The sequence below is a fragment of the Metabacillus sp. RB-C-LZQ-3-1 genome, from assembly GCF_058315175.1.
This window is the reverse complement of sequence record NZ_JBZFLI010000009.1, coordinates 57672-173014: the sequence shown is the minus strand read 5'-3', so window position 1 is coordinate 173014 and position 115343 is coordinate 57672. Positions and strand designations below refer to the sequence as shown.

Sequence of the window (115343 nt, the reverse complement as noted above, 5' to 3'; positions counted from 1 at the left end):
CAGCTTTTTGTCTTTCAGTGCTACAACCTTTAACCCAAATATCATTTTACCTAAGGTTTGGTTAAGAAGCTTTGTCATGATAACAAAGTAAAGAAAATACGTAATAGCTGTTGCAATGGAAACTGGTGAGAAAATAAAAGAGTTGCTGTTATCTAAACCAATAAAACTGAATAAAGGATAAATGATAATACGATTGACACTTCCTATTACAAGTAAATCTATTAAATATGCCCAAAAACGAATCCAAAATCCAGCAAGCAAATTCGGATAATGAACGATCGTTTCCTTTTCGACAGGCTGCTGGTCAATATCTTCATTTTGATACGAGCCTTCAAATGTAGAGTCCACGTTCATTCCCCCTTATTCAGAATATAAATACATTAATCTTGGCGAATTTGAATTTGACAAAAGCTGAAGCAGAGTAGATAACTCAGCCTCTTCCTTAAATATTTTACTTGCACTCATTGAAAGGAAATTTCCAAACCCTAATGCTGATCCATATTCAATAACCTTTGCATCCTCTAGCTTTAAATCCTTTTTCATAGCCTCTACAGTATCATCAAAATAGCCTAATTCATCAACTAACTTAATTTCCTTCGCTTGTCTTCCGTCATAAATTCGCCCATCTGCCACTTGTCGAACTTCTTGCTCTGATAATGGGCGCCCTTCCGTTATCACATTCACAAAGCCGTCATATGCATTATTCACCATTGCTTGTAATATATTTCTTTCTTCCTCTGTCATTTCTCGTGTAGGTGAGAAAATATCTTTATATGGCCCGCTTTTAATCGTTTCAAATTTCACACCATATTCTTCAGCTAGCTCACCATAGTTAATAGATTGCATAATGACTCCCAGAGAACCTGTTAATGTATCTGGTGCCGCAAAAATTTTATCACCAACGGTTGAAATATAATAGCCGCCTGATGCAGCTTGTGTTCCCATTGAAACGTAAATTGGCTTTTTACTAGACTCCTTTAACTCTAAAAGCTTTTTATGTATTTCAGCACTTTCGACTACTCCGCCGCCCGGTGAATTCACACGTAAAATGATTCCTTTAACCGTATCATCTTCTCCTGCAGCCTCAATCATATCAAGAAATGTCTGATGTTGATAACCTGCAGTGCTGAAGAAGGATGTTACATCTTCACCTGTGTCTTGAATAACTCCATTTACATTTAGCACTAGAATTTTGCTGAATTCAGAGCCTTCCTCAATTACGTCTTCTGAAAATTCTGTTCCGCTCGCAAAAGCCTCAGAAAACATTTCACTTTGATTTAGGAACATCATGGTCGAACTAATAATGATGGAAAATACAAATAAAACACCTGCAATGACAATTGCTCCCCATCGTTTACCATTCATCGAAATCTACCTCCCTAATTTTCACTATGAATTTCATTATGTTTTATCTAGCAGATTCAAACATTTAATTATGTAAAAGTGGTAAACTAAACAACATAGAGTATTGTACCATCTTCCAGGAAAAATGTGGAGATATACATAAAAAGGAGGAATTACTATGTCAGACCGTCGTAATGTTTATTTTTATTACAAGAAAGATGAAAGCATAATTGATAAAATTCATTCACTAATCAATTTTGCAAAAGAAAGAGATTTTCATGTAGTAGAAGATCATAAATTGGCAAATATCATTGTAAGTATTGGTGGAGATGGTGCATTTCTTCAAGCAGTTAGAAAAACAAATTTCAGAACTGATTGTTTGTATGTAGGAATTGGCGTTGATCATACGATAAGCCTCTATTGTGATTTCCATCTTGATGATCGGGAAAAAATGCTACAAGCAATGAATGAATCTCAAATTGAAGTTAGACGTTATCCTGTTTTAGAAGTAAAAATTGACAATAACACTACATTTAAATGTCTAAATGAGTGTTCAGTTCGCTCAAGTATTATTAAAACATTTGTCATTGATGTTTTTATTGATGATCTTCACTTCGAAACATTTAGAGGTGACGGAATGTTAATCGCTACTCCTACTGGCAGTACAGCATACAATAAATCAGTAAACGGAGCAGTCGTAGACCCTATGATCCCATGCTTGCAGGTTAGTGAACTGGCATCTTTAAACAATAATTTATACCGTACCTTAGGTTCCTCATTTATTTTAAGCGATAAACGAAAATTAACTCTTAAAGTGGTTCAGGATGGAAACGATTACCCAATTATAGGTATAGATAATGAAGCACTTAGTATTCGCCATGTTCAACAGCTTGAGTATGGATTAAGTGAACTCCCTATCAAAACAGTTAAGTTAAAAGATAACTCGTTCTGGGAAAAAGTAAAAAGAACGTTTTTATAAAAGTAAAAGGTAAGGATACAGGCAACACTGTACTCCTGTGTGGTTTATCCCACTCTTACCAAGTAAGACCCCCACCTCAAGCTTCTGAGTTTACAATGAGCATAGGTGGGGGATAGCTGCCCGTAAAGGTCCGATTAGTTCAACTAACCATCAGCAGGAGATGAAGACTCCCCCACTGATGGTTAGTTTCACTTTATTTTTTATACATTATTTCATTATCTACAATAGTCATGACTACATTTGTTTCTAATAATTGTTCAGGATTTAGGGTGAAAATATCTTGATCAAATACCGTAAAATCAGCTATGAAGCCTTGCTTTATGATCCCTCGCTTATTTTGTTTATGAATAGCATAGGCACTGCCTTTAGTATATAATTCTACGGCTTCAAAAACGGAAAGCTTTTGTTCAGGCAAATAGGATTTCTTTGAACCTTCGTAAACACTTGTCCTTGTCATTGCTGCATAGATTCCTAGAATTGGATCAACAGGCTCTATAGGAGCATCAGATCCCCCTGCACAAGCAATCCCTGCTTCAGTTAGAGTTTTCCATGCATAACACGTATTTAAATGTTCCTCCCCAACTCGATCGATTACCCAAGGGAAATCACTCGCAACAAAACGAGGTTGAATATCAAGAACGATTGGTAAAGACTTTGCTTTTTCAATTAACTCCTTCCTTAAAATTTGAGCATGAATAATGCGATCATGCTGACCCTTTTTAGGTGGGTGTTTTTCAATTAAGCTAAGAACCCATTCAAAAGCTAAATCACCAATGGCATGGACGGCAACTTCCATTTCATACCCTCTCGCTTTTTTAATTAACTCCTCTAATTCTTTTTTTGAATGTATGGCAACTCCAAAGGTGGTTGGATCATCTTTATAGGGAAAGCTTAATAAAGCTGTTCTGCCTCCTAAGGCACCATCTGCAAAAATTTTCATTGCTCCAAATTCAATAAACTCATTGTTCTCTCTTTTGCTCCTATGTAATTCATCAATCACTTGATGATGAACTAGCAAATGACTTCGAAATTTCAACCCCTTTCCTAGAATATTGTAAAATGCATTCAGTGTATTTTCTAAGCTTCCATAATAAGATAGATCTTCAGTATGTCCACCGACCAGCCCTTTTTTATAGCAATCCTTTATTGAGGTCTCTAGTGCATATTGTATTTCTTCCTGAGCTGGAAACGGGGCAATATTTAGGATAAGATCCTGTGCTTTATCTAGTAAATAACCTGTAGGATGACAATCCTCATCTCTAACAATCACGCCTCCTGCAGGATCAATTGTTTCCTTGGAAATATTCGCAAGTTGTAAGGCTTTAGAGTTAACGACCATCGCATGTCTGCATACACGTTTTAGCAACACAGGATGATTTGGCGCTACTTTATCCAATTCTGTTCTATGAAGAATTTTTTTATCCTCTAATTGATTTTCATTCCACCCCTCTCCTATGATCCAGCGTCCTTCAGGTACCTCACTAGCTCTGAGCTTTATACTTTCAATCATATCTGTAGAATTCTTCATATTTGAAAAATCTAATCTTAATAACTTTTCCCCATGACCTATTAAATGTAAATGACTATCGACTAGTCCTGGTATCATTGTATAATTTTGAAGATTTTGTTCTTCTGTTATTTCCTTATCAAATTGCTCCCTAAGAGCTTCAGTACTTCCAGTGGCTATGATTTGACCATTCTTAGTGAACACGGCATTTACCGTATCACCTTCGCTTTCTAACGTATAAATTTTACCCCCGTACCATAACGTACCCATTATCCATCCCTCCATGTTCAACCTTTTTTAATAAGAGTAGCATATGTAGGTCCAAACAAAAAAAACCGAGAGTCGTGTCTCGGTTCTAGTGTATTATTATCCCTGCTTTAATTGTAATTCTCGCTGTCTTAGTACAACTCGGCGAATTTTCCCTGAAGTTGTTTTCGGCAAATCTTCGACAAATTCTATTTCACGTGGATATTTATAAGGAGCTGTTAGAGCCTTTACATGCTCCTGCATTGTTTTGATAATGTCAGGATTGTCCGCTAATGATGGATTTCGCAACACAACATATGCTTTCACTATATTTCCACGCACTTTATCGGGACTAGCAACAACTGCACATTCCTTTACATAAGGGTGTTTTACGAGTGCATCTTCAACTTCAAATGGTCCAATCGTATAGCCTGAACTAATGATAATATCATCACTTCTCCCTTCAAACCAGAAGTATCCATCATCATCCATTTTTGCACGATCCCCCGTTATATAATAATCGCCTCTAAATTGCATAGCTGTACGTTCAAAATCTTTATAATATTCCTTGAATAAAGCAGGGGTATCTCGATGAACAGCGATGTCTCCAACCTCTCCAACTTTACAAATATTACTTTCATCATCAATGATTTTAACGTCATTCCCTGGTGTCGGTTTCCCCATAGAACCTGGTTTAATCTCCATACCTTTCATAACGCCAACCAATAATGTATTTTCCGTTTGGCCATATCCATCTCTAACTTGTACATTAAAATATTTCTCAAAAGTTTCGATTACCTCGCGATTCAGAGGCTCACCAGCCGAAACCGCACTATGTAACGTTGAAAGTGAATAATTTTCTAGGTTTTCAACTTTTGCCATTAATCGATATTCAGTCGGAGTACAACATAAAACATTAACTTGATACTTATCAAGAAGCTGTAAATATTTTTCGGGATTAAACTTACCGTGATAAATTAATCCAGTTGCTCCACTTCCCAAAACGGATAGAAATGGACTCCAAACCCACTTCTGCCAGCCTGGTCCTGCTGTTGCCCAAACAACATCTTCCTCGTTTATACTCAACCAATTTTTAGCAGCCGTACGCAAATGTGCAAATGCCCAGCCATGTGTATGAACAACTCCTTTAGGATTACCAGTTGTTCCAGAAGTATAGGAGATAAATGCCATACTGGTTGATTCTGTTTTTACCAGTTCCATGTTGGAATCTTGTATGCTTAACAGTTCTTCTAAAGAAATCCAATCGTGTTCAGACCCATGGATAACAAATTTTTTAATTGAATCATATTCTTTTATGTCTTTAAATTCATTCGTGTATAATCCATAACTTACAACAGCCTTTACATCGCCGTGTGTTATTCGGTATTGCAAATCTTTTGTACGTAACATTTCAGAGCTGGGAATGACGACCAATCCAGCCTTTAAGGCTCCTAAATAAACTGCATATGCATCAATTACTCGCGGGATCACTACAAGAACTGTGTCTCCTTGCTTCAGCCCCTCATTTTTGAAAGCGTTTCCAATCTGATTTACTCTTTTCATGAGTGAACGATAGGTAATCTCACTTTTCTCACCTATTTCATTTTCCCATTTAAGCGCCACCCTTGTAGCATCCTCTGAAAATCTCTCTATTTCTTCGACTAAATTATAAATTGGTGGTGCAAGAAGCTCTTCTCTTACCATGTTTCCCCCTCCTTCTTGGATCTTACATACATATTATACCTAATGATTCAAACTTTTGAAATCTTACAAATGTTGTACTCTATCAATTATTTAACTTAATACTATCTTATGGTCATAAAAAACAAAACAGACCTAGTAAGGCCTGTAAACAAGATATCTATTTATTTAACTTTGTTCATTTGCTTGTTTTGCATTTTTTGGTTCATTTCTTCTTTTTCTTTGTTGTTTCCTGCTTTTTTCTAATCTTTGTTGTTGTTCTCTTTCACCGTCTTCAGCGATATTTTCACGGTCATCTCTAGTCATATTATTTCGGTTCCTCCTTGCTCATAACTATTTAAATGAAAAAGAGCGGGGTTGCCCCCACCCTTAGTAGCCATTCTTTATTTAATTATTGTTGTTGGAAAGAACCACTCATTTGTTGTTGAGCAAAAGAAACTAAACGTTTTGTGATTTCACCACCGACAGAACCGTTAGCACGTGAAGTTGTTTCAGCTCCTAAGTTAACACCGAATTCAGAAGCGATTTCAAACTTCATTTGGTCGATAGCTTGTTGAGCTCCAGCTACTAATAATTGATTAGAGTTGTTTGATCTATTTTGTGCCATGTGTATCACCTCCTTGTGAGTATAGAATGTGTAAATACACATGGCTTCATTCATTTATTTTTTTGGTAATTCTTCACAAAATATCGTTTGTTTTCCATGCAACTTCATGCCAGTTTGATTGATTAAAATAAAGCTTCAAAATTATCCTTTTGATCAAGCGTGATTGTTAAGGTTTCTATATTATTCACTGCTTCTTTTACAAGCTCATCAAAATCCACAAAGCTTTCAAACCTTGATACTTTATCGACTTTAGGTTTAGTTTTTGGATTTGCAGGAGTGAAAATTGTACAGCAGTCTTCGTAAGGTCTAATGGAAATATCATGTGTATTAATTTTTTTGGCAATATCAATGATCTCTGTTTTGTCCATTGTAATAAGCGGCCTTAAGATCGGTGTGCTTGTCACATCATTAATCGCCACCATACTCTCAAGTGTTTGACTAGCTACCTGACCAAGACTTTCTCCCGTAATTAGTGCCAATGCTTGTTGTTTTTGTCGAAGTTGATCAGCAATTTTCACCATCATTCTTCTAGTTGAAGTCATTGTATAATTTTCTGGAACTTGTTCCTGAATTTTTTCTTGAATCTTTGTAAAAGGAACAATATGAAGCTTAATTTTGCCGCCATATGCGGTTAATTCTTTTGTTAAATCAATCACTTTTTGTTTAGCTCGCTCACTTGTATACGGTGGACTGAAGAAATGGACAACTTCCAGTTCTACCCCCCGTTTTAAAGACAAAAAGCCAGCAACAGGACTATCGATGCCGCCTGATAATAATAATACAGCCTTACCGCCTGATCCAACCGGTAACCCTCCAGCGCCTTTGTAATCATAGCATGTAATATACGTTGCCTCAGTACGAACTTCAACCCGAACATTTATTGTTGGATTTTTCACATCGACCTTAAGATCATCAGTATGAATTAAGATATGGCTCCCAATTTGGTAATTAAGTTCATTCGTATCGTGAGGGAACTGCTTATTTGCTCTCTTTGCCGTTACTTTAAACGTATCATTTGGTTGATATAAGCTTTTCACAGCTTTTAAGGCTATTTCTTTTATATCAGTCAAATCACTTTTACACTTCATAGCCAAACTAAACGATTGAATGCCAAAAACAAGTTTAAGTTTCTCAACAATTTCCTCATGATTCTCGTTATTCAAATGAATGTATAATCGATCTCTTGTAGCTTGATAGGTTAATGCAGGAAATTGATTGAGCACTTCCTTTATATTTGTTTTCAACCGATCAACAAATTTTTTCCTATTTCTTCCTTTAGTAGATATTTCCCCAAACCGTATTAATATGTGATCAAATTCCATTTTTCTACCTCATTACTTTGGTTAATTTTTCTATCCCTTTTTTAAGTGTTGACACAAAAGGATCAATCATGTTTTCATTGTGATCAAGTGATAAACTAACCCTGATTGCGGATTTAGCAATATCTTCGCTCTTATTCATTGAAAGTAATGCCTGGCTCATTTTTTTACTTCTTGATGAGCAAGCAGATGTTGTTGATACAAAAATATTGTTTTCACCAAAAAAGTGGATAAGCACTTCTGATTTTAAAGCTGGTACTGAGAAATTTATGATATGCGGTGCATAAAAATCCTCAGGGGTATTTATTTTGACGCCTTCTATTTTCATTAATTCAGATCTTAATTTCTTATGAGTTTGAAAAAGACTCTCGATTTGCTGGTTTCCCTTTTCAAAAGACATTCTTAATGCCTTAGCCAACGTCACATTCCCTGCCAAGCTCTCTGTACCAGATCTTAATTGTAACTCTTGAGCTCCTCCAGAAAATAAAGGGACGAGCTGAACACCTTTTCTTACGAACAAAGCTCCTGTTCCGTTTAAACCATGAAACTTATGTCCTGAAATTGTACATAAATCGATCTCTGATTTGTAAAATTCCAAAGGGACCTTTGTAACACCTTGAACATGATCAACGTGGAAAATCGCATTTGAGTTTTGTTTAATAACCTGTCCAATCTCTTCAATTGGCTGTATTGTTCCTATTTCATTATGGACATGCATAATTGAAACAAGAACAGTATTCTTTTGAAGTGCTTCTCTAACATCCTCGACAGCTACTCTTCCATTTCCGTCTACCTCTAAGTATGTTACTTGATAACCATGAATTGATTCTAATTGTTTACATGCTTCTAAAACAGAAGGATGTTCAATAACAGTTGTAATGATATGGTTTCCTTTATGGCGATTTGCAAATGCTGCACCCTTAATAGCAAGGTTATTTCCTTCTGTCCCACCTGATGTGAAAATGATCTCTTCATCTGAGACACCTAATAAATTTGCAACTTGCTTTCTTGACTGAGTTAATAAAACCTCAGCTTCACTCCCTAACTTATGAATTGAAGAGGGATTAGCAAAGTATTCCTCTGTTACTTTAATATAAGTTGATAGTACATCTTTATATGGTTTTGTCGTTGCACTGTTGTCTAGATACAACATTTTGGTTCCTCCAAATAGCTATGTAATTAAAGCTTTTATCAATGTGTAATCATATCACAACGCAGCGCGAAAGAAAAATGAATGATATAAGCCTATACAAAAACTCGCCATTAGGCGAATTTTTATATAGGCGAAGATAGAGCCATAGTTACCCTTATCATTTATACACACGTATAAAAAAACAGGAAATACAAAGAGAAGGTTACCCCTACATCTTTCATTCCTGTTAAAATTTCAGCAAACTATTTTCGAACTAAAACTTGATCATCTTGCTGTTCATTTAATAAATTTTGAATCTTATCCATTGAGCCAGGTTCAACTTGTTCAATAGCAGCTGCCGCAGCATCTAAAGCTTCCTTATATAAATGCTCTCTAAACAATTTCTCTGCTTCAATAAATTTGTTTGCTAACTGAGGCTGACGACTACGGTATCTATTACCATATTGAATGACTTGCTCAAATAAATTAACCTGTTCAATTAATTCATCCGCAAATTCTTTAAGAGATTCTACTGTTTCAACTGCATTTTTAAGCAACTCAGTCACCATCATCATATTGAGAGGAATTTCCTCTAATTTCATAGTTGCTTTTTGAACATCTCCTTTTCCTTGTTCAATAAGCTGTACAAACTCCTCAGGAAGTCCTGGAATATTGCTAAGTTGAACAGATCTTGTTGTTTCTAAAAGCATTCGTTTTAATGAAACTAATTTCTCTCGTGCTTCAAGCTCATCTCTTCTAAGTGTTTGAAGCATTTCACGATACTGGTTGTGCTCATCAAGCAGTTCAAAGATTTGCTTTTCAATTTCTTCAAGTTCTTCTTTGACGATGGAATGAGCAACTTGATCTTCTAAAAGATTTTGCTGAATTTGGGCAAATTTCTTTTCTAGCTGTGTAATACGCTTTTCTATTAGCTTTTGCTTATCAAGCTCAGTTTCTGATAATTGATAGCTTTGCTTAACAAGATTTGTTTCTTCAATCGTAGCTATCTTTTGTTCAGATAGCTTATCCAGATTACCACTAATTTGATCTGTCTTTTGTTTTACAAATTGATTTGCCTCGACCTCTTTTTCTAAGAGATCATATAATTGGTCGACAGATTCTTGTATAAGTTGAAGCCCTTCCTGAACATCATCAAGGTCTGCTTCCTCAATCTTCACTTGAAACTTTTCTAAGTTATCATTTATTTTGTCAAGTTCAACATCCAGCTGAATATGTTCTAAGTAATATCCGGCCTGCATCATTTCTTTATAGCCTTCTTTTAGTTCATTAACTAAATTAGGAATGGTGACAGTACATTCAGTTAATAATTTAGGGATTTCATCCATTTTATACTGAAGAACGTCAAGCTGTTGCTTTAAATTGATCAATACTTTTCTAGCTAGGAGGTAATTTCCTTGTTCTGTCTCAGTATCAAATTCTTTAAGAGAATCTGTAATTAAGGTTAAATCCTCATCTAATTTCCTGTGTGCTTTACCGAACTGTCGGCTATGTGCTAATAAGGTTTTTTTCACTTTTTTATATAACTCTTTAACCTCTTCACTTTCAATAGCGTTCTTTTCCTCACTTGTTACTAACTCATTGATCTCCTCAATGATCTTGTCAATATTTTCGTTGACTGTCATTAACATCTTATCAATATGTTGAAGGACATTTTGTGACTTATTAAATCGGTATTTATCAGCAAATTCTTCTGCATCAAACAAAAGCTCTTCAATCTCCGGAAGTTGACTAGTGATAATTTCATCCCATTCACTTCTCCATTGTTCGAACAATTCTTCTGCTTGTCCAGTCATTTTTAATTCTTTCACCTTTGATAATTCATCAATAATGGAACGATTCATAACTTCAATTTTTCGTGCCTCTAATCGATCAACCTCTTTATAGATCTTTCTTCTAAACATGTATCCAGCACCAGATAAAATACATATCAGAAGGACTAGTCCAATTAAAACCTCCATAGTTAGCCCCCTCGTTACTACACAAAATCCTTGATTAAGGAGAAAATATTTTCTCCATTGACGTTTAAGAAAACATCAATTTTATATTTTAATGTATGATAATTTCAGTTTGAAAATTTCACACGATAACTATGCCCTTATACTTCTTATTATCGTCATATCATTGAGACTTTCCTAATGTTATTTTCAATGTATTTATGATACCATGTAAACGACATTTTTTGACCAGAAATTTTAATTTTTTTACATTATTTGTTCAAGTCAATAAAATGACAATCAAGAACCTATCAAAAGGGGTCGAATTAGGATTTTAAAGATCAGGAGGGTACTATGTATACTAAAAAGGACGGACATGTTCATACACCTTTTTGTCCACATGGAACAAAGGACACACTTGACATGTATATTGAACAAGCAATCAAAGAAGGATTTACAGATTTAACTTTTACGGAACACGCTCCGCTTCCAAAAGGATTCATTGATCCAACACCAATGAAAGATAGCGCAATGGAACATAACCAAATGGAAGATTATATTGAAAGTATTCAAAGGAGAAAAGAAAAGTATAAAAACGATATTCGTATCCATATTGGATTAGAAGTCGACTATATTAAAGACTACGAACAAGAAATAACAGATTTCTTAGACAAATATGGCAAATTTCTAGATGATAGTATTTTATCCGTCCATTTTTTGAAGATTAATGATCAATACTATTGCATGGATTATGATGAAAAGACATTTGGTTTAATGCTTCATGAAGCAGGTACCCTATATAATCTTCATAAAATTTATTATAATGAAGTCTTACAATCTATTCATAGTCGATTAGGAGAGTATAAGCCTAATCGAATTGGTCATATTACATTGGTGAATAAATTTCAAAAGGTATACCCAATAACTTTTTCGAATCTAAACATCATTGAGAAAATTCTAGCTTCCGTTAAAGAACAAAACATGGAACTGGATTTTAATGTTGCCGGATTAAGGAAAGAGTATTGTGGAGAAACTTATCCAAATCCAGATATCGTACAATTAGCTCAAAAACAAAAAATCCCTCTCATCTATGGTTCTGATGCCCATAGTGCCAGGGATGTTGGAAAGAACTATACACATTATGATCTTTTAACGAATCGCTAATAAACGACTATCTTTTGAAGTAGGTTCTGTTAACAAGGAATTAAGCCAAATTTTTAATTCTTTGTAATATTGATGGACGAAATACGCTTCATGTGGTTGAATATGAAGGACCTCACTCATGTATTGGGGCTGTAAATACGGAGTATGCAAAAGACTTCTTAGCTGAATAATCATATGTGGGACAAAACCTTTTCGAAACTGTCCTTCCTCGATCCCTTGTTCGAATAATGATTTAATGTAATATTTTTCTTTTGTTAAATAAGTTGTCATTACTTCACGGATCAGCACGGAATCCACCGTTACTTCCCGATAGACCAATCTTGAAAGTTGGCGATTTTCATGCTGATAGTAGAGCAAATCAAGAATCATTTTACTTAATACTGCGTGAGCATGGCTAAACTGAATTTGGGTGTAATTTTCTTCAATCACTTTTAAGTATCCTTCATAGTAATGGGACACTAAGTATTCTAGCAAACCACCCTTACCTTTGAAATAATAAGAAATATGGGCAACATTAACATTTGCTCTTGCAGCAATCTCCCTAACAGAAGTTCCAGTAAATCCCTTCGAGTTAAAAAGATAGATAGCTGCATTTATTATTTTTTGTTTAGTATCTCTTTTATTTTCTTGAATCACATTTCACACCCCCTATACCTTATGTTACAAATTCAATTTTTAGGGGAATTACTCCTTCATGTTTTTCTCGACAAAGTTTTATTTACATTAAAAAAATAATCAAAAGGTGGTAAAAAAAGATGTTTCATGTCGAAAAATACCAAGGCAATAAGCCTGAACAATATTCTTTAGTTATTAGACAATTAAAGGCACTGGTAGAAGGTGAAAAAGATTTAATTGCAAACCTATCTAATGCCTCAGCTTTATTAAATCAATTTTTAGATGATATCAACTGGGTAGGCTTCTATCTGATGAAAGAAGATCAGCTTGTATTAGGACCTTTTCAAGGTCTTCCTGCGTGTGTACGAATCCCTTTAGGAAGAGGAGTTTGCGGTACTGCTGCTGCAAATAAAGAAACATTAAGAGTTGCAGACGTGCACCAATTCCCAGGGCATATAGCATGTGATGCCGCTTCTAACTCGGAAATTGTTGTCCCACTTGTATCCCAAGGTAAAGTTATTGGTGTCCTCGATATCGATAGTCCTTCAAAAGATCGATTCAATGAACAGGATCAAGCTTTTTTAGAAGAGTTTGTTGACGTTCTAGCAGAGCTATTATAAAGTGAAACTTCCATCAATGGGGTTCCCCACTGATGGTTAGTTGAACCAATTAAACCTTTTTACGGACAGTTATTCTCCACTTCCCTTTTTCTAAACTTAATAGCATGATGCAGGGGTCTTACTACCTGTTAAGAGTTGGATAAAAAATAAAAAAGGTGAGCTGCTTTTAGCTCACCTGAACAATGACTTGATTTTTCCCTAAATTCTTTGCACTATATAAAGCCTTATCTGCTCGGCTAAACAACTGATCATAATTTTTTCCATTTTCAGCCTTCCAAGTTGATACACCACAGGAGATTGTTACAGTCGGCGAAGTGTTTTCTTTTACTTTTTTCACAATTCTTTCTGCAATAGCTATTCCAATATCAATTTCAACATGAGGTAAATAGATCGCCAATTCTTCTCCACCCCATCTTGCTCCAATATCATGATCCCTAATATTATTTTTCATTATTTTCGCAACCTGAATGAGGACTTCATCACCTACTTGGTGTCCATACGTATCATTTACAGCCTTAAAATTATCGATATCAATTAAAATAAATGTACCTTGCCGATCGATCTTCATCGAGTTTTCAATACAAGAATTCATATAATTGCGTGAATATAATTGTGTTAATTGATCAGTCTTAACTAATGTCTCAAGCTCTTCTCTTAATAAAGAATTTGATAAAGCTAGTGTGGAATGGTGTATGAGTGATTGAAGTAATTTAAACATATCAAAAGAGAAATGATATGGATTTTTATGTAAAACAAGAGCACAACCTTTAAGAGTATCACTCTGAACCATCGGAACAGCCATTACGGAAGAATATGGCACATTAGGCAAATATGATGTGATGTCTCCTAAAAACAATCCCTCTAAATCTTTTTCAAGCTTCTCCTGAATATAGTTAATATAAACTTTTACTTCTTCTGATTCAAAATAACTTGTGCTCCCTGGGAAAATTTGAATATCTTTATTATGATTTTTATAATAGAAACCTACCTCATCTGCTTCGAAAGATTCTAAGATTCGCTTAGACATATAATTCATTGTATCTATTAATCTAAGATTTTTGTTTAATCTGTGTGAGGTTTCATTAATTAATTGCAAATCTTTAATTAGCCTTTTTGATTGGTCGTAAAGCTGAGCATTTTCCATCGCAGTTCCAGCAGCATTCGTTAGCATCGTAATAAAATTCCGATCTTGATCATTTATTGTTATCGAATCATGTGCAACTACCTGCAAGACACCGTACACACCTTGTTTTCCTTTTAAAGGCGAATACAGGGCTGTGCTTTTCTTTTGTTCATGGCTAGTAAACAAAGCTTTTCCCGTAACAAAAGCTTCCATAGCCATTTCATCATCATCTTGATCATCAAAGCCTAGATTTTTTATCGGTAAATGGTTTTTGTTTTCATTATCATGTGATAGAAACAAATAGAACGTAAAGTCCGTATACATGTTTTGCAATGTTTCTATTAATGCTACTAAGACATCATCCTTATTCATTAAAGAGTGGAACTGCTCTGTAAGCAAATATAACTTTTCATTTTTTTGTTCCTTTAACTTTAATTGAAGAATCTCTAAGCAATAGCTATAAAAATTTGAACATACTTTTGAAACTTCATGTAAATCAGCACAAAGGTCAGCCTCATGAAAGTCCTTTAACTCGATAACGCCTTGTAAAAATCCGTTACTAAAAACAGGGATTAATACATCCTTATGATTCCAAAAAGCTTGTCCTGCCTTGAATTTGTGTAGGTACAATTTAAATGGGAATGATTTCATATGCGGAAACAATGAATGACTTTGATTGTAAGGATAAAAAGCAACATGACTAATAGCAAGCTCTCTTTGTATAACATTAGAAAGCTCCTTATTTATATCAGGAACTGAATAAAAATCTTTGCAACTATTTATAAAATCAAAAAAAGCACTTTTCATTGCTTTTAGTTGAACCTGATTATTCATAAAATCACCCATACCATTAAATTACAAAATTTGATAATTCATTATATCATAAAACTAACTATTATATAGCGGTGGAAAAGTTTTTATTTACAAGGCAATATATCATCAATCTTATTTTTTTATGTAAAGCTTCTTGACTTTATACATACAAAAACATATAATGTTCGTTGTGTATAAAATATGCAGCCTATTGATGGAGCAATTATGATTTCATTTTATTCCCCTTTTCATAAGGAGGTGTATCGAGTAACTCTATGCTGCTGGAGCGAGGATACATGAAAATAAAATGTGCTTAATTGTCAGTCAGTCTGGTTTTTATTTTATGCAAAATAAAAACATAAAGGAGGAGTTAGCATGGCTCGTTATACAGGCTCAAGCTGGAAACTCTCTCGTCGTTTAGGTATTTCATTAAGTGGTACAGGTAAAGAATTAGAAAAGCGTCCATATGCTCCAGGACAACACGGTCCAGGACAACGCAAAAAAATCTCTGAATACGGTTTACAATTACAAGAGAAGCAAAAGCTTCGTCACATGTATGGTGTAAATGAGCGCCAATTCCGTAACTTATTTGATAAAGCTGGCAAAATGGCTGGTAAACATGGTGAGAACTTCATGATTCTTCTTGATTCTCGTCTTGATAACGTAGTATACCGTTTAGGTTTAGCTCGTACTCGCCGTCAAGCTCGTCAATTAGTTAACCACGGTCATATCATTGTAGATGGCGGTCGCGTAGATATCCCATCTTACCAAGTAAAACCTGGTCAAACTATTACTTTACGTGAAAAATCTCGTAACCTTGACATCGTTAAGGAAGCGATCGAAGCAAACAACTTCGTACCTGACTACCTAACATTCGACGCAGATAAATTAGAAGGTACTTTCACTCGCTTACCAGAGCGTTCTGAATTACCTGCAGAAATTAACGAAGCTCTTATCGTTGAGTTCTACTCTCGTTAATCTTAGCATTAAGCATTATAATGCAAATAAAACCCTTGAAATGTTGTTAAATCAACGTTTCAGGGTTTTTTTCGTTTATATTTATTTTGCAAAATGGAGCAAGATAATGCACTAATCTGGGGCCACTGGGCCCAAATTGGGGCCAAAAAAATAATAGCATGGGTGAAGGAATGGAATGAAAAACACTGCTAGCATGGAATAAAAAAGATAATGATGTAAATGTGATTTATTATGTTAAGGTTAACCGTGGTAATTTAAGAGGAAAAAGTAGGCATTGGTTAATATGCGTCGAGTGCTGAAGGTAGGAAAAACATAAATTAAAAAATGAGATGTAGTGGTGTAGTATTATTATAATAATTACTGTTCAGGGTAGTGATTAAAGATAATAAGCATTGAGATTTAACTCCCAATGCTTATTTAAAATAGGGTTACTAAATAAGATCTAATAAATGTTTTTTATAAAAAGATCTTGGTGCCACCAATCTTAATGTGTTTAGTTTAATGTGAAAATTGCAGGACCCTAGCCTTTTGCCACATTCACAAGGACAAATTTTCTTGTTAGCTATTCTTTTTTTCATACAAAGCAATGATAGTGCTTTAGCAACCTGATTCGGATTTGTAAGCCCTAATATATCACAGTAATCATTGAATATCCCCTTTTTACCGTGTTCAAGTTCACCAAAAATAAAGTCGCCTCCATTTTTCAACTTATAAGAAACGGCATATAAATATGGTACTAGGCATTCTTCCGCATAAGTATTCAATGTTGCCGATTCTTGGAGTTTTAAAATGACTCTAAGTGGTGAACCTACACACAATGTATCATCCGGATTAATGTGATAATTGTTATCCCTTGGTATTTTTCCTTTTAACTCTTTAACTTTTGGAAGTTCAATCGGAAACCCTTCAGGAATCAAAATCTCTAGTTCATACCTATCCTCTATGATTGGACCACCTTCGTAATTTGCTCTGAATCTAAATGTACCTCTTAGATTTAACTCCCTACTCTTCATAGGACCAAAAGACATTTCCGGGTAATCATTTAGGAATTCCAATGCTCCGTGTAAGTTCATATCCAACCGCCTACATCTTTTGTTTCCATGGTTTAGCAGGCTCGCTAATGTAATGATCTTTCGGTTTACTAAATGGAGTAGATGAATTACTTAAACCAAGTTTTTTCTTGAGTTCCTCGCTATTTATTGATATCGAAAAACTTTTGCTAATGGCTTCAGTTAACAAAACAGGATCTTTCAGTGTTGTTATACTATTGTAATCTCTCCGAGCCTGTTGCAACCAAATCTTAAAGTTCTCTTCTAAGTTTAAATGAATGTACTCAGGCATAGCCCATCTGTCTGCAAAATCCTCTTCAGGATTGACCGGATTAGGGACACGAGGAGATTGATTATTAATCATACCAGCCATTTTCTCTAATATATTACTTAAAGCGACGTATATATCACTTTCTCCATTATAGGCTCTTGCTGCTAATGTTGTAATAATTATGGAAATCGGCTTTGATTCATCATCACCAAACATAATATCTCGGTGTCTCTTTAATATTTGTATACATCTCTGAAGAGGGCTTTTTTGTTTATAAAGTGGTACCTTATCCACTTGAGCTTTTTCTAATAAAACGTAATTTTCAGTAGTTTTATTTTGTTCATTAAACCAAATACTATAACCTTCAGGATTACTAATATTCCACTCATCAATAATTTTTTTATAATTGGGATCCCTGTCATCTGTAATTGAGATGGCTTTTTCAGATGCCCCCTTTGCAACACTCTCCCCTGTTCCTCTCATATTCATAGCTTCGAATAGCATAGATTTCTTAAAATCATCGAGGGGGATAGCAGGGACAATATCTAGGTGAAAGCTAATATCATCATGATACTCAAGTCTCCAGCAACGATGCTTTGGAACTAAAGGCTCTAAAATTCCTCTTGCTTTTCTGTAGGCTTCTAGCTCTTCTCCAACAAGTGTTTTTAATTCTTCCTGTGTATGGGAACTTTTACTGATTCCTTGGCGTAGCTTACAGGCAAGATCTAAGTCATATTCATCTTCCTCATTAATAGGGCGAATAGCAGTACCTAACAAAAAAGAACCTTGAGGAAAGATATGAACATTATAACCACTGAGTTTCGAGTTATCCCTGTTAAACCATTCTCCTAAATCTTCATATCTTTTTTCTGCCTTCTCATAAGCAGAATCTGGTAAATCCAAACGTTCAACTAATTCCTTTAATACAATATCTTCCCGATTATTCAACCCGAAACACTTCCTTTTAAATTATTCAATACTCCAAACATGAGAAAAGCCATTATTTTCGTCATAAATCCTTAAAGGTAAATCCGCTTTTGGCATCCACGCTCTTCCAATTTCAACAGCTATAGAAACTGGGGCAGCAGGAAACAAATGAAGTTCATTTTTATGACCATGGTTACTTTTAATTTGATCCATTAATTTTCTGAAAACTTCTCTAAATGATCTCAATTGCTCCTTACTTTTTAAAAAATCATTATACGGATTTTCTATCGTTAATGTCCAAATCGACACATCGTTTCCTAATACATCCCGAATACGACTATTATCTATTGTCCCACTTAATGAAAGGTTAAGTGCAACAGTATTTGTTTTTGTATCCGGCGGGATAACAACATAGTCAAATTCTTCAGGGGTCTCTTGCCATTTCCAATCTGAAGGTTCACGATGCAACTGATATACATCCGCAGCCTGTATATCGGATAACAATCTTCCAAGTTCTATTAAAAGCGGCTGGGGAGCTAGGGCAAATATGGACATATGATTTATACCGGCTTCAATTCTAGGTAATACTTTTCCTTTAAATTGTCGCCTTAAATTTTCAGCCTCCATTGTCCAATACAATTGTTCTTTATCATTAAACATACTGCCTTCAAAACCTAGTTCCATTCCCGTTTTTTCTGCAGGGTATTTTTCAGGTAACATAGCATATACCGCTTTCTCCATACTAACATTTGAACCATTTTGTCCAATATTCGCTCCATATAGTAGAACAGTCGATTGCTTTTCTTCTGTTAAAGAAGTCAGCATCTCCATTTTTTCCTCATGCCTCTTTTTCATCCCCAAAAGTAATTCTTCGGGGTGTTCTTTAACTTGATCACGGTCTATCAATCTATGATGGGTATCACACATTAACATAAGGTTCTTAATATCTTTACTCAATAATTCTGAACGCTGCTTGTCTCCCCTCGGACCATCAGGACTATCTGCCACAATATGAGCTATGTAGGCAGAATTAAATTCGGACTTAGTGGTTGAGTCATACCATAAAGGCTTATTACACCCCTCATACTGACAACGCCCTGCAGCCTTACCCCATAGCCTTATTTTAACCTTCTCAGGTATTGGTGTTTTTGACATACCTATCGCCCCCTATTGAAAATCAATTCCCTGTTATTCCTATAATGAATTCTTTATATTAATATTTTTTGTATATTCGGATAATATACCATAATCATATCCTCCCAACTCTCAAATTATAAATACTCTATCTACTAATATTATAATACAGAATATTTAAATATAGTTACATATTTCAAAACATATGTTCTTTTTTTGTTTTATAATAGAGTCGGATATGACATTTTAAGGTGAGGTGGACTATGGAAAACAGGTGATTGCTTTCTTATTTGAGAATCTTTATACCAAAATTCTCCATGAGGAACTGATCGTACTTACAGAAAGTTTGTCCCCAACAAATAACCAGATCAAAAAAAGATATCTTACTATGAAAGAAGCTGCCAACATAAACGGGATTAGTTCTTCTGTTTTGCGTCAATTAACGTATGCAAGAGCTATGCCACATTTAAAAGTTAAAGGCCGGATAATACTTGAGGAAAACGAAATTAAACCGACAATTTCGGATTACAAAATGAATGATTGGTCAGATCCAGATAAAAATTGGGATGTTTCAAAGATACAATCAGAAATTATTAATTTCGAAAAAAATAAAGGAGGGCCTAGAATGATAGAGGATATTCTCAGGCAGATAATTAGGGAAGAACTTGATCAATTCTCTAAAGATCTAATAAAAGAAACCAAAAAGGAAAAAAAACGATACTACGGTAGAACAGTCCTAACGGTAAAAGAAGCAGCTGACTACTTCAGAACAAGTCCTACAACTATATACAGTTTATTAAAAGAGGAAGGTATGCCACATTTCAAAATTCAAAGTAGATCATATATTGTTTTAGAAGAAGCAGAAGCGTTTTTATGGAGAGAAACTGCAAAATCATATGCAGAACAAGGGAATATATATTGGCAGCGCATACTTCAAAATCTTGATTGGGAAGAAAAAGAGCGAAATGCAGCCTATGCAAGAGCTTTAAAAAGACTTGAAGAGGATTTCTAATGCTTTAAAATCTCCATTTATATGTCACAGCTGAAATAGAAAATTAGTCCTTTCTCATCTAATACAACGTTTATATAAAGACTTTATTGTTTTTGTATATGAGCGGGAATATAAAAACCGCCTTAATAGGTATAAAGGCGGTTTTTATATTAGCGAAAACTTCCGAAAAAATAATTTATTCAATTTTAATTGACCTTCTACTAGCCTTGTTATACACGCGGTTAATTTCTTTTTTGGATTTCTCTACTTCGGATTTAATCATAGAATAGTCACTAGACTTGGGATTTTCAACTTTCTCCAATGTTGTTCCAATAGCTCCTACCATGTATCCAGCAGCGCCTAGTAAAAGTCGAATTTCCCCCATCAATTCCATAGTTAATCCTTCATGAGCTTTGTTTTTCATATTATTTTCTTCTGAAGACTCAACGATTGTTGCAAGCTCTATCTTTAATTTACCAGAGTATATTTCCATGTGTTTATTCTCCTTTTTACTAGTGATATATTATCTAATCCCATTATGTTAAAGCCTAATCTCTATATAATTTAATGAACGTTTCCCAGAGAGAATCTTTTTTATTTGATAATTAGAAAGGTGAGATGTTGATTCCATTAGGTAATATTTTTTTATATTCTCAATACATACCTCATACAAATCCGTTTCATTTCTGCTATTTAGAAAAATTCTGATTTCTTTTATATTTTTACTCTCAAGTTCCTTACGCTTTTCCTTCTCTAGAACAGCAGATAATGTAATAAAACTGCTAAAATCAATTGAATAAGAACTATCTTTAATCATTATTCCAATCTCTTCATTTAAGTCTTTGTAGTAAATTTTATATGAGCATACTTGAATACCAGCATCTATTAACTGCTTTGTTTCTGTTCTCACTAAATCCAGATTTGAGGTTCGTTTTATGTGATTTACTAAGGAAAAGAAATCCTCAAAAGGGTATTCAATATTTATTTCTAAGGAGTTTTTTCCATTTTCATTTTTAAATATAAACATCGAACCATTCCTCATTTTTTTGTGGTTAAATATTTTCATTTAATGACCTTTTGCTTTTTCTGAGCCACTTATAGATTTTCTTTAGCAATTCGTTTACCCGCATCAATCAACGCCTTGTGTATAATATCCTTCTGTTCACATCTCTCACTACTTAAAAAATCGAAAATTATACTATCCGTTACGACTTCGTGTTTTGCAAGGACGGTTACAATATCCGATAAAAGCTCTTCAGAGATTTTTGATTGTGGAACCTCGTTTAATTTTGTGATTATATACATATCTATTTGTAGAAATCCTAAATGTTTTACGTACTGCATCTCTGCTCCTTCAACCACTAATTATTTGAGTCTTTGCATGTAAAGTTAATTATTGTATATTTATATATTATATTGTGCATATTTTTTATATATAATTTATTATATTTTATATTTCCATGGTTGTAAAATAAAAAAAGACAAAACTCAAATTTTAAAATGGATTGGAGGAAATAGACATAAAAACTGAAGAGAAACTAATTTTGGAGGGAAGGCAATGTGTAAGTATGTAAAAATGGATGAGTTAAAATATATTTTAGATACGGTAAAAGGAACAACACGAATGGTTATAAAAGGAGAGCAATCTGAAGACGGTCACTTGATAAACGATGAATTTGCTGTATATATTGATACAGATTGGATTAATAAGTCGATAAATGCCGATGAGATTGTAAGACAGTTCAAAAAGCGCCTTGAGGAAGTAATAGGTCATTCGGTTAAAGTGTTTCATATCAGTAATCAAGTAAGATAATCAATATATGCAAAAAGAAATGGGGCTTAAACGGTTAAGTTTCGCAACCTATTTTCTTAAACAATGGGGGAATACCTAATGATACGAAATACTCGCGATAGAATAGCTAAAGAAATAGCAAACGAAAAAAAGATAGAACTAATACAAGCTCAGGAAATTGTCGATTTACTTTTACAATTGATTTACAAAGAAGGTTATGTCGTTATCAAACAGGATACGCAATAATCAAGGTTACCCTTGACGAAAAAATGTTAGAATAACAGTAAACAAAAAAAGCAGATGGATGCCAATTCCTCTACTTTTCTGCTATTATTAAGAAGCCCATCTTAATTACATGCTGCCCAACACCTCAATTTCAATATGGTTTTCCTTTAAAATATTTATCACTTTAGCTAGATCTTCGAGTGGCGCCACCTAGAATAAACAAGCTGACTAGGCTACAACTTTATATGGAAAGGCGAGCAAGATAGCCTTGTGGGCCGAGACAGCCCCATAAATGCTGGCTTTTGGCTAGGAATCCATGCCCGTAGAGGCTCCATGTAAAGTGTCAATCTGCTTCCACCTTCCCTTTACAATAGGAGTTTTATTGGTTGCTCTCAACTATGGCAAAAGTGTCACTAGATCATGGCAATATTCACTACTTGAAATATTGATTATTACTTTATTTCCATTTACATAAATCGTTTGGGTTTTATTAAAGAAAAGATCCCCGACGTATACTTCAGATTTCGCAATGCGTCTAACTACTGCTGGAATCCACAATAGTCTTTTTCTTGTAAGTACCCCCTGATCATTTAGCATTTTACTTACTCGACTAACTGTTACAGATTGACTTAAATGTTCAAAAATCATTACAATACCAAATGTTAAATACAAAAAGAAACCTATAAATAGACTATACCTCCATTTATAGGTCATCTTTTTCATTACGAACCGTTTGGGTGGATTATTTACTCTAAGATTCACAATGGACGCGAATCGAAATGCTACCAACACTCCGACTCGTTTTTTAGTTATCCAATAGTATATAGCTAAAAAACGAATCGGAGTTTCGAAAATAAGATCTGTCAATTATTCCACAAGGGAAACCAAATTCAATTTATCGGTTTAAAATAGGTTCTTCAACTAGCTTGATTTGTTATCTTCATTCTTTTTAAAAGTAGAACATATGACAGGAATTACAAAAGCCTTAAATAATTCCCCCATGCCCTCATTCTGTTGATTTTTTATTGCATTAATTAGAGAATCATTGGCAATCCCGATTGGCACAGCATACTCCCCAAAATATTCAGCTAACCTTTGGTCTAAGTACTTGCCTCTAGTGAAACCGCATCGACAACTTTTTTCTAAATAGTCAAGATTAAATATATCATTGCAATTTTTACACAGTAATAGTTTCATATACGCTCTCTTCCTTGTCTAAAAAGCCGCAAACTACTTGCCTTAATTTTATTCTTCTTTTTAACAGACCTAAAAAAATACTAATCCTTCACATTATATTGAATCCATGATGTTTTATCCCATTGAAAAACTCCCTTGATATCTTCAATAATTTGATTCTTAGTAAGCCCCTGCTTTTCTAATTCACTATATAATTTGTAAAACTCCAATTGTTCAAAATAAGCATCACAGTAGGTTTGGCCAGCCAAATAGCATTGGCATTTTGTTTTTTCAATGAACCCCTGTCCACTCCGACTTGCATAGCAGAAAACAGAATTTTCAATTGCTTTTTTGATTGTATTAAGATGGTTATTCTCCATCGGCTGCCCTCTTGTTAAGTGCTATTTACCTTCGCCTTCCTCTTCTTCCTTAATCCACTCCTGCATAATTTCCATAGTTTGCTCATCTTTGATATATCCATTTATTTTTTCTAATAGCTTCCTGTTTTCGAACATCGCTTTCCGCATATCCGAATTATTCTTTTCACTTTTATTACTCATTAACTCGTCAATTATTAATTTTAATAATAATGTTTTTATTAACTCTACATTATCTGTTTCTTGAATCCAGTTCCACGTGTGTTCTGTCAATATCATATGAAATTTTTCATTCGATAACGCTGCCAACACTTTTTTCATATCCGAAAGTGATCCAAATAAAAATTGATTTAACATCGTCGAATATTCATTTTTTTCTATAAAGACTTTAATACTATAAGCGATAGCTCTCAATTGTAGTTCTTGGTCTTCTGTTAATAGGATATTATCATTGTTGAAATAAAGAAAAGCATCCCCATCAGCTAAATACATTTTACTTTCTGTAGATGCATCAGATATTTCAAGGGATGGCTTAACTTGTTCATGAAAGATTTGAAGTTCTCCTTCTATTAAAGAAATTTCATCGATTAAAGTTTGTTCAATACTTCCCCCAAAATCTGGAAAATGGTTCTCTAAATTTGCTGCTACTTCGTCCAAGGGAATATGAGTTTTGATTTCTCTACCTGAGAACCTTAAATCCAACATCATCATTCCAAATTGCCGTTCAACAATTTCCGGATGCCCTTCAACTTTATTAAAAGCTTTCATAAACGAAAAGTGTTCTTGAGGCAAACATATCCATGTCCGCGCAATAGCTTTTATCATATCAGATGATTGAAATTTTGGACCGTCCTCATGTTTACACGCTAAATAAATTAAGCCTTTTAAATCTTCTACTATGTTCAAATAATAGATCATAAATTTCAATGCGCCTATCTGCACCGGTGAGGAATAGGACCTTAGAATTCTTAAAAACCACTGAACGAAACTCTCCCTTGAAAAGAGATTAAAAATAATTTCAAACTTTTTTTCTTGATCAGCAATTAGCCACTTATCCAGAACCTCAATCTTATCAATGTCATTATTAATAAGACTAAATCGCGGAAGCAATCTCTCTGCGTCCACCCTAACAGGTAGATCAATTGGAGTAGAAAGATGCATGTCCGCCCACTCCTTAGCTTTAACACATTGTTTATAGTCAATATTACCACTGACTAAAGCGTATTTAGGTAGACGACTTTCTATGAGCATTGCAATAGCTAAGATATACAAATGATACTCATGCCCCTGCGTCTTTGAATCAAAAATGCGTACAATATGCTGCTCTTGATTCTCAAATAAAATATCTTTTCTTCCATCAGATTCAATCGATTTCTTATAAACACTTATTTCTTTATAAAGTTTAAAAGTTTCTCCATATTTTTTGCTATTCAAATCTCCACAAAACTGCCAGAACTTTTTTGGCTCAACTCTTTCTTTTGCTTGTACAAACACAGGGATAGTGAGTCCAAAGTAATTTTTCTCTTTTATATCTGCAAACGGAAATGCGTTTAATAATTCAAGACTTTCTTCGTACACCTTCCCCCATTGTAGTTGAGATACTCCTTCGGGCAGTAGTGACAAACCAACATACGTTCCCAAGTTAACACACCTCCAGCATTGTAATTATTGATACAGCGAAAAGCAGATTATGGTATATTCTTTTATCATAGCTTTCAATAATGGTACTTTATTCGTTACCTAGAAAGTTTTAGTGAAAATAATCGAGAATCAGCCAAACCTAACTCATAGCAAATTTGATTCTGTTCACTTAATATCTTGAAGAAGACTTCTTTTAATTTATCCCTCTCGCTTTCTGATGATAAGAGCGATAATAATTCACTTTCAAGACTTTCTAGTAGTTCCTTCTGCTTTGAATCTGATTTTTTTATTAAAGCTTCATGAATACGCTTCTCGACAAAATCATTAAATGCTTCATCAAATGAAAGATCAGCCAATTTCCCCACCTCTTTTTATATATAATTATGTATATTTTTTATATATTATTTATTATAAAATATGTTTATTTGCTTGTAAATTGGGAAAACGCTAAACTAGACTAAAAAGGGTAATGATTATGATTAATAAGAGAACAGGAGAATTGATTAGAAAGATCCGAAAAGAACATAAAGTCTCTATGATAGATTTGGCTTCAGCACTACAAACCACGCAGCCCCGATTATCTAGAATCGAGGCTGGAGAACAAGATATAAGTATCCGTTTTATAGAACAATTTTGTAATTATTTTAACATCCCTCTTCATGAATTTTTCAAGCAATTAAACGATATGAGTGATGAACAAAACCTAATTGATCAGCAGTTAATACAAAGCATCCACTTACTAACTGAAAAGCAAAAGAAGAACCTATTTGCATTTTTATCTGCTCTTAGAGAAGAATACTAAATTATAACGATAAAGATAGAGGACAGGAATTCATTACAACTATTAGAATGAACCACTTCTGTCATATTTTTCACTGCCTATCTCCATTAGATTTACCACTTATCGCCAATACATTGGCCAACGGGTAGCATCAGGAACGTCTATTTACAACGTTAAGGATTTTGAAAGAAAAATGCCTAAAAAGCCTAATCCCTTGTATTTTTTTGCAAGGGATTAGGCTTTTGATTTTCAACAAACACGCCCGTTGAATATACTTTTATGTTCAACAGTATTCTTGTACTGTGTAGCAAGGAATTTAGTTTTTCAGCTTCTTGTTCAACATAAGCTTCGTTACTTGAATAAGAAATGACGTAAATTAAAGACGATATTTTTATCTAAATATGGTAATATTATACTGTAATTCTATTAAATTAAGCGGGTGAAGCTGTTGACTAGCATACAAGAATTATACAGTGATTTCAGTGTGGATCATTGGTTCGATTTAGAGCCTTGGGATGTACATTATATGAATTTTGAACCTAATATCATTTACGCAGCACATAAAATTGGTGATGTCTATTATGCCTTTAGTAATGGAAGGTCCTATCTTTCAGATTTCGATTGTGAAAATTTTGGTCAATTAATATCTCAAAATGATGACACACACCTCAGATACATAAGATCTAAATTTCTTCAAAGTGCTTTATCTTTTTACAACTACGCCATCGATTTATCTTGGCAAGTTATCTGGTTTTATCTAGGAGATAACTCATTTCTATTCATGGAGAAGCCTAGATACTATCAAAAATACGCTGGGTTCTGTACTTTTCCAACCCTACTTGAAGTGGTTGGATTAAGAGGCAGGGATGAATTCAGGCAACATTTACTTGCCTTTAATAACAACCCTCTAACGTTAGAGGTGAGACAACTATATAACTATGTAAAACATAGAGGTAGCTTATATACCAAAAATTTAGGTGAGCAATATAATAGCATGATGATGGGATATGTTAGTGGTAATATAGAATATACGCCTCAAATGATTACTAGAAAAGTCTTTGATTTGGATGAATGGAAAGAAAAATTAATTGAATTTGACCAGTTGTTTTTTCACTATTTTGAGGATTTAATCCATTTGATACTTCCACAAAATTATCAAACTACTAAATATGATTTTGGTTTATCCCTTAATTATAATCGCAGAAGGTTAGAATTTATACAAAATGACATGGAAGATTATGAGAGACGATTTAATGAGAATTTTTCAGGATAAAGCGATTTGCTTTATCCCTTTTTATTTTTAGAAAGGATTAATACATATTATAGTGAATCTGGCCCGTTTGCGGAAGACTGATTGCTGAAAACCAATTAAATTTGCATATCATTTTTCATCCAAAAACTTTGGTTTTTAAGCTTTAATCATTCAGAAGGTATCGAATGGTAAACAGTAGAAAAATAATGCAAACAATTAAGAGGAATTTAAAAAGTATTAATAAGGTTTAATAGTTGGAATCAAAAATAGTTAGTTTTCTTTGTACCAAATAAAGCCAATCTTGCAGCATTTGTACTTCTTCTTTATCTAACACCTAACATTTTTAAAAATTGAATCTTAGCGGTTCTTTATCTATCGACTAAATCTCTAAATGTATTATCGTACAAACGTAAAATAACATTAAATGCTTCTAGATCTAATTCCATTGTAAATATAATTTCGTCGTCATCACAACCAGCAGTAATATTTTCATTTTTTTCTTTTTCTTTCATACTATTTATTCACCTCTTTCATATATTTACGTAAGTAATGAAATGGACGTTGATAGTTTTAAATAAATGGATTAAAGATGAGGTACAAGTGACTCGATACAAATACAAAAATTTTAAAGATATTTTTAGCAGTTTGGAAGATAGTTCGTATATTATTTGTTCCAAATGCTTTAGTAATTTTTGCACTGTAGATTGTTGGAATAATCATATTTGTACTTTCAAAAGTAAATGATGTCACCCTCTAAAGGGGGACAAACTTACTTACACATCTACATACAAATTTTTATTAAATTCTAGACCTGCAACTTTGCTTAATAGTCTACTATTTAAATAATTCCGGTACCAAAAACTTAGTTGCAACAGCCCCAGCTTTTTTTAACGATACCACACCTACTGATAATTTTACTTGTTTAAGCCTATCAACCATTAACGAATCTTTAAATATCTTGTCACGGATGTTTGTTATTCGCTGACTTCTATCGCCATATTTAGTCCTTTTTGAAAAACTTTCATCAGGAAGTACAAATAGTACTCCATGTTTACTTTCTGGATCCTGCTCAGCCAGTATACAGTATCTCCAAACCTTATCCACAAGTTGTTCCAATGGCTCAGTACCAGTATCTAATTCGATGTTTAAATACCTTATTTTTTGTTCTTGACTATCATACTCCCTTTGTAAAATCCAGTCTGGGCGTATAATAGTTACCCAATCACCATTACTTTTTTTATACTGTTGATTGTTATTTATAAATTGGGCCGTTCTAGCATGTGCAGCTCCCTTGTTAAACATAGCTACTGGCTTACTTGCCTTCTGAATCCACATTTCATAAGGAACATGGGACGGTGCCAACGAGCTAAATAATTTAGTTTGATTGTAATGCTTATATTGCGGCAATGATAATCTTTGTTTAGTGGTACACATAATATCCAGAACTACCTCTTGTGTATATAAGAAATGAAGTTTATTCTTCTTTTCTAATAGTTGATATATTTGATTCTTATTATAATCCTCAAACAAAAGTCCATTTTCAATTAACAAATTGATTCCACCAGAACCAATTGAAAAATACTTAAAACGTTCACCATCGAAACCATCTGCAAAACTAGATGAACGAACTAATTTAAATTCCTCCAGTCTTCTTAATCGATTTTTAAATGAATATTCTTTAATTTCTTCTCCCAAAAATTGAGTAAAATACTTGTATAGTTGTGCCATTGTAAGTAGCCTATGGCGTTCTAAATATTCTAATAACAAGATTTCTGAAATTTTAACTTCCAGCCGGGATCTCCCTTTCCCTTTAATTACATTAACATTGTCCAATCTTATTCAAACTCCCTTTCATATCAGTTTTAAAAATTTTTGAGAAAAACATTTAGCACCTAACCACTTCTATAGTTGTAGCGGTTAAAGTCTATTACCACGGAATAAACAAGCCTAAGTAACTGCGTTTTCCATAGTAATAGAGTTTCCACTACTTGAAAGCCTATTATTTGGGTCAATTAAAATATATTACTTAGGATAAAATCTGACCTAATAAAACTAGATAGGAATTATATCACCTTGATATATATAGATAATCCAGTAGAGCAAATCCCAAATAGGTTTTATAATCTAACTGCTTTTCATTAAGCATTATATCGGGGTTTCTCTGTATTTCTAGTTAATTACCATAATAAAACTGAAAGGTAACATCATGATTATGAACGCACAAGGTTCATAATTGTTTTCAATTAAATGCTCGAAATATTAGAGCTATTATATCGTTTTTATATGGCGATAATTTAAGTCCATAAAAACGAGGTACTTTGAACTATATAGATTGTTCCCGTACCCGGAATTGCCATCAAGTAAAGTGGGCTCTTCGCTATTTACTGTTGGAGAAAGCAACTTTTTTAAGTTTGGTAGTATCACTTAGTTCTTGTTTGCCATAGGTATTTCTTAACTTACACTAATTAGTGAAAACCCAACGTGGACAAGGGAATGTGTTCAATCGCTCGCTCAGTATTAACCACCTGTAACATAGGGGTCCAAGGAGCCACATTAATAGTTTTTGGAATGTTAGGTTAAATACTAAATAGCGAGGAAGCGTAAAGTGCTTATCATGACTATTAGTAACGTTCAATGGTTACTAGATACAGATACTATTAATAGATATTGCTGTAAAATCGCTGGTATAATCGCATTTTTTATAGTTACCATTAATCGTTACCGAATCAATTTCATCAAAAATCCTTGCTAGAATTCAAAAAATACCCCTTATATGTGTCATTTAAATCTTAATAATCTATCATTTTTTGTCATGGTACTCTATTTAGGTAACTTTTTATGGTAACCATTATAAGTGATTGAAACTATTATTGGTTACCAATACCAGTTACTCTCAAGAATTGGCTTTCTGATTTATTTTACTGTAGCTCTCATTGTTACAATGAATCAAACTGAATTACCGATAATTGAATTCCCTTTATATAAAAAAAGCAAGATCAATCAAACCAGATTGATCTTGCTTTTTATCTACACACCAAATATTTTATTAAATAACTTTTCATTTTCTTCTGCTGCTAAAATTATGCGAACACTTTCCTCCGGCATTGCTATTGGAAAAGTTATTTTTTCGATTCTGCTCTGAATTCTTCCAGCCGGATACTTAACCGACAATTCCTCTACATTCAAATTTGAGGTTAAAATGGTGACTTTTTTATTATTCATGCGCTCTTCCAACACTTGAGTAAAAATGCTTTCTGACCAATCTGATGCTTTTTCTACACCAAAATCATCGATAATTAAAACTTCCACATTTCCGTAATAATTTAAAATATCTAATTCACGAATGCCATTCTTATTGTCAAAAGTATTTTTTAGCTCATTAAGCATATTTGCTGAAGAAATATATAACACATTTATATCAAATCGTCTGATAATGTCATTCGCAATACTCACTGCCAAACGGCTTTTTCCACTACCAGTTGTTTTACTGTAAAGATACAATCCCTTTCCGTGATCCTTGAATTCATGAAAATTCTCCGTAAATTCAGTTGCGACTCGTTTAGCAAACTCGGCTTTCATCCGGTTTTCCTCTACTCGATAGATATCTGTTCGAAACTCCTTTACAGTACAATCTTGAAGGTCAATTGGAATCTTTGCGAATTTAAACTTAGTTAATAATTCCTTATCTTGTCGGCATTCACAAATAGCCATTTTAACTTCACCTAGATCTTTAAATACAATATAACCTGAACCGTCACACTGTTTATAAGGACATTTGTCTGAAACCTCATCTAAGACTTCAAATGATTCCGTTCGCTTTTGCTCGATTGAACCATACTTCTCCTGAAGATTGCTTAGTATTTGCGAAAATTGATCGTTTAGTTTTTCCATTAGATTTTTCCTCCTGAATATTATCTTGCTTGTGATTTAATTTCTTTTTAAAATTATGATGCTTATCGAAAATGTAGTTTGCCACATATGCAAATGACCGAATACGGTCCCTTTCGTGTTGTGGTACAAACTCATTGAAACAATTGTCAATTAACTGGGTTACTGTTTGTAAATTAAGATCCAGTTGTGCAACTTGTGTAATTGATAATCTATCCGAATCCGTTAAAACGTACTTGGCACTTTTCATTAAAAAATATCGAGCAATTTGATCAGCAAATGGATCTTGAAAATATCTACCAGTTGCTGACTTAGCATCTTCATCATCAAGTTCTTGATAAATAATCTCTGTAGTATTCTCTGGTATTGCTCGCGCACCTTGATTATCCGAAGAATCAGTCATACTTATCGAAGCTTCATTTTGCACATTCGATGATTCACTTAATAACTGTCTTGATGAATCGGTAGATTTAACTTTATCATTATAGAAAATATCAAAGTGTTCTAGTCTGTAACCTAATTCATTAAGTTCCTCAACTATTTTCACTAGATTGACCCTGTACTGCAGGGTTTTATCATATTTATATCTTGGGTTTGGATTTCTCCTTTCAAAGATATATTTCTTATTAACAAGCTCTTTTAAGTTTCTCCTAACTGTACTTGGACTGCCTAACATGATTTCCTGAGACAGTTCTTCAGAAGATTTATAAATCCAGCCATATCTTAAATCAGAAACTTTATTTGTAGAAATACGTGCTAACTCTTCAGCAATCAAGCCGTCTGAATCCTTTACTCGTTTTGACCAATATAGTAATTGATTTAAAGTTATTGCCATGGCACAGTTTCCTGTTAATTCTACTAGTTCCTCTTTAATTACTGCTCTTTTTAAAATGGAATTTGCCATACTTTCCCCCTTCTAATTAGAAATAAAAAGACCCCCTCCTTATTCAGATAATGAATGTTTAAAACACACATTATTAGAACCAAGTTGGGGATCTCCCTTTTTAAATTGAATTTAATTAATTTGAATTAAAACAAATTTAATTTTATTTGTTTATACTTAATTTTATTATTTTCGCTCCTTTCAATTTAAACTATAAAAATTATAGCCGCATTTTTTAAGATTTTAAGATATTTTTAGAACTTAATAAAAAAAATTTTAATTTCTCGCTGCCAATACCAACAGTTTGAAATTCCTAAGATTAATCCCCAAATTAAGTATTCCCCCTTCAACTACTACCAACTATTGGAAAAGCGAAGTTTTTTTAAATCGAATAACTATCTCTCTAACTAGATTCCAATGATTTGTTCCATTTTCACTTCTTCCACGATATTATGTTGATTTACCACATAAACATATACCGATCCATTTAATTCTTGGTAATCATTTAATTCCACTTGTTGTGAAAGCAACTCTAAAGACGGTGTTAATAAAATAAATCGTATATTACCCTCTGCTTCTTCACTCGTGAAATCGACTAAGCCAAATGCATTCTTAACACGGATGTTTAATCGTCCATTTTGATATTCATACTCTTTTACAACTTCTACGAAATCTTTTGGAATAACACGTGCTGCACTTACAATTGGTTGTACATGTAGTTGTGTAATTGGCTTAATGGATTGTAACTGAATACTTCTTTCTCTTTCAATATTTTCAAGTCGATCTTTACTACGTTCCTCCAAGTCTTCAATTTGAGTATAGGTTTGGTTAATTAATGCGCTATTTTTATTATTTACGTTATCACTTAAATAATTAGTTACTCTTTCCTGTAGAGTTTGCATTTGTTCATCAAATGAACGACGTAAATAAGTACTCTTTCGGTTTAAATAATCATCGCGTTTCATTTGAACAGATTGAAGTATCTTTTTCGCTTGAAGAATAGATTCTTTTTTAAATGATTTATCTTCTGTACCTACTGTATTGATTAATTCAAATTGCTTTTGGAATAGGAAATACGAATCTACTTGAATGAACTCCCCAGTTTCCCTTTTAGCTAATAACATTAATTCTTGTTCTAACTCTCTGCCTGTACCATCAACTACACTAATACGGCTAATTTCTAATGTTAAAGGTTCACTAACATATGTTTTTACTGTACAAATTGGTAAAGCCACTTGTTGCAACTCTTGACTCGCTAATTCCATCGCTAATTTTTTTAACGGATGGTCATTCTGTAATATAGATAACTGTTCTGTTTGTTTATCTGGTCTTAATGTAAACCGTAATGATTCATCAGTTCTTAAAGAATATTTTCGCTTCTTAATTAATTCACGAATATTTTTAGGGAAACGATCAATTCGAACTGTATTGCCATCATTTGAAATATTTACTTTAATACGTGTTTCCTCAAACTGTTTTACTACAAACTCACCATAGACTCGCGACGGCATACTGCTAATTGAAATTTCTTGATATGCACGTCTTGCACCCGGTAAATCAAAACTGGAATCATCTAAGCGTTCTTGTTTTGCTAATTCTAATAATCGTTCATGTTCTTCAGATAATGTTTTTTCCATTTGTGCAATCAGCTCGTCTAAATTTTCACGGCCGCTAATCGCTTCCTCCATTAAGTGAGATAAATCTATATTGTTTTCTTCTAGCACTTCTCCAATAAAATCATAGACCTGATCTTGCCCCAAATCTGTGCGCATTTGTTCCATCTTATCAAGAAGACGTATCAATACATCTCCTTCACGTGTATTCTTCGCAACAAGATTAAAGACGAATACTTCATTCTTTTGTCCAATACGATGAATACGTCCCATACGCTGTTCTAAACGATTCGGATTCCACGGAATATCATAGTTAATCATTTGATTACAGAATTGAAGGTTAATAGATTCTCCCCCTGCATCTGTAGCAATCATAATTTGTACATCATTTCGGAATCGCTCTACTTGTTCACGACGTTGATCCATTGAAAAATTCCCTACGATTTTTGTGACTTCAGGGACATACTGTAGGAGCTTTCTCTCAAGATAATATAAAGTATCTTTCGATTCCGTAAAAATAAGGATTTTTTCTCCTTTTGATAGCAATCCATCCTGACCGAATAACGTATTTTCAAGCTCTAAATATTTTCGTTCAATGTCTTGATTTACAAGCATCTCTGCTTTATGTACTAAGCCATCTAAAATCTCAATTTCTAACTTTAGTTCTTCTATATCAATTACATCAGTCTCACCTTCAACTAAAGACTCAACTTCTTCCTGCTCGTCCGTTGAAAGCTCGTCATATTCAAATGGTTCAATTGATTTAATGGCTGTTAGCTCAGACTCTAATAATTCTTCTAACTTCTCTTTACGTCGTTTAAGTGATAAATAAATAGCATCTAGAGACGAACTTAGGCGACGTTGTAAAATCATCATTGCAAACGCTACATTTGGTTTATTATTTTGTTTTGCTCGATTAAAATGCTCCCGCGCATAGGCAGTTACTTCTTCATAAAGCTCTCGTTCACCGTAACTTAAATCAAATGAAATGGTCGCTGTCGTTCTTTTTGGGAATAACGGAGTACCATCAAAATTTTTCATTGTCTCCTTTAAACGACGAATAACAAAAGGATTACTCTTTTCATATATAGAATCACCTGTATTTAATCGTGAAAAAATATCATGGTCTACCAAGCTCATTAAATGTCGGAAATTTTCTTTATCTCCTTTATGGGGTGTAGCCGTTAGTAATAAGCAATGCTCTGTATGACGAAGTAAACTCTCCCCAAGCTGATAGATTTTCGTACGATTCACTTTACGTTTTTTGACACCATGCGTGTATGCTGCCATTTTATGCGCTTCATCGACAATTACTAAATCAAACTGTGCTTTTAAAATATATGCTTTAATTTCTTCACGTGAAGCCCAATAAATTGATGCAATTACTTTGTCATGTGATTCAAATGGATTCACTTCACTTGAGCTATTTAATAAACTTCGATTTATTATCGTAAATTCTTCTCCAAATTTATCTTTTAGCTCTTCTTGCCATTGCTTCAATACTAAAGGGGGAACTAAAATTAAAATACGCTCTGCAGCTTGTCTCGCAATTAGCTCACGAATTAACATACCAGACATAATTGTCTTCCCTGCACCGGGATCATCCGATAATAAATATCGTACTTGAGGTGACTGTAACATGCGGCTATAAACTGCTTCTATTTGGTGTGGTAGTGGGATAATCTTTTTGTTTCCTCGCGCACGAGACTTCGAAAACTTATCCTCTGTCTTTAATATGTAATATTGTAAATAGTGTTGAAGTCTTTCAGAATTAAAGGAACTTTCCTCTTCTTTAATGTTCTCTAATTGACCTAGCTGCACCCTATCTAAATACTGCTCATAGTATTTATTTGTTTTACGCCCAATCGATTCAACTAAAAATAAATCATCATCAATCTCTTCAAAATGCTTTATTTCAACAATTTCCGGCCAAAAAGATCCTTTAATAATTTCTCCTATCTTTAACAAAATAACATCCCTCTCAATACTTACGTTCTCTTAGTTTAAATTATATAGTAAACTCCCAGATACTGTTAGAAGAAATATAAGACAAAAAAACTAGAGAACGGAATAATCAGTTCTCTAGCTTCTCTTTAGTAAAGCGCATTATACATATGAATCGTAAATTCTGTCTCGCGATAAGGTGTGACTTTGTCATCTTCCACGGTTACCATTCTCAGCTCACAAGTTTGCCCTGTTGGATAATAGTTTTCTACAAGATTAAATGTTAGTTGCTCCGTACGTTCATGGTTTTCTCCCACCATATCAAATGTCCATTCAATTTCATTTGAAATTCGCTCATCATTCAGGTAAAATGCAACCCGAATTGTACGTGCCTTATATTCCAGTGAAATACTTTGTTCTTGATATATTGGTACTTGGATACGGTAACCTGTGATTACACGTTTTGGCATGGCTACACTGATTTCAACAGGAAGAGATTGTGAAGTACGACGATAATCAATTAGTGGTACTATTACTTCTTGAGGTGTTGCACCGCCGTGTACAAACTGTAATCCTCCACCACCAATAAATCGGTTTACGCCTTTAGCAATCACTTTTTCAACACCTTCTAATGTTGAAAAATCATCTGGCACATTAATAGCTCCATCATCTATTAGTAGATTATGACCAACAGCAAAGCGACGATTCGAATCAATAATTTCACCTTTAACACTCACTACTTTAATATCATTTTCAATTCTTGGATACTGATAAAGGAATCCGTGATCTGCTGTTATAAAAATTCGTTTTGCTTGCAATTTAGATAATCGATCAACAGCAATTGATAATTCTTTTATTGCTCGTTCCGCAGCTATATAAGTAGCACGTTCGGATTTTGCAGAATCACCTGCTGCATCGATTACATCATGATATAAGTAAACGAGACGCTTTCCTTTTAAATTTTCATCTGCTGTCGCTCTTGACCAATCTAATAAATCTGTTAAACGATAGGCAATTGCTTCTGAATGAGCTGCTTGTAGAATTTTAATACGGTTTGCTAATCCATTTGTAGGTTGGTCATCTGCTAATACTGTTCCATTTTCAGTAATCGATAATACTTTATGGGGTAATAAAGATGCCATACCTAATTGTGTATACGTTGGCATATTCGCAACTAACGGACTGATAGAGGCAGCTCCATTTGAACGTAAATTTAACCGGGATACTAATTCTGCTCCTACTTCATATCGTACTGCATCCGAAATAATCACAAATACGCGTGTTGATTCTTTTTCAAGAATAGGTTGCACCACTTCTTTATAAAATTTAGCCTGTTTTGGTAACTTTCCTACTTCTGCAGTTTCTAAAAGATAATTGGTCTCTTGTGCAATTTTCAACAAGTATTTATTTTCATACCAGTTTGTTAATTGCTCAGCTAAAGTTTCTAGCATTTCATTATTCTCTAATTGCATATAACCGGTCATGAAACGTCTATAAGCTTGATCAATTAAATAAAGTTCGCTTGTATATTGAACATATAAAGGCTCACGCGTATCATATTGCTTCAAGAACATTTTATACTTCGTCAAATCAACTGCATCTAGCAATACACTTAATAAACGTTGAGTTCGTTCATTTCGTTTCGCCCAATGCATTTTCAAACGTTTATTCAAAATTTCTTTCCAAGCATCAAAATCGGATGTTTGATGAAGAAGTTCCACTGTTAACCTATTTATCAATAAATGATCAATTATTGGGAAAGTTGAAATGTCAGCAAATTGCTCGATTGGACGTTCGTGTAACACATCAATAATCGAAAACCTTTGTTCAATTTCTCTCATATACGTTTCTAAGACTTCTACTTCACTTTCTTTTGTATGTAGCCAGTCATCAATAAATAAAGCACATACATTTCCGCGTGTTGTTTCATATTTCTTTTGTAATGCCTGTTCTTCAAACTGTGCATGACGTTTGAAATGCGCATACAGTACATGTTCCATTAAATACTGCAATGTCAAATCACTTGAATGCAAACCAAAGTATTCCGAAATAAGCTCCCACATACGATTCGTGCTAAACCGTTTTGATATGGCTTTATATACTTCATTTGTTTCTTCTTGTAATCCACGCAACAATAAATGGCGAGTAATTTCTTCCATATTTGCAATGGGTGCGCCTGTTAGTACCGCTAACATAGCATACTCTATATCACGTTCACTAGCATTAGGGGGTACGACTTTCTTTAATTTATTTTTACGCTCTGCACTTTTAAAAAAGTCTCCATATTCCTTAATCATTGGTCTTAAAATAGCATCACTTACTTGCAACTGCTCTGCAAGTAAAGCATTCGTATCAGCTTTAAACTCTGTACCGTAAAGCTCCATATCCAGTAAAAAGTTGTCTTCTATCGCTGGCTTTGCAAAATCAGCATATAATAAAAAAGAATCCTTTTTCTTTTCCAACTCGATTTCTAATTTAAGCGAAAAGAAATTATTACGTGTTAATTGGCGGATATGAATCGGTTGCTCTGCTAATGTTTCTTCTAAATCGGAAACAGTATATTCTCCTTGCTCGTCATACCAAAAAATAACCGTGCGTGGCTTATTTTTTTTATATAGCTCGTCCTCTATTCGTTCTTTTAACAGTTCAATGACATTCATTGTGTCACCTCATTATAAATATTTACTAATAATTTTCATTATACCTTAATATGAAACAAGCCTCCTTACCAAAGTAAGAAGGCCATAATTTATTTAATCTTCGCTAATACACCTTTACCACCACGATAGAACTTCTCATAGTTCACTTTCACACCATCATCTAGATCAATTTCAATCTCTTCGTTAGCTATCTCAGCTAGACGTTTATCAAACTCTCGCAATTCATCCATTTTCTTTTCAAAAGAAGTTTTTTCTGCTGTTAGCTTTTTCTTCTCACTTGCTGATAAATTTGGATTCACTAATCGGTTTTCTAAATCTATTATTTCATTTTGATATTTTGCTTGGATCTCCTGCAAATGTTCAAAACGTATTGTTGCCATTGTATCTGGCTGGTAGCGATGCATATAAATAAGTGTACGTAATCCTTTTTGCTTACCAGAATCCACTAGCCAATAAATCGGGCGTTTTTGATACATTTTACAATGATCTGCAAAAAACTCATCTAAGAAATAACGACGTAAACGAGCCTCTGCATCCTCACCTTTTTTCATTTCAAGTGTTTCTGCTAACCATTGCATATTTTCATCTACAGTGTATGGAGTGCAACATATAGATAAAAACTCTCGCAATCGTGTAATAATATCGTTTTCAAAATATGGTTTATCAGTAAATTGTATAATTCCATTACTTTGAACCGTCTGTTGTCTTTCTAAAGAATATCTACCCAAAACGCAACCAATAAAATATGAAATAAAATCTTTGGCTGTATCTTTAATATACAACTGGATAAGCTTCTCCTCATCTAATGTTTCAATATTTTTTAGATTTTTGTATTTATAATGAGGATTCATGAGTAAAGTAACATCTTTATTTTCTACGTAATCCGAAACTTCACCTTCCAATTTATATAACTTGCTAAAAATTTTATTTAACTTTTCCTCGTTCGATTTCATTTTTTCAATTTGAGATACAGACATTTCCATCCAAACTTTATAAGCCTGAGCTAACGTATCTTTTTTTGTGCTAATTAAAGGATTTATTTTAAAATCCCATGAAGTTTCTATACTATCCCAGTCAAATCGAGCGATAGCAATATTCTCTTTCACTAATTCCTTAATAGTTTGGATATCAATTAAATCCATTACTTCTAGATAAGGAATTTTACCTATTATCCCATTACTAATATTTAACGTTGGATTCAATATTTTTAAAATTTCATGAGCAGTACTTGAAGTTAATAAACCTAATAAAAAATACGTTTCTTGTTCACTAAATAAAGAAGATCCCCCAGCATCAAAAATAAATCCAGCTTCGGTAAATCGAGCGCCTAAAGAATTTGTAGTAATTAACGACCAAGTAATCCCTTCTTTAAAGTAGTAATTCGGATTACGAATAACAGAACCTTTAAAACTTTTTAATTCTCTCCCATTATTTTCCCAATTTATAACGTATTCATTGTTTCCGTACCATTTCCTAAATCCTCCACCTTTGTTGAAGGGATACCATTTAAAACTTTTTTCTGTTGGGAATTGTAGTGCAATCTTTGTTTGATCGACTTCATACCAGAATCTTAAAAACTGCTTATTATCTCCTGTTGATAATCCTTGTTTTGGTTCAGCGACTTCCACTAATAGTTTATTATTAATAAAGAGATTTTTCATATTTTCAGAAGCCCAGTAAGAAATAGGGGAACCAATTATCTTATTAAATTCCTCTTGCCTTACAATAAACTTATTACTAGTCATATTATTAATTGAATTTAAAGCTGAAATTTTTTTGTTCTCCGATCCCTTTTCCTCAACTAGACGAATATAAATACCTGAATTACCAGTAAAATAATTTCTGTTTACAAAACACGTAGATTGAACCACTTCACCGCTAATTTCCTCAAAAGTCCCACTTCCTAAATGAAGCATCGAATCTATAAAGTGCGAATCAATAATGCCTTTCCTTAAATCTTCATAACTAGATAGGAACATCCAAGATTGTTGATTTATCATCGAATACATTCCAAATGGTTTGATATAGTGTATAGTCTCCATAAAAGTTGCAAATAGATCACTTTTAGAATTAGGATAATATGCTTTTAAAAATTCACTTAGATCCGTATTCATATTTGTATTTCCCATATAAGGAGGATTCATCACAACAACATCATATTCATTCCGCATAATTTCCGTTTGCTGAACTAATGCTGGCAATACAACCTTTGCAACCTCATGTTGTTCTGTCAATAATAAATCCTCTACTGGGTTGTTTTGAATATGTTCTAATCTTCCATTAATAAATTCAATGTCCCTTTCTGAAATATTGATTAATGAACCATATGTTTTCGCATTGTGATATTGGTTAAAGAAAGCTTTTACTTGGTCATATCTCTCTCCCTTTTCTTCCTGAGCAATATACGCAATCACGCTGTCTGAAATATGATTCGTTTCTTGGATTGACGCTAAATTCAACTGAATTCCTTCTCGTTCAACACTTCGTAAAAAACGACGAGAATAAGACGTTGCTTTCATCACGACTGCAAATGCTGCTAATTGATATGCTCGGTCATCAATATCTAATCCATATAAATTGTTTTCTATGATTAATCGTGGAATATCACGTTCTGGATACCCACACTTTTCATAAATCTGATGGAATACTTCAAACGCATAAACTAAAATATGTCCACTCCCCATTGCGGGGTCAAGTAACTTAATATCCTCTACTCTTAACTCTTTATTCACATATGGAGCAATTTTTTCATGGAAATCCTGTTCTTCATGCTTAATGAAGTATTCCCAATTACTGATTAAATCTTCATCCTCTTGATGTGCTTCGGTCCAGTATCGTCCTAGTGAGTTCTGTACCATATATTGCACTATCCACTTCGGTGTAAAGAGTTGTGTTGCAAAAGGAATTTCTTCTTTTTTATATTTGCTTTTTTGCGCAAATACTCGGTCCTTTTCTTCTGCAATGTAATATTGATACAACCAACCAATCACTTCTATTTCTTCAAAACTATTCGTTAATTCACCATTTTGAACAAGTACCTTAATGACTGATTCTGCATCTAGTAAAAAATCTGGCAGTAAAAGCTCTGTATAATCCTGAATTTGTTCAAATAAGAATGGCAAAATACTGTTTAAAGCATTACATTGTGCAATAAATAGCTTGCGAAATGCGCCTTCTGTATCCCCTGCATGTAATAATTCACGAATTTCTTCTTGTTTTACAGGTAAATCCATCGTTTCATATTCAAATAAAATATCAGGATCTACTCGTCCTACACTACTTGACAATACATTTACCTTTTCAGGTAAGTAATCATGTACTTCCATATAACGAATGGCAATAATACGGTTAAACCATATGTAGGCAACCTCTTCAACTAACTGCTTATATCCTTTTTGTTTAAGCTGATTTTTTAATGAGTTGAATGCTGGTTTCATATAAAGGGGGTAAGGCTTATCATTAATCATTAATTGCCCAAATTGTTCTTGAATTTCTAAATTATTCTTTTCATCAATACCGTACATAAGTGCCTTTGTTTTTACTTGATCGATTAATTGACGACGTGATTGAATGGCAAAGTTTTTCAATTCCGTTTTGTTCACTTATTCCACCTCATTATAACAAAGGAAGGGAGATCCCCTTCCACTGCCTATAATTCAATTTTTAATGTATTTTCTTTTAGTTCTTTTAATAACTGTGTTCTTAATTCAGCTAATACATTATCTAAATCAGATTGTGTTTCAATGTTTGTATATGAAATCATGTTTTTTAATTCGACTGAAGAAATAACTTTTGTTCCTTTTTCACGTACAACCGTAACAGATGTGTCTGGAGTTGGTGGTTTTAATTGTAGCAATTCTTTTTCTTTACGTTTTGCTTCTTCTTGAATCGTTTCTGTTACTGTACGTAGTTTTGTTAGATTCATTTGAATCGTGATTAGGCTATTACTATTTAAAATTTCTTGTTGCAACATTTTAAAGTTCTGCATTCTATCATTTATTAATTCTGTAATGATTTCATTATTTGAATAATAATCTTTTAAATCATCTATCTTTTTCTCTAATTGTGTAATTTGACTTGAAAGACCTTGTTTTTGTTCTGTTACTTCTTCTTGAATTGCTTGATCGAGCTTTTCAATTAAACTTGGTAATTGCGGAATTTCACTATATGGTGATGCTTTGGTTAAAATGTCGGTAATATTTTTCTTTAGCAGGTTTACCTTTTGTGATTGAGTATAACGTAAATCATTTTGAACTTGATTTAAAAACAATACTGCTTCATCAAAACGTTCAATTGGTGCTTTTAAATAGAAACCAACTAATTGTTCAATCGCTTCTTGCCAATCGTATAAATCATCCTCGGCATCAATAAATGCCTTTACAAGTTGTTCTGGTTCCCGAATTTGTGTTAATCGGAGAATATCAATTTTTAAAGAACTAATTTTTGCTCCTTCAGGATAAGCGAACTCAGAAGATATAGTTTTCTTTCGACGGTCATCAATTTCTCCTAATGGTTGGATAAAATAATTCTTAACTGCAGTTTGAATTGCATTCGCAAACTCTTGATAAGAATCACCTATATCCATTCGTCCAAACAAATCTTTATATAAACCAATGAATTCACGACGCACTTTTGGGTCCACTTCAATTTCAGGAATAACACGTATTTTATCTCGCTCTGTTGTTCGAGCAAGTTTATCATAAAATTGAGGTGAAGTCGTTGGTGTAAAGTGTTCATCTGCAATCATTAACTTTACTTTACCGGACTGCATTAAAGCTAGGACAATACCAATTGTATCGTAGTCACTCCAGCCATAAGGGACCTGAATATATTTATCAATAAAATCCTTTAACGATGGTTTCTGATGCATACGTATAAGTTCATCTAAATGGCGTAATACTTCGTTATAAGCTTTTACATTACCTGTTTCACCTAGTAAATCATTTGATATACCTTTCTCAGTTAGGTGTCTCCATTGTTCTTTGAATGTTTTCATTTGAATTGGTTCATCAATGTATTCTAAATACTTGTATGTGTTTTGGATTAACATATCAAAAGCGTCTGATACTTGCTTTTCAAAATTCCCTCGGAATATACGCTCCTGCATTTGAATGTAGATTGTTGCCTCTTCACAAGCTTTTCCTAATAGTTCTTCTGCCTTTACCTCGTAGTCACCAATACTGTCCATTTTCGCATCATAAATACGATGTTGCGCCTGTGTTGTACTTGGATTGCGTTTTAAATTTACATAGCGACGAATTTGTTCAGAAATACGTATAGCTTCTTCTGCTTCAGCAATTAGTTCCTCATTTAAATAAATAACCATTTGCCCTTCTATTGCTTGCAATGCAGCTTCTGTAGGAGTTAACCCACCCGTAATGACTTGCATTGTTAATGGATACTTCATATTTGTTTTTGCATAATTATCAAAACGTTTATTGTAATCAAATAGCTTTCCTTTTTGATAGTTATATTTAGCGTTTGGATACATTTTCTCAAAAAATGTATCGCCTAATCTTTCTTTAATTTTGATAGCATTAACATCAACGTTACGAATTTCTTTATTTATTTCCTGCTCTTCATCTGATAAAAATGAGTACGTTCCATCCGCGTGCTTTTCAATAAACATCGTTTGCTCCAGACGGTTTAATGATTCTTTAATCACAAGTTCATTTTTTTCAGACTGAATACTTTCTAATAAAAGTGTTGAAATATTGTTTGGTGTTGCTTTAATGTGGTCTAGTCCTTTAATCAAATACAATACTTTTAACACATCAACATCATATTCAACAAGACCTTCCAAATTTTTTGCACGGTTTTCAGCTCTCGAAATAGTCTGTACGATAGCTGATTCTAAATGTTGACGAATAGTTGGATAAAACTCCGCCATTGTTATTAAATTTCCTAACTCTTCTTGGCCATTATAAACCGCTGCTTCTTGGAAAGCTTTTAATAGTGAACGTTCCCCTCTTGAAGCGTAAGAACTTCCTTCACCATGTATACCAATTTTCTCTAAAACGGCTTGCAATAAATCGACTTGATAAGGTACAAATGGATATGTTTCAACAAACTCATTTGTTGAACGATAGCCTGAGCGATATTGTGTTCGATCTTTATCAAAAGAAAGGCGATTACGAATTAATTGCTCATTCGGTTCAAAAATGGACTCTAATGTTTTCGAAGCCGTTTCTGTCTTTTCTAATAAACGACGTTTTAAAACTTCGTCTGTATCTGAACTCGATAAATTAATCCTTGTTTCAAATCTTCCTTGAATTTTCGAAAAGTCTTTTGTATTGGCTGCATTCATATTAGAGACGTCTTTAATCTTTTCCTGAGAAGTAACAGCAATCCATGCTTGTCCCATCGCAGCAGCACCAATTTCTTCTACTGCGTTTTGTAAATCCAGCATTAAGTTATTATCTGTACCTATATATTGGCCAACTTCATCAATTAAAAAGATTAATCGATAATCAGGTCCTTTTGACTTACAATATTGTGCAACAAGCTCTCCTAACTGAACAGCTGAAATCGAAAATTCCTTTTGTGCTGATTTTACTAGGAAATCCGCTGTTTCTTGTTCATAGCCAATTTCACAAAGTGCAGCAATAATTTTTGCATATCTCAAGCGGAATTTAGTACGGAAGTCTTGCCATTTTTCGTTATACAATTCTTCAATTTTCGAACAGAAAGCATCGTATTTTTGGTCACTTGCTAATTGTCGTTCAAAATCTGCTACCCACAGAGTATTTGAATAGCCTAAATGTTCATTAAAAATACGTAAGATAATTTCGATAATACTTTCTTTCGTTCCACGTGCTGCACTGGCTCCTGCTTCAGAACCAACATTAAATAACAATGCATCTGAGGGTTTTGATTCTATCCGAGACATTGCATCTAAAAGTGCGGTATCAGAAACTTTATCTTTGAAGTATTCAAATGGTGTTTTATTTCCCACTTTCTTACCATCCAATAAATACGATAAAATTTTGAGGAAATGTGATTTACCGGAACCAAAGAAACCAGAAATCCACACACCAACATTTTTGGTTGGAGTTGAATACGCCTTCTCATAATTTTTATAAAACCCTTTTAAGCTATCTAAAATTTCTGCTGTTACAACGTATTCTTCTAATTCTGTTTGTATTGTATTTTCATCAATTTGACCTGCTTGTACAACACCATTAATTGGTCGGTCAATTTTCTTCTCAAAAATCTCTTGAATAATCATTATTCATACTCCTTATGAAATCCTTGTAATTTGGTATTCATCTTCATGTCGGAATTTATTAAATAGACGTAAATCTACTCCTGAAAAATAACCCGGATAAAATAATATAAGCGGTGTTCTATATGCATGATTCGATAGTTTTTTAAGTAAATGACTGGAGCGAATAAATGGATGTACTGTTCCTACACCTGTTATAAAAATCAATTCCTCGTTATCCGCTTTTTCAATGAATGCGTTCACCAACAAATCTTGATCTTCTAAAACAGTTTGAATAGCTTGAGAAAGCTCCACATAGCCTTCTTCTTCAGCAATAGTGATTAGTTCTTCTAGATCTTCTTCGAATAAACTGATAAGAAATTCAAAAAGATTGATTTCTTTAATATTTAATGAAGTTCTTTTTAATAATCCCTCAACATATGTACGTACTGCTAATTCATCTTCAGCCGGATAATCAAAAACAAAATGTGGAATTTCACTGCCAATCCCTTTTGGTGTCGTAAACCCTTCTTCATTTATACGTTCTTCCAATTGTTCTAATCGTTTATATATGGTCACTCTTAACCACCTGCCTTTAATGTTATTAATGCTTTTAACAAAGTGTCCTGTTCTTCAGCATATTGTTTAAGAGCTTGACTCACATGTAAAGGAGAGACTTTATACTCATCTTCTACTAATTCAATCATACCACTTTCTCTGTAAAATAATAGAAGTGTACTGTTGATTTTCTTTTTTGTAGCTATATGCCAATTTGCGATTTTCTCTGATTGTTGTTCCTTTTCTTCCATGTAAAAACTCATATCTGAAACCTGTAAAGTTCCATTCTTATGTTGATATCTATAAATAATCAATTCATAGAAATTTTCGTAGGCATATCTATAACATTTAAGGAAGCTATATAATAACAGTACTTTTTGGTCAGAATTAGTGCCATTGAAATAGTATTCAGATAATGTTGGATATAATGTCTTTGCTCTGCGATAAACCATTTGAAACCTTTTACTAATCGCCGATTCACTTCTTAACATGAAAACATTATCCTCAATTACTTTACTTCTTATTTCTTCACGGCTAAAACCTTTGTGAAGTTGGTCTAAAATATATTCAATTTCCTGTTGGAACCATCCCTCGCTCGTAAAACCAGCTGAATATTCCATTAAAAATCCCTCGTTTCAAAATCACTAGGTAAATTATATCTACAATTTCTATTTTATATAAATTAACTTATTATTCAAATTATCTAAAGGAGCTTCTGTATATATGTTCATTAAAGAAAAAAAGGTCTTCAGCTTCCTTTTAATATGTAAATGGATAAGGTGAACCACAATCGGTAACTAATAAAGGAAATAAAAAGATGACTATTGTACGAAACCAACAATAGTCATCTTTTTCATTTCTCAATTACTTTATTGTTACCATTTTACAATAATACGCACAATACCATAACTATTAAAACAACACACATGGCAAAATATTTTGATGATTGCCTTATAGAAATTTACCCATGAAAATTATTAACCATTTATTTTACACCTAAACTTAACTTTGGGGAAATTGAATTTTATAACTGAAGTCTTATTTCTATAAATTCAAAACATAATCTAAACTTAAAATATACACGAAAGGAGGATTCCTTCAAAGTTGTATAAACCGTTAATAACAAGTAGAAATATTAAATATATGAGGTGATTAAAGAATGGCATATGTACAAAAACAGGGAAACAATTGGCAATATACTATTCGTTATATAAATGATGGAAAAACAAAAATGATTAAAAAAGGAGGTTTTCATTCGAAAGAAGATGCCTTAGTTGAAGCAACTAAACGTGAAGCAGAAATTAAAAAACAATATGGTGAAAATTTAATAATAAATGGATCTAGAAAACCAAATATCGGGTTACCAAAAAGAGTATTGAATGAAGTGGAATATAATAAATTATACGAAGAATTATTTAGAAATCTTGAAAATGAGTTAGGATATTATGTTTTACTACTAAACCTTACTACAGGAATACGCTATTCAGAGGCGGTTGCACTTGCCTTTGAAGACTTCAATTTTACTAACAATACTATTAATGTAAATAAATCATGGGAACGTAATGGCAATATATCCCCTATAAGAAGTTTGTCTGGTAATCGTATTATTACATTGGATAAAATTACAATGAGTAGATTTAAACAACTATTCACAACACTAAAAACAAATACTGAAGATTTAGTATTCTGCAATCATAAAAGTAAATATAAAGTGATAAGTAAGCAAGTAACCGAAATATTATTAAAGAAAGTCTTGTTGAACCTAAATATTGAACCAGTTAGTGCAAACGATCTTAGATACACTCACGCAAGTATTTTACTTTCTAAGGGGCTGCCATTACAATATATTACTGAACGTCTAGGTCACAATAATATTGATATAACAAATAAAATATTGGATCATTATTCTAGATAGATAGATAGAAAGATTCAGTAAAAAACTTAATATATTTACCTTTCATGTCTATTATTAGTTCAAGATTGATAAACGATACGATGGATATTTTTGATGTTAGTATGACTTATAAGTTAAATTAGGAAGTGCTTTTTGCACTCCCTTTTTTTATTCATAGATTACTATTTATCTTTATCAAGATTATATCCTTTTACACCCTTGCCCATGCTATTTTAATTTTTTATGTCTGCTCATTTTTTATAATATCTATAATGACAGTAGCTTCTAAACTCATCCTTACCATTCAGCAATAATTTCTTCTATGACTTTCTTTGCCTCTTCCCAATAGTAGAATCTTTTTCGAGATTTACTTTTTTCAATTAGCCTAAATCGTGGATCTTTCAGGAATTCATCTTCCATGAAACGTCGCGACATAGAGCATTTTTTACTCAATGCTTCTACATCTACAATAAATAAACTCTCGCTAACTTGTTCATCAATTTTTTGTTGAATATATTCCTTGATCGACTCTGTATCCAATTCTATATTTACCTTTGCTTGTGATAACACACTTTCACCCTCTTTCTATCTTAGTACCCACATTACAACCAGCTATGAAACTGGCTGTGAAGCATAGTAGCACCCAATTCAACTAATTCGAATAGCCTTTCAAAAAAATAAAAATAAATTATTTTTCTTTTGGGGTTAGAAAGAAAAATTTCATCATGTATTATGTTTAAGCTTATTAAATCAATCGATATATTTCTTTTATTTGCATTTGCCCATGCTGATAGAAAGGAATAGAAGGATGAAATTACACAAATCAAAAAAGGACCCAGAACTTTATTATTATTTTAATGCAAAAGGTGAAAAAAAATGGATGTACCGCCATAAATATTATGACCAATATGGAAAACGAAAAGAGAAAAAGAAACGATTCGATACGGAGAAAGAGGCTTACCAAGCTCTGTTAAAATTAAAAGTTGATACCATAAGAGGGGCTACCAAGACGGTTGAATTTTCAAATTATACAGTTGCTCAATGGTTTGATACTTGGTATGAAACCTACAGTCAAAATTGGAAAATTACTACACGTATGCAGAGAGAATCTGCTATCCGTTTGCATATAAAGCCGCTACTTGGTAGTTATAAACTATCTGAGTTAAAAAGAACAACTTATCAAAAAGAATTCATTAATAAACTTCTAAAAAATAAAAAAACAAGTACTGTAGGATCTCTGCATAACATTTTTAAAATAGGAATTAATTCAGCGGTTGAAGATGAAATTATCTCAAGAAACCGTTTTACCAAATTAAAGATTCAAAACGAAGAGAAGGAAAAAAATAAAAAAGAGGGAACCACTACTAAAAATCCTAATTTAAAGGATAATTTTTTAGAAGTTCATGAATTGAATATATTGTTGGCTAAAGCAAAAAACATCATAAATATTACAAATTATACTTTACTTCTAGTTTTAGCTTATACTGGATTGAGAAAAGGCGAAGGATTAGGACTATGTTGGAATAATATAGATATGGAGAATCGAACACTTACCATTGATAAAACAAGAGATAATAAAGGGGTACGTGAACCAAAAACAGAAAATAGCTATCGTACAATTGAACTAGATGAATCAATTATTGAACAGTTAAAAAAATATAAAACTTGGTGTAAAAAAACACTATTATCTTTCGGCTGTCATTTGAAAGAGAACGATTATATTTTTATCTCCTATCAAACAGGAAAACCATTATCAGAGAACACCTTTAATAGTACTTTAAACCGTGTGATAAAAAAGATAGGTATAAAAAGAATCACGCCACATGGGTTACGACATACTCATGCAACAGTTCTTCTAAACGATAAGGAAAATAGATCCACGGTTGAGGATGTGGCTGATAGACTAGGAAACACCCCACAGGAAATTCATAAAACTTATCATCATATTTTACAAAAGCGTAAAAAGGAGACAGCTACTATATTTACTGAGTTAGTACGTTCTGCCGTATATTAGTCACTACTCAACGGGGCTGTCCAGAAAGTCATATATTAGAACTTCTGGATACCCCTAATGTTTTAAACCATGATTTTTGAACGAAAAAAGCACCTCATTGGTATTTATACTATTTTCCTTCTCTTTTTTAGATTGCACCATTATTCTTTAAATTTTTCATTAATTGTGGATTGTCATTTTCCACGTTATAAAAGTAAACTTCATCCATGTAATTTTCAATTTCCCATTTTTTTATACTCCACTCATTTGTGGTGATTAAAATTATTTTCCTAGATCTAATTTTATCTAATTCATTTATAAATTTGCTCAATCTTTTGGGATTATCTAAAACCAGTTGAACAGGATAAAATAAAGTGAAAGTATTCTCATTACCTTTAGGATTAGATTGTGTGTGAGTCACATAACTGTTTATGTTAACTGTCATTTTTCCCAGCTTATATGTCGTTGTTGATTTAACTGCATTAGGTAACAATTCTCTTTTAAAAGCACGATTAATATGATCTGATATGTCACTCATAGCACTTGTTCTTATTATTCCTAGTTTAAACTCCTTATTTAAACAGGAGAGTACTACCTTTAATTTTGCTTCGTTATCGTAACCTCTTACAAGTAGCGTTCTTTTGTTTTCATCGTGTAAAAATTCCATTACTGACGTAATAGCCTTCTGTTCATCAATCATAAAATTACTCCCCCTTTTGTAAACATTTTACACCAAAGAGAGCCATTTCTTCTATCAACATTCTCGATATGTATTTATCAAAATCTTCCTTGTCAACATTTTATCCTTGAAACCATATAAATTATTCTAATTTGTAGAAAAGACCGTATTAAAGCACATACGATGAGTTATTATGAGGTAAAAAGGTTTTGATATCTATTGCTTTCTACAATTTATTCATAGTTCCAACTATCAATAGTCTTAGCACCTGTTAATATAATTTCCGAATAGTCTTTTGTAGAAAAAATCTCATCATTTAATTTGTAAATCACATTATCATTGATACCAATTGTTTCGCTTAAAAAATTATCTTTAAGCACTTTGTTCAAATCATGAAGGCCTTTTATCTCACCATTAGATTGCCCTATAATAAACAACAGGTAAAACATAAACACTGCTTTTTTATCAGTGCCTTTCGGATTCAAATTGATTTCTTCATCAAAACTATTAAAGCGCTCTTTCACAAACCTCTTTAATCCCCGCAGTGTTAAGGCAGATGACTGTAATGTATCTTCCATATTTTTAATTATGAGGTTTATTATTTTTTCACTAGGCTTATTTAAAAATTGTAAATCGCCTTGAAATAAAGGATAATTTGTTCCATAAAATAACTGATAATGTAATAATACATCTGTCATATCTTTTGGTATCTTAGCTTTAATACCATTTCCCAATTCAACTTCAGTAAATTTATTATGAAAATCATCTGTAAAATTTTCAAATGTATCAAACTTAAATTGAACTCTTTTTGCATCAAGTGTAAGCTCTTGAAGAATAACATTATTCCTACATTCATCGATTACAGAATTACAGATTTTAATATTATAAATCGCTATACCAAATAGACTAACTAATATATTAACCGAATTATCTTTCGCAACATATGAAAGAAGTGTATGGCTTCCAAAATTTGTAGTCGCTTTTAATGTACTATACAATTCTTCATTGTCTACAATTGTTACTATGTTTTCTCCAATCCCATTGGTTATGAATTGAATTATTGGCTCAAACGCTTTAACTTTACCACTTATGTCATTTTGCAGACAATACCATTCAAAGGAAATTTTAGCCATCATTCTATACATAGATTCACTAAAAAATACAGATAAGTCTATATTAACTTTTTTCTCAATCTCTGTTTGGTTAACATCAATTTGAGTTATATTTTTATCATTTGCATCTTTAATTTTTTTGATTTCTTCAATTGGTCCAAATAAAAATCTTCCGTCTTCGCTACGCATCTTTTTATTGCGGAACAATTCAGTCTCTGATGAAATCTTTGTACTATACTCTGTTCCATTAATATTTATTTTTGTTGAATAGGATGCATACTTTTTGCTCTTACTCGATTTGATATCTAGTTCATTTGTGATTAATGCCAACTTTCTGATAACCTCATCCTCAAATAAATCACTGAATTTATTATTATGTTCTATCCTGCAAACATTAGGGTTGATGATTTTCGCATTAGTTAATGCATCTGGTATTATATCCGATTTTGATAAATCTTTAGCGATACCGCAATATATACATTGGTTTTCCATAAAAATTCTCCCTTGAATATTTTTGCACTAAACCTTCCTAGATCCTTTAAGTATATTTAGAAACCAAATTACATTTTAACATAATTAACCATTATCAAAGAAAGCAGTTACTCAACCATTTGGCACAATGTTGAAACAAATTAATGACAGAACTCTATGAAACCAAAACACCTTAGCAAGACTTTTTCACCTCCATATATTATAATTAATTTGTGAAGTACAATTTAACAAATATAATATACTTAATCATTTAATCATAATATATTTTCTTTCTATCCCTTCACCCATGCTAAAGAAAGGATAGATTGAATGGAGTATTACAAATCAAAAAAAGATCCAGAACTTTATTATTCTATTAACAATAAAGGTGAAAAGCGCTGGATGTTTCGTCACAAATATTATGATTCATTGGGGAAACGTAAAGAGAAAAAGAAGCGAGGGTTTCTTTCCGAAAAAGAGGCGTACCAAGCCTTATTAGAAGTAAAAACTAATACAGTACAAGGAGCTATCAAACAAGTAGAGTATTCAAATTTCACCATTGCTGAATGGTTTGACCTTTGGTACGAAACTCATAAGTTAGATTGGAAGCCTACCACTCGTCAACAACGAGAAATGGCCATTCGCTTACAAATCAAGCCTTTGTTGGGTCATTATAAGCTTCAAAAGTTGGACAAGACAACTTATAAAAGAGCCTATATAAATCCACTTCTCAAAAAATATAAGGTCGAAACTGTAAAGCTGTTTCATCGACTATTTAAAATCGGTATCAATGCAGCTGTAGATGATGAAATTTTACCTAGAAACCGCTTCACTAAAATTACCATTCGCGATGAAAATGCAGAACTTTTTTCCACGGGAACTAGTATAAATGATAATTTTTTAGAAGCGCATGAGTTGAACAAGTTATTATCAACTGCAAAAGAGCATGAGAATATAACTAATTACACTATTTTTTTACTCTTAGCTTATACCGGATTACGTCGTGGAGAAGCATGTGGACTCCAATGGAACAATATTGACTTATCTAAGAGAACACTTACAGTAGAACGGACTAGGGACAATAAAGGGGTACGATCACCTAAAACTAAAAACAGTTACCGTACCATCCTAATTGACGATATCTTAATCCAACAGTTGAAAACGTATAAGAAGTGGTGTAAAGAAACAAGACTAAAATATGGATACCATTTGAATAATAATGACTTCATTTTCATTTCTTATCAAACTGGCAATCCAATCACAGACAACAGTATCATTTATTCACTAAGACGTATATTAAAAAAAGCTAATTTAAAACCTATTACACCACATGGATTAAGGCATACACACGCTACACTTCTCCTTAGCCAAGGTAAACGTGGGGCAAGTGTGAAGGTCGTCGCAGAACGGCTAGGAAATACACCACAAATGATTCTCGACATATACGGTCATACATTTTTAGATTTGGAAGAAGAAAGCGTTCAGTTATTCTCTGAAAGTCTTATTGGGGCCAAAACTGGGGCCAATTCTGAATAACATTGTTTCAAACGTTGATATATCAAGGGCGGGGAGTATCGTTGAATATTACTCTCGTTAATAACAATAAAAAAACCTATGCCATTTGGCATAGGTTTTTTTGAATAGTAAGAAAGCATTTAATTTTGCACTTAGTTTTACTTTCGCTTGTCGCCGAGTGCTTTGCGACTTGAGCTACTATTCTTATTTAAATTTTATTGTTTTAAAAAAAACAACTCAGGTAATAGACTCTTTCACTTCCTGAGCCTTTCTCCTGAGTTATCTATATCAGTTTCTTTACTTTGCATAACGAATGAGAAAATACTTTTTCTTGCCTCTGCGAATGACTGTGAACTTCCCATCAATCTTATCTTCATTTGTAATGACTTTTGTCAAATCCTGCTCACGGTCCCCATTAATATAAATAGCACCATTTGAAATATCTTCACGAGCTTGACGTTTTGATGGAGAAATCTTTGCTTGAATTAACAAATCAATTAATCCAATCTCTCCTCCTTCAATTTCAGTCGATGGTACATCTTTAAATCCTTCAAGAATCTCGTTTCCTGTTAATTGCTTAATATCACCACTAAATAAAGCAGCTGAGATTTTTATTGCTTGCTGTAAAGCTTCTTCACCATGTACAAGTTTTGTCACTTCTTCTGCAAGCGCCTTTTGAGCTGAACGTTTTTCTGGTGCTGTAGCAACTTCATTTTCAAGGTTCATAATCTCTTCATGGGATAAGAATGTGAAGTATTTTAAGTATTTCACAACATCACGATCATCTGTATTAATCCAAAATTGGTAGAATTCATATGGAGACGTTTTTTCAGCATCTAACCAAATTGCTCCACCCTCAGTTTTTCCAAACTTGGTTCCATCTGCCTTTGTGACAAGAGGAATTGTTAATCCATATGCTTTGGAATCTTCTTCAGATTTACGAATTAATTCTAAGCCTGCTGTAATATTTCCCCATTGATCACTTCCGCCAATTTGCAGCTTACAGCCATTGTTTTGATATAACTTTAAAAAGTCATATGATTGTAAAATCATGTAACTAAACTCAGTAAAGGAAATGCCTGTTTCAATTCGAGTTTGAACAGAATCTTTCGCAAGCATATAGTTAATTCCAAAATTTTTACCAACATCACGCAAAAATGAGATAACGTCCAACTTCCCAATCCAATCAAAGTTGTTAACAATAATGGCAGGATTTGTATCAATGTCAAAATCAAGAAACCTTGATAACTGACCTTTAATGCGGTTAGACCAATCCTGTACAATATCAGAAGTGTTGAGAGTACGCTCTGCCTTTTTCCCGCTTGGATCCCCAATTAATCCGGTTGCACCACCAACAAGTGCAATTGGGTGATGTCCATTTAATTGAAAACGGCGTAAGGTTAAAACAGGCAACAAATGCCCAATATGAAGACTGTCTGCGGTAGGGTCAAAACCTGAGTAAAGCTTAATATCTCCTTCTTCTAAAACTTTTGCTAATCCTTCTTCATCTGTTACTTGATTAACTAAACCTCTAAACTTTAAATCATTTAATAATTCGCTCATTGTCCTGCTCCTTTTTTATTATTTATTTCTTATAAGGAAAGAAAACATGAAAAAGCCCCTTCATCACTGAAGGGGCGAAAAAATCCGCGGTACCACCCTACTTAGAATTACACAATGTAATCCTTTCTCGGCAAAATAACGGTTAAACCGTCTTCTCCTACTAAGGTTGCTTTAACCTTTTCAAAAAAGAAGCTCATGGATGTAATTCATGGAATATCTATGTGCTGATTTTCACCACCCATCAGCTCTCTATAAACAGTGAGATAGCCATTACTGTATCCAATCTTTGCTTTTCCATATACTAATTACAAGCAATTTTAACCATAAAATAATCCTAATGTCAACACTTGGCATGAACTATCCCTCATCTTTATGACAAAAGCATACAAATTTCTTCTTTTCCTATGTTATAATAAGTAAGATTTGGGGGAATGCACTATGAAAAAAAAGGAAGAAAAACACAGGCGTTTCTCACCTTTTAACAAAGATATTGCCAAAAGTCTGCGGATATCCTATAACGTTATTGGAAATCTCCTTCTCCTTTTTCTTATCATTGGACTTATTGGTATTTGCTTTGCAGGGGGTGTAGGAGCCGGGTATTTTGCTTCACTTGTAAAGGATGAACCTGTTCGTTCTTACGAAGAAATGAAAAATGATATTTACAACTATGAAGAGACTTCTCAAGTCTTTTTTGATCAGAATATCTATTTAGGAAAGTTAAATGCTGACATCGAACGCGAGGAAGTCAAGTTAGAAAACGTTTCTAAGCATGTCATTAATGCGGTTATCGCAACAGAAGATGAACTCTTTTACGAACACGAAGGTGTTGTTCCTAAAGCGATTATGCGCGCTATTTTCCAAGAGTTCACAAACGCCTCTGTTCAAACTGGAGGAAGCACACTGACACAGCAATTAATCAAAAATCAAATCCTAACAAATGAGGTATCTTTTGATCGAAAAGCAAAGGAAATCCTTTTGGCATTGCGATTAGAAAAGTTTTTCGAGAAAGATGAAATTATTGAAGCTTACTTAAATGTCGCTGATTTCGGCCGTAATTCAAATGGTAAAAATATTGCGGGTGTAGAAGCAGCAGCAAAAGGAATTTTTGGTGTTTCAGCTAAAGATCTAACTATTCCGCAGGCTGCATTTATAGCTGGCTTGCCTCAAAGTCCATTTGGATATACACCTTTTTCAAATGATGGCGGGAAAGTAAAAGAAGACCTCAGCCCAGGAATTAACCGAATGAAAACTGTCTTAAACCGGATGTACACCGGTGGATTTATTACACAAGAAGAATATGAACAAGCGCTTTCATTTGATATTCGTGAAAATCTCACACCTAAAAAACCGACTTCTACTGAACAATACCCTTATTTGACCTACGAAGTAGAAGATCGTGCTAAAGATATTATTGCCATACAACTCGCTCAAAAAGACGGATATACTGAAGAAGAATTAACAAAAGATAAAGATCTAAAAAGTCAGTATCGCATACTTGCTGATAACGAAATAAGACATAATGGATATAGAATTCATACAACGATAAACAAAGAAATATATGACAAGATGCAAGAGGTTGTAAAACAATATGATTACTATGGCAGTGATAAACCCGAAAAAGTTAAAGATCCTGATACAGGAGAAACAATAACTGTCCAACAACCTGTTGAAGTTGGTGGCGTCCTAATTGAAAACACCACCGGAAAAATCATTAGTTTTGTTGGCGGACGTGATTTTAATCGCGAGAATTTAAATCATGCAACAGATGCGTTACGCCCTAATGGCTCGACAATGAAGCCGCTGCTTGTTTATGCTCCTGCAATGGAGTTAGGAGAATCACAACCAGGTACTGTCATTGCCGATACTCCTATGACTGGCTCATATAAACCAAAAAACTATGGCGGTGCCTACCATGGATTAACAAGTGCTAGAACAGCTTTAAAGCATTCGTATAACGTTCCAGCTGCGAAAACGTATATGAACATTATGAATCAAAACCCTGTTTCCTATTTAGAAAAAATGGGCTTTTCTAGTCTTAACAAAATTGATTATGAGATCGCATCCCTTAGTCTAGGGGGTATGACAGACGGTGTAACGGTTGAAGAAAATGTTAATGCCTATACAACATTTGCTAACAAAGGGAAATTTGTTGATGCATATCTAATCGAAAAAATAGAAACTAGTGATGGCGAAGTTATATATCAGCATGAAAAGGTTGAAAATGAGGTATTCTCTGCCCAAACTGCTTATTTAACAATCGATATGATGCGTGATGTGATCAGAAGTGGTACAGCAGCTTCCTTAAATGGCTACCTCTCATTTAGTGCTGATTGGGCCGGAAAAACGGGAACAGGTCAAGATTACCAGGATGCATGGTTTGTTGCGACAAATCCAAATGTCACGTTTGGAACATGGATTGGCTATGATACACCAAAACCATTGGAACAAAACTATAAAGGCATGTCATATAGCAGACGTAATCTATTACTCTGGGCAAAACTTATGAATGTTGCACATGATGTTGAACCAGACTTGATTGCACCTAAGAAACGATTTGAAACACCAGGTGGTATCGTACAACGCTCTTATTGTACTTTAACCGGGGAATTGGCCTCAGATCTCTGCCGAAAAGCAGGTCTTGTAGAGACAGATCTATTTAATGTCAAATATGTTCCTAAAAAGGTTGATGATAGCTTAACACAAGGAAAATATGTGTACGTTAAAGACAGGGCATATAAAGTACCATCTTCTGCTCCATCCGAATTTGTCCAAGAAGGTGTTATGCTTAAGAAAGAAGTTCTTCAAAAATATAATATTAAAAGTACAAGTGATCTTAAACGATTGTTGCCTAATACATCAAAATTGGGTAATTTAGTTGTCACAGAAGGAAAAGAAATTGTTGATAATGGCTCAAAGCCAAGACAAGTCAGCGGTGTCTCTGCCAGTGGTTCAAAAATAAGTTGGAAAGCAAACTCTGACAATGATGTCGTAGGATACCGTGTATACGGTGCAGCAAATCACTCGACAAGCTTTAAAAAAGTAGCTAGTTTGCCATCTTCAGATAAACTATCAATATCAGTTGGAAATAGTCCTGCTGCCTATTATGTTGTCGCTGTTGATGTTGGAGGAAATGAATCATCCCCTTCCAACATTATTAAAATAGGTGATTATGCTGAACAAAAGCCGAAACCAGAGGAAGATAAGAAGGTAACAAACGAATCAAATACTGACCAAAATAATAATAACAATGAAAAAGATAATAGCAATAACACGACCAAAAAGCCTAAACCTGAGGAAGAGGTTCCAGCCTCTTCTTCTACTGAGGACACACCTCAAGGTTTGTAAAAAAGAATTGGTTACGAAAAAAAGAGCTGTTTCTTGAACAGCTCTTTTTTTATACATGATGGAATTAATGGATTAATCCTCCATAGTAGATAAATCACCTGTTGGTAAATCTAACTCCCATGCCTTTAGTACACGTCTCATAATTTTCCCGCTTCGTGTTTTCGGCAGTTTGTCACGGAAATCAATTTCACGTGGTGCTGCATGTGCTGCCAAGCCCTTCTTCACAAAAGTACGAATTTCTTCTTTCAATTCATCTGTAGGCTCATACCCCTCTCGAAGAGCAACAAATGCTTTAATAATTTCTCCCCTTACAGGGTCCGGCTTTCCAATGACACCAGCTTCAGCAATGGCAGGGTGCTCCACTAGCTTGCTCTCAACTTCGAAAGGACCGACACGTTCCCCTGATGTCATAATGACATCATCGATTCTGCCTTGGAACCAGAAATAACCATCTTCATCCATATAAGCCGAATCTCCTGATACATACCAATCACCAGGCATAAAATAGGATTCGTATTTTTCATGGTTATTCCAAATGGTGTGCATCATGGACGGCCAACCCTTTTTAATCGCTAAATTGCCCATTCGATAAGGAGGTAATTCATTTCCTTGATCATCCACAATAGCTGCTTGAACTCCAGGGATTGGTTTTCCCATTGAACCTGGTTTTATTTCCATTGAAGGATAGTTACAAATAAGCTGTGCCCCTGTTTCTGTCATCCACCATGTATCATGGATGCGATTATTAAATACTTTTACACCCCAACGAACAACTTCTGGATTAAGAGGTTCCCCAACACTTAATACATGTCTTAGTGAGCTCGTATCAAATTGCTTTACAAGTTCATCACCTGCACCCATCAGCATTCGAAATGCAGTTGGTGCACTGTACCAAACTGTCACACCATAGTCCTCGATCGTTTTGTACCATGTTTCAGGCTTGAACCTTCCTCCTACGATGACATTTGTAGCACCTGATAACCAAGGAGCAAAAATACCATACACTGTTCCTGTTACCCAACCTGGGTCAGCTGTACACCAATAGACATCATCTTCTTTTAAATCAAGAACCCATTGTCCTGTTTGATAATGTTGTACCATCGCCTGATGTACATGAAGAACTCCTTTTGGTTTACCAGTTGACCCGGATGTATAGTGAAGAAGTAATCCATCTGTCTTATCAACCCATTCAATTTCAAGTTCTTTACTTGCCGTTTTCATTTCATTTAAAAAATCAATATGAGGCGCTTCAACAGTATCGCCTACAATAACAACATGCTTTAATGATGGAAGTTCATTCAATGGAACTCTTTCAAGCAATTCAGGTGTAGTTACAATGACTTTAGCATCACTATCTTCTAATCGGTCCTTTACCGCGCCTTCCATAAAGGCTTCAAATAGAGGTCCAACAATTGCACCTAGCTTAATCGCTCCTAGGATGACTGTATATAGTTCAGGTGTTCTTGGCATAAAGACGAAAAGTCGGTCACCTTTTACGACATCCGCTTTATTTTTCAAGACATTTGCCGCTTTATTCGAGAGATCTTTTAACTCTTTAAAAGTATATTTTTCTTCTCGTTCAGGATCACGATAGTAAAGCGCCACTTTATTTTTACGAGCAGTTTCTACATGCTTATCAATAGCTTCATAAGCAGCATTCATACGGCCAGTTTCTGACCATGTAAAATTCTTCTCAACTTCTGACCAGTCAAATGTCTTATAAGTATGATCGTAATCTGCTAAATTATGATTCCCCTTCGTTACTGGTAACGCTTCCAATTTCATCCCTAATTCCCCCTTATGTAGAATTCAATATCTATTATATTACAATACTTCATTTTTCTCAATTTTGAAATTATATTCTTTTACCATCTTGTAAACGCTTCATTTTTTTTATTAATCTAGTATAATAGAGAAAAGATATGATAACTCTTAAGTGAAGAGCGTTTTATACCATTCTCTTCGGTGATATTAATAAAATCGAATAGACAACTCAATTAAACCTAGAGGGCGGTGACTTATGAAACACCCTAAGACATATAATGCAAAAGAATTAAAAACACCGATCGGTAGTATTTTTATAGAAGGGCCTATTTCACCCGATAAACTTTCAAGCTACGAATTTCACGATGGTTTAGTTGCATTTCGTCAGCCTCACCAACAGAAAAAGGCATTAGTTGAAATTGCCGGTTTACCTGAGGGCAGAATTATTATTGCCCGACATCTTGATATAGTAGTCGGTTATGTTACATACCTTTATCCTGATCCGCTTGAAAGATGGTCAGAAGGAAACATGAAAGAATTAATTGAACTCGGGGCAATTGAGGTAGCGCCAGAATTTCGAGGCTATTCAGTAGGAAAGAATTTACTTAGAGTCTCCATGATGGACGACGCAATGGAAGATTATATTATTATTACAACAGAATATTACTGGCATTGGGATTTAAAGGGTTCAGGGTTAAACGTGTGGGAGTATAGAAAAGTAATGGAAAAAATGATGAATGCCGGGGGTTTAGAATGGTATGCGACAGATGAACCTGAAATAAGTTCTCATCCTGCTAATTGTTTAATGGCCAGAATTGGAAAAAGGATTACTTCAGAATCTGTTCAGAAATTTGATCAATTAAGATTTAAGAACCGTTTTATGTATTGATGAATAGGCTGATTATAAGACCCTGCAGTTGAATGACCTTATGGGTAAGGAGGGCTTTAAAATGATTGTAAAAAAGATAATGAAAAAAAATATTATTACTCTTCGACCTGAAGACACTATTAGTCTAGCATTAAAAACAATGAAGAAAAATAAGATACGGCATATTCCGATTGTTAACGAAAACGATTATCCCGTAGGGCTTATTACAGAACGGGATGTTAAAGATGCCAGTCCTTCTATTTTTCAATTAGAGTTAAAAGAGAACTTTTTAAATAAACCTATTAAAGATGTCATGTCTACAAATCTAATTACGGGACACCCTCTCGATTTTGTAGAGGAAATTGCCGCCCTACTAATTGAAAATCGAATTGGATGCCTCCCTATTCTTCAAGATCAGAAACTTGTTGGATTGATTACTGAGTCAGATCTATTACATACTTTTGTGAAGCTTACAGGAGCAGATCAGCCTGCTTCACATATAGAGATAAGAGTTCCAAATAAACCAGGTATGCTCGCCGAGGTTTCATCCATCTTTCTAAATCGAAAGGTAAATATTTCTAGTGCTCTCGTCTATTCAGACACTGACGAACGTTATAAAATTCTCGTTTTTCGTGTCCAAACGATTAATGTAACGCTGATTATAAATGATTTACAGACATCAGGATATCATGTTTTATGGCCAGAAATACCGGAGAATGCTAAATGACAAAACAAGAAAACGTCTTTATTTACTCACCGGAATTTCAACAGTATAAATTTTCACATGATCATCCTTTTAATCAGCTGCGTGTAGAGCTTACGTATGATTTGTTAAGGAAAATGGATGCGTTAAATGACTCAAATATCGTCACACCGAGGGTTGCAACAATCGAAGAATTAGCTCTTATCCATGATAAAAAATATATACAGGCAGTAGAGTTAGCTGGACATGGCAAGCTTGGAGAAGAAGAAGCCCTTAATTACGGGATCGGAACTGAGGATACCCCTATTTTTCCAAAAATGCATGAAGCAAGTTCGCTGCTTGTTGGGGGAACATTAACAGCTGTAGATTATGTGATGGAAGGTAAAGCAACACATGCTGCTAATTTCGGAGGTGGTTTACATCACGGATTTAGAGGAAGGGCATCAGGGTTTTGCATTTATAACGATAGTTCTGTTGCCATCCGCTATATACAGAAGAAATATGGAGCAAAAGTCTTGTATATCGATACGGATGCTCATCACGGAGATGGAGTTCAGTGGACATTTTATGATGATCCAACTGTATGTACTCTATCAATCCACGAAACGGGAAGATATTTATTCCCCGGGACTGGGAATATAACAGAAAGAGGCTCTGGGAAAGGGTATGGTTATACATTTAATATACCGTTAGATGCATTTACTGAAGATGAATCATGGCTCCATGCATACCGAACATCTATTGAAGAAGTTGCTGCTTTTTTTAAACCAGATGTTATTTTAACTCAAAATGGTGCTGATGCTCACTTTCACGATCCTTTAACACATTTATCCGCCACAATGGCTATTTATCATGAAATTCCTAAGATCGCTCATGAAATCGCTCATCAATATTGTAATGGAAGATGGATTGCTGTTGGTGGCGGAGGTTATGACATATGGCGTGTTGTTCCAAGAGCTTGGAGCTTAATTTGGCTTGAAATGAACGAAATCAAGGTACCAGATGAATTACCAAAGACCTGGATAGATAAGTGGCAACCAAAAGCACCCGTCACTTTGCCTGATCGTTGGTACGATCCAGAAGATTTGTATAAGCCAATACCTAGAAAAACTGAGATAGAAGAAAAGAATGCACTAACAGTTGAAAAAGTTCTTCATCTGATACGAAACTCATAAGAAAAGCGCAAGCGCCCTGATCATCGCCATCCAAACTATGAGGAGCATCAACTGAGATAAAGCGAGACTTCCATTAGGGGCAATATCCTAATGGATAGCAAGACATATCGGACTTTTACCGGGCAGTGAGCCTTCACACTATGCTCTCCCTTGAGTCATTTTATACTGCCTGTTAAAGTGGAGCAAAGGAAACACGGTAAGCAAGCGAACCGGTGTTGCCTTCGTAGGGAGATGCTCTGATGTTTAATACGCGATAGGCACTGGCAGTCTAAAACCGCAACATCCTGTTGCAACGACTGCACTTGCACGTCCTGTGCTTCGGAGCTACTACAAAAAATAAGTACAAAATTTTATACTTTCTTACCTTTTAAAAAGAGGCTGCCTCGGTTACGAGACAGCCCTACTTTTATGAAATAAGTGATTATTTCGTTGATTGTCTATATTCTATTCGATGCGGCAATTCAACGATGTGGTTTTCAACTTCTTCTTTATTCATATATTTAGTTAACAAGCGCATTGCTACAGCGCCGATATCATAAGTTGGCTGTACAACTGTGGTTAACTGTGGTCGTACCATCGTTGCTAATCTTGTGTTATCAAATCCAACAATCTCGAAGTCAGATGGAATCTTATAATTTTGGTCTTGTGCTCCATGAATCACACCTAAAGCCATTTCATCTGTTCCTACAAAAATCGCTGTTGGTTTCTCTTCTAATTCATCAATTTTTTCAAAAGCCTCTATACCTGAATCGTATGTGTAATCACCTTCTACCACCAATTCCTCATCAAATGGTAATCCTGCATCCTCAAGAGCACGCTTATACCCTACTGATTTTTTTAGACGGTTAACCGGTTCTTCTGCTGGTCCTTCGACATAAGCGATTCTCTTATGACCTTTTTCAATAAGCATGGAAATAACATCATAAGCAGCTTGTTCATAGTTGATGTTAACTGATGGTGTTGTATTTGTTAAATCAACAGATGCCGCTAAAACAATTGGCACTGGAGAACGTTTGAATTGCTCAACTAACTCCTCTGTTACATTTCCACTCATAAAGACAATACCGTCTACTTGCTTACCAAGCATCGTATTTAATAAATGTAATTCTTTATCTTTATTTTGATCCGAATTACTTAATATAATATTGTACTTGTACATTGTCGCGATATCTTCAATTCCACGTGCAAGCTCTGAATAGAAGATACTAGAGATATCAGGAATGATAACTCCAACCGTTGTGGTCTTTTTACTTGCAAGACCTCTGGCTACTGCATTTGGACGGTAGCCTAATCTTTCAATTGCATCGAGAACTTTTTTTCTAGTTGTCGGTTTTACATTTGGATTCCCATTAACTACACGAGAGACAGTAGCCATCGAGACATTTGCCTCACGAGCTACATCATATATTGTTACACTTGACATAAAATACACTCCTTCTGTTACATTAAGAACATTTATTATCTGACCGTTTATATAAGTCCAATTTTGGTATGTAGAAAGTTGTTACGTCTTGTCGTAAATCCAATTCTATGTTACCTATCATACGATACTCTGAAAACGTCCGCAATCTATTTACATCGATTTTCAAACTGTTTTCACATATTTTATTGCTTTTTCGAGGATTTTTTACTATTTTGCCTAACTTTTTTATTTTTATGAATAAAATACAAAAAGAGACTGACTTTATTTATAAGAAATATCCCATCATAGACGAAGTGGTAAATTTCCTATATTAAGTCAACCTCTTTTTATTCTATCACTTTATATTCTTATACGTTTACTTTTACTAAAGGCTTTACTTCTGTCATGAATTGATCGAACTGCTCAAAATCCATTTGTTGTGCGGAATCAGATAAAGCGACAGCCGGATCTGGATGCACCTCAGCCATAACACCGTCAGCTCCAATAGCAAGTGCTGCTTTTGCTGTTGGAACAAGAAGATCTCTACGACCAGTTGAGTGGGTAACATCAACGAAAACTGGTAAATGTGTTTCTTGTTTTAGGATAGGAACAGCTGAAATATCTAATGTATTTCTAGTTGCACGTTCGTACGTACGAATTCCGCGCTCACAAAGTATAATTTGTTCATTTCCTTGTGAAATGATGTATTCCGCTGCATTTACAAACTCATCAATTGTCGCTGCAAGACCGCGCTTTAAAAGAACTGGCTTACGAACAGCTCCTGCTGCTTTTAGTAATTCGAAATTTTGCATGTTACGTGCACCAATTTGAATGATATCAACATAATCTAGAGCTAGTTCAATATCTGCTGGATTTACGATTTCACTAATAATAGCTAAACCATACTCGTCTCCAACTCTTCTTAAAATCTTTAAGCCCTCTACACCTAGACCTTGGAAGTCATAAGGACTAGTACGTGGTTTGAAGGCACCTCCGCGCAGGATTTTTATGCCTTGTTTTACCGCTTGTTCTGCAACTGCAGCTACTTGCTCATAGCTCTCAACCGCACAAGGACCAATAATAAATGATTGGCTTCCATCCCCAATTCTTACACCGTTTACTTCAATAATTGTATCTTCTGGCTTTTTCTTACGTGAAACTAGTAACGCCTTGCTGTGATCATCCTCTTGTAATTCTAACCCTGCCTTGAAGATTTCTTTGAAAATATGTTGGAGTGTTGAGTCTAAAAATGGTCCATCGTTATATTTTTTAATACTATCTAACATTTTACGCTCGCGAACAGGATCATAACGATTGACACCTTGTGCTTCTTTTGCTTTACCAATTTCTTGAACAACTCTGCCTCTCTCATTAATTAACTTTAAGATCTGTAAGTTAATTTCCTCAGCTCTCTCTCTTAATGCTTCTAGTTCTGCATTACTCATCTCTCTCATCCTTTCGCATTCAAAATTGATTAGAAAACTTGGCTTGTCACTTAGACATCCCACGTCTATTGAAATGAACCTTCTCTAGTAAGGAAACAAGATAAGATTGCTTTATCATTCAATAAAAGTGTGGTACATTTTCTTTAATTAGTTGTAATTATAAACCATAAAAAAGTGATTGTCATTAAAAACTTTAACATTTAAACGCTTTTAAGCTTTTATGCGGTAAAGTGAATGTACATAAAAGGCTTTAAAATCATGATAAAACAAATTTCTATGCTAACAATATTTAAAAAATATGAACATCTGCTTAAAGAAGGTGTACCAACATGACCCAAAATGACCTAACATTTGCGCTTGATATTGGCACTAGATCTGTTGTTGGATTAATTTTAAAAGAAGAAAACAATTCGTATTATATTGTCGATACTGTTATAAAGGAACACACGAACCGATCTATGTTAGATGGACAAATTCATGATGTTTTGTCTGTTGCAAACGTTATTTCTTCTGTAAAAGAAGAACTTGAAAGAAAACACGGACCTCTTCATAAAGTATGCGTTGCTGCTGCAGGTCGTGCATTAAAAACTGAAAGAGCAACTGTCTCTATTGAAATAACAGGCAAACCGATGATTCAAAAAGAAGACATTCTTCATCTAGAACTTATGGCTGTACAAATTGCTCAAAAACAACTCGCTGAAAAACAGGACAGTGAGCGTGCCCATCATTATGATTGTGTAGGATATTCTGTACTCCATTACCACCTTGACGGAGATGAAATTGGTAGTTTAATTGATCAACAGGGTGAAGAAGCCTCCGTAGAGATTATCGCCACCTTTCTTCCCAAAATAGTTGTAGAATCTTTGTTAGCTGCCTTAAATCGCGCTGGACTTGAAATGGAAGCATTAACATTAGAACCAATTGCTGCGATTAATGTATTGATCCCTCCTTCAATGAGACGATTAAATGTTGCTCTCGTTGACATTGGGGCAGGGACATCAGATATAGCGATTACGAATAAGGGTACTATTATTTCTTATGGGATGGTTCCAATAGCAGGTGATGAAATTACAGAAGCTGTTTCAGATGAATTTTTACTTGATTTTCCAAAGGCTGAAGAAACAAAGCGGCAACTAGTATCTGAGAATTTAGTCACAATAACAGATATTTTAGGATTTGAGACTCAAATTTCTAAAGAGGACATCATTGTGAAAATCTCGCCAGCAATTGATAAGCTTGCAGAATCAATACGGGATGAGGTTATTCGATTGAATAATAGTCTATCTCCTAAGGCTATTATGCTTGTAGGAGGAGGCAGTCAAACTCCGGAGCTTCCAAGACGGTTAGCAGCTTTACTAGAATTACCTGAAAATCGAGTGGCAATTAGAGGTATTGATGCTATACCTCAGCTTAAACTTGCAGAACATGTACAAACAGGACCAGAATTAGTGACTCCGATCGGGATCGCTGTTTCATCAAAACAAAATCCGATCCAATATATAAGCGTTAGCGTTAACGAACGTTCTGTTCGACTATTTCATATGAAGGCATTAACAGTTGCAGACAGTTTATTGTCTTCAGGTATCCAATTGAATAAACTATATGGAAAGCCTGGAATGGCTTTAATGGTAACAGTAAACGGACATTCGATTACAATACCTGGAGAGCATGGATCAGCACCATTAATTAAGAAAAATGGAATGGTATGTTCCCTTGAGGATCCAATTAAACATGGCGATACGATTACCGTGGAAAAGGGAAAGGATGGAGATTCTCCATTTGTTCCGATCAGCTCGATTTTAGATGAGATTCCTACAAAATCATTTTATGTAAATGGACAATCCTATACAATTACGGCCAGTATTTTGCTCAATAATAAAACAGTATCTAAACATGAGCTTTTGTCTGATCGGGATCATCTAATATGTAATGTTCCAACAACAATTGAAGAATGTTTACAGATGATCGGTTTAATAGATGAACTGGAAAAATTAAAACCCTTCTCCTTAGAGATAAATGATAAAGTTACACCTCTGCCTGCATTTTCTGGAAAGCTATTTAAAAACGGGCTAGAAACCTCAAAGGAGTCAAAACTTGAAAACGGGGATATTCTTGTTCTAAAACCAGTTAAAGAGCCATCACTAATTGAGTTTGTCATTGAGACAAACATCCAACACCTGCAAGCCTTACCGATTTTTTATAATGGCCAATCAATTGTAATTGAAAAAACCATACAAGAGTTTTATCGAAATGGAATAAAATTATCTGAAAAAGATGTCCTATATAACGGTGAAAAGCTTGAAGTGAAGAAAAGAAAGGTAGAACCATTTATTTTCCAAGATCTTTTTGCTGCAGTTGAGATTGACATACCTAACTCAAGCAGTAATCAATTTAAACTTTTAAAAAACAGTAAAGAAGTTACCTTTCAAGAACCTTTGAATCCAGGAGACGAACTGGAAATTCACTGGATATAGTAAGAAAAGCGCAATGCGCTAAGCATTCGGCGACAAGCATAAGGCGAATAGGAATAGAAGACGTTCTTTATCTTCAATTCATGTATGCTTATGACCTCGAGGCTGTCAAAATCGAGACGTCCTGTCGTAAAGACTGCACTTGCACGTACTGTGCTTCGAAGCTGGATGTCAAATCGCCATCAACAGTTCATAATTTTATCATTTCCTGGACCAAAAAAGAGGATAACGCATGGCGTCATCCCCTTTTTTGCTCTAATCAGTAATTTCCTGTTTTAATGCATCATATGTAATCTTCCAGTGTGAAGCATTCCAAACTACTTTATTCCCTCGGAACAATAAGGCTTGTGGAGATTCATGCTTTACTCCGTACTTTTCCGCAATATAATTGGAGAGTTCACGAGCTTCTTGTACATGTAAATGATAACTAGGGTAATTTGCATGTATTTCTGCGAATTCCTGATATTCATCAAAAGCAGCTTGGCTTATAGGACAAGTTACACTATTTTTTATAAATAAAAATTCATCATGTTTTTGTAAAAGGTCTTCAAATTGTTCAATTGACTCAATCGTCTGATTACTCATTCTATCACCTTTCTATACCTAGTTAACAAAATTAATTTGACACTAGGGTTTGTTCACGTTTCAATTTTAACTATTCGCTTTTACATGGTTTTCAGTATCCTCTTCTTTAGACGAATCTTCCCCTTCAGATAATAAAGGAGCTTCAGGTTGATCCAGTTTTTCTTCTACAACTGTCTCATCATTTAATTCCTCTAAAGCATTCGTTATTTCTTTTTCAACAACATCTGCTTGTTCTTCCGAGTTCGAAGTATTTGTAATGGAGCGCACTTTGTCCATAATTTGAGAGGACTGTTCTGTTACTACTTGTGAAAGAGATGATGTTTTATCCTTTGCAACTGCTGCAAACTCTGAACCTTTTTCTAACGCACCATTTGTTATTTTCCCTGTACGTTCCTTCATCATTGATGCTTGTTGACCTAAGTTATTTCTCATTTCTTTTCCAGATTTAGGAGCCAGAAATAATGCAGTTGCAGCACCAACAAGTCCTCCAATTAGTGATCCGATAATAAAGTCTTTGCCATTGCTATTCTTAGCCATGATTAAAACCTCCTCTAATTATTCGTACACTTATCCATTTAATTGTTGCTTTTTTTCACTTTTCTGTTTCCATTTTGCCCATATATCCATTGCGGCATTACTCCATTGAACAATTTGATTAATTTTATCCTGATTTTCTTCAAGGTTTGTTGATGCAGTCGTTGTCACTTTTTTGACTGTAGTATTAAGCTGCTGGATTGTATCACCCACATCCTTAACAGAGTCTACAACATTATTAAGCTTTTCTGACTTTTGTTGAATATCTTCAGCAAGTGCATTTGTTTTATGTAATAATTCAGTTGTTTCGGTTGTTATTCCTATCATTTGTTTTTCAAGACCTGATAATGTACCTGCTACATTAGTTAGCGTAGCTTGCAAGGCCTTTAATGTTTTCGAAACATATATCACCAATATCGTAAAAGCAATGGCTATTAATGCAACACTTAAGTATAAAATGATAATCATTTCTAACACCTCCCATACCTTTCCTTGTTCTTTCCATACCCTATCTTCTCTATTATAAACATAAATTTTACATAATAGCTAAAATCTCCTTCTTAATTTGACAGTCTTTTTAGATTTGACGGTTTTTGTAAACTTTATTTCTCTTTAGAAGAGTGTTAGGGGAAGGTGATTTCCGCTACGGGATGCTCGCTTTCCTTTGGGCGTAAGGTGGGCATCCTCAGCGCTTTGCACCTGCGGGGGCTCCCTTACGCTCCAATCAACCTAAATCATTTTGCATAAAGATGCTTTGAAAAGTTATTCGAAGTAATATAGCTTTTACCATTGTTTCATGAGAATGGGGTACAATAAAAAGGTATGTAAAATAAAATGGCTGTTTTCGTTTATTGTTGCCTGAGATTACCTTTATAAAATTAATAGTGGCAAAATAGAACGAACCAGTTATTACATCTAAATGCATTAAAAACAATACATTATACAAAAACAGACAAAGTATAAAGGAGGATTTACATGAAAGATTCACGTATCGATACTTTAGCAAAAAACCTAATCAATTATTCAATAAAATTACAAAAGGGAGAAAAGGTTCTGATTGAGAATTTTGGTCTTCAAAGAGAGTTAGTTGTCGCTCTCGTAAAGGAGGCCTATAAGGCTGGGGGATATCCTTTCGTATCCTTAAAAGACCATCAAGTGGATCGAGCTCTTATGATGGGTGGAATTGAAGAACAATATGAAATGATGGCTCAATTTGAAGCAGAAGTAATGAGCAAAATGGATGCATACATAGGCTTACGATCGGGTGATAACATTAATGAATTTGCAGATGTACCAGAACAAAAGTTAAAGCTACAAGGACAAACAATCGGGCAAAAGGTCCACAGGGACATTCGTGTTCCTAAAACAAGGTGGGTAGTATTAAGATACCCAACTTCTTCCATGGCTCAATTAGCTAAAATGAGTACAGAACAGTTCGAAAACTTTTATTTTGATGTATGTAATCTTGATTACAGTAAAATGGACAAAGCAATGGAGGCTTTAGTTAACCTAATGAATAAAACAGATAAAGTTCGTTTAACTGGGAAAGATACTGATCTGACCTTTTCTATCAAAGACATCCCTGCAATCAAATGCTCCGGTCAAATGAACATTCCCGACGGAGAAGTATATACAGCACCTGTACGTGATTCTGTTAATGGAAAAATTTCATATAATACTCCATCACCGTATCATGGGTTTACATTTGAAAATGTTCAACTTACTTTTAAAGATGGGAAAATTATAGAAGCGACAGCAAACAATACTGAAAGAATCAATAAAATATTTGATACAGATGAAGGGGCTCGCTATATAGGTGAATTTGCGATCGGAGTGAACCCCTTCATTCAACACCCAATGCAAGACATTTTATTTGATGAGAAGATCGATGGCAGTTTCCACTTTACACCAGGTCAAGCTTATGATGATGCTTATAATGGAAATAACTCCAATATCCACTGGGATATGGTGATGATTCAGCGCCCGGAATATGGTGGTGGCGAAATTTATTTTGATGATGTTCTTATTCGAAAAGATGGACGCTTTATGGTTCCTGAATTAGAGCCCCTAAATCCGGAAAATTTGAAATAAGAAGGGGCTATCTAATGCTTCCCTCCAATTAAATAGACGGTGGAAACCTTTTTCCACCGTCTATTTACGTAGTTAAACATGAACATCTCTTTTTGAAAATATATACCCAGCAAGTAGAAAGAACAGCAGCATATGAATGCTAATATTCATAATTGAAAAAGGTAATGTCATTCCTTCAAAAATGGGTTCACCCAAAAAATAAGGCATTAAATTTGTATTAGCAAATAATAAATATTTGGCTTCATCAACATGATAATGGTTTAATAATGTAATGACCGCACTTGATGAGAAAACTAAAAAAATAGGGAGTGCAATTGAAATCACACTACTTCTTGTTATAGCTGACAAGCAAAAGGCAATTGATGTGATGATCCCAATTTCTATTAACTGAAATAAATAACTTCCTAATCCAACTAGTACTTTTTGATCAAGCTCTAGAAGCGAATCCGCGTAAAAAATGACGCCCATTATTGTTGATAAAAACAATTGAAACATGCCTAGTAAACATACATTTGCTAAAACAGTGATATATTTGGAAACTAATATGATAACTCGTTTAACTGGCCGAATAAACAAAAATTTAATTGTACCTTTCTCAAACTCACCTGAAACAATGTCTCCTGCTATTATAATACTTATTAATTGGATAATAAGAAGCAAATAAGAACTCACTTGAATATAATCCCAAAATGAAAAATCAGTATCCTTAAATAAGAAGTAAAAGAAAAGTCCAAAGAGGATATTTAGGATGATAATCAAGCCATAGGATATCCACATCCTCGCACGCTTAAATAATTTTTGATTCTCATTACGTAAGAGTTGGAAAAGGATTTTCATAACTTGCTTCCTCCTCCTAACTTCTGTAAAAATATTTGCTCTAATGGGTTTTCTGTTCTCTCTATTCCGATTACATCGAATCCCTCGTTCACTAATAATCGATTTAATTTTGCTACTTCTTCAACTTCTAATTCTATTAAGAATCCATTTGAATGAAAAACTAGACCCCTATTCATATATTTTTCAACTAAAAAAGATCTAGCAGCATCCTTATTCATTAATCTAAAGTAGAAGGTTTGTTTTTCTTTTTGTCTGCTTTCCCAATCTTTTAATGGTGAACGCTCAATACATTTACCATTATTCATAACAAGCACACTGTGACAAATGTGTTCAATTTCTGAAAGAATGTGACTTGAAATAATGATTGAAACTCCCTCTTTTTCTGCAAGTCTTTTAAGTATATCCCTTAAACTTTTCATTCCTTCTGGATCTAAACCATTTGTTGGCTCATCTAGTAAAAGGATAGAAGGTCTGTGGAGTAAAGCTTGCGCCAAGCCAAGCCTTTGTCTCATTCCTAATGAATAAGTTTGAACCTTATCATTTATGTACTCGTCCATTTTTAATAATTCAATTATTTCATCAATTCTTTCATAAGAAAATTGTTCAGTCATTCTAAATAATTGAACAAGATTCTCATATCCAGAAAGAAAATCATACATAACCGGGTTTTCTATGATCGCTCCAACTTTCGAAATGGCCCTTTCAAAATCATTTTGCAGATCATACTCTTGTATATAAATAGAGCCTTTCGTTGGCTTTAATAACCCTACAAGCATTTTTAATATCGTTGTCTTCCCTGAGCCATTTGGTCCTAATAAACCAAGAATTTCACCTCTATGCAGCTCAAAACTAACATCATTTATTACTGTTGTTCTACCAATTGTTTTACTTACATTAGATACTTTTAGGACAATTTCCTGCATCTGCATTTTAACACCTGCTTTTTACTATTTCCTTGATGTTGATGAGTTTCATTTAATACTTCTCCACCACTTATAGTAAAGATTTGTTTGCCGATAAACAATGATTATAGGATAATAAGTGAATGATAGGAATCTAACAAATAGGAGCAATCATGAAAATGGACATTTATTCTTATCTTGTTGTTCAACAAGCACCACATTTTGAAACAGGGAATATTATTTCCTTACAGAAAAAGAAAACAATTTTTGGAAGGAAATCAAGCGATTGGATACCTGATATATCCTTTCAAAATATTTTTGTTTCTAGGAAGCATTTTACCATCTGTTTTAAGTCAAAAGGTTTTTATATTGAAGATTTAGCTAGTAAACATGGTACATTCCTTAATGATAAAAAACTAATCCCTCACACACCAGTGAAACTCAAAACCAATGATCAAATTTCATTTGCTAAAAATCTTGTTATTTTATCTTTTTCTCATAAAAATATTGAGGAAACCTCTGAACTTTCCTTTTCTCTTGGAAAATTAATAAATCTAGAAAAGATTGAACCAAGATTAGACTTTCTTAAGCAAACTTTGCATGTTCAAAACGATTCTGTTTCACTAACTGAGAAGGAATTCAGGTTCATGGATATTCTTATGCAAAGAAAAACATTTGTTTCAAAAGAAGAAATCATTAAATATGTGTGGCCGGAAAGATTAATGACGGTTAAAAACGAATGTCTGGTAGGATCTGAGGAAGTGAATGCACTTATTTATAGACTTAGAAAAAAACTACCTTATTCAATAAAAATTAACACAATAAGAGGCAGAGGTTACGCATTAACCATTATAGAGGATGGAGTAAAATCCAATTCCAAATAACATGATGACACTTTCTAATAAAAAAACAGCTGACATAAAATAAGATAAAACTCTTATTTCTAGTCAGCTGTTTTTCCTAATCCTTATGCTAAGACATTTTCATAAGCTTCTTGATATTTTTGAATATCACCAGCACCCATAAAAATTAATACCGCATGATCATGTGCTTTAAGGACGGAAGTATTCTCTTCCTTAATAAGGCTGGAATTGTCGACCTTTTCAAGTAAATTATCGATTGATAACTTCCCAACATTTTCACGTGCAGATCCAAAAATATCACATAAATAGACGTAATCGGCTCTTTGTAAGCTTTCAGCAAACTCATCTAGAAAAGATTGCGTTCTTGTAAATGTATGTGGCTGAAAAACAGCAACGATGTCACGGTCAGGGTATTTTTGTTTTGCCGCATCAATTGTCGCATTAATTTCGGTAGGGTGATGCGCATAATCATCTATTAGTATTTGGTTTCCTATTCGCTTTTCATTAAAACGTCTTTTTACACCTTCAAATGTTTGAAGTCTTTGTTGAATAATCTCAACATCAATTCCTTCATAATGACATAAGGCAATAACAGATAATGCATTTAATACACTATGATCACCGTACGATGTGATCTTAAAAGACGCATAAAACGTATTACGGACAAATACATCAAATGCTGTACCGTCAGTTGATTTCACAATATTTCTAGCTTGAAAATCATTATCCTCATTAAATCCATAATAGACAACAGGTACTTTTGCCTGAATTTGTTGAAGCTGGTCGTCATCACCACAAGCAATAATGCCCTTCTTCACTTGAAGAGCCATTTCCTGAAATGCACTGAAAACATCCTCAATGCTTGTAAAATAGTCAGGATGATCAAAATCAATATTTGTCATAATCGCATAATCCGGCTTGTAAGATAAGAAATGCCTGCGATATTCACATGCTTCAAAGATAAAATACTTACTATTTGGAACTCCACTACCCGTACCATCACCAATTAAAAACGAGGTTGGCTCAGCACCTTTAATCACATGTGACAGCAATCCAGTTGTTGATGTTTTGCCGTGCACTCCGGTAATGCCTACACTGATATATTTTTGAAGAAATTCCCCTAGAAAACGGTGATAACGAATCACTGGTAAGCCTAGATTATGTGCTTCTTCAATTTCTTCATGTGTATCAGGATACGCGTTTCCTGCGATAATCGTTAATCCTTCTCTAATGTTTTCTTTTGTAAAAGGCAGAATTTTAATATTTCGTGCTTCAAGTGCCTTTTGGGTAAAAACTTTTTTCTCTATATCAGAGCCCTGAACTTCATAGTTCATATCATGTAAAATCTGTGCAAGGGCACTCATTCCAGTCCCTTTAATTCCAACAAAATGATAAACAGTCATAATTAGAACCTCCAACAAACGTCTATCTGATTGACAGTATATGACGCTTATCTTGATTTGCAACCCATGTATAGTAAACGTCTCTTAGAAATATAAACAATTCTTGTTATTTTCCTAATATGTAATCAGCCTACAAAAGTATATTATATCATTAGCCACATATAATGACCATGAAAAATCGTTTACTTCTAAATCAAATATTTTTGTTATTCATATTTACTTTAGCACTATTCCAACTATATTTTATGGAATATTTCTTTAAAAATGTACGCCAACTATCAGGACTTTTTTCATGTTGTCTAAATAATTTTTCCATCATCGTGTGATCTCTTTGAATAAAAATATCACTTATTGAAACAAAATAATCAAATACAGGAATGGACCGTAAAAAGATCCACTCATTTTCATTTAATTCTGGAATATCTTCATCTACCTTTATTGTACAGGTTTCACTGGTTAGTAATTTCTTTGCATATATATGTGTTTTATCATATTTTATTACTTTAAATGGTTCAAGCACACTAGCCATAAACAGAGCATGTACAATCGAGTCCATTGGGTGCATCATACGCTTCTCTTGGTTAATATAGGTTTGATAGTTGGTTAAGCCTCTTATGGTTAAATAATCAAAAGTAAACCAATCCTTAAATAACTTTTCCTGAGATATAGTAAAAATCGCCGATGCCTCGTCTCCAAGCTTTTCCGTTAAGATATGCTTTGCTTTTACCTTTTCTCTTATATTTACATGGCGATCCACATGTGTATGGACCGCCTTCATATGGTCAGTCATAAAGGTTATCAGTTGATTTTCTTTTTCTTCACGAAGAGCTTGTAGATAAACGATTTTATCCATTCAAACAACCTTGCCTTTTTCTTTGTATCTTATCATATTATCGATTTTTATAGAATGTGAGTCTCTTGGATAGCATCTAACTCTTCTTCTGAAATAAGTACATCTCTTGGCTTGCTTCCTCGATTTTCAGATATAATTCCTTGTTCCTCCATCATATCAATTAATCTAGCAGCACGGTTATACCCAATTCTGAATCTTCTTTGTAAGCTGGAAGTTGATGCCCCGCCTTGATTCACGACAAACTCACATGCTTCTAAAAATAATTCATCCTCATCTGATTGTATGGTCGCTTTTTTCACCAGTTCATCCTGATGAAATAAGTACTCTGGCTTTGATTGAAGCTTCACATGTTTCACAACTCTCTCAATCTCTTCATCCGATACAAATGTACCTTGAAGTCTAACTGCTTTTGATGAACCATTTTCTAAAAATAGCATATCACCTTTACCTAATAGCTTTTCTGCTCCATTTACGTCAATTATTGTTCTTGAATCAACCTGCGACGACACAGAAAAAGCAATTCTTGTTGGAATATTTGCTTTGATTAATCCTGTGATGACATCAACTGATGGTCTTTGTGTTGCAACGATAAGATGAATGCCACATGCCCGTGCTTTTTGGGCTATACGACAAATAGCTTCTTCAACTTCATTTGGCGCAACCATCATTAAATCAGCTAACTCATCAATGACAATAACTAGATACGGTAAATGTTCACCCTGCTTATGTTCTTTGACGAGTTGATTATACCTTGTAATTTCCCGGGTACCGGAATGTGCAAACAATTCATATCGTCTTTCCATTTCCTCAACAGCCCATTTCAAAGCAGCAGTTGCTGCTTTGACATCTGTTATAACAGGACTAACAAGATGAGGTATATCATTATAAGGAGCTAACTCTACCATTTTAGGATCAATTAGCATTAATTTCACTTCATGTGGCGAAGCTTTATATAACAAGCTAACAAGTATTGTATTGATACAGACACTCTTACCTGAACCCGTCGCACCCGCAATCAAACCGTGGGGCATTTTTTTCAAATCTGTAACGGCAGGTTGCCCGGCAATATCAAGACCTAACACTGCAGTCATTGGTGAAGGATTTGAACGAAACTCATTACTTCTTAAAATCTCCCGTAAGTAAACCATTTTACTCACTTTATTGGGAACTTCTATTCCAATTGTATTTTTCCCTGGAATTGGTGCTTCAATTCTTATGTCTCTAGCGGATAAGCTTAATTTAATATCATCGCTTAAATTCGTTATTTTATTGACCTTTACTCCAGGTTCAGGATGCACTTCAAATCGAGTAACAGAAGGTCCCTGTGTAACATTTACAACACTGGCTCTTACGTTAAAGTTTAGTAATGTTACATTTAATAGATCTTTTTGTGATTCTAACCATGTATGATCTTCTGTTAATTCCTTCTCAGGTATATTTAAATAAGCAAGCGATGGAAATTGATAACTATGATCCTGAGCTTTTTCTCGTAACTTTTGCTTATCTCTTCCTAGCATCATGACATTAAATGGCACCGTTTTACGTCTAGGTTTGTTTTGATCTTGACTTGAAATATCCTGAGGCTGATTTTCTTTGTACTCTGCTTCTTCTTGTTTTTTTGATGTGAGCCTATCAACATCTGAAGGAAGATCTTTTTCTTGAGGTTGAATACTATTAATCTGTTCCTCCCCTTGAATTGATTCTTCTAGCTCTAGTACAACCTCGTCCTCTTGAATTGACTCTTCTAGCTCTAGTACAACCTCGTCCTTTTGAATTGACTCTTCTAGCTCTAGTTCATCCTCGTCCTTTTGAATTGACTCTTCTAACTCTAGTTCATCCTCGTCCTTTTGAATTGACTCTTCTAGCTCTAGTTCATCCTCGTCCTTTTGAATTGACTCTTCTAGCTCTAGTTCATCCTCGTCCTTTTGAATTGACTCTTCTAGCTCTAGTTCATCCTCTTCAAATTGATGCCCAATAGAATCCTTATACTCGCTTTTTTCATTTATATCTTGTTTGGACTCATGATTTTGTTTTTGATATTCCGTTTTCACAATGTATAAGGCTTCATCTACAAGATCATCTTCTTTCTGTTGTATCTTATTATTTTCATTCAATTCTTTCTTTCCATTTTCAAAAGTTAATAATGTGTCGTCTACTTCCTCTACTGAAGCCAATTGATCATGCATATGAATAGGATTCTGCTTTTCTTCTCTATGTACACGTTCTACTATCTTATTTGTTTTATATTCATTTCCAGCCTTACTCAGAGCAATCCTTTTATCCCCAATTACTCTCTCTCCATTAATCGTTTCCAGTTTTCGGCTATTGCCAACTAGGTGATATGGACGATACTGCATCCTCTCATCTCTAGCTTGAAATCCAAATACTGGTGAAGGTATGGCTGTAGGATGGAACGGCTTTTTATTTGTATAACTTGTTTCTTTCTTGTCATCTATTCGAACCTCTGTATAAGGCCTTTGTTTCTTATAAGCATTGTTTTTTTGCTCTCGTTGCTTTCTATGAGTGTTTTCTTGATATCCAGATGGTCTTCTAGGACGTTCCTCTCTTTTTACGTGCCTTTCATCAGGAATAATTGGAAATCGAAAGTTTCCTTTTGGATACTGATAAGATACTCTCGCCTCGGCTTTAATCTGATGATGATTTTCCATACTTGATGGTGGATCACTTAGAACATTTTTTACAGATTGATGCTCCTGAAGAGAATGTGCCTCAATATCATTCGTATCTTTTTCTTCTTCATCTCCAAATAATAGTGAAACTAGTTTTTTTATCCAACTCATAATATCACTCTTTCAATATAATCAAAATATGGCTCACCTCACGATCTAATGAGCCATTTATTTTAGTTTTTCACTAAAAAATATCTCTTCTATTGTATCAATAAATATCTAGATTTGCAGATAAAAGTAAAAAAGAATATTTAGTTTACCCTTTAATTTCAATAAAAAAAGAGGTACCGATGCGGTAGTTTCTTATCGCTCGGATGCCCCTTTTCATTTATATGTACACATTACGATTCAGACATTTTATTTATGGGTGTCAAATACACCAAATGCATACTTCTAAAACCAAATGATTATGTATGTTTCGGCTTATTTTTTCCTAAAATAAAGATTGGCTCTAACTCACCATCTTCATATAAAAAAGATAAAGCTGTAATAGGAACTCTTCCACTTGCAAAAAAGCTCATAGTTAGTTGTGCTAAAATATCATATCCCGTATCATTTTGAATATCAACAATAATCAGGACATCTTGATGAGGAACAGCAACTGCCATTTTCCCTATAATCTTTTCCTTAAAAGATTGTAGAAGACTTTCATTTAAAATACGGCTAGCATCATATCCATCATTTGCATTTAAAAAATAAAAAACGTTTCCTGCTACATGATCTTCTTTCACACTTGTCTTTAATGATCTGATATTAAATGATGCTATCTCTCGAATTCGTTCTATATTCCAATTTTCTCTTTGCATCATTTTTTCATCGATTAATCTATACGTATTTCCTAAATCAAGAGCATAATAGATTCGTGTCTCAGCTGTATGATCAGAATGTACTAATGAAATTCCTTCATTGCTTTCTGTTGGAAAGGATGTTGAGCGAATAACTGGAAAGATTGATTTTTCTTTTCCTGTTAGCTCCTGCTGATTTTTCATCGCTTGTAGAGCCTCTTCTACATAATAAACTACTTCATCAATAGCACTTTGGTTTGATGTTTCCCATTTTGCTATAATGCCTGGCAAAGAAAGTGTAACACCTTTTTTGGTCTCGTTGTCTTCTATTCTTAGAGTGTCCTTTTCGCGATCAAAATGAAAGATCCAGCTTGAATGAGAAAGTTGTTTTTTTAACGTTTCGACCAATTTCCTTGAGGTCATTTTCACGTTTACCCCTCCTTTCAATTACTTATTTACATCTACCTATACCGTTATCCCATCAATAAAGTCTTGGATCTGTTGTTTTGATTTCCTTTCTTTATTCACATAGCGCCCCACTTCTTTTCCTTCATGAAACGCGACAAAGCTTGGAATACCAAAAACATTTAATTCCCCACATAAATCGATGTATTTATCACGGTCTACATAATAAAAAGTAAAATCGCTATTTTCTTGCTCTAACTCTGGAAGAATCGGTTCAATTACCCTGCAGTCTGGACACCAATCCGCAGAAAACATAAGGATAACCTTTTCTCCTAGAATAATCTGTTTATATTCATCATTGGATTGTAGTTGTTTCATTGTCAAATCCTCCTTCATTCATAAAGCTTCTCTTTTTAAATTCAAGTATTAGTTTATATGATTTACGTGTTAGATTCCACTTAGCCAACTTGAAAAAGATATTCCTTTTCCTTCTATTTCCATCTATTTAACAGATTTCACAATTTCCATCATGACTTGAGAATCTTCTTCAAGATCATTTGCTTTTGATTCTGTTGTAAGCTTTGTTCCACCAATACCAACTGTAACCTCATATAGCCTCTTATCTATTTTAACAACAAATAGATATCCAAACTGATTATCCTTTTCAAACGTTTCAGATATAAAGGGATCTTTGTATTGTTCCATTAATGTTTCATAGGAAACTTTACTATTCCTTTCCTCATTTTGATTAACAAAAAGGATAAAGTTTTGGTTCCCTTTTTCAAGCAAAACATTAAACTTTTTTGTTTCTTTCACTTGAAAATTTTCTGGTAGATAGTAGGAGAATTCCTCTGTTTTTTCATTGGTATTTTGTTGCTTCTTCGAAAAGGCTTCTTCTGTTTTTACAATTGAATTATTTTTTATTTCTTCACTAGATTGCATGCACCCAGTTAAAATAAACAATACAATAGCACTCAAGACATAGGCGAATTTTCTCACACAAATCCTCCTCATATTTAAAAGACATAAGATTTTATAATAACATCAACATTCGTAGGAAAATAGGTCCTATTTATTTTATAATAACCTTACTTTTTTCTCCCTACAAGAGTAAGTGTTTTCAATCACCAAGAAACGGAGAATACTATGTTAAAATGAGAAAAAATATATTAATGGAGGAGATCTTATGGAATTTATTGTTTACTTAGCAGGAGAAATACATACAAATTGGCGTGAGGAAATAAAAAAAGAAGCTTTAAAGCGAAATCTACCTTATCGTTTTGTTGGTCCAATGGAAAATCATTCCCTTTCCGATCATATAGGAGAACAAATACTAGGAAAACAACCAGGACCTATTTACAAAGATGATGCAGCATCAGGAATTAATAATTTACGGACAACAGTGTTAATGAATAAAGCTGATATTGTTATTGCATTATTTGGCGAACAATACAAACAGTGGAATACAGCGATGGATGCCAGCACTGCTCTTTCATTAAATAAACCCCTTATTCTAATTAGACCTGAACAGCTTCACCATCCATTGAAGGAGCTTTCTAATAAAGCTAATGTAACTGTCGAATCGGTAGAACAAGCACTAGATATCTTGGAATATGTCGTGAAATAATATTCAATAGGAAAGACTAGGAACAATACCAATCCTAGTCTTTCTCAACCTATTGTGGATATAAATCTTCAATATTTTTTGTTTTTGCTCTTGAAAGAATGTCAATTCGAGCCATTAATTGTTTCTTAGAAAAATTCATTATCTCAGTTGAAGCTTTTTTTCCTTTTTCATCATCTTCGAAAGTCATTCCTTCAGTATTTAAGGCTAGAGCAAGAGGTGCCAATTCATCCAACTTTTTGATCACTCGATCAAAAAGTTGAGGATGTTCACCAATTAATCTTTGAAGCAAATACGTCCCATACGCAATATGTCTTGACTCATCTCTTTTTAAATACTCAATTGCTTTTAATAAACCTGGCATTTTTCCGATTTTGCTTAATCCATCTGAAAAAACCTTATATCCTGTTTCAGCTAATACTCCCTCTGAAAACATATTATATACAGTAGCGGCATCTGCTAGTGCTTCTGGAGAAGGATGATTCCAAAGTCGCTCCATAGTGTCTGGGAGAATTTCATAAAAGAACGTCCGATATGTTTTTGAATGCAAGTGTGTTAAATCTTCTTTTTCACCAAGCTCATCTAACACTTTTCTAAATAGTTCTGTATGTTTTGCTTCATCATATAGAAATGTTGTAAGGAACAATTCCTCTTCTATTCGCCCTTCTAATGCAGCAACCTTAAGTAGTGGCAATAAATCATGTGTTACAGCTTCTTCTCCACCTTGGAACTGTGCAAGTAGTCTGACAATCCAATCACGATGCTTAGTAGAAAGGGTTTTCCAATCTTCTTTATCTTGCGTAAAATCTATTTCTTGCGGATTCCATGTTCCAAATTTTTTTGCTTTTTGGTACAACTGAAATGGAAAAGACGTTTCCCTTATTCCTTGTGTACTCATTGTAATAAGTTTCTTTCTCATTTTTTATCCTCCTTTTACACTATGGTATGAAGGAAATAATATTTGTGTATAGACATCCGCTCTGTTTTGATAGATTAGATTTTCTTCTCCCTACCATCTATAAAAATTTTTAGACCTAAAAGAAAGAGATCCGTTTAATATATAATTGGAAATTTATTTTCCTCATAAACAACTTCAAATATCTTATACAAACTAATAAACTCTTCAAACGACATTTCCTCACTCAATTCAAAATGAGATAAAAATGCATCCATTATTTCCACGTCCATAGATTTAAAAATCGTTGATGTAACTAATCTCTCATAAAACTTTTGTACGTTTCGATGAACATTGTGATCGTCTAGTAAAATTTGTATTTGTTTTTCAGTCATGAAATTTATTCACACCTCCTGCTGTTTGAGTAAACGAAATAGTTTATTCCTATCTCTTCTTTCAGGTTACGGTTACAAAACTATTTTCTGATAAAATAGTTGCCTATTTTTCAAATCAGGCAGAGGCAATCTCATTAATTTATGCACCTTTTATATCATATCTATCTAAAATAAAGTAAATGTTTTTGTTTAAAAGAAGACGTTCCTAAAACTTTAGATAGGAGGAAAATGGAGTATGTCAAACAATGAAAGCACGGAATTGTTTACGCTTTTAAAAAAGCTAGGTTTCAAACTAGAAAGCAGAATAAATAAATATATACAAGATCAATTGAATAAAGAAGAAGTAGCTATTACTGCTAATTCAGCAGGAAATATGCTAGCACACTTAATCGAAGCGATCCATGACTATGTTGAGCAACTTTCTTCACAACTAAATTTCCCTACCAAAAATGATATAGGACGTTTAGGAAAATTAATCGTTCAGTCTGAAGATAAGTTAGATAACATAGAAGAGGAGCTATACTCGATTCTAAATCTTTTAAAAGAACTTAAAATAACGATCTTGAAGGATATAAACAATAAAGCAACAAATCAACTTGAAAATATAGATGATAAGGTCCGGCAAGAACTAGAAGAATTACTTAAAGATCCAACAGGTCATCTACATGATCAATTAGAAGCATTAGAGAGTTCCATTGCGAAAAGAGTGTCAACATGCAAGAATAGTTTATTTGCAAAGAAAAAAAGATCTATATCAGATTCAAGTAAATTAAAAGAAGAATTACAAAAAGAATTATTAAAACCACCAGGACAAGTAGATTTAAAAGAATTAAATAAAAAGTTATTGCAACGTCTTCAAGAAAAACGGGATAGAAAATGGGGAAATGAATATGAATGAGCAGCATAATTCAGGCCCCCAATATGATCTTGAAAAAGAACTTAAAAGGTGGAAAGGTTTTTTCGGAGCATGGAATCGTCCCGCTCCAAAGGTTGGTGCAACTCCACGAGATGCAATTTGGAAAAAAAACAAATCAACTTTATGGTATTACGCTCCGACAGAAAAAAAATACAAAGTTCCCCTTTTCCTCGTATATTCCCTTGTGAATCAGCCGTTTATTTTAGATATGGCACCTGGTAATAGCGTGATTGAAAATTTTACACGAAATGGATTTGAAGTCTATTTAATGGACTTTGGTATCCCTGGATATGAAGACAAAGATATCTCAGCTAGTGACTACGTTGTTCATTACATTCAAAAAGGTGTACGAAGAGCGCTTCGACATTCTGGTGCACAGGAAATAACCCTTATTGGCTATTGCCTTGGCGGAACTTTAGCTACAATGTATGCAACGATTGCTGATGAACCAATTCGAAACCTCATTTTAAATGTTTCTCCAATTGATTTTGAAACTGTACCTTTTTTCGATAAACTTGCCCAAGCTAGCAAAGAGGATAAGCTAAATATCAATAGGCTCTTAGAAGCTGTGGGTTTAATTTCGGGCCATTCAATGAAGGCAGGAATGAGAATGGTGACAAATCCTATCTATTTTAGCCCATATCTCTCCTTACTTAATAAGGCTTATGACGAAAACTATGTTGAAAAATGGAAAAGATTAAAAGCATGGACGGATGGACATATTCCTTTTACAGGCGCTGCGATGCAGGAACTAATGAATGAATTAGGAAAGAAAAACAAATTGATTGAGGGTGGATTAATAATTCATGGAAAAAAAGCAGAATTAAGTAATATCCATGCAAATCTCCTTGTCATTTCCACTGAACATGATCGTCTTGTCCTAAAAGAACAAAACATGCGTGTCATTGATTTTGTTAGCAGTAAAGATAAGACATTTTTATTAGAAGATGGGGGACATACAACTAGAGCAAACGATCATGATCTCCCCCTCTATTTGGCTAATTGGTTACCTCAACGCTCAGACCCTATATAATTGAAAGCACAAGCTCCTTGATCATCCTAAGGCAGGCATAAAGTGGTTTTGTCTTCACCTCCTGAGCGGCATATGACCCGAGGCAGTTACAAACCCGACGTCCTGCGCTGCGGAGCTAAAAACTAAGTAAAAAATTTTTCACTCCTTTTCTTTATCTTTCAATAAAAAGCCCCCCTTCAGTGAGTCACAATAAAACTGAAGGGGGATCCTTTATTATGTTAATATTTTTGTTGAAATAAATATTGACCAATCAAAAGATTAGAAAGCTCTTTAAACATCTTGGTGCGATCTACAATTCCATTTGTAAAAATCCCTATCGCTCCCTCATTATGACGAACATTCTTTTTCTTTACATACATATCCATTACATCACCTAATTCACGGCCTTTAAATACTAGATCACCTATTTCTTCGGGGATCACGATCCTGGCTCCTCCTGCAATTATTGGTTGTTGCTCCTTTACATAGATTGCTCCCCAATTACATAAAAAATAGCCGTAATCGGTTTTGATAAGCCCTCCTTCTAAACCGACACCAATGTCAGCTTCTTCAGCTTCTAGTGCATTTTTGGCCCGATTGATCGCTCCTGTTAATGTTTCCGAATCTGTAAGTGGTTGTGCAGAAACGTTTGAAGGGACATTTGTTGAAATAAATTCTGCATCAATGAATAATGAAAATGCTTGGTTCACTGCATTAACTTTGGTAGGATTTTTTGTTCCAATTGCAATTTTCACAGTTGCCTCTCCCTTTAATGATTACGAATTACTTTTTATTGAATGAACGGTTGTTGAATCACATGATTTCACTAGTCTTATGAGAAGCTCTTTAGCAGCTGCATAGTCATCTACATGCAGAATCGAACCTGATGTATGAATATATCTTGAGCTTACTCCAATCACAGTAGATGGAACACCATTATTTGAAATATGGACCCGGCCAGCGTCAGTTCCGCCCTGTGAAACAAAATATTGATATGGAATATTATGAGTCTCCGCCATATCAAGAACAAATTCTCTCATTCCACGATGTGTGACCATTGATCGATCAAGAATTCGAAGAACAGCACCCTTTCCAAGCTGACCGAACTCCTTCTTATCTCCACTCATATCATTAGCTGGGCCAGCATCTAGAGCAAAAAACAAATCAGGATTGATCATCGTGGCAGCAGTTTGTGCTCCACGTAATCCAACCTCTTCCTGAACAGTTGCTCCAGAATAAAGTGTATGCGGAAGAACCTCATCTTTTAATTCTTTAAGAAGTTCTATGGCTAAGCCGCATCCATAACGGTTATCCCATGCTTTTGCTAATATTTTCTTGGGGTTTGACATTGGAGTAAACGGACAGATCGGAACAATTTGTTGGCCTGGCTTAACCCCGATCCTTTTTGCATCCTCGCGATCATCTGCTCCAATATCGATTAACATGTTTTTCATGTCCATGGGTTTGTTACGTTGACCTTCACTTAACAAGTGAGGAGGAATTGAACCAACAACACCAATAACAGGTCCATGATCTGTGATAATTTGAACCCTTTGAGCTAAAAGAACTTGACTCCACCAGCCCCCAAGCGGTTGAAAACGAAGCATACCATTATCCGTAATGGCTGTAACCATAAATCCAACCTCATCCATATGTCCAGCCACCATTATGGTTGGTTCACCTTGTTTTCCATGTCTGACACCAAATATACTGCCTAATTTATCTTGAACAATTTCATCTGAGATTGGTTCAAGTTGACTTTTCATAAACGCCCTTACTTGGTGCTCATTTCCCGGAGCTCCCGGCAGTTCTGTTAATGTTTTAAATAATTCTAATGTTTCTTGATTCATATATTCCCTCTTTTCAGCCAAATAGCTTTTATTTTTAATACAGACTTTTTTTCGTAAACTTCGGTACTTTACAATGCTGTTAAGGGTATTAGTTGGTTTCATTGCGCTTCAGACACTCGATGCGCCTGAGAGGAAGCTGAGCCTCCTCGGCTTCGCCTGTGGGGTCTCAGCTTTTCCTCACTTCCCACAGGAGTCGAGTATCTTCTGCTCCATTCCACTATAGAGTTAAAATAGTTTTCAAAAGCAACAATCTCTACGAAATTTGCCTTTATTAAAGAACCGTTATGTAAATGAAAACTCCCAACATCTATTATAAATATTTTTCTTGTTTTATTCTTCCTTAACATGCCCCTTAGGTTTTTGTATACTAATAAAGAAAGAAATAAGAATACCCGTTGTAACTAGTATTGTATACATATTCTAAAGGGGTGTTAAAAATGAAAACAAGGTACTTTTTATTAGGATTAGGTTTAGGTATTGTTGGTACTTATTTTATAAAAGATCAAATAAAACCTTTCAAAATCTCTTCTGAAAAAGCACTAGAAATTGTAAAGAAAGCTTTTAAAGAAAAAGGTCCGATTGATGGATCCTGGATTTATACAGTTCCAGAGACTTTTTCTAATGAGCATCTATCCTATGACGTATATAAAGCTGGTATTTCAAGGACAGTAGAGGATCAACTCGAGCAATATGAAGCTTTTGTTGATACAAATTCCGGAACGATTATCCATGTTGACCGAATAAATTAATGACTCTATCAGGGGGACATAAAAGGTTAATTATGCCCCCTCATTTTTATATTTTTAACTTCTTATTCGTTCAATCTTATCAACAATTTCACCATTCTCATTCCATTTTATGCCACGATAAACCGCATCATGATAGAATGTAAACCATGCTCGGCGCTGTCTTCCAAATTCAATCCACTTCTGTTTGTTTTCGATCGATGTCATAGGATAATCATCATAAGCAAGTACCCACAACGGATTTTCATGTGCATGTGTTGGCATTAAATCACCCATGTGGACAATGGTTTCTCCTCCATCTTGAAGAATGACAATACTATGACCGTCACTATGTCCACCAGTATGATGGATATCAATACCTTCTACTACAGACATTTTTGATTCGAAAGTTGAAACTTGATCCTTGACAGCTTCCCAATTTTCTTTCCAATATGTATTTACAGATCTTATATTAGGATGTTGCATCTCTTCCCATTCGATAGATGATGTGATAATTTTTGCTTTAGGAAAAACAGACGTTAGATGCCCTTCCTCCCATTTCGTTAATCCACATGCATGATCAAAATGCATATGAGTCATTAACACATAGTGAATATCATGAGTAGTTAACCCTAACTCTTGCAATAATTTCTCTACTGAAGATTCCTCTTCAACCCCATAATTCCTAATTTGTTTTTCGTTTAGTTTTTCATTTCCAATTCCTGCTTCAAGTAATATATTCAATCCATCTTTTTGAATAAGCAATGGATCTGTTCTGAGTTCAATTTGATTCCTTTCATTTACAGCATATTTTCTCGACCATAAAGGTTTTGGAACTACCCCGAACATTGCTCCACCATCCATATGGGTAACCCCGCCTCTTAGCCATGTAATCTTTGTTTGACCAATCTGAAGTGTTTCCATTTCAATCCCTCCCAAAATAATTTTACCATATGAAAGATATTTATTAAAAAAGCATGACCTGCTAATCTTAATAAACTAATCCAAAAAGCAAAGAAGGACCAAATCCACACTGGACTGGTCACTTAATATAGTATCGGATGATTGTTTTGTATACTTTTCTTTAATCTTCCTCAAGCTTTTTTGAAATTGGGTTTTCTACCGAAAGTTCATTTTTAATTAATTCACCTAACATGATCCGTAATGCTTCTTTTTTTCTATTTCGGTTCCCTTCATTACCTTGAGAAGAAGGAGCATCCTCCTGTTCCTCACCTTCAATACTTGGGATTATATCTGATAATGAATCATTAATAATAACAAGATCTTTCCCCAGAGAAATAACATTTTCAATTGGTAAAAACAATTCTCTGTTAAACGAATTTAAAAGTAGACTTTCTAAACGACCATTTTCTTCATTAAAATAAAAATCCAATATAATTCCTGAAAATTCTCCTCCTGTTGTAATAACTTGAGAGCCTTTCAAGTTAACTTTTTGATAAAAAAATGGAATATTATTTAATTCAATTAAAGGTTGATCTTCTTCGACTATGATTGCAAACTCTCCAAACCCAAAAACCTTCTCGTAATGAAGAGCCATCACACTTTCCTGCCAGTCATCTTGGCCGACTATAAAAAACTCAACCGAAAAATCATTCGGGTCTATAACTAAATCTTTAATGATTCCTACTTGCTTTGCCCCGGAAATACTAAAAATAGGCAGATCTAATAATTCTTTCGCTTTTTTCATATTCTAGCACTCCTGTGATCACATTTTATGAAGGGATATCCCTTTCGTTTTGCAAAAAACATAAAAAACAAGACAAAATCATATGGGCACATAGGCCATAATCTCATTTCATTTATATGTATGATCACAAAATTGGTGAGACTAAATAATCTAAAAGAAGAAAAAAATACCACAAAATCATGTGGTATTTTTAAGTAACTTATTCTATTTTTGGATTTCTTCGTTCATATACTTTGCTTCAACCCGGTAAATTCGCTGACCTTTTTCGGAAAACTTCTCTTCATATTCTGTCATAACATTACCTTCAAAATCGCTATTGTGAAGGTCTAAACTTACATACTTTAATTGTAATCCATATTCAGAAAAACTAATTAAAGAATATTCAAATAAACCTTGATTATCTGTTTTGAAATGAATTTCTCCACCTTTAACAAGGATTTCTTCATACAAAGCTAAAAAGCTCTTATATGTGAGTCTTCTTTTAGCATGGCGAGTTTTCGGCCAAGGATCAGAAAAATTTAAATATACACGATCAATTTCACCAGGTGCAAAGTATTCTGTTAAATCCTTTGCATTTACATTAAGAAATTTTAAATTTGGTATCTGTAAATCTACAGCCTTTTGAATAGCTGCTACAATGACACTATCAAACAACTCGATTCCTATATAATTAACGTCAGGATTTTGTTGTGACATCCCAGCTAAAAATTGGCCTTTACCTGTTCCAACTTCAATATGGATTGGATTATTATTTCCAAAAAGTTCATGCCATTTTCCTTTATATTGTTCAGGGTTTGATATAGCATATTCTGATTGCTCAGCAATAAAATCGCTAGCCCAAGGTTTGTGACGTAAACGCATGTAGACACCTCTATCGATTTAATATCGTTCTAAAAGATACCATGAATAAACCCTTGTCCGCAAGGCTTATTTCATTCTTACCAATTTTTTAGTCCTCTTTCATAAGTTTAAACAATATAAAAAGGATGACTTAAACAAAGGGGCGTTTCCCTTCACTTCTATCATCCTTATCAGTCAATTCTTGAATATTTTCATGTTATAATCACACATTATATCTATATGGCTTAGAAAAGGAGTGTTTATTTTGCCCATCCAATACCATGACCAAGTTAATTTGTTAAAAGATATTTTATCTGACCATCAAAGTGAATGCTGTGGAACTGTAGCAGAGTGTGAGCAACTTGAAAGGGTGATTAAATCCTTAATGGTTAACTCTAATACAAACCAACAAGCAAAAAGCTTACTCGAAGATATTTATTCTTACAGCCAAGCCGGAAAAAATTCAGTAGCTCTAAATCAGCATATTGAATCACATCAGCAACAATTATCTCAATGGATTCATGATATTGACACCTATTCGTAACAGTTGGTGATTTTTTTAAGGATGATGTGAATATGCTCAATCCAATTTTGTTTTTCTTTTTCATTTTCTTTTCCGTGATACCATAAAAAAGAAGTAAGGGCTTGTAGGAGCACATACCAGTAAATTCTTGTTTTTAGGTGCTCATCCAATGTAAGTCCATAAGATAAAAGCCACTCTTTCCAATCAGCTTCTTCAATATACCAATATAATAGTATGCCGATATCAATAGCAGGATCGGCAATCATTGCACCATCCCAATCAATTAAATATAATTGGTTTTCTTCAGACAGGAGCCAATTATTATGGTTTACATCACAATGACAGACAACCTGTTCATCGCATTGTACATTTGGCAGCTGTTTGGTTAATAATTCGAGTGCTTCATTTATGATTGGAAGGTTTATCCCTTCAAAAGCAACTGCTTCCTTTATATCTTCAACAATGAAGTTAGGAGTGAGCGGTTGCTTCCCTAATCGCTTAAGCATATCAAGTAGCTCTTTTGAGCGATGAATTTTTCGTAAAAGCTCCGCAACATTTTGACCATTCATATCCTTCGGTTTAAGCTCACGACCTGTTAGACGGTGTTGTGCTGTGATGACATCACCATTTTCCATGCGCTTTGTCCAAACTAGCTTTGGAACGATGCCTTCAGCAGAAAGAACAGCTAAAAACGGAGAACTGTTTCGCTTCAAGAAAAGCTCCTGCCCATCTTTTGTTGCAAAATATGCGTCTCCTGTTGCTCCTCCAGCAGGTGTAATCTTCCACTCACTACCTAATACTTGTTCCAACCAGTTCACCTTCAATTTCAACCCAACATTTCGTATTGTAATTTATCTTTAAGAATAGCATGTATTTAAGTTTTTCCAAACACGCCTAAGTAAAGTCAATTTGATGATATGTTCAACATTTATTTCATATAAAAAGGATAGCTATTAGTGATTATAGAAAATATTGCACTATAGCCATCCTATTAAATTTTATCCCCTTAGGATAAGACTAGTCAAGCAAAACTAAAATCCTAGTTTTTACAAAAAACATACGTTCCTATTTCATCTATCTTAATGACATTTTTCATCACATAAGGTGACTCCAAATAGGTATTTGACGGACACACAATTTGCATCCAATCTCCATCTCCGGGAAGCCTCAATTCATAAGATTTATCTATTTGATTATGATGCACAACATAAATTTGATTCCAAGGACCATATGCACCTACGTTATTCAGCTGATATGAAAGCAATTGACGATGCGGAATAAATGTTAAATGCTTCTCAATGAGCTCCTTTGATGATAAACGAAAAGCTCCATGCAGCTTTCTAAGTTTTATTAACCCTTTAATATACTCTACATTATCCTTATACTTTGAACGATCATCCCAATTTAGGGAATTGATATGATCAGGAGAATTGTAACTATTTTCTATCCCATTTTTCGTGCGGAAAAATTCTTGACCTGCGTGAAGAAACGGAACTCCCTGTGATAACAGGACAATGCTTGTCGCCAATCGATGTCTCGCTTGCTTTAACTCTTTTTTCTCTATTTCAGAAAATAACAAGAATCGATCCCACATTGTGTGATTATCATGTGATTCAACATAGTTAATGGATTGTTCAGGACTAGCAAACATTGTTGGTGAACCGCCAATTAACCGTTTTGTTTGATCAATTTTGCCCGTGTCTTCGTATACGAATCCTGTATCATGCAAACTGAAGGTGCTCCCTTTAATAACATCTCGAAATTGATCGTTAAAAAAGCTGATATTAGGAACTTTATGCGCATTTTTAATGATTGTTTTTTGTTCTAATGGTAAAGGCGTATTTAAATCCCAACCTTCTCCCAGTAAAAAAGCATCCTGCTTCAATGATAAAACTGCCTTTTCTACTTGCTTCATTGTATCTATATCATGAATTCCCATTAAATCAAAGCGAAAACCATCAATGTCAAACTCTTTCATCCAATATGTGACACAATCAACAATAAATTTTCTTACCATAAAGCGTTCAGAGGCAAGATCATTCCCCACGCCGGTTCCATTTGATGCAATTCCATTTTCGTCATGTCTGAAATAATAGCCTGGCAATAGCTTTTCAAACGAAGAGTTCTCTTTTGAATAAACATGATTATATACAACGTCAAGTATCACTTTTAAACCCTGATTATGAAGAGACTGAATGACTGATTTTAACTCGATAATCCGCCTATATGGATCTTTAGGGTTTTGTGAGTAACTTCCTTCAGGAGCAAAAAAGTGAAGAGGGTTATAGCCCCAATTATAGGCGTCGAGCGGTTTTCTTTCATCCACTTCTTCATAATCATTTACCGGCAAAAGTTCAATATGTGTGACTCCTAACTCCTTCAAATAGCTTATCCCTGTTGTATCACCTTGACGATTTTTTGTCTGACTTTCAAGCCAAGCTTCATACTTTCCCTTATGAATTAAACCACTGTTTTCGTGTATAGAAAAATCACGTATATGGGCTTCATAAATAATAGCATCTGTTTTATTTTTCATAAGGGGGAGGTCTATTTTCGGTACACTTGTTTTCTGTTTATCTATGATAACGCCAAATTTTCCGTTAATGGAAACTGCTTTTGTATAAGGGTCTACCGCTTCATTCCACATTAAGTTTATACAAGCAAGAAAGGAATAATAATATCCTTCATAATCTCCCTCTAATGTAATTGACCACGTGCCTTTTTCGCCTCTGACCATGTGATATGTTTTAAACACTTGTTCATCTTGATGATAAAGACGCAATTTCATATAAGTTGCAGTAGGTGCCCACACCTTCCATATCGTGCGTTCTTTTGTATAAATTGTTCCTAAATCTGACCCTGTATACGCAAATTTCTGATCAAACTCAATGGTACGTATGACTGCACCAATTTGCAGATCTGTTTCGAATCCTAGTTCATCTTTAATTACATACGTTTGCCCGAATTGAAACTCACAAGAAAGCTTACATACATATTTTATATGTGCTCCAATATCCAATCTATCTATAATGAAAAGGGGTTCATTCCCCTGGTTAAATGTAAGTGAGAAATTCTTCTTTTCCCGATCCAAACTCTTCGGAATAAGAATTGTGACTTCATCCATTTTATCTAAAAAAGCTTCAAATGGCCTATTAATCTTTAGCAAGATGACACCCCCAAAAGAGAGTTTTAGTTTATATTACTAATTCACTTTGAGATTTTTTTACAGCCACGGTTATTGGGCTTTCTCCTACAAGCTCGCCATCAGCCTCAACAGTTTGGACAGTATGTGTGTGAATGGTTATTTTCTCACATGTGAATTCAGTCAAAGCTTCCTGTTTTAGACGATGACTTTTTTGATTAAATAAGAATAATACAACTAGCTGAAACCGACTGATATTTTTGACAATCGTGATCGTTAACATTCCGTCATTGGCCTTTGCTTGTGGGGCAATTTTTAATCTAGCCCAACGACATGGTTGATTAGATACGAGAAGAAACCACACATTTTCATGTTGTGTCACCTCTTGTTCATCAGCCTTTATCATAATGGGAATTGGCTGATAATTCCATAATACCTTTAAAAAGCCTGTCATAAACCCTATCCGACCTAAAATAGGCATCATTGATTTCGTTTTCAGCAAACTTTCTTGTTCAATCACCTTTGTTATGAGACCTATCCCAAGCTTGTAAATGCATTTCCTATTGGTCCCTTTTCCTTCAAGTTGATATTCAACAAGGTCCGGCCCATTCACAGGTTTACGCAACAGCTTGAGGATATCCTTTATAGCTTTTGATGGATTAGAGGATAAACTGGAATGACTTCGTTTAGTTGTTCTTCCTGTATAAAGGAGGGCTATTTTCACTTTATTAAATCCACTTAAACCGTTTACAATTTCATTCATTGTCCCGTCTCCACCAATACAGATAATTGTTTTTAAATGATAGTCTTGTATGGTGGCAATTTGTCTAGCAAGAACTTCAGCATGTCCATGATATTCTGTATAAAATGAACGATACGAAACCTTTTTAAACTTAAGTTCTTTTTTTACTTTCCTCCACACCTTTTCACCCTTACCATATCCTGAATGTTGATTAATAATAAAAAATAATCCACTCATCCCTTGTAACTCCATCCATCTTCATCATAGTTTATGTACTTGTTTATGTATGTGTTCATGTCCCATTCCCAACTTCAAGGATTAGGTATGATTTTTATTTTTTAGACCCTAAACAATAAGAAAACCCGCCTACTGACAAGCCTGCTTAAAAGAAGACAGAAGCGCAGTTGAGCTTTTCATCAAATAACATTCTTTGCTTTAAACATATAAAAAGGACAAAATCCATTCATCTTGTCCTTTTCTCTTGTTATTAGATGAGTAGTGTCTGTTTTTGGTCATCTAAGGTGTTTCTGTTTCATTCCATTCCTTACGGTAATAAGAGTTTGTTAAGCAATGAGAAAGTAATACTTGGGCCCCTTTTAATTGCGTGTGTTTTATAGGTGCAGATGTTTGTCTCAGTCGCTGAAACCATTCACTATATGACCGTTTATCCAGGATTGTTATATCATATGGAGCAAATGGATAATCTATATAGCCATTTCGGCTGATCACAAGTTTTTTGACTGTAAGATCAATATTGTTTGATGTAATGAGCGCTTGCGCCACTGCCCCAGTTCGATTTAGACTTAGCAACGGATTGAGGATTTTTTTCTGATCCTCTCCTTTTCGAGCAATCCAAAATTTCTCCTTTGATCCGGTAAAGACTGTGCCATTCTGTTCTTCAACAACTGTAATACAATATACTTCTGTTGTTCCAATTAGAATCATATCTAATTCAACAGGTGCATTTTTCAGTTTAAAAACAGGACGATAGAGTAATAAATAGTGGTCTGGAAGTCGTTTAGCAAAATATTGTAAAAGAAGATCTCTATATATCGCTTGATCTACTGATGATTTCTCACGAATGGTTGAGCTGGCCCAACGAACTTGAAATCGAAAAATATAATCTAAAAATAAGTGCTTTAAATCTTCCTGTGTTCTCGGAATGGTTGTAAATGAAAATTGTAATTCATCATCTTCTAATACAGCCTCTCTAATGAATGGCTTAACTTCCTTTAACGGCTCTTCTTCCTTTGAAAATTTATTTTTAAATTTTTCAAAGAACCTCCCCTTAGTTCCCTTTTGTGTATTGATTGGTTGTTCGCTTACCTTCATGACAGTGTGAAACATGTTATTTTCCCATGCCTTTGACACTTTGTCCCATTGCTGACGTTTTAACCGTATAAACTGACTTGGATACCGATATGCATCTATTTCATACCTCGAGATATAGTCATAAAGTTTAATAATTTGCGCCAAATGTTTACCAACTCCCTCTAAAACTTCACCTAGAACATAAATGATAAAATGATTGGGCAAAAAATGCTAGTCATTATCGCACTTAAAGTCATTGATATAGAACTTATTGCACCTTCTACACTACCGATTTCTAATGCCCTAGCGGTACCAATCCCATGTGATGCCGTCCCAAACCCAATTCCAGTTGATATTGGGTGTTTTACCTTAAAAAGGTTCATAACATACGGTCCAAACATCGCTCCAGAGATCCCCGCAACCATCACGTACACTGCAGTAAGGGTTGGGGCTCCTCCACTCATTTCACTTATATCCATCGCAATCGGTGTTGTAACTGATTTGGGTGCTATAGAAAGAAGCAGCTCTTGATCTAATTGAAAAATAAACCCTAAAAATAGTCCGGTGGAAATACCAATAATGGCTCCTATACAGACACTTAACACGATATTCAGGAGATATTTTTTTAACATTTCACGGTGATCAAATAATGGGATAGCTAATGCCACAACAGCTGGCCCTAAAAGTTTGGCCAACCATTCGCCTCCACTCATATACGTCTGATAAGGAATGTTGAAAAGCAGTAAAATACAAACAATTAGTAAACTTGTTGTAAATATTGGGACAAGAATCGGATAAGCAAAGCGGTGATAGAGTTTTTTCATTAAGAAAAAAATAAAAACTGTTATAATAACAAATGCTGCAGCATACAAAATCAAACTCATAAGTGAATCCCCTTTTGCTGACTAAGATCTTTCCCTCTTTTTAACATCTTCTCACTTACCATAGCTGAGGTAATGAAAACCAACATTGTACTAACAAAAGAGATAATCAAACTGATAAATCCTACTCCTTTAAACAAATCCAGATAATCGATTATCCCTACTGTAGCAGGAACAAAAAGTAGTGGAAGGTTCTTCAACAAAAAAGAACTTCCCGAGGACAACCATTCCCGTTTAATAACATTCAGGGATAACGCTACAAACAAAAGCATCATTCCAATAATACTCCCCGGAATTGGTATGTGGCTAATTATTTGAATCCATTCGCCTATGAAAAAGATCAAATATAAACAAATGATTTGAAGAATAAAATAAACAAACTTCATTACCTCTTACCTCTCCCCCATCTTATCGTTATTCTGGTTGTAGTAATGGAAAAATGTTTATTGCTTCATATTTTGGAATTCGATCAAGATGTGTTTGATATAAGTGAATTGATTTTACAAGGCTGGGAGATGATTTATCATCAAACACATGATCAAGCCCTGGTGACTTAATAAATGGTTCATCTGAATTCCACTTTCTTGCCAGCGTGATATGAGGTTGAAATGGTTTACGATCAAGCTGAAATCCTACCTCTTCACTTGCCTTCACAATTAGTTTTTGCACGTGATGAAGTGATGATGAATTTTCCACACCTGCCCAAAATATTCTTGGTGAATCTTTTTTCCCAAAAATGTCGATCCCTTTTAGTGAAATCTCAAACTGGTGACAATTTTTCACTGTTTCATCAACTCTTTTTACTAGCTCGTTCAATCTGCTGCTTGGTTGAATATCTCCCAAGAAAGCTAATGTGATATGGTAGTCTTCTGGATGTACCCATGACTTAAAAGGCAATTTAGATTTATTCATGTGGATCCAGTTTTGTAGAATAGCTCTATGCTTCTCTTCAATTGGTACTGCAAGGAAATAATGTTTTTTCATTGTAACCTCCAGATGATGTTGACTGTTTAAGCAAAACTGGAAAAATACAGGTTCATTCCTTTATTTTATCCCACAATGTCTCCTATTAAAAGGATATTAGCCAAACCATTTAAACTTGTTTAAACCGGTTATTGTGATATTTTTTTCATTACTGATATAATTTTATCAACCACGATCACTAGTTGAATCAAAAACATGTAATTAGCCATAACCGAAAATGGAGTGATAAAACATGAAAGTTGTTCATAATATGTCGGAACTTATAGGAAATACCCCATTGGTGAAATTAAATAAAGTGAATCCAAAGGGCGGTGCAGCAATTTATTTAAAATTAGAGTTTTTCAATCCAAGTGGAAGCGTTAAAGACCGTGCTGCTTTTAATATGATCGTAGAGGCTGAGCGACAAGGGTTACTAAAACCAAACTCAACGATTATTGAGCCTACTAGTGGTAATACAGGAATTGGAATTGCAATGAGTGCAGCAGCACGAGGATATAAAGCAATACTTGTCATGCCTGATACGATGACAAAAGAGCGAATCAATTTATTAAAGGCATATGGAGCAGATGTTGTCTTAACACCTGGTGCAGAAAGAATGCCTGGCTCAATCAAAAAAGCTGAACAATTAGCCAAAGAAATCCCTAATTCATTTATACCAATGCAATTCGAAAATCCTGCAAACCCTGATGCACATAGACATACAACTGCAAGAGAAATCATTGAAGCACTAGACGAAATTGGTAAATCTCTTACAGCCTTTATTGCTACAGCAGGAACAGGTGGAACGATTACAGGTACTGGGGAAGTACTGAAGGAGCATTATAAAAATTTGACTGTGCATGTTGTAGAACCAGCTGGTTCTCCTGTTTTGTCCGGTGGAGAGCCTGGAAACCATAAATTAGTTGGGACAAGTCCAGGTTTTATTCCACCTATCTTAAATCAAAAAGTATATGATGAAATATTCAAAATTGAAGATGAGCAGGCATATGAAATTACGAGAAGACTAGCTCGTGAGGAAGGATTATTAGTAGGGCCATCATCAGGTGCAGCCTGCTTTGCAGCCATAGAAGTAGCCAAGCGTTTATCTCCGGAAGATATCGTCGTTTGTATGACATGTGACACAGGTGAACGTTATTTATCTAGTGATGTGTTTGCTTATTAAAAGCGGAAGCGCCTTGGTCAGCCTCCGGCAAATAAGAAGCAAATGAATAGAAGATGTTCTTTGTCTTCAATTCATTTGCGGCTTATGACTTCGAGGCAGTTACAAACGCGACGTCCTATCGCTGTAACTGCACTTGCATTTTCTGTGCTTCGGTGCTAGACACTCAAACTAAGTACGAAAATTCTTTCTTACCTTTCAAAAAAGATGACTAAAAAGTCATCTTTTTTGTTTATCTTGCAAGCTCATAGATCGCTTGAGCATAAATAGCTGTTGCTTTTAGGAGGTCCTCAATTTCGATGTATTCATCCTTCTGATGAGCAACATCCGGACGGCCAGGGAATAAAGGACCAAAAGCAACCCCCGCTTCTAATGATCTTGCATATGTACCGCCACCTATTGCGATTAGTTCAGCATGATCACCTGTTTGCTCTTCATAAACTTTTTGAAGAGCTTGAATGAGAGGATGATTTTTCTCAACATGATGAGGCTTCGAATCATCAAATGAGTGAAGATCAAACCCATTTATCTCCATAAAGCTATTTTTTATTTGCTCCGAATTTCCTGTCACCGGGTAACGAATATTAATGCCAATTTGTCCAGGCTGATCATCTTGATAAGAGATAATACCTACATTTAAGGTTAAGTCACCACTTATATCATCCTTAAACGCGATGCATAAATTATTGCCTCGAGTATCACCTTCAAATTTTTCTATTATCGCGTTCACGAAGTGTTGAGCTTTTTGATCAAGCACAAGTATATGTAAAAATGTTGCTAACATGATACCAGCATTTTTTCCATTATTCGGCTCCATCGCATGCGCAGATACACCCTCTACTGCTACTTTTATTGAGTCCGCTTCAAGATTATATTGTCCTTTCACCTCATTCTCCTCAAGGAATTTGGTGAATAATGTTTCAACCTTTGATAGATGCTCTTTACCTTTTAGTATGGCCTCTGCATAATCGGGAACCATGTTATATCTTCTTCCAGATTGAAAAGAGCTAAGAATTAGATCAGATTTGGGATCGTTAACAGCTTGAATTTGTTGTTTAATCGTTAAGTCAATAATTCCCTTTTCTGCGTGAATAATCGGAAAGTCCGCATCCGGTGCAAAGCCAAGTTCAGGCATTTTTTCATGTTTGAAGTAATGATCTACACAACGCCATTCACTTTCTTCATCTGTACCAATGATCATTCGAACATTCTTTTTTAATGGTAAGTTAAGATCCTTTACGATTTTCATTGCATAGAAAGCAGCAATTGTCGGTCCTTTATCATCCATCGCTCCTCTTGCAAAGATTTTTCCATTACGAATTTCTGCACTGTAAGGATCAGTTGTCCAACCATCTCCTTCAGGTACAACATCTACATGACATAATATCCCGACAATTTCGTCTGAAGACCCTGATAATTCAATGTGTCCAGCATATCCGTCCACATTTTTCACAGTAAATCCTGCCTTTTCACCTAATTCGAGCAAATGTAGGAACGCTTCGTTTATCCCTTCTCCAAACGGGGCTTCAGGTGATTGTGATTCTTCATCCAGTACACTTTTTATTCTTAAAAATGCTTGTGTATCGTTTATAAGTGCATCTTTTCTTTGATTAACTTCTTTCATCCAATCCATATGTAAACCTCCTACTACTGCATTTAGTTTTCTACCACCATAGTAACATGCTCCATCATTAAATGAGAACATGCATGCATCTATTTATAGTTTCTATCTATTTTTATTCAATTATCATAGAAATGCAAAAAGAAGAGAAAACTATTGCAATATAGATAAAAAACGAATAATATAAAAGATGTTTTGAAAAATGTTCGTAAAACCGGAGGTACATATGTTTAAGTTATCAGAAAACAAAACGAACGCACGAACTGAGATTATTGCAGGTATTACCACTTTTTTAACGATGGTTTATATTGTTGTTGTCAATCCAATTATATTAGCGGATGCAGGTGTTCCATTTGAACAGGTTTTTACAGCGACGATTATTGCAACAGTAATCGGAACTCTTTGGATGGCCCTTTCTGCAAACTATCCAATTGCTATCGCACCTGGTATGGGATTAAATGCATATTTTGCCTATTCCGTCGTTGGAGCAAATGAAAACATCACATATTCTACAGCCTTTTCAGCTGTTTTTGTGGCAGGTATTATCTTTGTCATCTTATCACTAACACCCTTTCGAAAAAAACTTATCGAAGCTATTCCGAGCAATTTAAAGCATGGAATTACAGCTGGTATCGGTCTTTTCATAGCTTTTATCGGCTTGCGTTTAACCGGGATTGTTACATCAGATCCAAATAATTTAGTGGCATTAGGGGACCTACACTCTCCATCAGTTGTATTAGCACTAATTGGACTTGCTGTGACATTGGTATTAATGAGTTTAAATGTTCATGGGGCATTGTTTATTGGGATGGTCATAACAGCGGTTATTGCTTACTTTACTGGCCAACTTTCATTTGAGCAGGGCTTTGTTTCACTCCCAAGCTTACCAGAAGGACTTATCGTCACAAATCCTTTTACTGCCCTAACAGATGTGATCTCACATGGCTTATATGCAGTTGTTTTTTCATTCTTGCTTGTCACAATTTTTGATACGACAGGCACAATGATTGGAGTCGCTCAGCAGGCTGGATTAATGAAAGGGAATGAGCTTCCTCGAGCTAGAACGGCTCTCTTGGCTGATTCAGCAGCGACGACAGTGGGAGCCATGTTCGGAACTAGTCCAACAAGCGCTTATATTGAATCATCTTCAGGAGTTGCAGCAGGAGGGCGTACGGGCTTAACCACATTAACAGTTTCTATCCTATTTGGACTTACCTTATTCTTTAGCCCATTAATTGGGGCTGTTTCAGGTCTTTCAGCTATTACTGCTCCTGCCTTAATTATAGTGGGTAGTTTAATGATGGGATCTATCGCAGAAATCAATTGGAAAGAGCTTGATGAAGCATTCCCTGCATTTCTAGTTGTTTTGAGTATGCCGCTAACATCAAGTATTGCAACAGGTATTGCGCTTGGATTCATTTCATATCCATTAATGAAGATAGCAAAAGGTAAATGGAAAGAAGTTCATTTATTTGTCTATATCTTTGCGATTTTGTTTTTTATCCAACTTGCCTTTATTGGCGGACATTAATTATATTAGATATAAAAGGACAGATCTTAAAATGGATCTGTCCTTTTACTTTTTTAGTTATTGTTTTGTTAGAATCAGTGGACCTTCCTTCGTAATGGCAATTGTATGTTCATATTGGGCAGATAATTTTCCATCAATTGTTCTTGCTGTCCAGCCATTACGGTCCATTTTAGATCCCCAAGCTCCGACATTTACCATTGGTTCAATGGTAATAACCATCCCTTCCTTTAACCTTTGCCCCTTATTAGGCTCACCATAATGGAGGATTGTTGGTGCTTCATGAATCGTTCGGCCAATTCCATGGCCAGTAAAATCCCTTACAACCGAAAACCCTTCTGCCTCAACATATGACTGAATTGCGTGCCCAATATCCCCCAAACGATTACCTGCAACTGATTGTTCAATTCCTCTATTTAGGGCTTCTTCTGTAACACTTAATAATCTTTTTGCCTCAGGTGATACATTCCCAACTGCATAGGACCATGCAGAATCAGCTAGTGCACCATTAAGGTTAACAACCATATCAACCGTCACAATATCTCCGCTATTTAATGGTGTATTTCTTGGAAATCCATGACATATTTCATCGTTAATGGATGCACATGTTGCATATTCATAGCCTTTATATCCTTTTTGTTCAGGTGTGGCTCCATGTTTTTTTAAATACTGTTCAACAAAGGCATCTATTTCTAGTGTTGTGATACCCGGTTTTATCATCTTAGCGATTTCTTCGTGGCAATTTGCTAAAAGCCGACCGGCTTTATGCATCAATTCAATTTCTCGTTTACTTTTTAAAATAATCAATACGTATTCCCTCCGATAATTCCATTCCTTACATTGTATACATATATATGAATTTTATTATGTAAACATGTAATCTTTTTGTCTATAGGTTATAGCCTAGCATATCTTAAGATTAATTACGAAAAATAGTAGTTTAAAAAAATCTTCATTGCAGTAGAGAGAGACGTCGTTAGAAATACGATAACCACTGCAGGATAGACAAATCGATTTTCACATTTTTTCTTCGCTTTAAACATATAATCTTCTTTTCCATAGTCATTCGATAAATATGGATTTTGTTTTATTAGTTCTTGAAATAACAACCCTATCCACATACGAAAGAAAAAGTAAAAAGCGATAAATACTAGCCATTTTAACCATATGGGTACAGCGATAACAATGACTGTTGTAACCGAAATAAGCTGTATATAACGAAATAGATTGGATTTATCACGTAGGAAGGCCTTTATAAAAAGTTCTGTCACACCATTTTCCGGAGAACGCTCTTGAAATATTCTAGTAGAATTTCTCCACAATATCCATGAACGTTTCTTTTGTTTTTTCACTTTAGGCATAGTTACTTCAGGATTAATAGCAAATAACCATGTGATTAATTTCACCTTATTTTTTTGTTCCTTTTCTACATCATCATAAAACGTTCCTAGTTGGGTTTGATAGATTTTCACTTGCCAAAAGGCATAAACAATAAAGAGTATTGAAAAAACGATGCTTAATACGTTCATCGATTTAAATAGAACGAAATAGATTAAAATAGAGAGTATGATAAAGACCGTGCAATGAACGAGGACTCTTTTTAATAAACTATGACGATAAATGACTTGTTTATAGGTTGTAAGGAAAATATTTAAACTAAAAAAGAACATGATCAAAAGATAAAAATGTAGTGGCTCGAGTGTAGGAAAATGATTCAGTAAAGGATATAACCCTAAAAATATCAATATCCATTTTCCTGCTAACAAGCCCCAGGAATAGATCACACCTATACGCCTTATTGTATAAATGATCTTCGGGAATTGAAGTAGAGTGAGCTGATCTGCCTCCTCCATAAACGTTCGAATTCCCCCCTGCCAACATAAGAAAAAACAAATAAGAAAAAAGAGTTCTATAGGAAAAAAAGAAAGCCAGCTTGGTATGGAATCCCACCATGATTTATAGGCAATTCCTGCAAAGACAAGTGTCGGAATAACAAGGTAGACAATGATCGTCCAGTCAAAAACAGAGCGAAAAATACTAAATTGGTAGAGCCAATCCCTCTTAGCTCGCAGCCACCATATCTTAACGCTCATCTTAAGTGACCTTCCTCAATTAAGTGAAAACAATCTAATAACGAGCCATTCTCTAATCCTGTCTTATTCCGAATATCGTCTAACGTCCCTTGTGCAACCATTTCACCATTAGACACCAGTAAAAAACGATCACAAATTTTCTCCGCTGTATCAAGAACATGTGTACACATTAGCACACCTGCACCACGTCGTCTTTCTTCTTCCATGACCGTTAAAAATCTTTTGATCGCACTAGGATCAAGACCGATAAAAGGTTCATCTACAATATAAACATCAGGTTTTAAAATTAATGCTTGTATGATCATCACTTTCTGCTGCATGCCTTTAGAAAACGTAGCCGGCATTTCATGTTTCACTTTTTCCATTTTAAAAGCTTTTAAATAAGTACCAGCTCGTTCATTTAACAAATCATCGTCTATCTTATTAATGGCTCCAATTAAATCTAAATGTTCCCATAATGTAAGGTGATCATAAAAAATAGGCTTTTCCGGAATATAAGCATATCTGGAATGTTCTTGCTTTGTTATAGACCCTTTCACATACTCCATAACGCCTAGCAATGTCTTTATGGTTGTACTTTTTCCGGCTCCATTTGGTCCAATTAACCCAATCATTTCACCTTTATGGATATGAAACTCTATATCTTTAATTACTGGCTCTTTTTCGTTATAGCCAGCCTCATCAATTTTCACTGCTAACATACTCATACACTTTCCTCCTCTTTTTTTATACGGAAATAATATAAAAAAAGATTCAAAAAACTTGAAGTTTTTTCACTTTATTGTCATACTATTCAGAACAATAATCATATAGATTTAGTGTGTTAAGTACGCGCGTGCTTGTTTACTAATTAAACAAAATGTAAATATTGTGTAAATTAAAACTTTTCTATGGATTATTTCTGTCGAAATCGTGTAAAATATTGTTGTAACGTTTTACCGCAAAAACTAAATATGTATGAAGTGACATCTGAAGTTGCAGTCATCGAAAGGTTGTAGTAGGCATAGCCAGTGCGATCAAACGATAAGGAGTGGTTTTTTGAAACCTTCAACAAACCGTATGCTAACCAGAATCAAATCAGTCTACATGTTTATCAATGAGCGGGGAACTGTGACAACGCAGCAACTCGTTGACGAATTTGGTATTACACCTAGAACGATACAGCGCGATTTAAATGTGTTAGCATATAACGATTTGGTTCACAGCCCAACAAGAGGTAAATGGGCCACTACAAAGAAAAAGGTTAAGATGTCTTCGTAAGTTTGAGTGTAAAACAAAGATCCATATACATATAAAGGAACCTTTTTATAAAAGGTTCCTCTTTTTTTAACGAATTATAATTCAATAGGCTTTGCATCTCTTAATGCCTCGACCTCTTCATCTGTTAGCTCCCGATATTCACCTGTTTTTAATTCTTCTTCATCTAGCTCGATTGGCCCCATCGAAATTCTCTTTAGGTACGTTACTTTCTTTCCTACTGATTCAAACATTCTTTTTACTTGATGGAACTTTCCTTCTGTAATCGTCACATGGATGACCGATTGATTTCCTGATGATAGAATCTCAAGCTTTGCTGGCTTTGTCACATACCCATCATCCAATTCTACGCCCTTCTTAAATGCAATGACGTCTTCATCAGTTACTTCACCTAAGATAACAGCATAATAGGTTTTAGGAACATGCTTTTTCGGTGATAGAAGCTGATGTGAAAGCTGGCCATCATTCGTTAATAATAATAACCCTTCTGTATCTTTATCAAGTCGACCAACTGGAAACGGCTGAAAAATAGCATCTTCCATTTCAAGTAGATTAATGACAGTCTCTTGATACTCATCCTCTGTTGCTGACAAATATCCTGCAGGTTTGTTCATAAGCAAATAAACAAATTCTTTATATTCAACTCGTTCATCATTTACCGTAACCTGCTGTCTTTCAGGGTCAACATGTGTCTTAGGATCCTTTACCGGCTCCCCATCTATTTTTACTGCCCCTGTTTTCAATAATTGTTTTACTTCTTTTCGACTTCCAAAGCCTATATTGGATAAAAGTTTATCGATTCTCATTTTTATCTCCTTTATGATCAAAAAAACTCGGATTACACCGAGTCTTTTTTTTTGGCATTTTACATTATTTTTAACAAGCGATATGTTTTTTATCTATTCAACAGATCGCCTTTTCGGTAAAAAGCGATTAAGGCGATTCCCAAATAATTTTTCCAGTAAGTGTGAACGGTATGTTAAGTATACATAAACTGCTCCTCCAATTGCTACTGAAATCGCCGTTACAATCACCGCATTCATTCTACCATCAGCATAATTGATAAAAATTTCTAATATTGAATGAACAACGGAAACAACTAATCCCATAAACGCACATAGCATTGTTATCAGAGTTGTTCTCTTCACTAATAGTCTAAATGAATAACCTGCATGGCGTTTTATCATTGCAAAGCCATAAATCAATGAAACAAGATATCCTGCAGCTGTAGCAAGAATAGACCCTACCCCTTCATACAGCTCGATTAAGGTAGTATTCAAAACAAGTTTAACAACAATCCCTATCACTAGACTAATAACTGCTAGCTTTTGTTTATTAATACCTTGTAAGATCGCAGCATTTACTGTAAAAAGAGAGAAAAGTAAAGCCACAGGTGCGTACCACATTAAAATATGCTTGCCAATTTCTTCTGAAGTACCGGCATAAAATACATTGTAAGCAGGTCCTGCTAAGATAGAAAGACCAACAACCGCAGGCAAAACAAGTAACATGATTAATTGCAACGTTTGGTCAATTTGCTTATGCAGTAGTGCACGATTGTTATTCGTAAACGATTCAGTAATCGTTGGAATTAACGTTAAACCAAAAGCAGTAGCCAACGATACGGGAATCATCACAAGCTTTGGTACATACAAAAGCAACACAGAATACATATCCATTGTATATGATTGGTCGTTCCCCGAATTTAGCATTGCTCGGTTAAACGTAACGGTGTCAATATAATTATAAATAGGAATTGCTAGACCGACAAAAACAAATGGACCTGCATATCGAAAAACTTCTTTAAACATTTTTCCTAATGGAATAGATGATGTTTCAACAAGATTTTCCCTCATAGCTAAAAGTGTATGCTTCCGACGTAACCAGTATATAAACAAAACAATTAATCCGCCAATAGCACCAACAAAAGCTGCAAAAGTAGCATAGCCAACAGCTAAAACAAGCCCCCCATTTAGCACATTCATAATTAAGTATGTAGAAGCTAAAAGGAAAACAATTCTTACTAATTGCTCAACAACCTGTGAAACAGCTGTCGGCCCCATTGACTGGTGTCCTTGGAAAAATCCTCTAATTAAACTCATTAACGGAACAACAATAAGGGCAATGCTCACCATTCGGATAACAAGTGTTGCATCCTCAACCGTTATTCCATTAAGCTCATTTTCAGCAAGAGATACAATCGCAAATTGAGGTGCCAACAAATACAGGATCGCAAAAGCAATAAACCCGGTTGCAAGCATCACTAAGATACCCGCTTTAAACATTCTCCTGCTTGTTTCATAGTCACCAACAGCATTATATTTTGATACAAATTTTGATACAGCAGCTGGGAAGCCTGCTGTGGCAATACTGAGGAATATCGTATACTGGGCATATCCAGTTTGGAATAGTCCTCCTCCATTCGTTCCAACCATCGCTGCAAATGGAATTAAATAGATCATTCCCAAGATTCTTGAAATATAGGTTCCTAACGTTAAGACAAACGTCCCTCTTAATAATTTATTTGACATAATCTCATTACTCACCATTCTTCTCTATGAAGATTCAACTTTTCTATTTTACCATAAACAAATACTTATACCATAAGATTGTATGTGTTCATAGTATTCTAAAAAAAGTTGCCAATATTATTTTTTACTTTCTACAGCTTTAGCTATAATATTAAAGCAGACCAAGAAATAAAGGTGTGAAAAATTAATGACATATGATGTAGTAGTAATTGGCGGAGGCCCTTCAGGATTGATGGCAGCAATTGCAGCTGGAGAAAAAAAGGCAAAGGTTCTCCTTTTAGATAAAGGAAACAAATTAGGCAGGAAATTAGCTATTTCAGGAGGTGGCCGTTGCAATGTGACAAATCGCCTTCCTATTGATGAAATTATCAAGCACATCCCCGGTAATGGCCGCTTCCTCTATAGCGCATTTTCTGAATTTAGTAATGAAGATATTATTAAATTCTTTGAAAATTTAGGAATTCAGTTAAAAGAAGAAGATCATGGTCGTATGTTTCCTGTCACAGACAAGGCACAATCAGTCGTCGATGCCTTAATTAGTGAGTTAAGAAGACTAAATGTTGAAGTCAGAACAAATGAACCTGTCAAAGATGTTCACTATAATGAAAAACAAGTACAAAGTGTTGAACTAGTTAGCGGTGAAAAGATTTTAACTAAATCTGTTGTGCTTGCTGTTGGCGGCAAAAGTGTTCCACACACCGGAAGTACAGGAGACGGATACGCATGGGCGGAAAAAGCAGGACATACAATTACAGAGCTCTTTCCAACTGAAGTACCCATTACTTCTAACGAACCCTTTATTAGGGAAAAAATTCTCCAAGGACTTTCACTTCGTGATGTTGCATTAAGTGTGTTAAATCCAAAGGGGAAAGCAATCATTACTCACAAAATGGACATGATCTTTACCCATTTTGGTATTTCAGGTCCTGCTGTACTTAGATGCAGTCAATATGTTGTAAAGGCAATGAAAAAATTCAAAACAAACGCGGTTACTGTCAGCATAGATGCCATACCTGAAAAAAATGAAGAACAGCTATTCCAAACAATCGTGAAGGATTTAAAAACAGATGCAAAAAAGGCAATCAAAAATGTTCTCAAAGGATTATTACCTGAACGGTATTTGTTATTTCTGCTAGAAAAAAATGAGATAGATCCACTTATTACTTATGATAATCTTTCAAATGAAAAGCTTCGCTTATTTGTGAAGGATTGCAAGCAATTCCAATTTCAGGTTCATGGGACTCTATCTATTGAAAAAGCCTTTGTAACCGGAGGGGGTGTTTCCGTAAAGGAAATCCACCCAAAAGAAATGGCATCTAAATGTAAAGAAGGCTTATACTTCTGTGGGGAAATTTTAGATATTCATGGTTATACTGGCGGATATAATATTACTTCCGCTTTAGTAACAGGTCGTTTAGCAGGAATAAATGCCTCTTTATACGCTAAAAATGACACTCAGAAATGATCAAATTGTCCTCTTCTATCTCTTTTTTCAATAATACTAGTTATAAACATAGATGATAGCAAATATAGTGTAGATAACTAGTATCTTTTAAAAAGGATGTGACAATCGATGTTAAAAGTTGCATTATTTGATGAAGAGCATGAAAAAGACTTAGAAGAAGAAATTAATGAATTTTTAGAGGACCTCGAAGAAAATCAGATAAGAGATATTAAATATAATGTCGCATTTTCAACTGATGAAGACGGCGAGCAGATTTATTGCTACTCAGCTCTCATTATCTACCATGAGAACTTATAAAAGGGCTTGCGTGTATACTCTGTCTACAAACTAAGTGCTTGCCCCTTGGACAAGCACTTTTTTATTTATGTACTTACAGCTGACTCTTAGGCTTTGTTTCACCTTTGTAATCAAGCATGCCGCCTACCATATTTACAACATCATAGCCTTTATCCTGTAAATAAGCACAAACATTTGCACTGCGTCCGCCTGAACGGCAAATAAAAATTGTTTCTTTATTCTTGTCTAAAGCATCCAACTGTTCAGGAATATCATTCATGCGAATATGACGTGCTTGCGGAATCATCCCAGCTTCTACTTCTTCATCCTCACGTACATCAATTAATTCAATATCCTCTCCATTTTCTAACTTACGTTGTACTTCTTCTGGAGTAATTTCTTTCATTTCGTACATATTGTACACCCTTTCAGTTTTAATAGTTGCATTATAACAAAATGATGATAGATGGTGCTAGTTTGGGAAGCTAGTGGCAATAAGTTTCTTCCATAAACATGTAATATTAACCACTACCTTTTATGTTCGGACCATCATAGAATACTTATCAACCATTTTTTCGTATATCCTCCACTATAACAATTTTTACCTGCCATTATTTTATATTTCCAACCAATAAAAACCGACTCATTTTTTCAGAGTCGGTTTTTTACATAGATTAATTTGCAACTATATTCACTAGCTTGCCTGGCACAGCAATCACTTTGCGAATCGTTTTTCCTTCGATTTGTTCTTTAACACGATCATCTTCTAGAGCAATTTGTTCTAGCTGATCTTTTGTTACGTCTTTTGCCACTAAAAGTTTTGCACGAACTTTTCCGTTTACTTGTACAACGATTTCTACTTCGTTTTCAACAAGTTTTGCTTCATCGAATGTCGGCCAAGCTTCATAAGAAATCGTTGTTTCGTGACCTAGCTTACTCCAAAGCTCTTCCGCCAAGTGTGGAGCAATCGGAGATAACAATTTCACAAAGCCTTCTACATACTCTTTTGGCAGGACAGTTGCTTTGTATGCTTCGTTAATGAACACCATCAATTGGGAAATTGCTGTATTAAAGCGTAAGCCTTCAAAGTCTTCAGTCACTTTCTTAACAGTTTGGTGGTACACTCGTTCAAGCGAATCACTTGATTCATCGACTACCTTTGGACTTACTTCTCCATTATCCTCAATAAATAAGCGCCAAACACGATCTAAGAATCGTCTTGCACCATCAAGACCAGTTGTTGACCATGCAATTGAAGCTTCTAAAGGTCCCATGAACATTTCATATAAACGAAGTGTATCAGCACCATGTGAGTCAACAATCTCATCAGGATTAACCACATTCCCTTTTGATTTACTCATTTTTTCATTGTTCTCCCCAAGAATCATTCCTTGGTTAAATAATTTTTGGAATGGTTCTTTAGTTGGAACGACACCAATATCATATAAGAATTTATGCCAGAAACGAGCATATAGCAAATGAAGAACTGCATGCTCTGCTCCACCGATATAAATATCCACAGGTAGCCATTGCTTTAATTTTGCATCATCAGCTAATGCTTCACTATTTTTGGGATCGATGTAGCGTAAATAGTACCAGCAGCTTCCAGCCCATTGTGGCATTGTGTTGGTTTCACGGCGACCTTTTTTACCTGTTTCAGGATCAACAACATTAACGAAATCCTCAATATTCGCAAGCGGTGATTCACCTGTTCCAGATGGTTTAATTTCAGTTGTTTTTGGTAAAACAAGTGGAAGCTCTTCCTCAGGAACTGCTGACATTGTGCCATCTTCCCAATGAATGATTGGAATTGGCTCACCCCAATAACGTTGGCGGCTGAATAACCAATCACGAAGACGGTACGTTACCTTCTTTTCACCTTTATTGTTTTCTTCAAGCCATGCAATTGCTTTTTCAATTGCTTCTTGCTTTCCTAGACCGTTTAAGAAATCGGAGTTTACATGCTCCCCGTCACCTGTGTATGCTTCTTTTGTTACGTCCCCGCCACTAACTACTTCTTTAATAGGAAGATTAAACTTTACAGCAAATTCATAGTCACGCTCATCATGGGCAGGTACAGCCATAATGGCACCAGTACCGTAAGTGACAAGAACATAATCGGCAATCCAGATTGGCATTTTCTCTCCGTTTACTGGATTGATCGCATATGCCCCAGTAAATACTCCTGTCTTTTCTTTTGAAAGCTCTGTACGCTCTAAATCACTTTTATGTTTTACTTGATCAATATAAGCTTCTACTGCATCCTTTTGATCAGGTGTTGTGATCTTTTCAATCAAGTTGTGCTCAGGTGCTAATACTGCATAAGTTGCACCAAATAATGTATCAGGACGAGTTGTGAAAACTGTGAATGTTTCATCATGACCGTCAATTTCGAAGTTTACATGTGCACCTTCAGAGCGGCCGATCCAGTTACGTTGCATATCTTTTATGCTTTCCGGCCAATCTACTTCATCTAAATCCTCTAATAAACGATCAGCATAAGCTGTAATTTTTAACATCCATTGCTTCATTGGACGACGTTCAACAGGGTGTCCTCCACGCTCACTTTTCCCATCAATTACCTCTTCATTAGCTAATACTGTTCCTAACGCCGGGCACCAGTTTACAGGCACTTCATCTACATAAGCTAGTCCTTTTTTATATAGCTGCAGGAAGATCCATTGTGTCCATTTATAATAATCTGGATCTGTTGTATTCACTTCACGGTCCCAATCATAAGAAAATCCAAGAGCTTGAATTTGTCTTCTGAAGTTATCGATATTTTGTTTGGTGAATTCTGCTGGGTCATTTCCTGTATCAAGGGCATATTGCTCAGCTGGTAAGCCAAATGCATCCCATCCCATTGGATGAAGAACATTGTACCCTTGCATGCGCTTCATACGAGATAAAATATCAGTAGCAGTATATCCTTCAGGGTGACCTACATGCAGACCTGCACCAGATGGATATGGAAACATGTCAAGCGCATAAAACTTTGGCTTGTTTGTATCCTCTGTTGTTTTAAACGTTTTGTTATGTAGCCAATAATCTTGCCATTTTTTCTCAATCTCTTGATGATTGAAACTCATCTGATTTTTCCTCCTTAAATCTCATTCTTTTACTTTATATATATTAAACCGGTTGAACGGGTCAAAGCTATTTACAAGCGCAGGCGCCTTGGTTAGCCTATGGCAAATAAGACGCCACTGAATAGAAGGTGTTTTTTACCTTCTATTCAGTAGTGGCTTATGGCCTCGAGGCAGTTACAAACGCGACGTCCTGTCGCTGTAACTGCACTTGTATATCCTGTGCATCGGGGCTAGGCGCTGGAGCTAGATACCTATTAATATAAACGAAAAAACCCCACATCCCAAACAGGGACGAGAGGCTTAATTCCCGTGGTACCACCCAACTTTGGCATAGCGTTATTATGCCCACTTTGACATCCGTAACGTGGATAGACGACAAATATTACTTAACCATAAATGGTGTTCACATTTGTAACTCAAAGGCGAGTTCATTAGCAAAAATCGATTGACTCACACCACCCGTCAACTCTCTGAACACATTTTTACTAAATACTATTCCTTTTCACCGTTCATTTCCTATACATATTAAGCTTATTTTATATAAATTTGTCGGGATATGCAAGTAGTCGGTTGCGGAGCTGAAAAAAGAGGTCAGTTTCATCTTGAAACCAACCCCTTTTTCTTATTGAACTGTATACCCTCCATCTAATACGACAGCCTGCCCTGTTACTCCTTTTGCTTTTTCACTTGCTAAGAAAATAGCGTAATCAGCTACTTCTTTAGGAGCAAGCAATCGTCTTTGAGGAATGAGGGGATACAATACTTCCTCTAGCACATCCTCTAAAGGTACATGTCTTGTATTTGCCAAATCTTGAAGCTGGTTTCTAACAAGGGGGGTGTCAACATATCCAGGACATAAGGCGTTCACTGTAATTCCATGAGATGCTCCTTCTAATGCCGCAACCTTTGTTAAACCGATGACACCATGCTTTGCACTATTATAGGCAGCTTTTCCTGCAAAGCCAATTAATCCGTTAATAGAAGCAATATTTAGGATTCTTCCAAACTGTTGCTTTTTCATGATTGGAAAAACATGTTTAGTGCAAACAAAAGGTGCTACAAGCATCACCTTTACGAGTTGCTCATATTTTTCAGTTGGAAAATCTTCAATATGCGCAACATATTGGAGTCCTGCATTGTTAATTAATGTATCTATTCTGCCAAATCTTGCTTCTGTTTCTTTGACGACTTCGATTATATTTTGTTCGTTTGTAACATCACAAGTTAAACCAACTACATCTAACCCTTCCTTTTGCAAGTGCTTTGTACTTGCAAGAACCTGATCCGCATTTACATCTGTCAATACAACCTGTGCTCTTTCTTTAGCGAAGGCATTTGCCAGTTCAAAGCCTATCCCTCGGGCAGCTCCTGTTAATAACACAACTTGAGCCTGAACCATTTCAACCACCCTCCGTTCCTATATTCCTAGTCCGAATGAGAATAAAATGATAGCTAGAATGACTCCTAAAAGCGGAACAATGACGGTTAATGCACCAACTGGATTATAGGCATCTTTATGGGATTCTCCACAAATCCCACGAATGGTCGTCACAACATAGCCATTATGCGGTAGCGAATCAAGTGCTCCTGATGAAATCGAAACAACGCGGTGTAACGCTTCAGTATTAACCCCCATATCCATATAATGCGGTGCTAATAACGGAAGAGCAATCGCCTGACCTCCAGAGGCTGACCCTGTCATACCAGCTATCACACTAACAGCAATTGCACCCCCAATTAGAGGACTACCTGGGATACTTGTCATCGCATTTACAGCTGTTTCAAATGCAGGTACTGCTTTGGCTACACCACCGAAACCAACAACAGCTGCCGTATTACCTAAAGCAATTAATGCTCCTAGAGTTCCATCCGATACAGCACTCCAAAATGATTTAAAATAATGACGATTTAATAAATACGTTGCAATAACGCCACCTAATAACGCGATAATAAGAGCGG

The 115343-nt window shown here is 34.7% G+C and carries 103 protein-coding genes and 2 other annotated features (2 of these 105 cut by a window edge); of the genes, 29 read left to right on the top strand and 74 right to left on the bottom strand.

The genetic code is table 11. The annotated features are described in order from the left end of the window. Both AC4GZ8_RS15790 and sppA read right to left on the bottom strand, forming a co-directional pair. A protein-coding gene (locus AC4GZ8_RS15790) for an RDD family protein (protein WP_491082850.1) crosses the window boundary here: on the bottom strand, positions 1–348 show its 5' portion. 207 nt of this gene lie to the left of the window's left edge; the window shows 348 of its 555 coding nt (coding positions 1–348); the start codon lies at positions 346–348; its stop codon lies off the left edge, out of view. A gap of 12 nt (positions 349–360) precedes the next feature. After that, positions 361–1365 carry a signal peptide peptidase SppA gene (sppA, locus tag AC4GZ8_RS15785; RefSeq protein ID WP_491082849.1) on the bottom strand — a complete coding sequence of 335 codons (1005 nt, stop codon included), beginning with the start codon at positions 1363–1365 and terminating at the stop codon, positions 361–363. A 157-nt stretch (positions 1366–1522) separates the two neighbouring features. Here sppA and AC4GZ8_RS15780 point away from each other — a divergent pair, with 157 nt between their 5' ends. Beyond that, on the top strand, positions 1523–2323 hold the full coding sequence (locus AC4GZ8_RS15780; protein WP_491082848.1) for an NAD kinase: 801 nt from the start codon (positions 1523–1525) through the stop codon (positions 2321–2323). A 193-nt stretch (positions 2324–2516) separates the two neighbouring features. On the opposite strand, the gene AC4GZ8_RS15775 is transcribed toward AC4GZ8_RS15780, so the two are convergent. The 7 genes from AC4GZ8_RS15775 to ezrA form a co-directional block, all read right to left on the bottom strand. Further along, the gene (locus AC4GZ8_RS15775) at positions 2517–4100 is read right to left on the bottom strand and encodes an amidohydrolase (RefSeq protein ID WP_491082847.1); all 1584 of its coding nucleotides are present in this window, start codon (positions 4098–4100) and stop codon (positions 2517–2519) included. A 96-nt stretch (positions 4101–4196) separates the two neighbouring features. After that, complete coding sequence (gene mbcS / locus AC4GZ8_RS15770) at positions 4197–5780, bottom strand: acyl-CoA synthetase MbcS (RefSeq protein ID WP_491082846.1); 1584 nt, start codon at positions 5778–5780, stop codon at positions 4197–4199. Positions 5781–5945: 165 nt separating this feature from the next. Further along, entirely contained in the window at positions 5946–6083 is a 138-nt protein-coding gene (locus AC4GZ8_RS15765) for a hypothetical protein (protein WP_156931967.1), read from the bottom strand. An 85-nt stretch (positions 6084–6168) separates the two neighbouring features. After that, positions 6169–6384 (bottom strand): alpha/beta-type small acid-soluble spore protein, encoded by a 216-nt coding sequence (locus AC4GZ8_RS15760; protein WP_491082845.1) that lies wholly within the window; start codon positions 6382–6384, stop codon positions 6169–6171. Positions 6385–6506: 122 nt separating this feature from the next. Further along, positions 6507–7706, bottom strand: coding sequence for a tRNA uracil 4-sulfurtransferase ThiI (gene thiI, locus AC4GZ8_RS15755; RefSeq protein WP_491082844.1), 1200 nt, complete (start codon positions 7704–7706; stop codon positions 6507–6509). Positions 7707–7710: 4 nt separating this feature from the next. Then, entirely contained in the window at positions 7711–8856 is a 1146-nt protein-coding gene (locus AC4GZ8_RS15750; protein ID WP_491082843.1) for a cysteine desulfurase family protein, read from the bottom strand. Positions 8857–9098: 242 nt separating this feature from the next. After that, a complete protein-coding gene (ezrA, locus tag AC4GZ8_RS15745) occupies positions 9099–10814 on the bottom strand; it encodes a septation ring formation regulator EzrA (RefSeq protein WP_491082842.1) in 1716 nt (571 codons plus the stop codon). A 330-nt stretch (positions 10815–11144) separates the two neighbouring features. On the opposite strand from ezrA, the gene hisJ reads away from it, so the two are divergent. After that, positions 11145–11954 carry a histidinol-phosphatase HisJ gene (gene hisJ, locus AC4GZ8_RS15740; protein ID WP_491082841.1) on the top strand — a complete coding sequence of 270 codons (810 nt, stop codon included), beginning with the start codon at positions 11145–11147 and terminating at the stop codon, positions 11952–11954. Here the strand turns inward: hisJ and refZ are convergent. Then, on the bottom strand, positions 11940–12590 hold the full coding sequence (refZ, locus tag AC4GZ8_RS15735) for a forespore capture DNA-binding protein RefZ (RefSeq protein WP_491082840.1): 651 nt from the start codon (positions 12588–12590) through the stop codon (positions 11940–11942). The genes hisJ and refZ overlap by 15 nt on opposite strands. Positions 12591–12709: 119 nt before the next feature. Between refZ and AC4GZ8_RS15730 the strand changes: the two genes are divergently transcribed. Further along, positions 12710–13189: a GAF domain-containing protein gene (locus tag AC4GZ8_RS15730; RefSeq protein WP_491082839.1), complete on the top strand. Its 480-nt coding sequence runs from the start codon at positions 12710–12712 to the stop codon at positions 13187–13189. 166 nt (positions 13190–13355) lie between these two features. Here the strand turns inward: AC4GZ8_RS15730 and AC4GZ8_RS15725 are convergent, their stop codons facing one another. Continuing rightward, entirely contained in the window at positions 13356–15146 is a 1791-nt protein-coding gene (locus tag AC4GZ8_RS15725; protein ID WP_491082838.1) for a sensor domain-containing diguanylate cyclase, read from the bottom strand. Between the two features lie 354 nt (positions 15147–15500). On the opposite strand from AC4GZ8_RS15725, the gene rpsD reads away from it, so the two are divergent. Next, on the top strand, positions 15501–16103 hold the full coding sequence (rpsD, locus tag AC4GZ8_RS15720; RefSeq protein WP_491082837.1) for a 30S ribosomal protein S4: 603 nt from the start codon (positions 15501–15503) through the stop codon (positions 16101–16103). Between the two features lie 431 nt (positions 16104–16534). Here the strand turns inward: rpsD and AC4GZ8_RS15715 are convergent, their stop codons facing one another. Genes AC4GZ8_RS15715 through AC4GZ8_RS15705 form a run of 3 tightly spaced genes read right to left on the bottom strand, consistent with a single transcriptional unit; the run spans position 16535 to position 19505 of the window. After that, positions 16535–17176, bottom strand: a complete 642-nt coding sequence (locus AC4GZ8_RS15715) for a ubiquitin-conjugating enzyme family protein (protein WP_251644855.1) — start codon at positions 17174–17176, stop codon at positions 16535–16537. Between the two features lie 10 nt (positions 17177–17186). After that, positions 17187–18371: a nucleotidyltransferase domain-containing protein gene (locus tag AC4GZ8_RS15710; protein ID WP_491082836.1), complete on the bottom strand. Its 1185-nt coding sequence runs from the start codon at positions 18369–18371 to the stop codon at positions 17187–17189. 21 nt (positions 18372–18392) lie between these two features. Beyond that, positions 18393–19505: an SAVED domain-containing protein gene (locus AC4GZ8_RS15705; protein WP_491082835.1), complete on the bottom strand. Its 1113-nt coding sequence runs from the start codon at positions 19503–19505 to the stop codon at positions 18393–18395. 436 nt (positions 19506–19941) lie between these two features. Between AC4GZ8_RS15705 and AC4GZ8_RS15700 the strand changes: the two genes are divergently transcribed. Continuing rightward, complete coding sequence (locus tag AC4GZ8_RS15700) at positions 19942–20496, top strand: helix-turn-helix domain-containing protein (protein ID WP_491082834.1); 555 nt, start codon at positions 19942–19944, stop codon at positions 20494–20496. 175 nt (positions 20497–20671) lie between these two features. Here AC4GZ8_RS15700 and AC4GZ8_RS15695 read toward each other — a convergent pair whose 3' ends face one another. The 3 genes from AC4GZ8_RS15695 to AC4GZ8_RS15685 all read right to left on the bottom strand — a co-directional run bounded on the left by AC4GZ8_RS15695 (position 20672) and on the right by AC4GZ8_RS15685 (position 21819). Continuing rightward, the gene (locus tag AC4GZ8_RS15695; RefSeq protein ID WP_491082833.1) at positions 20672–20968 is read right to left on the bottom strand and encodes a hypothetical protein; all 297 of its coding nucleotides are present in this window, start codon (positions 20966–20968) and stop codon (positions 20672–20674) included. Positions 20969–21016: 48 nt separating this feature from the next. After that, positions 21017–21502 carry a hypothetical protein gene (locus AC4GZ8_RS15690; protein WP_491082832.1) on the bottom strand — a complete coding sequence of 162 codons (486 nt, stop codon included), beginning with the start codon at positions 21500–21502 and terminating at the stop codon, positions 21017–21019. A 68-nt stretch (positions 21503–21570) separates the two neighbouring features. Next, complete coding sequence (locus tag AC4GZ8_RS15685) at positions 21571–21819, bottom strand: hypothetical protein (protein ID WP_251644849.1); 249 nt, start codon at positions 21817–21819, stop codon at positions 21571–21573. A gap of 214 nt (positions 21820–22033) precedes the next feature. On the opposite strand from AC4GZ8_RS15685, the gene AC4GZ8_RS15680 reads away from it, so the two are divergent. Both AC4GZ8_RS15680 and AC4GZ8_RS15675 read left to right on the top strand, forming a co-directional pair. Further along, positions 22034–22288 (top strand): hypothetical protein, encoded by a 255-nt coding sequence (locus AC4GZ8_RS15680; protein ID WP_491082831.1) that lies wholly within the window; start codon positions 22034–22036, stop codon positions 22286–22288. Positions 22289–22366: 78 nt separating this feature from the next. Then, positions 22367–22513 carry a hypothetical protein gene (locus AC4GZ8_RS15675; protein WP_251644847.1) on the top strand — a complete coding sequence of 49 codons (147 nt, stop codon included), beginning with the start codon at positions 22367–22369 and terminating at the stop codon, positions 22511–22513. Positions 22514–22888: 375 nt separating this feature from the next. On the opposite strand, the gene AC4GZ8_RS15670 is transcribed toward AC4GZ8_RS15675, so the two are convergent. From AC4GZ8_RS15670 to AC4GZ8_RS15650, 5 genes are all read right to left on the bottom strand, one after another. Continuing rightward, entirely contained in the window at positions 22889–23359 is a 471-nt protein-coding gene (locus AC4GZ8_RS15670; RefSeq protein WP_491082830.1) for a recombinase family protein, read from the bottom strand. A gap of 54 nt (positions 23360–23413) precedes the next feature. Then, positions 23414–23689 carry a hypothetical protein gene (locus tag AC4GZ8_RS15665; RefSeq protein WP_251644846.1) on the bottom strand — a complete coding sequence of 92 codons (276 nt, stop codon included), beginning with the start codon at positions 23687–23689 and terminating at the stop codon, positions 23414–23416. A gap of 80 nt (positions 23690–23769) precedes the next feature. Beyond that, entirely contained in the window at positions 23770–24048 is a 279-nt protein-coding gene (locus tag AC4GZ8_RS15660) for a hypothetical protein (protein WP_491082829.1), read from the bottom strand. A gap of 21 nt (positions 24049–24069) precedes the next feature. Beyond that, positions 24070–25686, bottom strand: coding sequence for a hypothetical protein (locus tag AC4GZ8_RS15655; RefSeq protein WP_491082828.1), 1617 nt, complete (start codon positions 25684–25686; stop codon positions 24070–24072). Positions 25687–25781: 95 nt separating this feature from the next. Continuing rightward, on the bottom strand, positions 25782–26042 hold the full coding sequence (locus AC4GZ8_RS15650) for a hypothetical protein (protein WP_251644843.1): 261 nt from the start codon (positions 26040–26042) through the stop codon (positions 25782–25784). Positions 26043–26161: 119 nt separating this feature from the next. Between AC4GZ8_RS15650 and AC4GZ8_RS15645 the strand changes: the two genes are divergently transcribed. Next, positions 26162–26488 (top strand): helix-turn-helix domain-containing protein, encoded by a 327-nt coding sequence (locus AC4GZ8_RS15645; RefSeq protein WP_251644842.1) that lies wholly within the window; start codon positions 26162–26164, stop codon positions 26486–26488. A gap of 505 nt (positions 26489–26993) precedes the next feature. Then, positions 26994–27740 carry a hypothetical protein gene (locus AC4GZ8_RS15640; RefSeq protein ID WP_491082827.1) on the top strand — a complete coding sequence of 249 codons (747 nt, stop codon included), beginning with the start codon at positions 26994–26996 and terminating at the stop codon, positions 27738–27740. A 347-nt stretch (positions 27741–28087) separates the two neighbouring features. On the opposite strand, the gene AC4GZ8_RS15635 is transcribed toward AC4GZ8_RS15640, so the two are convergent. From AC4GZ8_RS15635 to AC4GZ8_RS15590, 10 genes are all read right to left on the bottom strand, one after another. Then, on the bottom strand, positions 28088–28231 hold the full coding sequence (locus AC4GZ8_RS15635; protein ID WP_251648477.1) for a hypothetical protein: 144 nt from the start codon (positions 28229–28231) through the stop codon (positions 28088–28090). A gap of 322 nt (positions 28232–28553) precedes the next feature. Beyond that, positions 28554–29552, bottom strand: coding sequence for a replication-relaxation family protein (locus tag AC4GZ8_RS15630; protein WP_491082826.1), 999 nt, complete (start codon positions 29550–29552; stop codon positions 28554–28556). A 1194-nt stretch (positions 29553–30746) separates the two neighbouring features. Next, on the bottom strand, positions 30747–31610 hold the full coding sequence (locus AC4GZ8_RS15625; protein ID WP_491082825.1) for an ATP-binding protein: 864 nt from the start codon (positions 31608–31610) through the stop codon (positions 30747–30749). Further along, the gene (locus tag AC4GZ8_RS15620; protein WP_251648483.1) at positions 31519–32511 is read right to left on the bottom strand and encodes a hypothetical protein; all 993 of its coding nucleotides are present in this window, start codon (positions 32509–32511) and stop codon (positions 31519–31521) included. The genes AC4GZ8_RS15625 and AC4GZ8_RS15620 overlap by 92 nt, the downstream gene beginning before the upstream one ends. 386 nt (positions 32512–32897) lie before the next feature. Next, the gene (locus AC4GZ8_RS15615; RefSeq protein ID WP_491082824.1) at positions 32898–36071 is read right to left on the bottom strand and encodes a DEAD/DEAH box helicase; all 3174 of its coding nucleotides are present in this window, start codon (positions 36069–36071) and stop codon (positions 32898–32900) included. A 125-nt stretch (positions 36072–36196) separates the two neighbouring features. Then, complete coding sequence (pglZ, locus tag AC4GZ8_RS15610; protein ID WP_491082823.1) at positions 36197–38707, bottom strand: BREX-1 system phosphatase PglZ type A; 2511 nt, start codon at positions 38705–38707, stop codon at positions 36197–36199. Positions 38708–38796: 89 nt separating this feature from the next. Continuing rightward, positions 38797–42309 (bottom strand): BREX-1 system adenine-specific DNA-methyltransferase PglX, encoded by a 3513-nt coding sequence (gene pglX, locus AC4GZ8_RS15605; RefSeq protein WP_491082822.1) that lies wholly within the window; start codon positions 42307–42309, stop codon positions 38797–38799. A 47-nt stretch (positions 42310–42356) separates the two neighbouring features. Beyond that, positions 42357–45935, bottom strand: coding sequence for a BREX system P-loop protein BrxC (gene brxC / locus AC4GZ8_RS15600; RefSeq protein WP_491082821.1), 3579 nt, complete (start codon positions 45933–45935; stop codon positions 42357–42359). A 12-nt stretch (positions 45936–45947) separates the two neighbouring features. Continuing rightward, complete coding sequence (locus tag AC4GZ8_RS15595) at positions 45948–46490, bottom strand: DUF1788 domain-containing protein (RefSeq protein WP_491082820.1); 543 nt, start codon at positions 46488–46490, stop codon at positions 45948–45950. Between the two features lie 2 nt (positions 46491–46492). Beyond that, positions 46493–47089, bottom strand: coding sequence for a BrxA family protein (locus tag AC4GZ8_RS15590; protein ID WP_491082819.1), 597 nt, complete (start codon positions 47087–47089; stop codon positions 46493–46495). A gap of 539 nt (positions 47090–47628) precedes the next feature. Between AC4GZ8_RS15590 and AC4GZ8_RS15585 the strand changes: the two genes are divergently transcribed. Next, positions 47629–48384: a site-specific integrase gene (locus AC4GZ8_RS15585; RefSeq protein WP_491082818.1), complete on the top strand. Its 756-nt coding sequence runs from the start codon at positions 47629–47631 to the stop codon at positions 48382–48384. Between the two features lie 276 nt (positions 48385–48660). On the opposite strand, the gene AC4GZ8_RS15580 is transcribed toward AC4GZ8_RS15585, so the two are convergent. After that, positions 48661–48933 (bottom strand): hypothetical protein, encoded by a 273-nt coding sequence (locus tag AC4GZ8_RS15580; protein ID WP_491082817.1) that lies wholly within the window; start codon positions 48931–48933, stop codon positions 48661–48663. A gap of 238 nt (positions 48934–49171) precedes the next feature. On the opposite strand from AC4GZ8_RS15580, the gene AC4GZ8_RS15575 reads away from it, so the two are divergent. Further along, positions 49172–50377 (top strand): tyrosine-type recombinase/integrase, encoded by a 1206-nt coding sequence (locus AC4GZ8_RS15575; protein WP_491082816.1) that lies wholly within the window; start codon positions 49172–49174, stop codon positions 50375–50377. 127 nt (positions 50378–50504) lie between these two features. Here the strand turns inward: AC4GZ8_RS15575 and AC4GZ8_RS15570 are convergent, their stop codons facing one another. Both AC4GZ8_RS15570 and AC4GZ8_RS15565 read right to left on the bottom strand, forming a co-directional pair. Next, entirely contained in the window at positions 50505–51056 is a 552-nt protein-coding gene (locus AC4GZ8_RS15570) for a hypothetical protein (RefSeq protein WP_491082815.1), read from the bottom strand. 212 nt (positions 51057–51268) lie between these two features. Then, positions 51269–52639 carry a hypothetical protein gene (locus tag AC4GZ8_RS15565; RefSeq protein ID WP_491082814.1) on the bottom strand — a complete coding sequence of 457 codons (1371 nt, stop codon included), beginning with the start codon at positions 52637–52639 and terminating at the stop codon, positions 51269–51271. A 309-nt stretch (positions 52640–52948) separates the two neighbouring features. Between AC4GZ8_RS15565 and AC4GZ8_RS15560 the strand changes: the two genes are divergently transcribed. After that, positions 52949–54154, top strand: coding sequence for a tyrosine-type recombinase/integrase (locus AC4GZ8_RS15560; protein ID WP_491082813.1), 1206 nt, complete (start codon positions 52949–52951; stop codon positions 54152–54154). A gap of 276 nt (positions 54155–54430) precedes the next feature. Here AC4GZ8_RS15560 and tyrS read toward each other — a convergent pair whose 3' ends face one another. Beyond that, complete coding sequence (tyrS, locus tag AC4GZ8_RS15555) at positions 54431–55696, bottom strand: tyrosine--tRNA ligase (RefSeq protein ID WP_491082812.1); 1266 nt, start codon at positions 55694–55696, stop codon at positions 54431–54433. Positions 55697–55763: 67 nt separating this feature from the next. Further along, positions 55764–55992, bottom strand: a binding site (T-box leader). 142 nt (positions 55993–56134) lie between these two features. On the opposite strand from tyrS, the gene AC4GZ8_RS15550 reads away from it, so the two are divergent. Then, complete coding sequence (locus AC4GZ8_RS15550; RefSeq protein ID WP_491082811.1) at positions 56135–59041, top strand: transglycosylase domain-containing protein; 2907 nt, start codon at positions 56135–56137, stop codon at positions 59039–59041. A 72-nt stretch (positions 59042–59113) separates the two neighbouring features. Here AC4GZ8_RS15550 and acsA read toward each other — a convergent pair whose 3' ends face one another. After that, complete coding sequence (acsA, locus tag AC4GZ8_RS15545) at positions 59114–60826, bottom strand: acetate--CoA ligase (protein ID WP_491082810.1); 1713 nt, start codon at positions 60824–60826, stop codon at positions 59114–59116. 235 nt (positions 60827–61061) lie between these two features. Between acsA and AC4GZ8_RS15540 the strand changes: the two genes are divergently transcribed. The 3 genes from AC4GZ8_RS15540 (at position 61062) to AC4GZ8_RS15530 (ending at position 63551) form a co-directional block, all read left to right on the top strand. Continuing rightward, positions 61062–61694, top strand: a complete 633-nt coding sequence (locus AC4GZ8_RS15540) for a GNAT family N-acetyltransferase (protein ID WP_491082809.1) — start codon at positions 61062–61064, stop codon at positions 61692–61694. 61 nt (positions 61695–61755) lie between these two features. Beyond that, positions 61756–62400 carry an acetoin utilization AcuB family protein gene (locus tag AC4GZ8_RS15535; protein WP_491082808.1) on the top strand — a complete coding sequence of 215 codons (645 nt, stop codon included), beginning with the start codon at positions 61756–61758 and terminating at the stop codon, positions 62398–62400. Further along, positions 62397–63551, top strand: a complete 1155-nt coding sequence (locus AC4GZ8_RS15530) for an acetoin utilization protein AcuC (RefSeq protein ID WP_491082807.1) — start codon at positions 62397–62399, stop codon at positions 63549–63551. Before AC4GZ8_RS15535 ends, AC4GZ8_RS15530 begins: the two co-directional genes overlap by 4 nt. Before the next feature lie 421 nt (positions 63552–63972). Here the strand turns inward: AC4GZ8_RS15530 and ccpA are convergent, their stop codons facing one another. Then, a complete protein-coding gene (gene ccpA / locus AC4GZ8_RS15525) occupies positions 63973–64974 on the bottom strand; it encodes a catabolite control protein A (RefSeq protein ID WP_491082806.1) in 1002 nt (333 codons plus the stop codon). 347 nt (positions 64975–65321) lie between these two features. Further along, complete coding sequence (locus tag AC4GZ8_RS15520; RefSeq protein WP_491082805.1) at positions 65322–66398, bottom strand: bifunctional 3-deoxy-7-phosphoheptulonate synthase/chorismate mutase; 1077 nt, start codon at positions 66396–66398, stop codon at positions 65322–65324. A gap of 329 nt (positions 66399–66727) precedes the next feature. Here AC4GZ8_RS15520 and AC4GZ8_RS15515 point away from each other — a divergent pair, with 329 nt between their 5' ends. Next, the gene (locus AC4GZ8_RS15515; RefSeq protein ID WP_491082804.1) at positions 66728–68872 is read left to right on the top strand and encodes a cell division protein FtsA; all 2145 of its coding nucleotides are present in this window, start codon (positions 66728–66730) and stop codon (positions 68870–68872) included. A gap of 252 nt (positions 68873–69124) precedes the next feature. On the opposite strand, the gene ytxJ is transcribed toward AC4GZ8_RS15515, so the two are convergent. The 3 genes from ytxJ to AC4GZ8_RS15500 form a co-directional block, all read right to left on the bottom strand. After that, on the bottom strand, positions 69125–69454 hold the full coding sequence (gene ytxJ, locus AC4GZ8_RS15510; RefSeq protein WP_491082803.1) for a bacillithiol system redox-active protein YtxJ: 330 nt from the start codon (positions 69452–69454) through the stop codon (positions 69125–69127). Positions 69455–69520: 66 nt separating this feature from the next. Then, on the bottom strand, positions 69521–69991 hold the full coding sequence (locus tag AC4GZ8_RS15505) for a YtxH domain-containing protein (protein ID WP_491082802.1): 471 nt from the start codon (positions 69989–69991) through the stop codon (positions 69521–69523). A gap of 30 nt (positions 69992–70021) precedes the next feature. Next, positions 70022–70456 (bottom strand): DUF948 domain-containing protein, encoded by a 435-nt coding sequence (locus AC4GZ8_RS15500; protein WP_491082801.1) that lies wholly within the window; start codon positions 70454–70456, stop codon positions 70022–70024. 507 nt (positions 70457–70963) lie between these two features. Between AC4GZ8_RS15500 and AC4GZ8_RS15495 the strand changes: the two genes are divergently transcribed. Then, positions 70964–72079, top strand: a complete 1116-nt coding sequence (locus tag AC4GZ8_RS15495) for an aminopeptidase (protein ID WP_491082800.1) — start codon at positions 70964–70966, stop codon at positions 72077–72079. Between the two features lie 72 nt (positions 72080–72151). On the opposite strand, the gene AC4GZ8_RS15490 is transcribed toward AC4GZ8_RS15495, so the two are convergent. Both AC4GZ8_RS15490 and AC4GZ8_RS15485 read right to left on the bottom strand, forming a co-directional pair. Continuing rightward, the gene (locus AC4GZ8_RS15490) at positions 72152–72916 is read right to left on the bottom strand and encodes an ABC transporter permease (protein ID WP_491082799.1); all 765 of its coding nucleotides are present in this window, start codon (positions 72914–72916) and stop codon (positions 72152–72154) included. Beyond that, entirely contained in the window at positions 72913–73845 is a 933-nt protein-coding gene (locus AC4GZ8_RS15485) for an ABC transporter ATP-binding protein (RefSeq protein WP_491082798.1), read from the bottom strand. Before AC4GZ8_RS15485 ends, AC4GZ8_RS15490 begins: the two co-directional genes overlap by 4 nt. 146 nt (positions 73846–73991) lie before the next feature. Here AC4GZ8_RS15485 and AC4GZ8_RS15480 point away from each other — a divergent pair, with 146 nt between their 5' ends. Then, the gene (locus AC4GZ8_RS15480) at positions 73992–74702 is read left to right on the top strand and encodes an FHA domain-containing protein (RefSeq protein WP_491082797.1); all 711 of its coding nucleotides are present in this window, start codon (positions 73992–73994) and stop codon (positions 74700–74702) included. An 83-nt stretch (positions 74703–74785) separates the two neighbouring features. Here AC4GZ8_RS15480 and murC read toward each other — a convergent pair whose 3' ends face one another. From murC to AC4GZ8_RS15450, 6 genes are all read right to left on the bottom strand, one after another. After that, complete coding sequence (murC, locus tag AC4GZ8_RS15475; RefSeq protein ID WP_491082796.1) at positions 74786–76084, bottom strand: UDP-N-acetylmuramate--L-alanine ligase; 1299 nt, start codon at positions 76082–76084, stop codon at positions 74786–74788. A 193-nt stretch (positions 76085–76277) separates the two neighbouring features. After that, positions 76278–76937 carry a hypothetical protein gene (locus AC4GZ8_RS15470; RefSeq protein WP_491082795.1) on the bottom strand — a complete coding sequence of 220 codons (660 nt, stop codon included), beginning with the start codon at positions 76935–76937 and terminating at the stop codon, positions 76278–76280. Positions 76938–76984: 47 nt separating this feature from the next. Then, complete coding sequence (locus tag AC4GZ8_RS15465; protein WP_491082794.1) at positions 76985–79738, bottom strand: DNA translocase FtsK; 2754 nt, start codon at positions 79736–79738, stop codon at positions 76985–76987. A gap of 296 nt (positions 79739–80034) precedes the next feature. Continuing rightward, a complete protein-coding gene (locus AC4GZ8_RS15460; protein ID WP_491082793.1) occupies positions 80035–80841 on the bottom strand; it encodes a DUF1444 domain-containing protein in 807 nt (268 codons plus the stop codon). Between the two features lie 36 nt (positions 80842–80877). Continuing rightward, positions 80878–81195 (bottom strand): thioredoxin family protein, encoded by a 318-nt coding sequence (locus tag AC4GZ8_RS15455; protein ID WP_491082792.1) that lies wholly within the window; start codon positions 81193–81195, stop codon positions 80878–80880. Positions 81196–81318: 123 nt separating this feature from the next. Continuing rightward, positions 81319–81816: a hypothetical protein gene (locus AC4GZ8_RS15450; RefSeq protein WP_491082791.1), complete on the bottom strand. Its 498-nt coding sequence runs from the start codon at positions 81814–81816 to the stop codon at positions 81319–81321. Positions 81817–82003: 187 nt separating this feature from the next. Between AC4GZ8_RS15450 and AC4GZ8_RS15445 the strand changes: the two genes are divergently transcribed. Then, complete coding sequence (locus AC4GZ8_RS15445; RefSeq protein ID WP_491082790.1) at positions 82004–82444, top strand: YtoQ family protein; 441 nt, start codon at positions 82004–82006, stop codon at positions 82442–82444. A gap of 49 nt (positions 82445–82493) precedes the next feature. Here AC4GZ8_RS15445 and AC4GZ8_RS15440 read toward each other — a convergent pair whose 3' ends face one another. Continuing rightward, on the bottom strand, positions 82494–83360 hold the full coding sequence (locus AC4GZ8_RS15440; protein WP_491082789.1) for a R2-like ligand-binding oxidase: 867 nt from the start codon (positions 83358–83360) through the stop codon (positions 82494–82496). Positions 83361–83494: 134 nt separating this feature from the next. Next, positions 83495–83731 (bottom strand): hypothetical protein, encoded by a 237-nt coding sequence (locus AC4GZ8_RS15435; RefSeq protein WP_491082788.1) that lies wholly within the window; start codon positions 83729–83731, stop codon positions 83495–83497. A gap of 235 nt (positions 83732–83966) precedes the next feature. Between AC4GZ8_RS15435 and AC4GZ8_RS15430 the strand changes: the two genes are divergently transcribed. Both AC4GZ8_RS15430 and AC4GZ8_RS15425 read left to right on the top strand, forming a co-directional pair. Then, the gene (locus AC4GZ8_RS15430) at positions 83967–84629 is read left to right on the top strand and encodes a hypothetical protein (protein WP_491082787.1); all 663 of its coding nucleotides are present in this window, start codon (positions 83967–83969) and stop codon (positions 84627–84629) included. Continuing rightward, positions 84622–85680 (top strand): alpha/beta fold hydrolase, encoded by a 1059-nt coding sequence (locus tag AC4GZ8_RS15425; protein WP_491082786.1) that lies wholly within the window; start codon positions 84622–84624, stop codon positions 85678–85680. The genes AC4GZ8_RS15430 and AC4GZ8_RS15425 overlap by 8 nt, the downstream gene beginning before the upstream one ends. 218 nt (positions 85681–85898) lie before the next feature. Here AC4GZ8_RS15425 and AC4GZ8_RS15420 read toward each other — a convergent pair whose 3' ends face one another. Both AC4GZ8_RS15420 and AC4GZ8_RS15415 read right to left on the bottom strand, forming a co-directional pair. Further along, the gene (locus AC4GZ8_RS15420; protein WP_491082785.1) at positions 85899–86414 is read right to left on the bottom strand and encodes a DUF84 family protein; all 516 of its coding nucleotides are present in this window, start codon (positions 86412–86414) and stop codon (positions 85899–85901) included. A gap of 21 nt (positions 86415–86435) precedes the next feature. Then, positions 86436–87509, bottom strand: a complete 1074-nt coding sequence (locus AC4GZ8_RS15415; RefSeq protein WP_491082784.1) for a M42 family metallopeptidase — start codon at positions 87507–87509, stop codon at positions 86436–86438. 437 nt (positions 87510–87946) lie between these two features. On the opposite strand from AC4GZ8_RS15415, the gene AC4GZ8_RS15410 reads away from it, so the two are divergent. Then, positions 87947–88258, top strand: coding sequence for a PepSY domain-containing protein (locus AC4GZ8_RS15410; RefSeq protein ID WP_491082783.1), 312 nt, complete (start codon positions 87947–87949; stop codon positions 88256–88258). A 54-nt stretch (positions 88259–88312) separates the two neighbouring features. Here AC4GZ8_RS15410 and AC4GZ8_RS15405 read toward each other — a convergent pair whose 3' ends face one another. The 3 genes from AC4GZ8_RS15405 to trmB form a co-directional block, all read right to left on the bottom strand. Then, entirely contained in the window at positions 88313–89158 is an 846-nt protein-coding gene (locus tag AC4GZ8_RS15405) for a YtnP family quorum-quenching lactonase (RefSeq protein WP_491082782.1), read from the bottom strand. Between the two features lie 160 nt (positions 89159–89318). Next, positions 89319–89942, bottom strand: coding sequence for a PRC-barrel domain-containing protein (locus AC4GZ8_RS15400; protein ID WP_491082781.1), 624 nt, complete (start codon positions 89940–89942; stop codon positions 89319–89321). Between the two features lie 204 nt (positions 89943–90146). Beyond that, positions 90147–90803 (bottom strand): tRNA (guanosine(46)-N7)-methyltransferase TrmB, encoded by a 657-nt coding sequence (gene trmB, locus AC4GZ8_RS15395; RefSeq protein ID WP_491082780.1) that lies wholly within the window; start codon positions 90801–90803, stop codon positions 90147–90149. Between the two features lie 244 nt (positions 90804–91047). Here trmB and AC4GZ8_RS15390 point away from each other — a divergent pair, with 244 nt between their 5' ends. Then, the gene (locus AC4GZ8_RS15390; RefSeq protein WP_491082779.1) at positions 91048–91326 is read left to right on the top strand and encodes a YtzH-like family protein; all 279 of its coding nucleotides are present in this window, start codon (positions 91048–91050) and stop codon (positions 91324–91326) included. On the opposite strand, the gene AC4GZ8_RS15385 is transcribed toward AC4GZ8_RS15390, so the two are convergent. The 7 genes from AC4GZ8_RS15385 to thpR all read right to left on the bottom strand — a co-directional run bounded on the left by AC4GZ8_RS15385 (position 91317) and on the right by thpR (position 98377). After that, positions 91317–92135, bottom strand: coding sequence for a phosphotransferase family protein (locus AC4GZ8_RS15385; RefSeq protein WP_491082778.1), 819 nt, complete (start codon positions 92133–92135; stop codon positions 91317–91319). The two genes, AC4GZ8_RS15390 and AC4GZ8_RS15385, sit on opposite strands and share 10 nt — an antisense overlap. 209 nt (positions 92136–92344) lie before the next feature. After that, complete coding sequence (gene pulA / locus AC4GZ8_RS15380) at positions 92345–94471, bottom strand: type I pullulanase (RefSeq protein WP_491082777.1); 2127 nt, start codon at positions 94469–94471, stop codon at positions 92345–92347. A 28-nt stretch (positions 94472–94499) separates the two neighbouring features. Then, positions 94500–95426 (bottom strand): diacylglycerol/lipid kinase family protein, encoded by a 927-nt coding sequence (locus AC4GZ8_RS15375; protein WP_491082776.1) that lies wholly within the window; start codon positions 95424–95426, stop codon positions 94500–94502. Positions 95427–95705: 279 nt separating this feature from the next. Continuing rightward, positions 95706–96665, bottom strand: coding sequence for a nuclease-related domain-containing protein (locus AC4GZ8_RS15370; RefSeq protein ID WP_491082775.1), 960 nt, complete (start codon positions 96663–96665; stop codon positions 95706–95708). A gap of 29 nt (positions 96666–96694) precedes the next feature. Continuing rightward, positions 96695–97384, bottom strand: coding sequence for an LrgB family protein (locus AC4GZ8_RS15365; RefSeq protein ID WP_491082774.1), 690 nt, complete (start codon positions 97382–97384; stop codon positions 96695–96697). Then, positions 97381–97767 (bottom strand): CidA/LrgA family protein, encoded by a 387-nt coding sequence (locus AC4GZ8_RS15360; protein WP_491082773.1) that lies wholly within the window; start codon positions 97765–97767, stop codon positions 97381–97383. Before AC4GZ8_RS15360 ends, AC4GZ8_RS15365 begins: the two co-directional genes overlap by 4 nt. Before the next feature lie 28 nt (positions 97768–97795). Further along, positions 97796–98377, bottom strand: coding sequence for an RNA 2',3'-cyclic phosphodiesterase (gene thpR / locus AC4GZ8_RS15355; protein WP_491082888.1), 582 nt, complete (start codon positions 98375–98377; stop codon positions 97796–97798). Positions 98378–98597: 220 nt separating this feature from the next. Between thpR and cysK the strand changes: the two genes are divergently transcribed. Further along, entirely contained in the window at positions 98598–99527 is a 930-nt protein-coding gene (gene cysK / locus AC4GZ8_RS15350) for a cysteine synthase A (protein ID WP_491082772.1), read from the top strand. A gap of 229 nt (positions 99528–99756) precedes the next feature. On the opposite strand, the gene pepV is transcribed toward cysK, so the two are convergent. Continuing rightward, positions 99757–101157: a dipeptidase PepV gene (pepV, locus tag AC4GZ8_RS15345; RefSeq protein WP_491082771.1), complete on the bottom strand. Its 1401-nt coding sequence runs from the start codon at positions 101155–101157 to the stop codon at positions 99757–99759. 214 nt (positions 101158–101371) lie between these two features. Between pepV and AC4GZ8_RS15340 the strand changes: the two genes are divergently transcribed. Further along, complete coding sequence (locus tag AC4GZ8_RS15340; protein ID WP_491082770.1) at positions 101372–102676, top strand: NCS2 family permease; 1305 nt, start codon at positions 101372–101374, stop codon at positions 102674–102676. 57 nt (positions 102677–102733) lie between these two features. Here AC4GZ8_RS15340 and map read toward each other — a convergent pair whose 3' ends face one another. The 3 genes from map to AC4GZ8_RS15325 all read right to left on the bottom strand — a co-directional run bounded on the left by map (position 102734) and on the right by AC4GZ8_RS15325 (position 105473). Further along, positions 102734–103480 (bottom strand): type I methionyl aminopeptidase, encoded by a 747-nt coding sequence (gene map, locus AC4GZ8_RS15335; protein ID WP_491082769.1) that lies wholly within the window; start codon positions 103478–103480, stop codon positions 102734–102736. 116 nt (positions 103481–103596) lie between these two features. Next, positions 103597–104766, bottom strand: a complete 1170-nt coding sequence (locus AC4GZ8_RS15330) for an ABC transporter permease (RefSeq protein ID WP_491082768.1) — start codon at positions 104764–104766, stop codon at positions 103597–103599. Next, positions 104763–105473 (bottom strand): ABC transporter ATP-binding protein, encoded by a 711-nt coding sequence (locus tag AC4GZ8_RS15325; protein ID WP_491082767.1) that lies wholly within the window; start codon positions 105471–105473, stop codon positions 104763–104765. The genes AC4GZ8_RS15330 and AC4GZ8_RS15325 overlap by 4 nt, the downstream gene beginning before the upstream one ends. Positions 105474–105804: 331 nt before the next feature. Here AC4GZ8_RS15325 and AC4GZ8_RS15320 point away from each other — a divergent pair, with 331 nt between their 5' ends. Then, a complete protein-coding gene (locus tag AC4GZ8_RS15320; protein WP_046590011.1) occupies positions 105805–106026 on the top strand; it encodes a DeoR family transcriptional regulator in 222 nt (73 codons plus the stop codon). Positions 106027–106100: 74 nt separating this feature from the next. On the opposite strand, the gene AC4GZ8_RS15315 is transcribed toward AC4GZ8_RS15320, so the two are convergent. Further along, positions 106101–106829, bottom strand: a complete 729-nt coding sequence (locus AC4GZ8_RS15315) for a pseudouridine synthase (protein ID WP_491082766.1) — start codon at positions 106827–106829, stop codon at positions 106101–106103. Between the two features lie 93 nt (positions 106830–106922). Then, the gene (locus tag AC4GZ8_RS15310) at positions 106923–108554 is read right to left on the bottom strand and encodes a putative polysaccharide biosynthesis protein (protein ID WP_491082765.1); all 1632 of its coding nucleotides are present in this window, start codon (positions 108552–108554) and stop codon (positions 106923–106925) included. Positions 108555–108741: 187 nt separating this feature from the next. On the opposite strand from AC4GZ8_RS15310, the gene AC4GZ8_RS15305 reads away from it, so the two are divergent. Next, positions 108742–110019: a BaiN/RdsA family NAD(P)/FAD-dependent oxidoreductase gene (locus tag AC4GZ8_RS15305; protein WP_491082764.1), complete on the top strand. Its 1278-nt coding sequence runs from the start codon at positions 108742–108744 to the stop codon at positions 110017–110019. A gap of 108 nt (positions 110020–110127) precedes the next feature. Then, positions 110128–110316: a sporulation protein Cse60 gene (locus AC4GZ8_RS15300; RefSeq protein WP_491082763.1), complete on the top strand. Its 189-nt coding sequence runs from the start codon at positions 110128–110130 to the stop codon at positions 110314–110316. A gap of 73 nt (positions 110317–110389) precedes the next feature. Here AC4GZ8_RS15300 and AC4GZ8_RS15295 read toward each other — a convergent pair whose 3' ends face one another. From AC4GZ8_RS15295 to AC4GZ8_RS15280, 4 genes are all read right to left on the bottom strand, one after another. Further along, complete coding sequence (locus tag AC4GZ8_RS15295; RefSeq protein WP_491082762.1) at positions 110390–110710, bottom strand: rhodanese-like domain-containing protein; 321 nt, start codon at positions 110708–110710, stop codon at positions 110390–110392. Positions 110711–110969: 259 nt separating this feature from the next. Further along, positions 110970–113384 carry a leucine--tRNA ligase gene (gene leuS, locus AC4GZ8_RS15290; RefSeq protein ID WP_491082761.1) on the bottom strand — a complete coding sequence of 805 codons (2415 nt, stop codon included), beginning with the start codon at positions 113382–113384 and terminating at the stop codon, positions 110970–110972. Positions 113385–113668: 284 nt separating this feature from the next. After that, positions 113669–113899, bottom strand: a binding site (T-box leader). A gap of 107 nt (positions 113900–114006) precedes the next feature. Further along, complete coding sequence (locus AC4GZ8_RS15285) at positions 114007–114783, bottom strand: 3-hydroxybutyrate dehydrogenase (protein ID WP_491082760.1); 777 nt, start codon at positions 114781–114783, stop codon at positions 114007–114009. Between the two features lie 18 nt (positions 114784–114801). Beyond that, on the bottom strand, positions 114802–115343 hold the 3' portion of the coding sequence (locus AC4GZ8_RS15280; RefSeq protein ID WP_491082759.1) for a GntP family permease. It continues 778 nt past the right edge of the window; the window shows 542 of its 1320 coding nt (coding positions 779–1320); its start codon lies beyond the right edge, outside the window; it ends in the stop codon at positions 114802–114804.

What these genes read in the sequence shown, in the direction of transcription:
- sppA (WP_491082849.1), bottom strand. Translation starts at nt 1,365, where the DNA reads ATGAATGGTAAACGATGGGGAGCAATTGTCATTGCAGGTGTTTTATTT.
- AC4GZ8_RS15780 (WP_491082848.1), top strand. Translation starts at nt 1,523, where the DNA reads ATGTCAGACCGTCGTAATGTTTATTTTTATTACAAGAAAGATGAAAGC.
- AC4GZ8_RS15775 (WP_491082847.1), bottom strand. Translation starts at nt 4,100, where the DNA reads ATGGGTACGTTATGGTACGGGGGTAAAATTTATACGTTAGAAAGCGAA.
- mbcS (WP_491082846.1), bottom strand. Translation starts at nt 5,780, where the DNA reads ATGGTAAGAGAAGAGCTTCTTGCACCACCAATTTATAATTTAGTCGAA.
- AC4GZ8_RS15765 (WP_156931967.1), bottom strand. Translation starts at nt 6,083, where the DNA reads ATGACTAGAGATGACCGTGAAAATATCGCTGAAGACGGTGAAAGAGAA.
- AC4GZ8_RS15760 (WP_491082845.1), bottom strand. Translation starts at nt 6,384, where the DNA reads ATGGCACAAAATAGATCAAACAACTCTAATCAATTATTAGTAGCTGGA.
- thiI (WP_491082844.1), bottom strand. Translation starts at nt 7,706, where the DNA reads ATGGAATTTGATCACATATTAATACGGTTTGGGGAAATATCTACTAAA.
- AC4GZ8_RS15750 (WP_491082843.1), bottom strand. Translation starts at nt 8,856, where the DNA reads ATGTTGTATCTAGACAACAGTGCAACGACAAAACCATATAAAGATGTA.
- ezrA (WP_491082842.1), bottom strand. Translation starts at nt 10,814, where the DNA reads ATGGAGGTTTTAATTGGACTAGTCCTTCTGATATGTATTTTATCTGGT.
- hisJ (WP_491082841.1), top strand. Translation starts at nt 11,145, where the DNA reads ATGTATACTAAAAAGGACGGACATGTTCATACACCTTTTTGTCCACAT.
- AC4GZ8_RS15730 (WP_491082839.1), top strand. Translation starts at nt 12,710, where the DNA reads ATGTTTCATGTCGAAAAATACCAAGGCAATAAGCCTGAACAATATTCT.
- AC4GZ8_RS15725 (WP_491082838.1), bottom strand. Translation starts at nt 15,146, where the DNA reads ATGAATAATCAGGTTCAACTAAAAGCAATGAAAAGTGCTTTTTTTGAT.
- rpsD (WP_491082837.1), top strand. Translation starts at nt 15,501, where the DNA reads ATGGCTCGTTATACAGGCTCAAGCTGGAAACTCTCTCGTCGTTTAGGT.
- AC4GZ8_RS15715 (WP_251644855.1), bottom strand. Translation starts at nt 17,176, where the DNA reads ATGAACTTACACGGAGCATTGGAATTCCTAAATGATTACCCGGAAATG.
- AC4GZ8_RS15705 (WP_491082835.1), bottom strand. Translation starts at nt 19,505, where the DNA reads ATGTCAAAAACACCAATACCTGAGAAGGTTAAAATAAGGCTATGGGGT.
- AC4GZ8_RS15700 (WP_491082834.1), top strand. Translation starts at nt 19,942, where the DNA reads ATGCCACATTTAAAAGTTAAAGGCCGGATAATACTTGAGGAAAACGAA.
- AC4GZ8_RS15695 (WP_491082833.1), bottom strand. Translation starts at nt 20,968, where the DNA reads ATGGAAATATACTCTGGTAAATTAAAGATAGAGCTTGCAACAATCGTT.
- AC4GZ8_RS15690 (WP_491082832.1), bottom strand. Translation starts at nt 21,502, where the DNA reads ATGTTTATATTTAAAAATGAAAATGGAAAAAACTCCTTAGAAATAAAT.
- AC4GZ8_RS15685 (WP_251644849.1), bottom strand. Translation starts at nt 21,819, where the DNA reads ATGCAGTACGTAAAACATTTAGGATTTCTACAAATAGATATGTATATA.
- AC4GZ8_RS15680 (WP_491082831.1), top strand. Translation starts at nt 22,034, where the DNA reads ATGTGTAAGTATGTAAAAATGGATGAGTTAAAATATATTTTAGATACG.
- AC4GZ8_RS15675 (WP_251644847.1), top strand. Translation starts at nt 22,367, where the DNA reads ATGATACGAAATACTCGCGATAGAATAGCTAAAGAAATAGCAAACGAA.
- AC4GZ8_RS15665 (WP_251644846.1), bottom strand. Translation starts at nt 23,689, where the DNA reads ATGAAACTATTACTGTGTAAAAATTGCAATGATATATTTAATCTTGAC.
- AC4GZ8_RS15660 (WP_491082829.1), bottom strand. Translation starts at nt 24,048, where the DNA reads ATGGAGAATAACCATCTTAATACAATCAAAAAAGCAATTGAAAATTCT.
- AC4GZ8_RS15645 (WP_251644842.1), top strand. Translation starts at nt 26,162, where the DNA reads ATGATTAATAAGAGAACAGGAGAATTGATTAGAAAGATCCGAAAAGAA.
- AC4GZ8_RS15640 (WP_491082827.1), top strand. Translation starts at nt 26,994, where the DNA reads ATGAATTTTGAACCTAATATCATTTACGCAGCACATAAAATTGGTGAT.
- AC4GZ8_RS15635 (WP_251648477.1), bottom strand. Translation starts at nt 28,231, where the DNA reads ATGAAAGAAAAAGAAAAAAATGAAAATATTACTGCTGGTTGTGATGAC.
- AC4GZ8_RS15625 (WP_491082825.1), bottom strand. Translation starts at nt 31,610, where the DNA reads ATGGAAAAACTAAACGATCAATTTTCGCAAATACTAAGCAATCTTCAG.
- AC4GZ8_RS15620 (WP_251648483.1), bottom strand. Translation starts at nt 32,511, where the DNA reads ATGGCAAATTCCATTTTAAAAAGAGCAGTAATTAAAGAGGAACTAGTA.
- pglZ (WP_491082823.1), bottom strand. Translation starts at nt 38,707, where the DNA reads ATGAATGTCATTGAACTGTTAAAAGAACGAATAGAGGACGAGCTATAT.
- brxC (WP_491082821.1), bottom strand. Translation starts at nt 45,935, where the DNA reads ATGATTATTCAAGAGATTTTTGAGAAGAAAATTGACCGACCAATTAAT.
- AC4GZ8_RS15590 (WP_491082819.1), bottom strand. Translation starts at nt 47,089, where the DNA reads ATGGAATATTCAGCTGGTTTTACGAGCGAGGGATGGTTCCAACAGGAA.
- AC4GZ8_RS15585 (WP_491082818.1), top strand. Translation starts at nt 47,629, where the DNA reads ATGGCATATGTACAAAAACAGGGAAACAATTGGCAATATACTATTCGT.
- AC4GZ8_RS15575 (WP_491082816.1), top strand. Translation starts at nt 49,172, where the DNA reads ATGAAATTACACAAATCAAAAAAGGACCCAGAACTTTATTATTATTTT.
- AC4GZ8_RS15570 (WP_491082815.1), bottom strand. Translation starts at nt 51,056, where the DNA reads ATGATTGATGAACAGAAGGCTATTACGTCAGTAATGGAATTTTTACAC.
- AC4GZ8_RS15565 (WP_491082814.1), bottom strand. Translation starts at nt 52,639, where the DNA reads ATGGAAAACCAATGTATATATTGCGGTATCGCTAAAGATTTATCAAAA.
- AC4GZ8_RS15560 (WP_491082813.1), top strand. Translation starts at nt 52,949, where the DNA reads ATGGAGTATTACAAATCAAAAAAAGATCCAGAACTTTATTATTCTATT.
- tyrS (WP_491082812.1), bottom strand. Translation starts at nt 55,696, where the DNA reads ATGAGCGAATTATTAAATGATTTAAAGTTTAGAGGTTTAGTTAATCAA.
- AC4GZ8_RS15550 (WP_491082811.1), top strand. Translation starts at nt 56,135, where the DNA reads ATGAAAAAAAAGGAAGAAAAACACAGGCGTTTCTCACCTTTTAACAAA.
- acsA (WP_491082810.1), bottom strand. Translation starts at nt 60,826, where the DNA reads ATGAAATTGGAAGCGTTACCAGTAACGAAGGGGAATCATAATTTAGCA.
- AC4GZ8_RS15540 (WP_491082809.1), top strand. Translation starts at nt 61,062, where the DNA reads ATGAAACACCCTAAGACATATAATGCAAAAGAATTAAAAACACCGATC.
- AC4GZ8_RS15535 (WP_491082808.1), top strand. Translation starts at nt 61,756, where the DNA reads ATGATTGTAAAAAAGATAATGAAAAAAAATATTATTACTCTTCGACCT.
- AC4GZ8_RS15530 (WP_491082807.1), top strand. Translation starts at nt 62,397, where the DNA reads ATGACAAAACAAGAAAACGTCTTTATTTACTCACCGGAATTTCAACAG.
- ccpA (WP_491082806.1), bottom strand. Translation starts at nt 64,974, where the DNA reads ATGTCAAGTGTAACAATATATGATGTAGCTCGTGAGGCAAATGTCTCG.
- AC4GZ8_RS15520 (WP_491082805.1), bottom strand. Translation starts at nt 66,398, where the DNA reads ATGAGTAATGCAGAACTAGAAGCATTAAGAGAGAGAGCTGAGGAAATT.
- AC4GZ8_RS15515 (WP_491082804.1), top strand. Translation starts at nt 66,728, where the DNA reads ATGACCCAAAATGACCTAACATTTGCGCTTGATATTGGCACTAGATCT.
- ytxJ (WP_491082803.1), bottom strand. Translation starts at nt 69,454, where the DNA reads ATGAGTAATCAGACGATTGAGTCAATTGAACAATTTGAAGACCTTTTA.
- AC4GZ8_RS15505 (WP_491082802.1), bottom strand. Translation starts at nt 69,991, where the DNA reads ATGGCTAAGAATAGCAATGGCAAAGACTTTATTATCGGATCACTAATT.
- AC4GZ8_RS15500 (WP_491082801.1), bottom strand. Translation starts at nt 70,456, where the DNA reads ATGATTATCATTTTATACTTAAGTGTTGCATTAATAGCCATTGCTTTT.
- AC4GZ8_RS15495 (WP_491082800.1), top strand. Translation starts at nt 70,964, where the DNA reads ATGAAAGATTCACGTATCGATACTTTAGCAAAAAACCTAATCAATTAT.
- AC4GZ8_RS15490 (WP_491082799.1), bottom strand. Translation starts at nt 72,916, where the DNA reads ATGAAAATCCTTTTCCAACTCTTACGTAATGAGAATCAAAAATTATTT.
- AC4GZ8_RS15485 (WP_491082798.1), bottom strand. Translation starts at nt 73,845, where the DNA reads ATGCAGATGCAGGAAATTGTCCTAAAAGTATCTAATGTAAGTAAAACA.
- AC4GZ8_RS15480 (WP_491082797.1), top strand. Translation starts at nt 73,992, where the DNA reads ATGAAAATGGACATTTATTCTTATCTTGTTGTTCAACAAGCACCACAT.
- murC (WP_491082796.1), bottom strand. Translation starts at nt 76,084, where the DNA reads ATGACTGTTTATCATTTTGTTGGAATTAAAGGGACTGGAATGAGTGCC.
- AC4GZ8_RS15470 (WP_491082795.1), bottom strand. Translation starts at nt 76,937, where the DNA reads ATGGATAAAATCGTTTATCTACAAGCTCTTCGTGAAGAAAAAGAAAAT.
- AC4GZ8_RS15465 (WP_491082794.1), bottom strand. Translation starts at nt 79,738, where the DNA reads ATGAGTTGGATAAAAAAACTAGTTTCACTATTATTTGGAGATGAAGAA.
- AC4GZ8_RS15455 (WP_491082792.1), bottom strand. Translation starts at nt 81,195, where the DNA reads ATGAAACAACTACAATCCAATGATGAATATAAACAGATTATTCTAGGA.
- AC4GZ8_RS15445 (WP_491082790.1), top strand. Translation starts at nt 82,004, where the DNA reads ATGGAATTTATTGTTTACTTAGCAGGAGAAATACATACAAATTGGCGT.
- AC4GZ8_RS15440 (WP_491082789.1), bottom strand. Translation starts at nt 83,360, where the DNA reads ATGAGAAAGAAACTTATTACAATGAGTACACAAGGAATAAGGGAAACG.
- AC4GZ8_RS15435 (WP_491082788.1), bottom strand. Translation starts at nt 83,731, where the DNA reads ATGACTGAAAAACAAATACAAATTTTACTAGACGATCACAATGTTCAT.
- AC4GZ8_RS15430 (WP_491082787.1), top strand. Translation starts at nt 83,967, where the DNA reads ATGTCAAACAATGAAAGCACGGAATTGTTTACGCTTTTAAAAAAGCTA.
- AC4GZ8_RS15425 (WP_491082786.1), top strand. Translation starts at nt 84,622, where the DNA reads ATGAATGAGCAGCATAATTCAGGCCCCCAATATGATCTTGAAAAAGAA.
- AC4GZ8_RS15415 (WP_491082784.1), bottom strand. Translation starts at nt 87,509, where the DNA reads ATGAATCAAGAAACATTAGAATTATTTAAAACATTAACAGAACTGCCG.
- AC4GZ8_RS15410 (WP_491082783.1), top strand. Translation starts at nt 87,947, where the DNA reads ATGAAAACAAGGTACTTTTTATTAGGATTAGGTTTAGGTATTGTTGGT.
- AC4GZ8_RS15405 (WP_491082782.1), bottom strand. Translation starts at nt 89,158, where the DNA reads ATGGAAACACTTCAGATTGGTCAAACAAAGATTACATGGCTAAGAGGC.
- AC4GZ8_RS15400 (WP_491082781.1), bottom strand. Translation starts at nt 89,942, where the DNA reads ATGAAAAAAGCGAAAGAATTATTAGATCTGCCTATTTTTAGTATTTCC.
- trmB (WP_491082780.1), bottom strand. Translation starts at nt 90,803, where the DNA reads ATGCGTTTACGTCACAAACCTTGGGCTAGCGATTTTATTGCTGAGCAA.
- AC4GZ8_RS15375 (WP_491082776.1), bottom strand. Translation starts at nt 95,426, where the DNA reads ATGAGTGGATTATTTTTTATTATTAATCAACATTCAGGATATGGTAAG.
- AC4GZ8_RS15365 (WP_491082774.1), bottom strand. Translation starts at nt 97,384, where the DNA reads ATGAGTTTGATTTTGTATGCTGCAGCATTTGTTATTATAACAGTTTTT.
- AC4GZ8_RS15360 (WP_491082773.1), bottom strand. Translation starts at nt 97,767, where the DNA reads ATGAAGTTTGTTTATTTTATTCTTCAAATCATTTGTTTATATTTGATC.
- cysK (WP_491082772.1), top strand. Translation starts at nt 98,598, where the DNA reads ATGAAAGTTGTTCATAATATGTCGGAACTTATAGGAAATACCCCATTG.
- pepV (WP_491082771.1), bottom strand. Translation starts at nt 101,157, where the DNA reads ATGGATTGGATGAAAGAAGTTAATCAAAGAAAAGATGCACTTATAAAC.
- AC4GZ8_RS15340 (WP_491082770.1), top strand. Translation starts at nt 101,372, where the DNA reads ATGTTTAAGTTATCAGAAAACAAAACGAACGCACGAACTGAGATTATT.
- AC4GZ8_RS15330 (WP_491082768.1), bottom strand. Translation starts at nt 104,766, where the DNA reads ATGAGCGTTAAGATATGGTGGCTGCGAGCTAAGAGGGATTGGCTCTAC.
- AC4GZ8_RS15325 (WP_491082767.1), bottom strand. Translation starts at nt 105,473, where the DNA reads ATGAGTATGTTAGCAGTGAAAATTGATGAGGCTGGCTATAACGAAAAA.
- AC4GZ8_RS15315 (WP_491082766.1), bottom strand. Translation starts at nt 106,829, where the DNA reads ATGAGAATCGATAAACTTTTATCCAATATAGGCTTTGGAAGTCGAAAA.
- AC4GZ8_RS15310 (WP_491082765.1), bottom strand. Translation starts at nt 108,554, where the DNA reads ATGTCAAATAAATTATTAAGAGGGACGTTTGTCTTAACGTTAGGAACC.
- AC4GZ8_RS15305 (WP_491082764.1), top strand. Translation starts at nt 108,742, where the DNA reads ATGACATATGATGTAGTAGTAATTGGCGGAGGCCCTTCAGGATTGATG.
- AC4GZ8_RS15300 (WP_491082763.1), top strand. Translation starts at nt 110,128, where the DNA reads ATGTTAAAAGTTGCATTATTTGATGAAGAGCATGAAAAAGACTTAGAA.
- AC4GZ8_RS15295 (WP_491082762.1), bottom strand. Translation starts at nt 110,710, where the DNA reads ATGTACGAAATGAAAGAAATTACTCCAGAAGAAGTACAACGTAAGTTA.
- leuS (WP_491082761.1), bottom strand. Translation starts at nt 113,384, where the DNA reads ATGAGTTTCAATCATCAAGAGATTGAGAAAAAATGGCAAGATTATTGG.
- AC4GZ8_RS15285 (WP_491082760.1), bottom strand. Translation starts at nt 114,783, where the DNA reads ATGGTTCAGGCTCAAGTTGTGTTATTAACAGGAGCTGCCCGAGGGATA.